Genomic DNA, 111,819 nt, shown 5'->3' with positions numbered 1-111,819 from the left:
CGCCATGGGCACGATGGGCTACAAGCACGAGAGCATGGCCGGCAACGGCGATCGCACCCGTGCGACGCTGTCGAAGACGCAGATCAATCTGAAGATGATCCCGGGCGTCGACGGCCGTCTCGAAGTTTGCCAACTCGTCGCGATCAACCTCATCGACATCGTGCCGAAGGGCTCCTGGATGGGGCCCGGCCGGCTGCATCTGGTGCCGCATGTCAACGCGCCGGTCGCGGATTTCCCGGTCCGCCGCTGCCTGGGCGCGCACCACTACATCGCCGATCTCACGCTGCCGTTCGGCCGCGTCGTGCACGACTACGTCAAGGAGGCCGAGGCGATGGCCGCGACGGGGCTCGCTGCAGAGTAGGGCGGCACCATCATCAAACTGTAACAAAGCCGTAATTGAGTACCCGCGAGAAGTCCGGAAGATGCCGTCAGCCATCTTCCGGAAGCGGGGCATTTGTTGACGGTTGGGGTTGGCCATGGCTGAGCCGGCGAAGCTTGTCAGCACGATATCGGACACCGTGCCCGTCATTCCCGGCCTGGTCTGGGCGTTCCGGCTGCACGGCGACGGCAGTGCCGAGGCGCTGCCGATCGACCAGCCGATCGAGTTCAGCCATGACGGCCGGCTCTGGCTGCATTTCAACCTGACCGATACGCGCGCACGGCCCTGGATCGCGGCGTCACAGCTGCCGCCGCTCGCGCGTGACCTCCTGCTGTCCAACGACACTTTCCAGCAGCTTCACGTCATCGACCATTGCGTCTACGGCGTCTTCTCCGATCTCGTGCGCGACATCGACAGCGCGACGGAGGAGACCGCGTTCCTGCGTTTCGCCATGACCGAGCATCTTCTCGTCAGCGGCCGGCATCAGGCGCTGTGCTCGGCCGATGCGACGCGCCGCGTGCTCGAAGGCGGCTACCGCGTCGACAACGTCGCCCATCTCCTGGAAAAGATCGTCGACGAGGTCGCCGATACGCTGGACCGGATGGCGGACAAGCTCGGCCAGGAGATCGACGACATCGAGGAACGGATTTTGGCCGACGACGCCAAGCCGGAGATGCGCCGCAATCTCGGCCGGCTGCGCCGGACCTGCGTCAGGTTGCATCGCCAGCTCACCGGCCTGCGCGTGCTGTTCCACCGCCTCGATCAGAAGAACACCGATCATCTCGCGCCGGCCTTGCGCATTCACGCCGGCAAGCTGGCGCAGCGGCTGGACGGGCTCGATCACGACATCGTCGAGCTCCGCGAACGCAGCCGCCTGCTCGAGGAGGAGCTGCGCTTCAAGAACGAGGAGGAGAGCAACCACCACCTCCACACGCTCTCCATCGTGACCTCGCTGCTGCTGCCGCCGACCCTGATCACCGGCATCTTCGGCATGAACACCAAGGGCCTGCCGCTCACCGACGTCGAGAGCGGATTTCTCTGGGCGGCGCTCCTGATGGCCTCGTCGGTCGGCGCGGCCTATCTGTTCATGCGGCGCACGGGTATCTTCAGGTAGCGTACGCAGCCGGTATCAGCCGTGATCGGGACGTCCCACAGATTTCCGCTGCGAAATGCGGCCGCGATCGTGCTGGCCTCGACGGTGGCGAGCACCGGCGCGCTCGCCGGCGCCAAGGACGAAAGCGCGGCCGAATGGCTGGCGCCGAAATGGTTCAACGAATGGCATGACGGGCTTGCCAACAAGGGCCTGAACTTCGGCGCCACCTATATCGCCGACAACATCGCCAACGTCTCCGGCGGCGTGAAGCGCGGCGCCATCCATTTCGGGCGCCTCGATCTCTCGGTCGATGCCGATCTCGACAAGCTCGTCGGCTGGGCCGGCGGCCGCTTCTACGCCAATGCGTTCGTGATCTACGGCCAGGGGCTGAGCCGCAACTACGTGATGAACCTCGCCACCATCAGCGAGATCGAGGCATTGCCGGACCAGCGGCTCTACAACGCCTATTTCGAGCAGAGCTTCTTTGGCGACCGCCTGAACATCAGGGCCGGCCAGCAGGCCGCCGACGTCGAGTTCTTCGACAGCCAGACCGACGACCTCTTCATCAACGGCACCTTCGGCTGGCCCGCGATCAAGGCGAGCAACCTTCCGGCCGGCGGCCCGGCACCGCCGATCGCTGTGCCCGGTATCCGCATCAAGGCGGCGCTGACGGACAACATCACCGCGTTCGGTGCGGTGTTCAACGGCGATCCGTCGGGTCCGGGCGATCAGGATCCGCAGCTGCGCGACCATCATGGCCTGGCGTTCCGGGTCAACGATCCGCCGTGGGTGATCGGGCAGGTCCGCTTCAACTACGACATCGATATCGGCGGCCGGCCGCTCGCCGGCAATTTCACGCCGGGCGCCTGGAAGCATTACGGCTCGTTCGACAGCCAGCGTTTTACGGCCGAGGGGCTCTCGATCGCCGATCCCGGCGGAAGCGGTGTGCCTGCAAGACTTCGCGGCAATTACGGTATCTTCGCTGTCATCGAGCAGGTGCTCTATCGCCCGCCGGAGGTGAAGGACAACACCACGTCAGCCTCGCTTCCGGGCGTCACCGCGTTCGGCCGCATTGCCTACAGCCCGCCGGACCGCAATCTGATCGACCTTTATGTGGACGGCGGCATCGGTTTCGTGGGCTTCACGCCAGGCCGTCCGCTCGATCGCTTCGGCGTGGCGATGGCCTATATGCGGATTTCGAACACCGCGCGCAATCTTGACATTGATACGCAGGCTTTCACCGGCATCCAGAGTCCGGTGCGCAGCAACGAGACGCTGATCGAGATGATCTACGAGGCGCATATCAAGCCGGGCTGGCTGATCGCGCCTTACTTCCAATACGTGTTCCGGCCCTCCGGCGGCATCCCCAATCCGAACGATCCGACCGGCGTTTCGCGGATCGGTGACGCCGCAGTGTTCGGCGTCACCACCACGATCAGGTACTAGGCCATCGCCGGCTTCGGCTCGGCCTTCGGTTGCCGCGACAGCGCCAGAACGATCAGCGAGGCGAACACGCAGAGCGCGCCGGCGATGAAGAACGCGGGCAGGTAGCTCTCATAGACCGTCCGCGAGAAGCCGGCACCGAACGCCGCAGTGCCTGCGCCGAGCTGATGGCCGGCAAAGATCCAGCCGAACACCAGATTGGCGCGCTCGGGCCCGAACTTCTGCGCGGTGAGCCGCACGGTCGGCGGCACCGTGGCGATCCAGTCGAGGCCGTAGAACATCGCGAAGATCGACAGCCCGTAGAACGAGAAGTCGCTGAACGGCAGGAAGATCAGCGAGAGCCCGCGCAGGCCGTAGTACCAGAACAGGAGGTAGCGGTTGTCGTAGCGGTCCGACAGCCAGCCCGACATGATCGTGCCGAAGAAATCGAAGATGCCCATCGCGGCGAGCAGGCCTGCGGCCTGCACCTGCGGAATCCCGAAATCGAGGCACATCGGGATCAGGTGCACCTGGACGAGGCCGTTGGTCGACGCGCCGCAGACGAAGAAGGTCGCAAACAGGATCCAGAACGCGCGCGACTTCGAGGCGTCGCGCAGCGTGCCGAGTGCCACGCCGGTGATCGAACCATGGCTGACCGGAGGGGCCGGCAGGGGCTCGGTGCCTTCGTCGCCGAATGGGCGCAGGCCCACATCGCTCGGCCGGTCGCGCATCGCAAGGAGAACCGCCACGGCGGAGACGCCGAGCGCGATGCAGACGAAGCCGAGCGCGAGCCGCCAGCCGTAACGTTCGGTCAGGCTTGCGAGCAGCGGCAGGAATACGAGCTGGCCGGTGGCGACGCTCGCGGTCATGATGCCGACGACGAGGCCGCGCCGCGCGGCGAACCAGCGCGTCGCTATGGTGGCGCCCAGCACCAGCGCGGTCATGCCGGTGCCGATGCCGATCACGACGCCCCACAGCAACACGAGCTGCCAGACTTGCGTCATGCCGAGCGAAGCCACAAGCGCGGAAACGACGATGAGCTGGGCGGCCAGCGTGACGTTGCGCAGGCCGTAGCGGTTGAGCAGGGCGGCCGCGAACGGCGCCATCAGCCCGAACAGGATGAAGCGGATCGACAGCGCGGAGGAAATCTGCGCCGTGCTCCAGCCGAACTCCTGCTGAAGCGGGACGATGAACACGCCGGGCGCGCCGACCGTGCCGGCGCTGATCAGCGCGGTGAGGAAGGTCACGCCGACCATCACCCAGCCGTAGTGGATATTGCGGCGGCCGAGTGTCGCCGCGAGCCAGTTCGAGATCATTGGGCCTCAATGTTTGATGGGCAGGCTTTGAGACACCTGCACGAGCTTGTAGAATGGCACGGGACGCGTCTGTCGAAAATGACAGAGTTCCCTCATTTTCGGACGTATCTAGGTCAGTGCGTCAGACGCTCCACGGCGATGGCCGTGGCTTCACCGCCGCCAATGCAGAGTGCCGCAACGCCGCGCTTGAGGTTTTGCGCCTCGAGCGCGTGCAGCAGCGTCACAATCAGCCGCGCGCCGGTGGCACCGATGGGATGGCCAAGCGCGCAGGCGCCGCCGTTGATGTTCAGCTTCTCGCGCGGGATGCCGAGGTCGCGCTGCGCCGCCATCGCCACCACGGCGAAGGCCTCGTTGATCTCGAACAGGTCGACATCGCCGGCGCTCCAGCCGACCTTGTCGAGCAGCTTGCGGATCGCCGGGATCGGAGCCGTCGTGAACCATTGCGGCTCCTGGCTGTGGGTGGCGTGGCCCTTGATCTCGGCGATTGCCGGCAGGCCGTTGCGATCAGCCAGCGAGCGCTTCGTCAGCACCAGCGCCGCGGCGCCGTCGGCATTGGCGGAGGAGGCGGCCGGCGTGATGGTGCCGTTGGCGCGGAACGCCGGCTTCAATCCGGGGATTTTCGCAGGATCGACCTTCAGCGGATGCTCGTCATTGGCGACGATGCGAGGGCCTGCTTTCTCGGTCAGCGTGATCGGCGCGATCTCGGCCTTGAACGCGCCGCTCTCGACCGCCTTGCGCGCACGGCTCAGCGTCTCCATCGCATAGGCATCCTGGTCCTTGCGGGTGAACTGATAGGCTTCCGCGGTGGCCTCGCCGAAATCGCCCATGGAACGGCCGGTCTCGTAGGCATCCTCCAGCCCGTCCATCATCATGTGGTCGATGATGCGGTCGTGCCCGGCGCGGTAGCCACCGCGGGCCTTGGCGAGCAGATAGGGCGCGTTGCTCATGCTCTCCATGCCGCCAGAGACGACGATCTCGGCCGAGCCGGCGCGGATGATGTCGTGCGCCAGCATGGTCGCCTTCATGCCGGAGCCGCAGACCTTGTTGACCGTGGTCGCGCCCGTGGCGTCGGGCAGACCGGCGCTACGTGCCGCCTGTCGCGCCGGCGCCTGGCCTTGTCCGGCCGGCAGCACGCAGCCCATGAAAACTTCATCCACCTTCTCGGGCGCAAGCTTGGCGCGCTCCAGCGCGGCGTTGATCACATGCGATCCGAGCTTGTGTGCCGCCAGCGGCAACAGCTCGCCCATGAAGCGGCCGAGCGGGGTGCGGGCGGCGGAGACGATGACGACGGGATCGGCGGCTTCGGCCATGATGAAACTCCCAGCGATGACGGAAAAGATTATGATCATCATATGATGCGGCGCAAAAAATGCAACCGCAGCCGGCATGAGAAATTGTCGTGGTTCGGATGAGATTTGGTCGTTCGATTGGAGGGGGTGACGTGACTGTCGCGGACTTTGGCGTGGCGGTCGCTCCGCACGGCACTGTCATCGCCCGACTTGATCGGGCGATCTAGTATTCCAGAGGCGGTGGTGATCGAACCGATGAGCCGCGGCGTACTGGATGCCCCGGTCAAGCCGGGGCATGACACCGTCAGTGTGGAGGCAGCCTACCGCTTCCTGTTTACGAAAGCCTGCATCAGCCGCGTCGGCTCGTCCGACAGGAACGACTCGCCGAACACCTTGACGCTGAGATTTACCGACTCCGTCAGCGGCAGTTCCTCCCATTGCCGCAGCAGCGCCTTTTGCGAGCGCAGCGCCTCGGGGCCGCATTCGAGCAGCGCCTTCACGACGTGTTCGACCTCGGCATCCAATCCACCCTCCGGCGCGACCTTGTCCACCAGTCCCCAGGCCAGCGCCGTCGGCGCGTCGATGTTCTCCGCCGTCATCACCAGCCAGCGGGCGCGGGCCCAGCCGATCAGGCGCGGAAGCAGGGCGGCGTGGATCACCGAGGGGATGCCGACGCGGACCTCCGGCATGCCGAAATGCGCATCGTGTGCAGCGATTCTGAAATCGCAGGCGGCGGCGACTTCGAGGCCACCGCCGAGGCACCAGCCCGGCATCCGCGCGATCACGGGGGCCGGGAATTGGCGCACGGCCTCGCAGAGATCGCCCAGGCGGCTGATGAAGGCTTCGGCCGACTTCTGGTCGAGCTTGGCCATCTCCTTGATGTCGGCTCCGCCGATCATGCTCTTCTCGCTCTGGCCGCGCAGCACCACGACGCGGATGCTGCGGTCAGTCGCGAGGGTCTGCAGGCCTTCGCGCACGGCATCGGTGACGGGCGAGCCCAGAATGTTGAGCGGGCCGGCGTTGCAGATCGCGACATGGACGACGCCGCGCGCATCGCGCGTCACGCCGCAGTGATTGTTGAGCATTTCCATCGGAGCATCTCGGAGTTTCGTGGACATGCGCGAGGCGCGCGGGTCGGGATCACTTCGGTGCCGAAACGCCCTGCTTGTCAAGCGGGTGGGGGACGGAGTTGCCATGGCGAAGTTCGTGACATAGTATGACATACATCATACAAAGAGGCCGCCATGACCTGTAACGATCAACTCGACCTGTTTTCGCCCGCGCAGCGGCGTGAGCGCGTGGTGGACTGGCAGGTGCCTGCGCCGGTTGCAAAAGTAGCGATGGGGCTTTCAGGCATGGACGCGATGCTGGGAATCCGCGACGGCCGGTTGCCGCCGCCGCCCTTCGCAAAATTGATCGGTTTCACCATGGCCGTGGTCGAGCCGGGCCGGATCGTGATGGAACTTGAGCCGCGCGAGGATCTCGAAAATACCATTGGCCTCCTGCACGGCGCGACCGCCGCGGCGCTGATTGATACCGCCATGGGCTGCGCGATCTCGACGCGGCTGGAGGCCGGGCAGTCGTCAGTGACGCTCGACCTGAAAATGACGTTCCTGCGCCCGCTGTCGGTCCGTTCCGGGCTGATCTCGGCCGAAGGCAAGATCATCAAGCTGGGACGCCAGACCAGCTACACCGAGGGCTTTGTCCGCGACGGCAAGGGTGCGCTCGCAGTCCATGCAACTGCAACCTTTTCCATGATCGGCGCGACAACTTAACATGAATTAATGCACCGCCTGGTCCATTTCTGTGTTATGAGATGATCTCCGACATTCAATGAGACCCGCATGCGCTATTCCCGGGAACACAAGCAGGAAACCCACGACCGAATCGTGAAGAAGGCCTCCGTGCGGCTGCGCGAAAAGGGCGCTCACGGCATCGGCGTCGCCGACCTCATGAAGGAGGCGGGCCTGACCCATGGCGGCTTCTACGCGCATTTCGACTCGCGCGAGGCGCTGGTGATCGAGGCCTTTGCCTACGCCATGGACCGCTCGATGGAGCACTGGCGCAAGCAGTCCGATCAGGTCGCGCCCGAAAAGCAACTGACCCAGATCGTCGAGACCTATCTTTCGGCGCTGCATCGGGACAATCCCGGCCACGGCTGCTCGATTCCCGCGCTCGGCGCCGAGATCGCCCGCGAGAGCCCGAAGACGCGCAAGGCCTTTGCCGGAAAGCTCGACGAGATGGTCGAGATGATGACCGATTTCATCCCCAACCTGCCGCGCAAGGCCGCGCGCAAGCAGGCCATCGCGACATTGGCTACGATGGCCGGCACCATGCTGCTGGCGCGCATCGCAGGATCCAGCGAACTGTCGGACGAGGTGCTGAAGGCCGGCAAGGACAGCGCGCTCGATGGCGCGAAGCGCGAGCCGAAGGTGACGGCGGCGAAGAAGGCGAAGCAGAGCTGAGATGCGGTAGGGTGGGCAAAGGCGCTCTTGCGCCGTGCCCACCATCTGTCCACGCCTGCAACAGATATGGTGGGCACGCTTTCGCTTTGCCCACCCTAGGAGACCGTCGTTACCCCCGCAAACAACGCCCGCTCGCGCTCCACGATCTCGCCGATGTAGTCGGCCACCGCGCGGATCCGCGCCAGATCCTTGCTGTCCGCGTGCATCAGCATCCAGAACGTCCGCGTGATCGATATCTCCTCCGGCAGAACCGCCACCAGCTGCGGGTAGTCGCTCGCCATGAAGTGTGGCAGCACGGCGATGCCGAAGCCCGCGAGTGTGGAATTGAGCTGCGCGATCAGATTGGCGCTACGGAAGCGCGCCGAAATCCGCGGCGATACCTGCGGGAGGTAGTCGAGTTCGGGCGTGAACAGCAGCTCCTCGATGTAGCCGACGAAGCGATGCTGCGGCAGATCCTGCCGCGAGGTGATCTTCGGGAAACGGTCGAGATAGGCCGGCGCCGCATAAAGCCCGAGCCGGTAGTCCAGGAGCTTGCGGCCGACGATGCGGCCTTCCTTCGGCATGGTCAGGCTGATCGCGATATCCGCTTCGCGCTTGGAGAGACTGAACAGCCGCGCGGTGGCCACAAGTTGCAGATCGAGGTCGGGATAGCGGTCGGCGAATGGCGCCAGCCGCGGCGCCAGGAAGGCGGTGCCGAAGCCGTCGGGCGCGCCGATCCGCACCGTTCCGGTCAGCCGTGCCACCGAGCCGCCGACCTGCTCCTGGTTGGCGACGATGGTCGATTCCATGGCTTCCGCGCTGTCGGCGACGCGCTGGCCGGCCTCGGTGAGGAGATAGCCGGTCTTGCGCCGGTCAAACAGCTTTGCCGAGAGGTGTCTCTCCAGCCGGTCGACGCGGCGGATCACGGTGGCGTGGTCGACCCCGAGCTGTTTAGCCGCAGCCGAAACCGAGCCGCCCCGCACGATGGCCAGCACGAAGCGGAAGTCGTCCCAGTCGATGCTACCTTGATCCAGCATTTTCGCACATCTATGGTGCATTATCTCAGACTTGAATCCTATAAAATGCAGGTCGATAGGATTTGTCAAAGCGTTCACGCTCGACCTCAGGAGATCATTCCATGCGTTCAATCGGACATTTCATCGGTGGCAAGGAGGTCAAGGGCACCTCGGGCCGCACTGCCGACGTTTTCGAGCCGATGACCGGCGACGTCCAGGCCAAGGTGGCGCTGGCGTCCAAGGCCGAGGTCCGCGCCGCGGTCGAGAACGCCCGTGCCGCCCAGCCGGAATGGGCCGCGACCAACCCGCAGCGCCGGGCCCGCGTCATGATGAAATTCGTCGAGCTGGTGCAGCGCGACTACGACAAGCTCGCCGAGCTGCTCGCGCGTGAGCATGGCAAGACCGTGCCGGATGCCAAGGGCGACATTCAGCGCGGCCTCGAAGTCGCGGAGTTCGCCTGCGGCATCCCGCATCTGATGAAGGGCGAATATACCGAAGGCGCCGGCCCCGGGATCGACATCTATTCCATGCGCCAGCCGCTCGGCGTCGTTGCGGGCATTACGCCGTTCAACTTCCCGGCGATGATCCCGATGTGGAAGTTTGCCCCTGCCATCGCCTGCGGCAACGCCTTCATCCTGAAGCCGTCCGAGCGCGACCCCGGCGTGCCGATGATGCTCGCCGAGCTGATGATCGAGGCGGGCCTGCCGGCTGGCATCCTCAACGTCGTCAACGGCGACAAGGAAGCTGTCGACGCCATCCTCGACGATCCCGATATCAAGGCCATCGGCTTCGTCGGCTCCACGCCGATCGCGCAATACATCTATGAGCGCGCAGCCCAGACCGGCAAGCGCTGCCAGTGTTTCGGCGGGGCCAAGAACCACGCCATCATCATGCCCGACGCTGACATGGACCAGGCGGTCGACGCGCTGATCGGTGCAGGCTACGGCTCGGCCGGCGAGCGTTGCATGGCCGTGTCGGTCGCGGTCCCCGTCGGCAAGTCCACCGCCGACCGGCTGATGGAAAAGCTGATCCCGCGCGTCGAGTCGCTCAAGATCGGTACCTCGATCGATCCGTCGGCGGACTACGGTCCGCTGGTGACGCGCGAGGCGGTCGAGAAGGTCAAGAGCTACATCGACATCGGCATCAAGGAAGGCGCGACGCTCGCCGTCGACGGCCGCGGCTTCAAGATGCAGGGCTACGAGAAGGGCTTCTATCTCGGCGGTTCGCTGTTCGACAACGTCACCAAGGACATGCGGATCTACAAGGAAGAAATCTTTGGGCCCGTGCTCTCGGTCGTGCGCGCGCACGACTACAAGGAAGCGCTGGCGTTGCCGTCGGATCATGACTACGGCAACGGCGTCGCCATCTTCACCCGCGACGGCGACGCCGCGCGCGACTTCGCGGCCAAGGTCAATGTCGGCATGGTCGGCGTCAACGTGCCGATCCCGGTGCCGATCGCCTACTACACCTTCGGCGGCTGGAAGAAGTCGGGCTTCGGCGATCTCAACCAGCACGGCCCGGACTCGGTGCGCTTCTACACCAAGACCAAGACGGTGACCTCGCGCTGGCCGTCCGGCGTCAAGGAAGGTGCGGAGTTCTCGATCCCGCTGATGAAGTAACCCTCTCAAGAGCGAGGCCGGGGATGCAGTTCGCTCTGAACGAGGATCAGGTCGCGGTTCGCGACATGGCGTTGGCGTTTGCGGCCGAGAAGATCGCGCCGCACGCGCTGCGCTGGGACGAGGAAAAGCATTTCCCCGTCGACGTGATGCGTGAGGCGGCGACCCTCGGCATGGGCGGCATCTACATCCGCGAGGATGTCGGCGGTTCCGCCATGACGCGGTTCGACGCGGCGCTGATCTTCGAGGCGCTGGCAACGGGCTGTCCGACCACCTCGGCCTTCATCTCCATCCACAACATGGCGTCCTGGATGATCGATGCCTTCGGCAGCGACACCCAGCGCCACAAATGGTTGCCGAAACTCTGCTCGATGGAGCTGATCGCGAGCTACTGCCTGACCGAGCCGGGCGCCGGCTCCGATGCGGCAGCGCTGCGCACCCGTGCCGTGCGTGACGGCGATCATTACGTCCTCAACGGCCAGAAGCAGTTCATCTCCGGCGCCGGCGGCACGGATCTTCTTGTCGCCATGGTCCGAACCGGCGGTGACGGTGCCGGCGGCGTCTCGACCCTCGTGATCGACGGCAACACGCCCGGCGTCTCCTACGGCGCCAATGAGCGCAAAATGGGCTGGAATGCGCAGCCGACCCGCGCCGTGATGTTCGAGAACGCGCGCGTGCCGGTCGCCAACCGCCTCGGCGAGGAGGGCATCGGCTTCAAGATCGCGATGGCCGGCCTCGACGGCGGCCGCCTCAACATCACCGCATGCTCGCTCGGCGGCGCGCAGACCGCGCTCGACAAGGCGCGCACCTACATGAAGGAGCGCAAGGCTTTTGGAAAACGTCTCGACGAATTCCAGGCATTGCAATTCCGTCTCGCCGACATGGCGATCGAGCTCGAGGCCGCGCGCACCTTCCTGTGGCGCGCAGCGGCGGCGCTCGACCGCAAGGACCCCGATGCCACCATGCTCTGCGCCATGGCAAAGCGCTTCGGCACCGACGTCGGCTTCGAGGTCGCCAACCAGGCGCTCCAGCTCCATGGCGGCTACGGCTATCTCAGCGAATACGGTATCGAGAAGATCGTGCGCGATCTGCGCGTGCACCAGATCCTCGAAGGCACCAATGAAATCATGCGGCTCATCGTGGCGCGCAAATTGATCGAGGGCGCGCGATGAGTTCAGTGGAGGAGGGCGATCTGGTCGCCCGCGTCGAGGGCGCAGCCGGGGTGATCCGGCTCAACCGCCCCAAGGCCATCAATGCCGTGACGCTGGAGATGTTTCGGGACATCGAGACCGCGCTTGACCGCTTCGAGACTGATCCGGCCGTCGCCGTGATCCTGCTGGAGGGGGCCGGCGAGCGCGGCCTCTGTGCCGGCGGCGACATCCGCACGCTCTGGGAAAGCTCGAAGGTCAATGGTGACCTCGGCAAGATCCTGTGGCGTGAGGAGTACATCCTCAACGCCCGGATCAAGAAGTTTCCGAAACCGTATGTCGCGTTCATGGACGGCATCGTGATGGGCGGTGGCGTCGGGCTCTCCGCCCATGCCAGCCACCGCGTCGTCACCGACCGCACCAGGCTCGCGATGCCCGAGGTCGGGCTCGGCTTCTTCCCCGATGTCGGCGGCACCTTTCTGTTGTCGCGCTCGCCGGGCGAGATCGGCACGTATTTCGGCCTGACCGGCCAGACCATGAACGGGCCCGATGCAATCCATGCGAAGTTCGCCGATGCTGTCGTGCCGGCGGTGAAATTGCCGGAACTGCGCGAGGCTCTGACAAGGACTCGTTCCGGGGCGACCGCAGCCGACGTGAGCAAGCTCATCAACGGTTTTGCGACCGGGGAGACCGCGGGGCCGGTCGCCGCGAAAGAGCCTGTTATCGACGCGTTGTTCGGCTTCGACCGCATGGAGGACATCGTCGCTGCGCTCAAGCGCGACGGGTCGGAGTTCGCGCAGTCGACGCTGAAGACGCTCAACGAAAAATCGCCGCGCGGCATGGTGGTGACGTTGAAGCTGCTGCGGCTCGCGCGCACCGCATCGAGCCTGGAAGAGTGCCTGGTGCGCGAATATCGCGCTGCGCTGGAGGTCTTCCGCAGCGACGATTTCCGCGAAGGCGTGCGCGCGGCCGTGATCGACAAGGACCGCAATCCGACCTGGTCGCCGCCGCGCATCGAGGACGTGACGCCGGCGATGATTGCGCCGTATTTCGCCGAGATCGGCGCCGACGAACTGAAGTTCAACTAATCAACGAAACGTCTAGCGGAGGATATCGATATGGCCACGATCGCATTCATCGGTCTCGGCAACATGGGCGGCCCGATGGCGGCCAATCTGGTCAAGGCCGGCCACAAGGTGGTGGCGTTCGATCTCGCGGAGGCCTCGCGCAACCAGGCCAAGGCCGATGGCGCCGCCATCGCTGAGAGCGCGTCGGGTGCGGTGAAGGGCGCCGATGTCGTCGTCACCATGCTGCCGGCTGGCAAGCACGTGCTCGGCGTCTGGAGCGAGGTTGTTCCCGCCATGGCCAAGGGCGCCCTGATCATCGACAGCTCCACCATCGACGTCGAGAGCGCGCGTCAGGCGCATGCGCTGGCGGCCAAGCATGGCGTGCTCTCGGTCGATGCGCCGGTGTCCGGCGGTACGGGTGGTGCCAAGGGCGCGACGCTCACCTTCATGTGCGGCGGCGAGGAGAGCGCGTTTGCGGCGGCAAAGCCCGTGCTGGAGAAGATGGGCAAGAAGATCGTGCATTGCGGCGGTGCCGGCGCCGGGCAGGCGGCAAAGATCTGCAACAACATGATCCTCGGCATTTCCATGATCGCGGTGAGCGAGGCCTTTGCGCTCGGTGAGAAGCTCGGGCTCTCGCATCAGGCGCTGTTCGACGTCGCTTCGACCTCGTCGGGCCAGTGCTGGTCGCTGACGACCTATTGCCCGGTGCCGGGACCGGTGCCGACCTCGCCCGCCAACAACGATTACAAGCCGGGCTTTGCCTCGGCGCTGATGGTGAAGGATCTGACGCTGGCGCAGGACGCCGCCAAGGCCGCGGGAGCGGCCACGCCGCTCGGCAAGCATGCGCAGGAGATCTATCAGTCCTTCGATGCCGCCGGGCAGGGCGGGGTGGATTTTTCCGGAATTATCAAGCACGTTAGGGGGCTAGCCGGGAAAGCCTAATGACGACATTTCAGGACGCGCGCGCGTTTCTGCTTAAACACCGCACGGATTACGAGACAGCGGTCAAAGACTTCCGCTGGCCCGATCCGGTTCCCTTCAATTGGGCGCTCGACTGGTTCGACGAGCTCGCGAAGGATGCGGACGCCAAGGACCGGCCCGCGCTCTGGATCGTCGATGCCGCACAGGACAAGCAAACCAAGCTGTCTTTCGCGGCGCTCTCGCAGCGCTCCAACCAGGTCGCCAACTTCCTGCGCGCGCAGGGTCTGAAGCGCGGCGACCACCTGCTGCTGCTGCTCGGCAATGTGGTGCCGTTGTGGGAGACGATGCTGGCGGCGATGAAGCTCGGCGTCGTCGTGATTCCCGCCACCACGCTGCTCACCGCGGACGAACTGCGCGACCGGCTCGATCGCGGCAAGGCGAAGGCGGTGGTCGCGGCGCAAGACCAGGTCACGAAATTCGCAAGTCTCGGTGCTGAGAATATCGTCCGCATCGTCGTCGGTGCGGCCTCCGATGGCTGGCTTGCCTATGACGAGGCAGCGAAGGCTTCGCAGAGCTTTACGGCTGACGGTCCGACCAATGCCGACGACCCGATGCTGCTCTATTTCACCTCGGGCACCACGGCGAAACCAAAGCTGGTGCTGCACAGCCAGCGCAGTTATCCCGTCGGCCATCTCTCGACCATGTACTGGATCGGGCTGAAGCCGGGCGACGTCCACCTCAACATCTCATCGCCCGGCTGGGCCAAGCACGCCTGGAGCTGCTTCTTCGCGCCGTGGAATGCGGGTGCGACCGTGTTCGTGGTCAACCAGCCGCGCTTCGATGCCAAGGGTCTGCTTGCCACCATCGGCCGCTGCGGCGTCACCACGCTGTGCGCGCCGCCGACGGTGTGGCGGCTGTTCATCCAGGAGAACCTTGCGGCGTTCAAGGTGAGCTTGCGCGAGGTCTGCGGCGCGGGCGAGCCGCTCAATCCGGAAGTGATCGACCAGGTGCAGGCCGCCTGGGGCCTCACCATCCGCGACGGCTACGGCCAGACCGAGACCACCGCGCTGGCCGGCAACTCGCCGGGCCAAAAGATCAAGGTCGGCTCGATGGGCCGGCCGCTGCCGGGCTATCGCGTGCAGGTCAGTGACGCCGACGGCCATCCGGCGAAGGAGGGCGAGGTGGCGCTGGTGCTCGGGGCTGACCGTCCGGCCGGCCTGATGCAGGGCTATCAGGGCGACGACGGCAAGCTCTCGGGCGCGGAAGGCGCACTCTACCGCAGCGGTGACGTCGTGTTCGCAGACGAGGATGGCTATCTCACCTTCGTTGGCCGTTCCGACGACGTGTTCAAATCCTCCGATTATCGCATCAGCCCGTTCGAGCTCGAGAGCGTGCTGCTCGAGCATGAGCTCGTCGCGGAAGCCGCGGTGGTACCGAGCCCGGACCCGATCCGGCTCGCGATCCCCAAGGCCTTTGTGCTGCTGACATCAGGTGCGGAGCGCTCGCCCGAGACCGCGCTCTCGATCTTCAGGCATCTGCACACGCGCCTTGCGCCGTTCAAGCGCATCCGCCGCCTTGAAATCGTCACCGAGCTGCCGAAGACGATCTCGGGCAAGATCCGCCGCGTGCAGCTCAGACGGCTGGAACGCGACGACGACCGCAACGATCCCCTGCGCGGTCGCGAATTCCGGGAAGAGGATTTTCCGGAGCTGCCGAAAACACGGAGTGAGACCTAAGTGAACGAAGTCTGGAAGAAGCCGCCGATTTCCCTCGAAGCCTATCAGGCCATGGTCGGCAAGGAGATCGGCGTGTCGTCGTGGCATCTGGTCGATCAGCCACGCATCGACACCTATGCCGACGTGATCGAGGATCACCAGTTCATCCATGTCGATCCGGAGCGCGCGAAGAAGGAGACCGCCTTCGGCACCACCATCGCCCACGGCTTCCTGACGATGTCGCTGCTGTCGATCATGTCCTACGAGGTGATGCCGGTCATCGCCGGCACCACGATGGGCGTCAATTACGGCTTCGACAAGCTGCGCTTCATCTCGCCGGTGCGCTCGGGCAAGCGCGTCCGCGGCCGTTTCGTGCTAGCGGAAGCCAAGCTGCGCAAGCCCAACGAGTTGCAGTCCCGCACCAACGTCACGGTGGAGATCGAAGGCGAGGACAGGCCGGCGCTGGTCGCCGACTGGCTCGGGTTGATCTATTTCGCGTAGGCCCAAGCCGCCATGGCCGGGCTTGACCCCGCCATCCATCACTGCTCAAAAGCTGACAAATTTTCGCGGGTCTGACCCTCTCCCCTTGTGGGAGAGGGTGCCTCGCGGAACGCGAGGCGGGTGAGGGGTCTCTCTCCGCGAGCGCATCTGTCGAGAGAGACCCCTCATCCGGCGCTTCGCGCCACCTTCTCCCACAAGGGGAGAAGGAAGAAGAGGCAGGAACTGCACATGGCAATCAGGTTCGACGGACGTGTCGCCATCGTCACCGGCGCGGGTAATGGCCTCGGACGCGCGCATGCGCTGGGGCTGGCCAGCCGCGGCGCGAAGGTCGTCGTCAACGATTTCGGCGGCGCGCGTGACGGGAGCGGCGGCTCGTTGTCGCCGGCCGAAGCCGTCGTCGAGGAGATCCGTAAAGCCGGCGGCACCGCGATGGCCGACGGCGCCGACGTCTCGAATTTCGAGCAAGTCACGGCGATGGTCGAGCGCGCCACCAAGGAGTGGGGCAGCGTCGACCTGATGTGCGCCAATGCCGGCATCCTGCGCGACAAGTCGTTCGGCAAGATGGAGGCCGCCGATTTCCAGAAGGTGCTCGACGTGCATCTCGTCGGCACCTTCTATTGCTGCAAGGCGGCCTGGGCCGGCATGCGCGACCGCAATTACGGCCGCATCGTGCTGACGACCTCGTCCTCCGGCCTCTACGGCAATTTCGGCCAGGCCAATTACGGCGCGGCCAAGTCCGGCATGGTCGGCCTGATGAACGTGCTGGCCGAGGAAGGCCGCAAGACCGACATCCGCGTCAACATCATCTCGCCGACCGCGGCGACCCGCATGACGGAAGAGCTGCTGCCGCCACAGGCGCTGCAACTGATGAAGCCGAACGCGATCACGCCCGCTGTCGAATACATGCTGAGCGAGGACGCACCGACCCGCACCATCATGGGCGCCGGTGCCGGCTCCTTCGCCGTGATCAAGATTGTGGAGAGCGAAGGCATCAACCTGCCGGAATCCGACTGGACGCCGGATGCGGTCGCCGCGCATTTCGCCGAGATCAGCGACATGTCGAAGGCCAAGGCGCTGCAGGGCGCGTTCGAGCAGACGCAGAAATACGTGGCGCAGGCCGCGGCACGGGCGGGGATCAAGCTCTGACTGACATCGTCGTCATCGGCGCCGGTCCCGCCGGGCTGATGGCGGCGGAGGTGCTGGCGCAGGGCGGCGCCCGCGTCAGTGTCTACGACGCCATGCCGTCCGCGGGCCGCAAATTCCTGATGGCCGGTCGGGGCGGGCTCAATCTCACCCACAGCGAGCCGCTGCCGGAGTTCATGGCACGCTACCGCGAGGCAGCACCAAGGCTGCGAGCGGCAATCGAGGCGTTTTCCCCTGAGGCGCTACGGGGCTGGAGCGAAGCACTGGGCGAGCCGACCTTTGTCGGCACTAGCGGCCGTGTGTTTCCGAAGGCATTCAAGGCCTCGCCGTTGTTGCGCGCCTGGCTGCGGCGGCTCGATGCCGCGGGGGTACGCTTTGCCTTTCGTCATCGCTGGATCGGCTGGGACGGTGAGGGGCGGTTGCTATTTCGCACCAACGATGGGCAAAGGCCGATCGAAGCCAAAGCCACTGTGCTGGCGCTCGGCGGCGCAAGCTGGCCGCGGCTGGGCTCCGACGGCGGCTGGGCCGATATCCTTGCGTCCAAAGGCGTTGCGATCTCGAAGCTGCGGCCGGCTAATTCCGGCTTCACCGTCGCATGGTCCGACGTGTTCCACGACCGCTTTGAGGGCCAGCCGCTCAAGGGCGTGGCGCTGACGATCGGGGCGCATACAGTCCGCGGCGAAGCCATGATCACGCGCAGCGGCATCGAAGGTGGCGCCATCTACACGTTGTCGGCCGAGCTGCGCGAGGCGGTGCTGGGTCTCGGGCAGGCGACGCTGACGATCGCATTGCGGCCCGAGCTCGACGTCGCCGCGCTGACCACGCGCCTGTCGGGCACGCGCGGCAAGCAATCGCTGGCGAACTTCCTGCGCAAGGCGGCGCAGCTGTCGCCGGTCGGCATCGGCCTGATGCAGGAGGCCGCCATCGCATCCGGCCGGCCGCTGGCGACGTTCTCGCCGGCGGAGCTTGCGAAGCTGATCAACGCTATTCCGGTTCAGCTCACCGGCGTTGCCCCGATCGAGCGCGCCATCTCGACCGCGGGCGGGGTGACCTTCGACGAGCTCGACGAACGCCTGATGCTGCGCGAGCTGCCCGGCGTGTTCGCCGCCGGCGAGATGCTGGACTGGGAGGCGCCGACCGGCGGCTATCTGTTGCAGGCGTCGTTTGCGACGGGGGCGGCGGCCGGAAGGGGCGTGTTGCGATGGCTCGCGTCGTCCTGATCACGACGTGCCGGTCCTGGTCAGAAGATCGGTGAGAAGACCTAGCACACCAAAGCTCGCCGCGACCACGCAGACAGCGGTCCAGCCGCCAAAACTCCAGGCCAGCGAGGCCGCTGCGGAGCCGACGCCGCCGCCGATGAAGAACAGCGCAACGAACAGGCCGTTGATGCGGCCGCGCGCCTCGGGGTGCAGCAGATTGACGGCGCGGCGGCCGAGCGTCTGGTCGGCGGTGATGCCGACGTCGAGCAGGATCGTGCCGAGACTCAATACCAGCAGAGCCGCCATGCGGGACTCCATCGCACCGGCCACGGCGCAGAGCGCGAGCGAGCCGATGATGAGCAGATGCGCCACAAGAAACAGCGGGCGCGCCCAGCCCTTATCGCCCCAGCGGCCAGCGAGCGGTGTCGCCGCGGCGCCTGCGACGCCGATCAGCGCGAAGGCCGCGATGCCCTTGGAGTCGAGGCCGAATGGAGCCTCCGGCAGGCGCAGCGCGACCGCCGACCAGAAGGCGGTGAAGGAGGCCATAACCAGCGATGCGGTCCAGGCCCGCACGCGCAGCACAGGTTCTTCCCGCAGCAGCTTTGGGAACGAACGGAGCAATTCGCCGTAGCCGACGCGGGCTGCCGGTCGCAGCGTCGGCAGATAACGGCCGAGCGCACCCGCGAGGAACGTCATTAGGATGGCTGAGGCGAGATAATAGGCACGCCAGCTCCAGAGATCTGCGATCAGGCTCGCTGCCGGCCGCGACAGCAGGATGCCGATCATCAATCCGCTCATGACCTCACCGATGGCCTGGCCGCGACGCTCGGGCGCCACCATCGAAGCCACGAGCGGAACCATCATCTGGATCGCGGCGCAGGAGGCGCCGAGAATGAACGTGGCGAGCAATAGCAGCGACGGCGTCGGCGCCAGCGCCGTTGCCAGCGCCGCGAAGATCGCGCAGCCGAGCGTGCGCAGGATCAGGCGCCGGTTCTCGATGAGATCGACCAGCGGCACCAGCAACAACAGGCCGAGCGCATAGCCGAGCAGCGTTAGCGTGCTGACGAGGCCAGCCTGCCAGGCGGTCATGACCAGCGACCGGCCGATCAGTCCAACGAGGATCTGCGGCGCGAACAAATTGGTGACGACGACGCCGGTGGTGATGGCGCCGAGCCAGATCAGGGATCGCTCGGCAAGTTGCTTCGGGGATGCGAGCTTGGTGGTTTCGGAGATGGTCATGGGACCTCGCGGGCAGGGTACGGGGTCCCCTTTAAGCGGGGTGACTAATATGCTACAATTCAATTAAGCCTATAAAGAATATGCGAGTTCGTTATGAATACCCATGACCTTGTCGCCTTCGTCGCTGTGGTCGAGACCGGATCAATCGTTGCCGCCTCGACGCGCCTCAATCTCACGCAGCCTGGCGTAACCCGGCGCATCCAAAATCTCGAGGAGATGCTGGGCGCGCAGTTGTTGGACCGCCTGTCGAAACCGTTGAAGCCCACGGCCGCAGGTCGTGAGGCCTATGAGCAGGGCCGGCGCCTTCTTCGGATGCTGGACGACCTCAAGTCAGGCGTCGCCAATGACGGCGTTGTACGCGGCGAGTTCAGGCTCGGCCTCACGCCGTTTCTCTCCGAGTCCGGACTCAGCGCGCCGCTCGACGCGGTGCGTGCCGAATTTCCGGCACTGAGCGTGCGCGTCGTCTCGGGCTGGTCGCCCAACCAAGTCGAGCGGGTCAGCCGCAACGAGCTGGATGCCGCCGCGATCTGCCTGCCTGACGGGGCAACGCCGCCTGCCGATCTCGTCGCCGACGATCTCGGGTCGCAGCCGGTGGTGTTCGTCGTCGCGCGCGACATGAAGATTCCGCGCACCGTCGACCTGGAGCGCCTGTCGCAGCTCTCGTGGGTGATCAACCAGGACGGTTGCGGATTTCGCGACACACTCAAGCGTCGCTTCGATGCAGAGCATTTACCGTTCACCGTCGCTGTGGAGGCGCTGGACAGCGAGCTTCGGCTGTCGCTGGTGTCACGCGGTCTGGGCGTCGGCCTGGTCACGCCGATCGGGCTGAAGCGCAGCGCATTTCGCGACAAGCTCAAGCCGGTCGCTGCGCGGGAGTTCAATCCCGCCGTGCGCGCATGGCTGGTACATCGCCCGCCGGCCGGGCGACTGACTCGCCCGATCAACCTGTTCCGCGACGGACTGGATCGGGAGCTGCAAGCTCTAATTCGCGCCTAGCGCAGCTTCCCGCGCGCCGCCACCGGCAGCGTGCCGATGATCTCCTCGCCGCGCACCATCACGACCTCGTCCATCATGTTGACGACGACGCAGACGTGATTGGGCACGATCCGCACGACGTCGCCGACATTGGGGCGCGTGTTGCTGCGTGAGAGGTCGAGGAAGCCGTGTTCTTCCGCGAAGCGCGCAATTTTGGCCTCGGGGTGCTCCAGGATCAGGCCGTGGCCGTCGAGGCCGCCGGTGTCCGTCGTCAGCGTCTTGGAGCCGGCGTCCAGAATGCCGCGCTCGGGCGCGGCGCGGCTGACGACCGTCGAATAGATGTGCAGCGCGCAATCGTCCCAGGTGGCGGAGCCGGCGGCGACCTGCATGCGGTCATTGTAGATGTAGGTGCCGAAGCGATGCTCGGTGCCGCCCTTGAGCTTGCCGAGATTCTTCAGGTTCGGCGTGCCGCCGGTCGAGACGATCTTGGCGTCCAATCCGTGCGCGCGCACGCCGGCCAGCGCCTCGTCGAAGAATTTCTGCGCGTCGGCCCAACCGGTCTCGGTCGGGTACAGCATGAAGCCGGCGAATTCGAGCCCCTTGGACCCGGCGATCTCGCGGGCCAGCGCAATCGCCTCAGCCGGGGTCTCGACGCCCGCGCGCTTGCGCCCCGTATCGCATTCGACCACGACCGAGAGCGGACGACCCGAGGCTGCGGCTGCCTTGGGCAGGCCGGCGACGACCGTCGAGTTATCGGCAGCGACCGTCATGTTCGCCTTCGCCTGCAGCGCGCCGAGGCGCGCCATCTTCTCTTCGCCGAGCAGATTGTAGCTGATCAGGATGTCGTCGATGCCGGCATTGGCCATGATCTCGGCCTCGCCGAGCTTCTGGCAGGTGATGCCCTTCGCGCCGGCCGCAACCTGCAGCTTGGCGATCGTCGGGTTCTTGTGCGTCTTGATGTGCGGCCGGTTGGCGACACCCGCATCGTCGCAGGCCTTCTGGATCCGTGCGATGTTGCGCTCGACCCGGTCCATGTCGATGACGGCGCAGGGCGTGCCATATTCACGGGCGATTTTGGCGGCGAGGGGAGTGGTCATGAGTTAAGCCTGTTCAATCTCTTCGCGGAGCATTTCCAGTTCGAGCCAGCGCTCTTCGGCGGCGGACAATTCGTCGTGCGCCTTGGCGATGGAGGCGGAGGTGTCGTCGAATTTCTTGCGGTCTTTGGTGTAGAGATTGGGATCATCAAGGAAGCGCTGCAGCTTGGCAATGTCGGCGTGCAGGGTCTCGATCTTCTTCGGCAGCGTTTCCAGCGCGTGCTTCTCGTTGAAGCTCAACCGACGTTTTGCCGTGGCGGGCGGAGCAGCCAGCCGCTCCTCTTTCTTCTCCGCGGGGGCTTGCGCCTTCGTCGTCTCGCGCTTGAGATCGGCACCGCGCTGCGCCAGCATGTCGCTGTAGCCGCCGGCATATTCGGTCCACTTGCCGTTGCCTTCGGGTGCGATCACGGACGTGACGACGCGGTCGAGGAAGTCGCGGTCGTGGCTGATCAGGATCACGGTGCCCTCGTAGTCGCCGAGCATGTCCTCGAGCACGTCGAGCGTCTCGAGGTCGAGATCGTTGGTCGGTTCGTCCAGCACCAGCAGGTTCGAGGGCTTTGCCAGCGCGCGCGCCAGCATCAGCCTGCCGCGCTCACCGCCCGAGAGCACCTCGACAGGCGTGCCGCGCTGCTCCTGGGCGAACAGGAAGTCCTTCATGTAGCCGACCACATGCTTCGGTTTGCCGCCGACCATGATCTGGTCGCCGCGGCCGCCGGTTAGCGCCTCGGCCAGCGTCGACTTGGGATCGAGGCTTTCGCGGTGCTGATCGAGCGTGGCCGTCTCAAGATTGGCGCCGAGCCGCAAGATGCCGGAATCAGGCTCCGCGCCGCCGGTCAGCAGGTTGACCAGCGTGGTCTTGCCGGCGCCGTTCGGTCCGACGATGCCGAGCCGGTCGCCGCGCTGGATGCGGGTGGAAAAATTGTCGACGATCACGCGGTCGCCGAAGGCCTTGGTGATGCCCTTGGCCTCGATCACCAGCTTGCCGGATTGCTCCGCTTCGGACGCAGCGAGACTGGCGGTGCCGGCCGTGCCGCGATAGTTGCGGCGCTGGTCGCGCAGTGCATGCAGATTGCCGAGCCGCTTGACGTTGCGCTTGCGGCGGCCGGAGACGCCGTGGCGCAGCCAGTGCTCCTCGTCGACGATCTTGCGGTCGAGCTTGTGTTGGTCGCGCTCTTCCTCGGCGAGCACCTCGTCGCGCCAGCTCTCGAACGAGGCGAAGCCACGATCGATCTGCTTGATCTTGCCGCGGTCGAGCCATGCGGTCGAGCGCGAGAGATTGGTGAGGAAACGGCGGTCATGGCTGATGATCACCAGCGCGCCGCGGCGGCTGTCGAGCTCCTTTTCCAGCCATTCGATGGTGGAGAGGTCCAGATGGTTGGTCGGCTCGTCCAGCAGCAATATGTCGGGCGAGGGCGCCAGCACGCGTGCCAGCGCGGCACGGCGGGCCTCGCCGCCGGAGACGTTGGCCGGGTTCTCGTTGCCGGTAAGCCCGAGCTGCTCCACGAGGTAGCGTGCCTGGTACGGGTCGTCGCCGGGCGCGAGGCCCGCCTCGACATAGGCGAGCGTGGTCTTGTGGTCGCCGAAGTCAGGCTCCTGCGGCAGATAGCGAACGGTGGCGCCCGGCTGCACGAAGCGCGTGCCGCCGTCGGGCTCGACGAGGCCGGCTGCGATCTTCAGCAGCGTCGACTTGCCGGAGCCGTTGCGGCCGATCAAGCAGACGCGCTCGCTCGGCGCGACGTTGAGCTCGACGCCGCTCAGCAGCGGCGTGCCGCCAAAGGTGAGCTTGATGTCTTTGAGTTGGATCAGGGGCGGCGCCATGACTAGCCTTGATTCAAATTCTGGCTCGTCGCGGCCTGGTCGGCACGGCGGCGCTGGATCCGGCGCAGCGTCTGGTCGAGCGCGGAGAGGAACGCGGAGCGGTCGCGCGGCGCGAACGAGCGTGGGCCGCCGGTGACCTCGCCGGCCGAACGCAGATCCGTCATCAGATTGCGCACCGCCAGCGTCATTCCGATCGACTCTTCCGTGAACGGCTTGCCGTTCGGTGCGATCACGTCGGCGCCCGCTTTCACGCAACGGCTCGCCAGCGGAATGTCCGATGTCACGACGACGTCGCCCGGCTTGGCCCGCTCCGCGATCCAGTCGTCGGCGGCATCCATGCCGGCGCCGGCCGCGATCCGCTCGATCATCGGGTCTTGCGGAACGCGGATGAAGTTGCCGGCGACCACGCTCACGGGCACTCCGTGCCGGAGCGCGACGCGGTAGATCTCGTCCTTCACCGGGCAGGCGTCGGCGTCGACATAGATGCGGGTGGGGGTATCAGTCATTCGCCGCGTGGTACCCCATTCGGGCCGCAAAGGCGAGGGGATTGACCGGTGTTCCCGGGGGCCTACGATCAACCCTGAAACAACAAGAATTCAGGGAAAGGCCCGCCATGCCGAACCGGCTCGAAACCTACCGCGTCGAGGCCTACAACACCGCCAAACAGTCCGAAAACAAGATGCATGACGACACGGTGGCGCGCCGCTTCGGCTTTTCCGGCGGGCTGGTCCCCGGCGTCGATGTCTTCGCCTACATGATGCACGTGCCGGTGGCGCGCTGGGGCCGCGATTTCCTGTCGCGCGGGCTGGTCGAGGCCCGCTTCATCAAGCCGGTCTATGACGGCGAGACCGCCGATGTCGATGCGACCGAGCACAACGGCCTGCTCACGATCGAGGTGTTCAGCCGCACCGAACTCTGTGCCACGGGCACGGCCTCCCTGCCGGTGGCCGCGCCTGTGGTGTCGCTGAACGACTATGTGGCGGTGCCGGTCGTAGCCGAACGCAAGCCGGTCAGCCCAGCGACTTTCGAGACCGGCAAGTGGCTCGGCACGATGCCGCGCCGCTGGGCCGGGCAGGACGCGACCGATTATCTCGCCGACGTCAGGGAAACCGATCCGATTTTTGCGCGCGAGGGGCTCGGCCATCCCGGCTTGATCCAGCGCGTGATGAATCGCGTCCTCGTCGACAACACGATTTTGGGCCCGTGGATCCATGTCGGCAGCCGCATGCAGCTGCTGTCGGCCGCGCGCGCCGGCGACGAGATCACCGCGCGGGCAAAAGTCATCGCGAATTACGAGAAGAAGGGCCACCGCTTCGTCGAGCTCGACGCGCTGGTCGTCGCCAACGGCACGACGCCGCTGGCGCACTGCCAGCATACTGCGATCTACCAGCCGCGCGAGCAGGCGGCGGCCTGAAAGCCAGTTGAGGTCTCCTTGCGCGCCCTCGTTTGTTTTGGAATAGCACTCCTTTTGTCACTCCAGGCGCTTTGCGTCGTGCATGCCGCCGGACCGGTGTCCGATAGTGTGTCGCTCAGCGAGCAGACGACGACGTGGAGCACCGTCAAATTCGCCGTCGATGCGGAGAATGGCTTTGTCAGCGGGTCGCTCGACAAGAGCGTGATCGTCGAACGCAGTTTCAAGTCCTACGTGCTTGAGAATCGATATCTGAGGGTAACGCTCGTGCCCGAATTCGGAGGGCGTATTCTTTCCATGGTCTACAAGCCGACCGGCCACGAGCAGCTCTATCGAACTGAAGTCGGAGTGCCCTACGGCATGAAGGCCGGAAATTTCTACTACGACTGGCTGATGGTGTACGGCGGAATCTTTTCAACGTTCCCGGATGCCGAGCACGGCAAGACGTGGCTGAAGCCGTGGGCTTTCCGGGTGGTGAAGCAGGGCGCCGACGAAGTCACGGTCGTGATGTCGTTCCGGGATGACTTCGACTATTCCGCGCGGCCGAGCAAGTTCAGGGGCGCGACCGGCATCGAGGCGAGCTACTATGTCACGCTGAAGGCCGATCGTGCCGCACTCGATGCGCGCGTGGTGCTGAAGAATCCGAACGACGAGGCTGTCCAATACGAATACTGGACGTGCACGACGCTCGCTCCGGGATCGGAGCCGAAAAATCCCAAGGCAACGGGCGGCGCCGAAATCATCGCGCCGATCCGAACTTTCACGACGCCTGCCTGGTCGGCCAATCTGGCCGACGGCGACGAGAGCGCGGATATGGGCAGGCGGCGCTTCGGAAACCTGCGCTACTTCAAGAACTGGCCAACGATGGGCATCGCCTATGCTGCACCAGATATGCAGGGCGGGAATTTCTGGGGCGTCATCAACCATGACAATGCAGAAGGAATTATTCGCATTGCGGACAATACCCTCACGCGGGGCCTGAAAATGTGGACGTGGGGGTTTCCGTCGTTCACCGGCGAAACCGATGCCCGGAAGGATCCGAACGAGTGGCGGCCGTATGTCGAATTATGGGCGGGCGTGTCAGACCAGTTCTTCCACAGCTCAGATTTTCCCGCACGCAGTGAGGTGTCGATTCCGGAAACCTACAGCCCGACCGTCGGCATGAGCAACGTGACGCATGCGAACGAGAAAATCCTGATCAATTTCTCGGCCGAGGCGTCTCGCGCTGTTCTCGAGTTCTTCAGCGTCGAACCGGCCATCCCGTTGCTTGTCACGTTGAAACAGGGTGACACGGCTCTGTTCAGCGGGGTCGTGAGCGCCGATCCGAACAACGGAAATCGCATTTCGGCAGCGATTGCCGACGGCCGCAGCGGGGAAAAGATACGGCTAACGATCACGACCACGGAGGGAAAGGAGTTGATCGCCGCCGAAACAGCGATCAAGTGATCTCTTTCGGAATGCCGGTCGAACCCCCGGCGTTGTCACGATCGCGGAACTCCCCCTACGCCGCGTTGCCCTTCGCATCCTGGATGGCGCGCCACACCCGCTCCGGGGTCAGCGGCATGTCGATGTGCTTGATGCCGTAGTCGGAGAGGGCGTCGAGCACCGCGTTCACCACCGTCGACAGGCTGCCGGCGCAGCCGGCTTCGCCGCAACCCTTGCTGCCGAGCGGATTGGTCGTGGCCGGCACCGGATGATCGCCGACCGTCATGTTCGGAACGTCCTCGGCGCGCGGCAGCGCGTAGTCCATCAGCGAGCCCGTGATCGGCTGGCCGCTCTCGTCGTAGCGGACGTGCTCCATCAGCGCCTGGCCAATGCCCTGGACGACGCCGCCATGAAGCTGGCCCGCGACCAGCAGCGGGTTGATCACCGTGCCGAAATCGTTGACCGCGCTGTAGCGCACGATCTGCACCACGCCGGTATCAGGGTCGATCTCGACCTCGGCGACGTGGCAGCCGTTCGGGAACGCCGAGGGCACCGGTTCGCTGGTATGGTCGACGTCGAGGCTGTCAGGCACGCCGTCCGGCACCTTGCCGTCATGCAGCTTCCTGGCGAGCTCCATGATGTCGATGCTGCGGTCGGTGCCGGCGATGGTGAAGCTGCCGTCGGCGAACTCGATGTCGGCCTCGGAGGCTTCCAGCATATGCGCCGCGGCGCGCTTGCCCTTCTCGATCACGAGCTTGGCGGCGCCCACGATGGCCATGCCGCTCGCCGTGATGGAGCGCGAACCGCCGGTGCCGTTGCCGGTGTGGACGATGTCGCTGTCGCCTTGCTCCAGCTTCACGCTGTCGAACGGCACCCCTAATTGCGCGCACAGCACCTGCGCGAATGCGGACGCGTGGCCCTGGCCGTAATCGAGTGTGCCGGTGATGAGCTGTACCGAGCCATCGGGATCGAACACGATCTTGCCGAGTTCGGGGCTCGGCGGCGCGGTGACCTCGAGATAGGAGCCGACGGCGATGCCGCGCAGCTTGCCGATCTTCTTGCTCTCTTTCTTGCGCTTGGCGAAGTTCTCGTGGTCGGAGATTTCGAGCGCCTTGTTGAACACCGCCTGGAAGTCGCCGCTGTCATAGGTGACGCCGGAGGAGGCCGGGAACGGCATCTGGTTCGGCTTGATGAAGTTGCGCTTGCGCAAGGTCAGCCGGTTGATGCCCATCTCGTCGGCGGCTCGGTCGATCAGCCGCTCCATGTAGTAGTTCGCCTCGGGCCGGCCGGCGCCGCGATAGGCGCCCATCAGCGTGGTGTTGGTGAGCACCGTCTTGATGTCGACGGCCATCAGCGGCGTGCGGTAGACGCTGGAAAAGTTCTTTCCGGTGTTGAGCGAGAGCGGCCCCGGCGCGACGCCGGTGATGTAGGCACCGAGATTGCCATAGCCTTCAAGCTTTGCCGCGAGGAAGTGCCCTTCGGCGTCGAGCGCCAGCTCGGCATGGATTTTCTGCGCACGGCCGTGGCTGTCGGAGAGGAAGCTGGTGGAGCGTTCGTCCAGCCATTTCACCGGGCGGCCAAGCTCCTTGGCCGCGTACAGGATGCACATGTATTCGGGGTAATTGACGTTCTTCATGCCGAAGGAGCCGCCGACATTGGCGGTGAGGACCCGCACCTTCTCGTTCGGCACCTTCAGGTTCTTGGCGAGGTTGGCGCGGTTGCCCGCAACGCCCTGCGTCGGCATCTGGATGGTGTAGCGCTCGGTCTTCTTGTCGTAGGAGGCGAGCCCCACGCGCGGCTCCATCGAGACGACGGCGACGCGGGTGTTCTCGATGTCGACCTTGGTGACGTGGGCGGCACTGGCGAAGGCCGCGTTCACCTTGTCCATGTCGCCATAGTGGTAGTCGAGTGCGACATTGTTCGGGATGTGGTCATAGAGCAGCGGCGCACCGGGCCTGGCGGCTTCCTCGGGATCGGTCACCGCCGGCAGCGGCTCGATATCGAGCTCGACGGCTTCGGCGGCGTCGCGCGCCTGCGCCAGCGTGTCGGCGACCACGAAGGCGACGGGATCGCCGACGAAACGGACCTTGTCGGTCGCCAGCGGTTGCCGGTTGGTCTGGAGCAGGGGGGAGCCGTCGCGGCTCTTCAGCGGCAGGCCGCAGGTGAAGGGGCCGTATCCGGCGGCATCGAGGTCCTTGCCGGTCCACACCCCCAGCACGCCGGGCATCGCCCTGGCGGCGTCGGTGCCGATGCCGCGAATGAGCCCATGGGCATGGGTGGAGCGGACGACCACGGCATGGGCCTGGCCGGGCAGGTTGAAATCGTCGGTGTAGCGGCCCTTGCCGCGCACCAGCGTATCGTCTTCCTTGCGGCGGACCGGCTGCCCGACGCCGTATTTTTGCAGTGCAATAGCGTTTTCGAGCGTGGACGATTTGGTGTGTTCTTGCATAGAATTGACCTGAAAAGCCGGCAATCGCGCGTTTTGGGGGGCGCCTGGAGGACCGGACCCTCCAAAAATAACCCACGGTCCCGTTCACGACAACGCACGAATGGGCATGGTCCCATGTGATGCGTTGTTGCGCAGGCTTGCCGCGCTGCTAATGTTTCAGGCGAAAAAGCAATTCCAGATCGGCCCCATCGGGCCGCGGAAAGACAATTTGTATGAATGACCACACGCGGCTCCGCGACGGCCATGCGCCGCACGGTGGGCTGGATGGGTCGATGGCGGCGGTGGCGTTGGCCCCCGAACCGGCCGTCGTCGCGCAAGCGCCGGGAACCGGCGTCTATGCGGCGCTGGACCTCGGCACCAACAATTGCAGGCTCCTGATCGCTTGTCCGACCAGCGACGGCTTTCGCGTGGTCGATTCCTTCTCGCGCATCATCCGGCTCGGAGAGGGCGTCTCGGCGACCGGCTGCATCAGCGAGGCCGCGATCGAGCGCGCCGTCGCCGCGCTCAGCATCTGCCGCGACAAGATCAATTTGCGCAAAGCCAAGCGGCTGCGGCTGATCGCGACCGAAGCCTGCCGGGCCGCCTCGAATGCGGAAGGTTTCCGCAGCCGCGTCGCGGCCGAGACCGGCATCGACCTCGAGGTGATCGACCGCGAGACCGAGGCCTCGCTCGCCGTGCTCGGCTGCGCGCCGCTGGTCGACCCCAGGGGCCGGGGCGCGATCCTGTTCGACATCGGCGGCGGCTCGACCGAGCTGGTGCGGATCGAACGCGATCCGCAAAATCAGGAGCCGCGCATCAAAGCCTGGATGTCGATCCCGCTGGGCGTCGTGACGCTGGCCGAGCAGTTCGGCGGCTGCGACGTCACGCCGGAAATCTATGCCGCGATGGAGCAAGAGGTCGCCAACCACGTCGCACCGTTCGCCGAAGCGCACGGCGGCGATCTCGCCGACATGCACCTGCTCGGCACCTCGGGCACGGTGACGACGCTCGCCGGCATCCATCTCAACCTCGCGCGCTACGACCGCCGCCGCATCGACAGCATCTGGATGAACGATTCCGACATCACCGCGACCATCAGCAAGCTGCTCGGCATGAGCTACGAGGAACGCGCCAACAACAGCTGCATCAGCGTCGAGCGCGCCGATCTCGTGCTGGCCGGCTGCGCCATCCTCGATGCTATCAGGCGCGCCTTTCCGCTGCCGCGCCTGCGCGTCGCCGACCGGGGCCTGCGCGAAGGCATGCTGGTCGAGATGATGCGCGAGGACGGCGCACTCAGGAGCTGGTGAGATGGCCAAGGACACCACCGGCCGCTTGCACGTCCAGGTCAAGACCGGCGGCAAGCGCAAATTGTCGTCGAAGCTGTGGCTGGAGCGGCAGCTCAACGATCCCTATGTCGTCAAGGCGAAGGCGCTCGGCTATCGTTCGCGTGCCGCGTTCAAGCTGCTCGAGATCGACGACAAATACCGCCTGCTGAAACACGGCATGGCGGTGGTCGATCTCGGCGCTGCGCCGGGCGGCTGGAGCCAGATCGCCGCCAAGCGCGTCGGCTCGGTCGACGGCAAGGGCAAGGTGGTCGCGATCGACCTGTTGGACATGCCCGAGATTGCCGGCGTCGACTTCGCGCAGCTCGACTTCATGGACAACGACGCACCCGCGAAGCTCACTGCGATGCTCGGGGGCGGCGCCGACATCGTGATGTCCGACATGGCCGCCAACACCACCGGCCACCGCAAGACCGACCAGCTCCGCATCGTCGGCCTGATCGAAACGGCGGCCGCGTTCGCCTGCGACGTGCTGAAACCGGGCGGGGCATTCCTGGCCAAGACGTTCCAGAGCGGCGCCGACGCCGATCTGCTGGCCCAGCTCAAGCGCGATTTTGCGACAGTGCGGCATGTGAAGCCCGCGGCCAGCAGACAGGATTCCTCCGAGCGCTATGTGCTGGCGACGGGGTTTCGTGGCGGGCAGCCGGACCCGGGCTGACGTGTCACGCTCACATGAGCATGACATTCACATCGATAACATCTTGAGCTGATAGATCCATCATCTGCAATTTCAGCGGGTGAGATCAATCCATGCCGTGCCTTCATCGACAACGCTTGCGCGTTTGCAAGCATCGCCTGTCCCTTGCCTCGGTCTCCTTTCTGGCGTTGGCGTCGCTCGGCTTTGCTTCGGCGACGACGTCGCGTGCAGGGACGTCGATCACGGTCAGCACCCAGAGGCCTTACAATATCGGCCTCAGCGGCAACGACGATCTCGGTGATCTCAAGAAGATCTACCAGAGCGCGAACAGCCCGTCCGAGCAGGCTCCTCGACCAGACCTTCAATCCGCTGGCAGACACTTACTTGGCAAAATTCAACGCGCGGCTCGATCGTTTTTCGTTCCACTATTACGGCTCGACAGACGGCACCGGCGGTTTCGCGTTCTTCGACAATCTGGTCGACAAGGCCAAGGCCAAGCTGGACGCCTTGAAGAAGAACAATGCCAACATGCCCGACGTTAAACTGTTCCTGTCGGAATGGGGCCCTACGGCCTATGAGGCGACTGACGTCAATTATTCGCACAAGGGGGCGGCGTGGACGGCGGCGTTCATGTCCGAAGCCGTGAAAAAGAAGATATCAATGGGGTCGTACCTCATTATCGGCGACGGCCAGGGGGATCCGAACATCACACCTTTCCTCGGCCAGGCCAGCCTGCTGCACAAGGTGCCGCACGGCGACAAGCCGGCCGACTACTACCCGAAGCCGGTCGCGAACCTCTTCAAGATGTACAACAAGATGTCAGGCCAGCGGGTGCAGGCTGCGCTCACCGGCGGGGCGGGCTCCCACCTCAACGCGTTCGCGACCTGGGATGGCGCTAACTCGACCGCGAACATCATGGTCTACAACTATGATCCGACACGTGTCTTCGGCAACAACATTTCGACCGAGACGCCGGAGGGGATTTCGCTTGAGGTCGACAACCTGCCGTTCAGCGACGGCTCGACCGTGACGATTGAGCGCTACCTGATCGATGCGAATACCAGCAACCTGGCGAAGTTCTATTCCGATCCGACCCACCCCGATCCCAACCTGCAGAGGATATTGCTGCAGCGAACGATCCATAGCGGAAAGCTCGTCCTGACGGGCGACGCGCTCGGGCTGGGTGTCGTGCTCTACCGCATATTGCCGCCGACGGTGGTTCCCTAAGTTAGTTGAACGCAAACCAGACCTTGGCGACGAACGTCGCGCCGCACCAGTTCGAGGCCAGGCCGTCCGGGTTGGTGATCGGATTGACACGGCCGCCCGGCCGCGCATTTGGATCGCCTGTAAAGACGAAGCAGTTTTCCTTCGACAGATTGGTGTCATAGTAGCGCAGATCGAGGTTGAGCGCCTTGTGCGTGAACGTCACGCCGGCCTGCCAGTTGAGATAGGCAGGCAGCGGGAAGCCGCCGAGTTGCGGGGTCTGGTTGCCAAACCAGGAATAGCCGGCGGCGGTGGTGAACGACACGGTCAGGTTCTTCAGCAGAAACCGCTCCGGCACGTCGAAGCCGACTCCGGCCGCCACATATTGGCTCCAGGCGCCGGTGTTCGAGACGTTCGGAGAATAGGCGTAACCGCCGGCGACGCGGATCTGATCGCCGATGCGTCGATCGCCGCGGACCACGATCTCCCAATAATTGATGCCGTTGGTCTCGCCAGGAAGTCTTTCACCGGGATAGGCGAAATAGGTCGCCCCAAGATCAAAATCGATCGTGGCAATCTGCGGGCGCATGCCGGCGGCAAAGGTGAGTTCGGCGGCCGGTTGGGTCGGCAGCTTGACGGTGGCGACCGTTGTGCCGGCGTAGAGCGGGCCCCATCTCGTCTCGAAGGCGGCGCCAGCCGCGGGGCCATGATCGGACAGCGTGGTCCCGCGATAGATGTAGTCGGATGCAAGCCCCGCGCGAGCGCTGAACTCGAACTCGTCGGCAGGCGTTGCGTGGGTGGTGTCGGCCGCCGACCAACCGCGGTTGCCGAGGCCGAGCGCCCCGGCCGAGGATTGGGCCAGCGCCAAACCGCCGGTCATGGGTGCAAGCCACAATCCGGCCAGCGCGGCAAATAAGGCGCCGCTTGCACCCCGAAACGATGTTTCGTGTCGCCGCAAGTCGATCATCCTCCCAGAGCGACCGCGATGCCAACCAGCGTACTACCGACAGCCACCATCGCAAGTCCCGCCACCGAAGGCCGCAGCCCGCTACGAACCCCGAACACGTAACCGCAACAGAACAGCATCACGATGGCGACGGCGTAGGAGACGCGCAGCGCTAGTCTGGCGTCGCTCAGGAACAGGAACGGGATGACCACCGGGAAGGTCGACAGGAAGCTCAGCAGGCAAAGGCCGAGCGCGCCGATCCAGTCGCGCTTCGTCAGCCCTGGACCGGGAGCCGGCTCAGGCAATTGTTGCAGCCGTTTCCGCATCGATTCCAACTGCTCTACGGGCAGCATGGCCGACAATTCCGGCGGCAGCGCGTCGGCAATGACGCGGCGCGCTGCTTCGGGATCCGGCGCCTTCCGTATCGCGCGGAGGGTCAGAACCTTGTCTCCCCGGTCATTGATGCGCGCCAGCAGATAAAGACCGCCGTCAACGATGCCCCATGCGAGATTGCAGCCGAGTGCGCCGATCAGCATTGTTTGAATATTGATATTGGTCCCGGTCGCGACACCAAGCGAGCAGATGAAGGTAAGGGCCATGATCAGCCCGAACAAAGTCTCCGAGATCCGTTCCATCGGATCAAGTATGCTCCCGAACGGAGTATCCGGTCCCAATAAAGCCATGGCTTGGTCTTCGATCACCGTTTGCTGACGATCATGGCTGCGCACGCGGGCGAATGCATCGTCTCGGCTCCTGGGCCAAGCCCGACCCACGCCCGAGCAGGTGTCATCGAGGCTCATGTCCGGCATTCGCTCTTTGAGTTATGTCAACGCGCCCGGGCATGAGTGAACTGGGCCGACGCGCCGCGCGGCGGCCGCTTGTGCCCCGCCAGTCCAACGAAGACGATTTTTGGCCGTAGCTGCCGAGGCGGTCCGATCTTGCGGGTTGCCCCGTCGCCGAATTTGACTTCGTCGCGCTTTACCCCAGCCTTTGATCCCGCACGTCCTGCGTATCCTCCGTCGCCGTCTTGACGGCGGCGGTCGCGGCGCTCTTTGCGGCCCCCTTGCGGCTGGCGATCTCCACCGCCGTGCGGCCGGAGATCTCGTGGCCGGCATCGGCGGGCATCTGCCAGAAGAACCAGCTCGACGCCGCCGAGGTCAGCGCGATCACGAGGAAGGCCGGCGCGAACACGGTGGCGTCGATCTCGCTGACATGGTTGAACCACATCGTCGTTTCCACGCAGGCCGCGCCGACCGCGACGCCGGCGGAGACCGCGAGCTGCTGGTTGACGCTGACCAGCGTGGTGGCGCGGCTCATCTGCGCGGTCTCGACGTCGGCATAGGCCACCGTGTTGATCGCGGTGAACTCCAGCGAGCGGAAGAAGCCGCCGACCACCAGGATCACCAAGATGATGAGCAGCGGCGTCGTCACCGTGAACAGCGCGCAGACGCCGAGGAAGAACGCGCTGACGACCGCGTTCACCGTCATCAAGTTGCGGAAGCCGAAGGTGCGGATGATGCGCGCGGCCAGCGTCTTCATGCCCATGGCGCCGAGCGAGGAGCCGAAGGTGACGAGGCCGGAATGGAAGGGCGACAGCCCGAAGCCGATCTGCATCAGCAGCGGAAGCAGGAACGGTAGCGCGCCGATGCCGAGCCGGAACATGAAGCCGCCGAAAACGGCCGCGCGCAGCGTCGGCAGCTTCAGCAGCGAAAAATCCAGCACCGGCGAACCCGTCCGCCGCGCGTGCAGGACATACAGCGTCATCGAGATCGCTCCGCCCACGACCAGGGCCGCGACCGTGCTCCAGGGCAGAAGGTTGAGCCCGGCGACGGAAAGACCGAAGGCGATGCCGGCGAGGCCGACGCCCGCGAGCACCATGCCGTAGAGATCGAACGGTTCCCGCGTCTCGCTCTTGATGGGATCGATGAAGCGCAAGGCCATGAAGATGCCGAGCAGCCCGATCGGAATGTTGATCAGGAAGATCCAGTGCCATGACGCATAGGTCGTGATGAAGCCGCCGAGCGGCGGGCCGATCACGGGACCGATGAGGGCAGGGACCGTCACCCAGGCCATGGCGTTGACCAGCGCGCTCTTGTCGACCGAGCGCAGCAGCACCAGGCGTCCGACCGGCGTCATCATCGCCCCGCCCATGCCCTGAAGGATGCGCGCGAATACGAAATCGGTGACGGAGGTCGAGAGTGCGCAGCCGATCGAGCCGACCATGAACACGCCGACCGCGATCGCGAACACCATGCGCGCGCCGAACCGGTCCGCAGTCCAGCCGCTCGCCGGGATGAACACCGCGAGCGACAGCAGATAGGAGGTGATGGCAAGCTTGAGCGTCAGCGGGCTCGTGCCGATGTCGGCCGCGATCGCGGGCAGCGAGGTGGCGATCACCGTCGAATCCATGTTCTCCATGAAGAGAGCGGTGGCCACGATCAGCGGGATGACGCGTTGCTTGTCGACCATGACGGATTGGTAATGAAAATCAGAAGGAAAGGTGGACTTGCGGCTTATCACCGCCGCTTGGCGGGGACCATTGCGGATCAACGCATAGCACCTAAATCCTGCGTAACAACGGTGTGACCCTCGACGGCGGGTGCGCGCGCTCCCGCGTCATTCCGGGGCGCGCCCCTTGGCGGGCCCGGAATCCATCGGGCCCCAGAGACCGCTGCGGGATGGATTCCGGGCTCGCGACTTCGTCGCGCCGGGGAATGACGAGGGGGGCCGCCACCCGGCCATCCACGCCGAATTTACTTAAAAAGCCTGTGCATGGCTGGCCGGCGGTCCGATTTGCTTTGATTCGTCGCGTGGCCGTGCTATCGACCCGCGTCAACCCCACCGATGGGCTCCGATTCTCCGGCGATGCCGCAAGGCACGCTGAGGGCGGCGCTCATCCATAGCTATTTGCGGCAGGGCCGCAGGAAGGAGTTGGCAGATGGCCACGGTGCAACTTCAAGGCATTCGCGAAGCCTTTACGTTCGACGACGTGCTGTTGAAGCCGGGCCTGTCGGACGTCATGCCGGGCGAGGTCGACATCCGCTCCCGCGTCACCCGCGCCATTCCGCTCAACATCCCGATCATGGCCTCCGCCATGGACACGGTCACTGAAGCCCGCATGGCGATCGCCATGGCGCAGGCCGGCGGCCTCGGCGTCATCCACCGCAATTTCGATCCCGAGGGGCAGGCCGCCCAGGTCCGGCAGGTCAAGCGCTACGAGTCGGGCATGGTGGTGAACCCGCTCACCATCAGCCCCGAGGCCACGCTCGACGATGCGCTCAAGCTGATGAGCGACCACGGCATCTCCGGCATTCCCGTCGTCACCGGTGCGAGCAAGAATACGCCCGGCAAGCTGGTCGGCATCCTCACCAACCGCGACGTGCGGTTTGCCACCGACCGCCGGCAAAAAGTCTCCGAGCTGATGACGCATGATGGCCTCGTCACGGTCCGCGAGAATGTCAGCCAGGACGAGGCGCGGCGGATGCTGCACCAGCATCGCATCGAGAAGCTGCTCGTGGTCGACGAGCAATATCGCTGCGTCGGCCTGATCACCGTGAAGGACATGGAGAAGGCGGTCGCCCATCCGCTCGCCTGCAAGGACGCGCAGGGCCGCCTGCGCGTCGCCGCCGCCACCACCGTCGGCGACACCGGCTTCGAGCGCACCGAACGGCTGATCGATGCCGGCGTCGATCTCGTCGTCGTCGACACCGCGCACGGCCATTCCCGCCACGTGCTGCATGCGGTCAATCGCATCAAGCGCCTGTCCAACTCCGTCCAGGTCGTTGCCGGCAACGTCGCCACCACCGAGGGCGCGCAGGCGCTGATCGATGCGGGCGCGGACTGCATCAAGGTCGGCATCGGCCCGGGCTCGATCTGCACCACGCGCATCGTCGCCGGCGTCGGCGTTCCCCAGCTCACCGCGATCATGGATGCGGTCGAGGCTGCAAAGAAGTCCGACATTCCCGTCATCGCCGACGGCGGCATCAAGTTCTCCGGCGACCTTGCGAAAGCGCTCGCCGCCGGCGCCGACATCGCCATGGTCGGCTCGCTGCTCGCGGGCACCGACGAGACCCCCGGCGAAGTGTTCTTGTGGCAGGGCCGTTCCTACAAGGCCTATCGCGGCATGGGCTCGGTCGGCGCGATGGCGCGCGGCTCGGCCGATCGCTACTTCCAGCAGGACATCAAGGACACGCTCAAGCTCGTGCCTGAGGGCATCGAGGGCCAGGTGCCCTACAAGGGCCCGGTCGGCAACGTCATGCACCAGCTCGCCGGCGGCTTGCGCGCCGCGATGGGCTATGTCGGCGCAAAGGACATGAAGGACCTGCACGAGAAGGCCCAGTTCGTCCGCATCACCGGCGCAGGCCTGCGCGAAAGCCACGTCCACGACGTCACGATCACGCGCGAGAGCCCGAACTATCCGGGCGCGGGTTAGGCGCTCCGCATTCGGCTGCGCGTCGGTTTCGGCGCGCTCGCCTCGATGACGGTGTCATTCCCCGCGGAAGCGGGGAATCCAGTACGCCGCGGCTTCTCGGTTCAATCACAGCCGCCTCTGGAATACTGGATCGCCCGCTTTCGCGGGCGATGACAGCGAGTGTTGGGATTTGCTTCATTCCCACGTACCTCCTAAATGACTGCAACAAGTAGTCAGGAGGAAGCCATGTCCCAAGCCAAACGCATCGTTCTCGCCGCGCGTCCCGTCGGTGAACCCAAGCCATCCGATTTTCGTCTGGAGGAATTCGCGATTCCGGCGCCCGGCGCGGGTGAAGTCCTGCTGCGCACGATCTGGCTCTCGCTCGATCCCTATATGCGCGGGCGCATGAGTGACGGTCCGTCCTACGCAGCACCTGTGCCGGTCGGCGGCGTGATGGAGGGCGAGGCGGTCAGCGAGGTCGCGGCCTCCAACAGTCCTGATTTCGCCAAGGGCGACATCGTGCGAGCCCGTACTGGCTGGCAGTCGCACGCGATCTCGAACGGCAAGGGCTTGATCAAGGTCGATCCGAAGCTCGGTCCGATCTCGACCTCCATCGGCGTGCTCGGCATGCCCGGCATGACCGCCTATACGGGCCTGCTCGATATCGGCAAGCCGCGGGAAGGCGAGACCGTCGTCGTCGCCGGTGCCTCCGGTGCGGTCGGCTCGGCCGTCGGCCAGATCGCGAAGATCAAGGGCGCGCGCGCGGTCGGCATCGCCGGCGGCAAGGACAAGTGCGACTACGTGGTGAAGGAGCTCGGCTTTGACGAGTGTCTCGATCATCGTGAAATCGATTTCGCCGCGAAGCTGAAGTTTGCCTGCCCGAAAGGCATCGACGTCTATTTCGAGAATGTCGGCGGCGCCGTCTTCGAGGCGGTGTTCCCGCTGCTCAATCCGTTCGCGCGCGTGCCGGTCTGCGGCCTCATCGCCCACTACAACGACACCGAGGCCAAGCCGCCGAAATGGGCGGCCAGCATGATGCGCGCGACGCTGACCAAGCGGCTCACCTTCCGCGGCTTCATCGTCTCCGACTTCGCCAACCGCCATGGCGACTTCCTGCGCGACATGTCCACCTGGGTCCGTGACGGCAAGGTCAAGTACAAGGAGTTCGTCACCGAGGGCCTGGACAGCGCACCCGGTGCCTTCATGGGGCTCCTGAAGGGCGCCAATTTCGGCAAGCAGCTGGTGCGGGTCGGGCAAGATAAGGCGTAAGGCGTTTTGGGGTCGCGTGAGGAAAACGCGCCAGACTAGACGCTAGAGCCCCGGAACAGGGCTCTAGCTGCAAGGCCTAGTTGCAAAGGCGTCACACCCCGGACATCGATGGTTAACAAAGAGTGACCGATCGGCCACACCTGCCCGCAAAAGCCGCAGGTGTGACCGTCGGTTCATTGACGGCTGAGCGAAGGCATTGAATCATCGCGCATATTTTAGGTGCTGCGATGTTAGAGATTGGTATTTTCAGCGTAATCCTTCTGGCTGCCGGCTATTGGGCGACCCTGTTCGTCATGGGCCGTCGCGACGACGTCATCCATGGCAAGTTTGTCCATGTCGACGAGGAGGGCGATTTCACGCCAGCCGCGATGCCGGCGCCACCACCGCCATTCCCGAAGCGTCCGGGCAAAGCTGCGCAGCCTGACAAGATCCAGCCTGCGAAGGCGGAGGCGAGGCCGGTGAACAGTGATGCGCTGCAATCGCTGCTGGCTGCGATCCAGCAGGATCTCAAGACCATCGCCTGATCCGCAACCTCAGACGCTACCGCGCTCGACCAGGAACAGCTCGACGGCGAGCCGCTGCTCGGCGTGCGGCGTGCCTGATAGCCGCGCCAGTAGCAGTTCGCCCGCGATCCGCCCCACGGCCGCCGCATCGAACGAGATGGTGGTGAGACCGGGCGTGATCTGATCGGCGACATCGTTGTCGCCGAAGCCGAGCAGCGCCAGATTGTGCGGTACCGAGAGGCCGCGGGCGCGGGCCTCGATCAGCGCGCCGGTCGCAAGCAGATCGTTGGCGCAGAACACCGCATCGACGTCGCCGCCGCGTTCGAGCAGGGCGGTGAAGGCGGCGCGGCCGTCGGCCAGTCCCGTGATCTCACCGACACCGATCTCGTGGACGATCTCGAGGCCCAGCTGTGCCGCTGCGTTCCGAAATCCGTCGCAGCGCAGTGCGCCACGGCCGCTGCCGCGGCCGATGAAGGCGACGCGGCGATGTCCGGCTTCAGCCAGCCTGCGCGCCGCCATCGCGCCGGCATCGGCATTGGGCAGGCCGACCAGCATGTCGATGGGGTCGCGCGGAAACGCCCAGGTCTCGATCACGGGAATGCCGAGTTCGAGCAGCGCGGCACGATTCTCCTCGAGCTCGATCACGCCGGTGAACATCACTGCTGCGGGGCGGATGCCGCGCAGCGACTGGATCATCGCGACTTCCTTGGCATAGGAGTAGGAGGTCTGGCCGACCAGCACCTCGAAGCCTTCCGGCTCCAGCGTGGCGGCGAAGCTGCGCACCGCGAGGCCGAACTGCTGGCTGAGAATGTTGGAGACGAAGGCCATCACCACATTCGAGCGCCCCGAGCGCAGCGCGCGCGCATGCGGGTTGGAGGCGTAACCGGTCGCCTCGATCACTTCGAGGATACGCTCGCGAGTCTCGCGATTGACCTTCTCGGGGTGACGCAGCACCCGCGACACCGTGATCGGCGCAACGCCCGCACGCTCCGCGACCTCCTCGATGCGCGGCGGCCGCCCGCTCGCGCTGGCGCGGCCGGGCGGCGCTGGAATGCGCACCACGTCGTCATAGGTCGGCTTTGCCGGATCGGTCATCGAATCCCGAGTGTAATCGCAGTCGGTATCGTCTCCAAAACTCAGCGCGCCGGCAGCTCGTCTCGTGACAGCGCGCGGCCGACCTGGACCAGGCAGTCGCCGCTCTGGCTGTCGGTGTGCAGGCGCTGCGAGATCACGATGCCGTCGGCGGGGAAGCGCAGCACCTCTTCGGGCAGCTCCGGGCGCTCGAAATTATGGTACCAGCCGGCGATGTCGCCGGCCGCAACCCGCGTGCCGACCATGACGGCGGGCTCGAACCAGCCGCGGCGGGTCGCGAACACCGCCTGCGCATGGCTTTGCAGCGCCAGCAATTCGGTGGCGCGCTCGACCGGCGCGTGAGGGCCCAGCACCGGCGCCTGGACGAGGCCGAGTGCGAGCAGCAGCCGGTCGATCGCGCGCGCGGTGAGCGCCATGGTCTGCGGCGTGACGGTGCCGCCGCCGCCGAATTCACCGGAGAGCCCGATCGCGCCGGCGCGTGCAGCCGCGGCCATCGAGGTCGGAGCGGTCGCGCCGTTTTCCGCGACGAAGGCGAAGGGCATCCCCAACCCCTCCATCAGGCGCAGCGCGTGGCCGAACATCTCGGGCGTGCCCTGCCGCTCGATCAGCGCGCAAGGCACATGCGCCATCGAGGTGCCGCCGGAATGGATGTCGAAGACGACTTCGTGCCGCGGAAACAGCTCGTGCTCGAGGAAGTGCGCAAGCCGGAACGTCGGCGTGCCCGCGGCATCGCCGGGGAAGGCGCGGTTGAGGTTGCCTTCGTCGAGCGGCGAGCGGCGGCGCGCAGCCATCACGGCTGGCCAATTGGCGAAGGGCAGGATGGTGATCTCGCCTTTGACGTCCTTTGCATCGAGCCGGCGATACAGCCGTGTCAGCGCGATCTCGCCCTCATATTCGTCGCCGTGATTGCCGGCCATCAAGAGCAGTTTTGGTCCGGCACCGTTCTTGATTCGGAAGATCGGGATCTTGAGCTGGTAGTAGGGGGAGCGATCGATCGAGAAGGGAATGCCGAGATGGCCCGACCATTTCTGGTCTTTCTCGAAATCGATCTCATGGAAAAGTCCGGTATGCATGGCTTGCCTCGCGGCCGCGCCGTCGCCGGCGCCGGCCAAAGGTTGAAAGGGTGGCGGTGCCTTTACAGCAAGGCGACCGCGGTCATCTCGACGCGCAGGTCGGGATCGGCGAGGCGGGCTTCGACGCAGGCGCGCGCCGGCGGGTTGGCCGGATCGATCCAGGCATCGTAGACCGAGTTCATGGTGTCGAAGTCGGTGATATGCGGCAGGAAGACGTTGACGGCGATCAGCTTCGACCGGTCGGAGCCGGCCTCCTTCAGCAACGCGTCGATCTTGGCGAGCACCTGTTGGGTCTGCGACACGATGCCGGCCTTGCGGTCGTCAGCGACCTGGCCGGCGATGTGCACCATGCCGCCTGCGGCGACGGCCTGGCTCATGCGCGAGCCGACGACGTAACGTTTGATCATCTCGAAATTCTCCTCGTGAAGCTTGGCCCCCGCATGATGCAGGAGCCGTGCGCAAGCTTACAGCGTCGGCAGCGTCTGCTCTTCCTTGAACCACTTTAGTTGCAACGCGCCGAGCTTGCCGTTGAGCTTGTTGAAGAAGATGTCAGTATTGATCCAGTTGAGCAGGTTCTGCTCGCCCTGGCGCACGCCGACATGAGCCGGCGACTGGCGGATCAGGAACTTCAGCTCGACCTCCTTGGTCGGGTTCTGGTCCTGCACCTTCAGCGCGATGGCGCTGTTCTCGGCGAAGGTATCGGCCTGTCCCGCGAGAAACGCGGCGAGCGCGGCCGGCGTATCCTCGAAACGCACCAGCTTCACCTTCGGCGCGTTGTCGGTGAGCCAGACGTCGAGCGTCGAGCCCTTGGCGACCGCAACGCTGCGGCCGTCGAGATTGTCAGGCTTCTTGCCGGTCGCGGCCGGAATTGCCTTGGCGCCATAGACGCCGAGATTCACCACCGCATAGGGCTGCGAGAACATCACCTGCTGGGCGCGCTCGGGCGTCGCGCCGAGGCCTGCGATCAGGATGTCGATCTTGTCGGAGAGCAGGCTCGGGATGCGCGCTGCGCCCGTCACCGGCACGAGCTCGAGCTTGACGCCCATGTCGGCGGCGATCAGCCGGGCGAGGTCGGCATCGAGACCTGCGATCTCGCCCTTGTCGTCCTTGAAGCCCCACGGCGCGGCATCGGTCAGCAGGCCGACGCGCAGCTTGCCCGCGCCGAGCACGTCCTGGAGCTTGTCGGCTTGCGCGAGAGTGGGGGCAGCGAGCACGGCGAGCGCGGTGGCTGCGATCGCAAAGAGGGATTTTAGTGGTCTCATGGCTCTCTCCTGATCGGGGATTGGTGGATGGTTATTTGGCGGACGCGATGAAGCTGGCGAGCTCGGGGGTTTCAGGATTGGCGAACAGCTTTGCCGGCGGTCCCTGTTCCCAGACGCGGCCCTGATGCATGAAGACGATGCGGTTGGCGACGTTGCGGGCAAAGCCCATCTCGTGGGTGACCAAGATCATGGTCATGCCCTGCTTCGCCATCGCCTCCATCACCTTCAGGACTTCGCCGACGAGTTCGGGGTCGAGCGCGGAGGTGACCTCGTCGAACAGCATGAGGTGAGGGGCCATCGCGAGGCAGCGCGCGATGGCGACGCGTTGCTGCTGGCCGCCGGAGAGCTGCTCCGGCCAGGCGTCGATCTTGTCGGCGAGACCGACCCTGGTCAGCACGTCGTCGGCAAGCGCCCGCGCCCGGGCCTTGTCGGTGCGGCCGGTGAGGAGCGGAGCCAGCGTGATGTTGCGCTCGACCTTCAGGTGCGGAAACAAGTTGAAAGCCTGGAACACGATGCCGACGCGCTGACGGAATGCCTTCAGGTCAGGCATCCTGGCGTGGACCTTCTCGCCCTCGACGCGGATCTCGCCGGAATCGACGCTCTCCAGTGCATTGATGCAGCGGAGCAGGGTCGACTTGCCCGAGCCGGAGCGGCCGATGATCGTGACGATCTCGCCTTCCTCGACGTCGAGCGAGACGCCCTTGAGCACCTCGACCTTGCCGAATGTCTTGTGCACGTCGCGGATTTCAACGAGAGCCATCGAGGCGGGCCTCCAGAGAGCGGGACCAGAGCGTGAGCGGCAGGCACAGCGCGAAATAGATCGCGGCGACCAGCGCGTAGGTGAGTAGCGGCTGGAACGTCGCCGCGCTCACCACTTGCCCGGCGCGGGCAAGCTCGACGAAGCCGAGGATCGAGGCGAGCGAGGTGCCCTTGATCAGCTGCACCAGGAAGCCGACGGTCGGTGGCAGCGACAGCCGCAGCGCCTGCGGCGCGATGATGTGGCGGAATTGCTGCCAGGCGGAGAGGCCGAGACAGGCGCCTGCCTCCCATTGCGCCTGCTTCACGGCTTCCAGCCCGCCGCGCCAGATCTCGCCGAGGAAGGCGGCGGTGTAGAGCGTGTAGGCGACGGTGACGGCAACGAGGGCCGGCACCTGGATGCCCAGGAACATCGGCATGCCGAAATAGAAGAAGAACAGCAGCCCGAGCAGCGGCACGCTTTGGACGATCTGGATGCACGCCGCCATCGTCCAGCGCAGGCCGGCGAAGCGGCTGATGCGGCCCGTGGCGAACGCCAGCGCCAGCGGCGCACCGAAGGCGAGCGCGAGCACGACGAGCGCAACGGTCCAGCGCAGCGCCGCGAACAGCGAGACGAAATCGATGAGGGTGAAGGATCGCATCGCCTTGTCCCTCAGCGCCGCCGCGGCCAGCGGAAGGCCGCCAGACCGATGATGGCGAACAGCGCCTTGAACGACATCGCCATGGCGAAATAGACCACGCAGATCACCGCATAGACCTCGAAGCTGCGATAGGTGCGGCTCTCGATGAAGCCCGCGACATGAAACAGCTCGTCGGCGGCGACCTGCGAAGCGAGCGAGGTGCCGAGCAGCAGCAGGACGAACTGGCTGGTCACGGCCGGATAGGCGTTGCGCAGCGCCGGCGGCAGCAGGATGTGACGGAACACCTGCCAGCCCGACAGGCCAAGGCACTGGCCGGCCTCGATCTGGTTCTTCGGCACGGAGTCGAGGCCGGCACGGATGATCTCGACCGAGTAGGCCCCGAAATAGAGCGACAGCGCGACGGCGGCGGCTTCGAACGCCGGCAGCTTCAAGCCGAAGTTCGGCAGCACGAAGAAGACGATGAAGATCTGGATCAGCGACGGCGTGTTGCGGAACAGCTCGATGTAGCCGCGCACCAGCCAGCGCAACGGCGTGATGCGGCCGTTCAGCGCGACCGCGCCGGCAACGCCGATCAAAAGCCCGGCCAGCGCCGCGATCACCGTCAGTTCGAGCGTGACGATGGCCCCGTCGATGAGCTGGTTCTGATAGCGCCACAGCGGCAGGAAATTCATCGGGCGCGCCGCCTCAGCCGAACTGGGTGGGGAGGGCGCGCGTCACGACGCCGTCGGCGTCGAGGCCGAGGATCACGCGCCAGCGGTCGAGGCAGGTGCAGGGATGCGAGATGCCGAAGGCGATGACGTCGCCGACCGCAAGCGTGCCATCGGGCGCGACGGACAGGAACGCATGCTGGTCATTGAGACGGGTGACCGACAAGGTCTCGGCAAGCCCTTGTTGTTCGACGCCGTCGCGGAAGACGCGTAGCGGCACCGGCAATCCCTGATCGAAGGAGGCATCGCGCATACCGAAGCCCGCTATCGCGAGGCTTGCCTCCGGCCGCGACAACACCTCGGCCCAAAGTGTCAACGCAGGCCGGAAACCCTCGGCCGCCGAGTGCGGCGCGCCGTCGATGAGGAGACCGCCGCGACGGTCGAGCTCGGCGAAAGCGCGCGCGTAAATGCCGTGATCGGCAAAGAACAGGGCGCCTGAGCGCAAGAGGACGCTGGCGTTGCCGTCGGCCTGCGCGCTCGGTGTGAGCGCGCGGGCGACGACGTCGAAATAGGCCGAGCCGCCGGAGCTGATGATCAGCGGCCGGCCCGGGGCAGCATGACGTACCAGCGCGAAGGCCGCGATGGTGCGCTCCATCAGCGCCGCGATCGCGCGCATCGTCTCGTCGGCATCGGGCGTTGCGACCGCGCCTTCGTAAGTGGCGACGCCGCCGAGCAGGAGGCCGTCGGCCGCGAGCACCGCGGCAATCGTCGCTTCGACCGTGGCGCGATCTCGCGCGCCCGCGCGGCCCGCACCGAGCTCGACCAGCACGGACAATTCGCTGCGGCCCGCAATCCGGGCCGCTTCAGCCAGTGCTGCGACCGCCGCCGGTGAATCCGCGAAGGCGTGAAATTCGACGTCGGGATAGGCGCCGAGCAACGCGCCGAGCCGCCGGCCGGCCGCGAGCCCGCCGATCTCATTGGCCAGAAGCAGGCGCCGCTCGCCGCTCGCGAGCAGCACGGCGGCCTGCTGGATGTTGGCAACCGTCGTGCCCCAGGCGCCGGCCTCACGCAGCGACTGGGCGAGCTCTGGCGACATCGGCGTCTTGGCGTGGGGCGCAACGGCAACGCCGGCGCTCCTGCACCAGCGCAGGAAGAGGTCGCGGTTGGCCGCGAAGGCGGCTTCATCGAGGGTGAGGGCGGGCAGAGCGAGATCGCCGCGGGAGGGCTGCCAATTCTGGCGGGCGATCTCCTCGATCGGCAGGCCATCGACCAGGGGGATGCCCCGCGTGGTCGTTGAAAAACGTTGGCTCTCCCACCGGGACAAGAACTGCATCGTCGCTCCCTCAGCGGCCCCTCGACCGCTCGGGAACGATAGGTCGGAATGACAACGTTGTCATTAGCGGATTCTAGCCAATCTTGGCGCGAATTCGATGCGGGGAGGTAATTTGGTAAGGTGTTGTGCCCGTGAATTGGGCTAGTGCTCGCCGCCCATCTGGGCGAGCAGCTCCTCGATATCGACATCGACCTGGCCCGCGGCCCTGACGTGACGAACTTCAAAACTGTTCGGCCGGAAGCGGTATTCGACGAGCCCGACTTCCTTGATCGCGATGCGGTCCTGGCGCGCGTCGTTGATCCTGAAGCCGGCCGACGGCGCCCAGACATGGCGGGTGTGGCGGTAGGTGAAGTCGCGCCGCTGGTGCACATGGCCGCTGGCGATGAGGCGCAGGTCCACGGTCGAGAACATCTCGATCAGGCGCGCCCGTGCCGGCTGCGGCACGTAGCGGATCGAGGTCTCCGGCGTCTCGGGGTCATCGGGCAGGTTGAGAAACATCGGCTTGTGCACGAACAGCGCGATCGGCCTGCCGTTGATGCGCGCCATTTCCCGGGACAACCAGTCGAACTGCTCGGCCTCGAAGGCGAGCCCGGAATTCATCACCAGCGAGTTCAGACCGATGAAGTGCCAGCCGGCCGCTTCGAACGACCAATGGTCCTCGCCGATGATGTCGCGGAATTGTTGGCGGTGCTTTTCCTCAACCGGCGGCTTTGGCGCAGGCCCGATCGCGGTCGGATTGTCGCCGATGTCGTGATTGCCGGGAATGTAGCGGCAGGCGACGGGCAGGGCGTCGTGCCGGCTCTTGGCGAATTCGACATCGTCGCGACTTGTCGGCCCGTCGAAGGAGACGTCGCCGGTGTTGACGACGAGGTCGGGTCTATCAGCGTCGATATGCTCGCTGACGCGATCGAAATTTGCGATCAGGCCGGGGAAGCGCCGGCCGAGATGGGTGTCGGAAATCTGCGTGAGGCGAAATTCGGACATGGCATCAGCATACGCGTTGTCGCACGTCGGAACGATGACGGCGCGCGCATGCATCGCCATGAAACAAAGTTTAAAGCACGCGATAGCGGATCGTGTAGGCGTCCTGCGGAGCGACGCTGCCGGTGGCCGGCGAGGCGATGCGGTCGGCGAGGTGCCAGGGTCCGAACTGCTCGGACCGGTGCGGCTCGGCGGGCAGGCGGAGGCGGAATTCAAAGGTGCCCTTGCCGGGCAGGTTCACGACCAGCACGCGGTCGGCGGTGCGGTGGTTGAGCGCCACGGCGCCGCGCAGCACGGAGCGGCCATCACCGAGCTCGCGCACGCCGTCGACCAGCGCCAGCGTCTGGTTGCGGTCGGTGTGCAGCTCGATCTGGCTGTCGGACACAGCCGTGAGTGTTTCCCTCGGCATCCGGATCTCGAACTCGACCGCCGGCTTGGAGGGATTGAGGCCGAGATAGGCCAGCGCGGCGTGGCGCATGTCGTAGGCGGCAAAGGCGAACAGGGCGAGCGCGGCCAGAGTGGCGAGGCCATGCCTGACGACGTCGCGCCAGCTCCGGTAGCTCAGGCGGAAGTACACCGTCATCGCCAGCGCGACCGCGAGCGCGGCCGCGATTCCCGCTAGTGCCGACATCAGGACGCCGAGCCGGCCGTCCGCGGATTCGGTCAAAAGGCTGGAGAGGGTGTTCATGTCAGTCTCTTGGCGCTAGCTCGCCTTGCGGTCCCAGGGGCCGAAATCGCTTTAACTATCGGCCTTTGGTCGCGGGACCGGGAACACCGGTTCAACTCGTTGATTGTCAGCGCCAGCAGTCGCGGCTAATGACGGTCCGCGGTGTTCCGCCTGACGGGAAAGTTCCGATGTCCATCCAAATGGTTTTGCTGCCTGTCTTCGTGCAGGTCGGTCTCACCTTCGCACTCCTGATCGGAATGGTACTGGCGCGCCGGCGCTCGCTGGTCTCCGGCGAGACCAAGAGCCGCGACATTGCGCTGGGCGAGCAGTTCGAATTGCCGGTGCTGTTCTACGCGCTGATCGCCCTGGCGCTGCCCTTGCGCCATGCCGATCTCTTCATCGTGCTGATGTCCTGGGTGTTCGTGGTGACGCGCTTCGCCCATGCCGGCGTGTTCGTCTCCTCCAACGATCCCGGCCGGCGCTCCACGATCTGGCTCGCGGGTGTGCTTGTACTGCTCGCGATGTGGATCTACTTCGCGCTGAAGATGCTGTTGTTGATCTAGGCGCGCGCATGATCCGGACCCGGAGGGCCGCGTTAGCGCAAAGTGGATACCGGTTTTCCGACAAGATCATGCGCAAAACAAAAATAGCCAATCCTGACCTGAAAGATTCAAATGACTCCCGCTGCCCGGCTGTCCGCAGCCATCGAACTGATTGACACCATCGAGAAGGACCGCGTGCCGGCGGCCAAGGCGCTCAAGGAGTGGGGCACCGCGCACCGCTTCGCCGGCTCCGGCGACCGCGCCGCCATCGCGGGCCTCGTCTGGGACGTGCTGCGCCGATATGCCTCGAGCGCTTTCCTGATGGACGCCGACACCGCACGCGCCCGGCTGATCGGCATGCTCCGCCTCGAGCGCAACATGGACGCGGCCACCATGGGCGCGCTGTTCGACGGCAGCCGGTTTGCACCGGCGCCGCTGACCGAGGCCGAGCAGGCCGCGCTGACCTCGCGTTCCCTCAAGGACGCGCCGGCTGCGATCGTCGGGGATTATCCTGATTGGCTCGACCCGTACTTTGCAAAAGTGTTCGGCGAGGACCGCGCCGCGGAGGCGGCCGCGATGGCGAGCCGGGCGCCGCTGGATTTGCGCGTCAACACGCTAAAATCCAATCGCGACAAGGTGCTGCGCGGGCTTGCTCATCTTCATGCGGAACCGACGCCATGGTCCGCAAACGGCCTGCGCATCGAGCTTTCGGCCGATGCGCGCAATCCCGGCCTCCAGGCGGAGGAGGATTTCATCAAGGGCGCCGTTGAAGTGCAGGATGAGGGATCGCAGCTTGCGGCGAGCTTCACCGCGGCAAAACCCGGCGAGCAGGTGATCGATCTCTGCGCCGGCGCCGGCGGCAAGACGCTGGCGCTCGCAGCCATGATGCAGGGCAAGGGACGGCTGATCGCCACCGACAACGACAAGCGCCAGCTTGCCCCGATCCACGAACGCCTGTCGCGCGCCGGCGTCCACAATGCCGATGTCCGCACGCCCAAGGGCGAGGCCGATCCGCTGGCCGACATCAGCGGCACCGCCGACCTCGTCGTGATCGACGCGCCCTGCACGGGAACCGGCACCTGGCGCCGCAACCCCGACGCCAAATGGCGCATGCGCCCCGGCGCGCTGGAGATCCGCCTGCGCGATCAGGCCGAGGTGCTGGAGCGCGCCGTGCCGCTGGTCAAGGCCGGCGGCCGTATCGCCTACATCACCTGTTCGGTGCTGGCGGAAGAGAACGGCGAGCAGGTGAGGGCGTTCACCGCCCGCCATCCCGAGTTCGCCGTCGTGCCGCCGGAGCAGACCGCAAGCGTGCTCTGGGACAAGGCGGAGGATTTCGCAAAGGCCGCGCTGCAGTCGGATGAAGGCTGGCTGATGACGCCACGGCGAACGGGGACGGACGGGTTCTTCGTCTCGGTGCTGAAGAAGACGTAGCTCTCGTAGTGACCCTCGTAGGGTGGGCAAAGCGAAGCGTGCCCACCATTCGCAGTGTGAAAGATGGTGGGCACGGCGCGCGAAGAGCGCGCCTCTGCCCACCCTACGGCACCGCGTGTGCCGCGCCGCAGTTCCCCAAAACAAAAACCCCGCGAACCGAAGCTCGCGGGGCTTTCTAACTCGACGTTCTGCCGGTACGTCCGTGGTCAGAACGGTGCGTGGGCGTTAGCCGACGCGGAGATTGTCAGCCGACGACTTGCCGCTGCGGCGGTCGGCGACGATGTCGAACGAGACCTTCTGACCCTCGTTGAGGGAGGAGAGGCCAGCGCGCTCGACGGCGCTGATGTGAACGAACACGTCCTTCTGGCCGTCATCCGGCTGGATGAAACCATAACCCTTTTGGGTGTTGAACCACTTCACGGTGCCCATAGCCATGGGAATTTCCTTTAGTTAGTTAGAGAGGATACGCACGTGGACCGGTACGCGAAATTGCGCCCATGATCCTGTTCAGTCGATGTTTGGGGAAGTCATCTGAAGCGTGCGCGCCCGTCTGCAACGAAGCGAAGCGGCCCAGTCGTTCGGCCAAGTATCGATGATCACAATATAGCGAGAATTTGGGGCTACTTCAAGGCACCACCCGTGGGCCGGCATGTGGCGCGGCTTTGCTATTTTGCGGTGCAAATGAGCCGCCCGACAGCCCTCAATCCACGATGAAAAGCGTCGCCCCCGTGGCCGTCGAGGACCGGTGCGCGGCGTCGCCGAAGTCCGAGACCTGGTAGCTCATCCCCGCGGTGAGCTTGAATTTCCGCCCGTCGCGCAGCTCGCTGTCGAGCTCGCCCTCGAGCACGTAGAGCACGTGGCCGCGGTCGCACCAATGGTCGGCGAGATAGCCCGGCGAATACTCGACCATCCGCACCCGGAGATCGCCGATGTTGAGCGTCCGCCACTTGGCCTGCCCGGTCTCGCCGGGATGCGTGGTGGCCTCGACCTTGCTCCAGTCTGTGACGGTGAAGGGGGAGGCGGGGAGTTTCATGGGGAATCCTATGTCAGAGCCGGCGGGCGCAGTGTTAGCGCACGCCCGTCCGGCAGTCTCCGTCATCGTGAGCGATACTCGGTGTCATCGCCCGACTTGATCGGGCGATCCAGTATTCCAGAGGCCGCGCCGTGATGCGGAAAAGCCGCGGCGTACTGGATTCCCCGCTGGCGCGGGGAATGACAGCGGTGGGTGGGGCGGCACCGTCTGCACACGATAAGCGCGTGGCCGACAGCAATGCGCGCAAGCGTCACTGCGCCAAATGGTTCGCCGACCCCTGCAAAATCAGCCCCGCTGCATTCACCCGCAGATACTCGCAGATCTTCTTCCCCCGCTCGTTCTCGTAAAACACCACGACGCTGTCAGGGCTGACGAACAGGTCGATCAGTGTAAAATGCAGCTCCGGCAGCAGGGCGAGCGCCTTGCCCCAATACGCCCGCAACGCGTCCTTGCCGCGCACGGTGCCGCTGGCATCGAACCCCATCGCGGGGATGCGGTCCGAGGTCATCACGGTGTCCTCGGCGTAGAGCGTCAGCACGCGCTCGAGATCCCGCGCGTTCCAGGCCTCGACCCAGGTCCGGCCGAGCGCGGCGAGCGTCGATGGCTGATGGTGCTGTGGCATGGCGTTCTCCCCTGATTGCCCCCTGTTTGGCGTGAGGGCATATTAGGTCAATAATACTGACCTATATCCATTTGTCCATGCCCAAAGAAGAATGTGGGCGCGCGCATCGCGCGGTTGCGGGCAGGGGCACGGTCGCGTATTTGCTGGCCATGACAGCAGCACAGAACGACCGCTCCGCGTCGACGCCCTCGGTGGCCTCGGCGCACGACAAGATTCTCATCGTCGACTTCGGCAGCCAGGTGACGCAGCTGATCGCGCGTCGCGTGCGCGAGGACGGCGTCTATTGCGAGATCGTCCCGTTCAACAGGGCCGAAGAGGCCTTCAAGGAGATGAAGCCGAAAGCGGTGATCCTCTCCGGCGGCCCTGAGTCGGTGCATGAAGCGGGCTCCCCGCGCGCCCCGCAGTTGATCTTCGCCTCCGGCGTGCCGGTGCTCGGCATCTGCTACGGCCAGATGACCATGGCGGAGCAACTCGGCGGCACCGTCGAGGGCGGCCATCACCGCGAGTTCGGTCGCGCCGATGTCGAGGTCAAGGCGCCGAGCAAGCTGTTCGAGGACGTCTGGTCGCCGGGCGGCAAGAACCAGGTCTGGATGAGCCATGGCGATCGCATCACAAAAATGCCGCCGGGCTTCTCGGTGGCCGGCACCTCGCCGAACGCGCCGTTCGCGATCATCCAGGACGAGACGCGCAAGTACTACGGCCTGATGTTCCACCCCGAAGTGGTGCACACGCCCGACGGCGCCAAGCTGATCCGCAATTTCGTCCGCAAGATCGCCGGCCTTTCCGGCGACTGGACCATGCGCGCCTTCCGCGAGGAGGAGATCGCAAAGATCCGCGCCCAGGTCGGCAAGGGCAAGGTGCTCTGCGGCCTCTCCGGCGGCGTCGATTCAGCCGTCGCGGCCGTGCTGATCCACGAAGCCATCGGCGACCAGCTCACTTGTGTGTTCGTCGATCACGGCATGCTGCGCCTCGACGAAGCCAAGACCGTGGTTGATCTGTTCCGCCACCACTACAACATCCCGCTCGTGCATGTGGATGCCTCGAAGCAATTCCTCGGCGAGCTCGAAGGCGTCACCGACCCCGAGACCAAGCGCAAGACCATCGGCCGCCTCTTCATCGAGGTGTTCGAGGCTGAAGCTAAGAAGATCGGCGGCGCTGACTTCCTGGCGCAGGGCACGCTCTATCCTGACGTGATCGAGAGCGTCTCCTTCACCGGCGGCCCCTCGGTGACGATCAAGTCGCACCACAATGTCGGCGGTCTGCCCGAGCGCATGAACATGAAGCTCGTCGAGCCGCTGCGCGAGCTGTTCAAGGACGAGGTGCGCAAGTTAGGGCGCGAGCTCGGCCTGCCCGAAATCTTCGTCGGCCGCCACCCGTTCCCGGGCCCCGGCCTCGCCATCCGCTGCCCCGGCGACATCACCCGCGACAAGCTCGACATCCTGCGCAAGGCCGATGCCGTCTACATCGACCAGATCCGCAAGCACGGCCTCTACGACGACATCTGGCAGGCCTTCGCCGTGCTGCTCCCGGTCAAGACAGTGGGCGTCATGGGCGACGGCCGCACCTACGACTACGTCGTGGGCCTCCGCGCAGTAACCTCCACCGACGGCATGACCGCGGACTTCTACCAGTTCGACATGAAGTTTCTGGGCGAGACCGCCACGCGCATCATCAACGAGGTGAAGGGCGTGAACCGGGTGGTGTACGACGTGACGAGCAAGCCGCCCGGGACGATTGAGTGGGAGTGAAGGGGAGTACCGTGGAGTAGTATCGGATAGCAGAGGACACTCGAGCGAATCCTAGGCCATCGATAGCAGTCGATAGATTTTAAGCGACTCACAGATCCGCCGCTCTGTCGGGCGTCTTCCCGCTCTTCGAACGGCGCCCATGCGCCGTCAGGCCCACCCCAACCTTCGCGACTTTGTGTTGCTCAAATTCGCAATCCCGGTCTTCGCATTGACACAGACATGCCAGCCCAAACGCTTGGCTGCGCAGCATCTGGACCGTGTCGTCCTTCGTCCATAGCCCTCCGCCATGTATTGGCTTCCGTCGGCGAGGCTTGCGCGCGGATCAGCCGACGCTGATCGGAACCTCAACCAGATTCGTGTTGCCGCTCGCGATTCCGTCCTCGATTGCCGGCGCGATATCGGCTGCTCGTTCCACCCGTCGCGCGGGCACCCCCATCGCGCGAGCCAATGACAGATAGTCAATCTCTGGCTGTTGAATGTCCATGGCGATGAAGCGGTTCGTCTTCGCGGCTACATAGTCTGCCTGCGTTCTCATGAAGTTCTTGAGGACGTTGTACTCGCGATTGTTCATCACGACGAAGGTCACGGGGAGCTTCTCGTGGGCAGCGGTCCAAAGCGCCTGTGGGGAATACATCGCCGCTCCGTCTCCGACGAGGCAAACGACGGGGGCGCGACCGAGTCCAAGCGAACAGCCGACGGCCGCCGGCATACCCCAGCCGAGTCCACCGCCGCGTATGAACGAGTACTGGTTCGGTGATTGGCTGTTGAGGAATTTTCGAACATGGCCTGACGTGGCGACAGCCTCGTCGACGATCGCGACATCCGGTCCGATCGCGCGTACCGCCTCCCGTGCAGCGACCAGTGGCGTGGTCAGAGTGCGATTCATCTCAGCATCCGCCATTTCTGAGAGCGACCGCCGTTGCGCAGCCCGTTCCTCCTGAGCCTTCTGAAGCAGCGTCGCGTACGCGCCACGATTGCTTTTCGTCGCCTCGGAAAGATGCGGCAAAAGAGCCTTGAGCGAGGCCTTGATCTCGCCGACGACCGAGAGCTTGGTCACATAGGTACGGCCGAGATCGCGCACGTCAGCCGACAGTTGGAACACGTCGCATCCGGGCGGGACAGCAGAGCCCTCGGTGTAGAGGATGGTGATCAGTGATTTCCCGCCGAGTGCAAAGATCGCGTCGTAGCGGGAAAGGATCTCGGCCATGCCTCGGGCCACGGTCGGAAAATTCCCCGCCCAAAGCGGGTGAGAAGTCGGGAATGGAATGTGCGATGGCCATGAAGATCCATATACCGGCGCGCCCAGAGCTTCGGCCGCAGCTGCCACTTCCTCGGCCGCCTCGCTGGTGTGAACCTCATCGCCGGCGATGATCGCCAAGCGGCCGGGCTCCACCGCGGCGAGGTGTTGCGCGAGCTGTGGGAGCGAGCCTGCAACCGCATTTCGGTCGATGTGAGAGCGGCCCTCAATGCCAACTGTGCTCATCTCCTCCATGACATCCATCGGCAACGACAGAAACACAGGACCCGCTGGAGCGGCGCTGGCATCGTGGAAAGCGCGCCGCACGAGAACAGGCAATTGATCAACGGTCGCGACTTCGCGCGCCCACTTCACCGCCGGTTCTGCGATCCGCACGAGATCACCGAACAGCAGTGGATCTGACACCGTATGTCGTGAGTCCTGCTGGCCCGCCGTGACAACCATCGGGGTTTGGGACACGCTCGCATTGAGCAGATTTCCCATCCCATGCCCGAGACCGCCAGCTGTGTGCAGGTTCAGGAAGGCGGGCCGCCGAGCAGCCTGGGCATATCCATCCGCCATGGCAACCGCTGAGGCTTCTTGTAACGCCAGGATATATTTCAAATCCGGCTTACGCAGCAGTGCGTCGATCAACGGAAGTTCGGTCGTCCCTGGATTCCCGAATATGTATTCAACGCCCTCACTGGAGAGTATTTCGAGCAAGACGTCCGCGCCGCGGCGCGCGCTCCGTTCGTTTAGCTCGGAAAAGCGCTTCAACATTGGTGGCTCCTTAGGCGTGATGTGACTTGACGGGCCGATCCGCCGCGCAAATGGTCCCTCGATAGAGCTGGTGATCTTAAGCGCAGACTTGCTGAGACATACCGACGCTTATGAGCGGTTCTGGCGAAATGATCCGAGGAGCGGTGTCACTTACCTTTGTTCGGGTTGATAAGGAATTTTTCGCCAGTTGCCCGTTTGACGTAGACCGCGATGTTGGCCGGATCGAGCGCTTCGGCCAACGACACTACTTTGGTGTAGTAGCTTGCGAACGTGGTCTTGAGTTCATCGACGACGCGCTGGCGCAGCCTCTGTGAGCCGGCCTGCCCGATCTTCGCCAGGAACGGCATCAACAGCCAGCCGCCTAGGCCCCAAGCGGTGCCGAAGGAACGGGTGATCTCAGTCGGCCGAGGATCGAGCGTGCCGTAGATATAGACCTGCTTGTGGACTGTCGAGCCATAGCGGCTATAGGGGTACTTACCGGAGTTGTTGATGGCCGCCTCCATAGCGCTCAGGATTTGACTCGCGAGCTTGCCGCCGCCGATCGCGTCAAAAGCGATCGTCGCACCGGTCTCAACAAGTGCAGCGCTCAGTTCATCCATGAAGGTCGCGGAGGTTGAGTCGATCACATGCCTGGCGCCGATATTGCGCAGGATCGACGCCTGTTCCGCGTTGCGCACGATATTGACGAGCGAAATGTCGTCCTTGAGACAGATCTTGTTCAGCATCTGTCCGAGATTCGAGGCGGCGGCGGTGTGCACCAATGCGGTATGGCCCTCGGTCCGCATCGCCTCGGTCATGCCGAGCGCGGTCAGCGGATTGACGAAGCAAGAGGCGCCTTCGGCCGGCGTCGTGCCGTCGGGCAGCGGCAGGCAGTCCGCTACTTTCAGGCAGCGATATTGCGCATACATCGCGCCGCCGAATATCGCGACTGTCCTGCCCATCAGGGCCTTCACTGTATCGGACGAGCCCGTCATGATGACGATGCCGGCGCCCTCAAAGCCGATCGGCAGCGATTGATCGAGGCGCCCTGCCATCGCCGGCATGGTCGTTTCCGGCACTTTCGCGGTGACGATAGGGTGATGGTTGGTCCCTGAGGCCTTGATAGTGGTGAGATCGGCGGTGCCGGTCAGCAAGCCGAGGTCGGACGGATTGATCGGCGTCGCCTCGATTCGCACCACAACCTCATCGGCACCGGGCTCGGGCGTCGGCACGTCTACGAGCGAAATTTCCAGCTCGCCACTCGCCTTGATCAACGAGCGCAGTTGTAGACCCGTCTTTCCCATGCTCGACATGACAGTCTCCTTGATCGCCGGATGATCCGGCCGTCTGAAGTGATTCGGGCACATTCCGCACACAAGGCGGTAGTGCCAGCGAGGGGAACGAAATCTCCGCGAGAAGGCGCAGATTGTCGTCCTGATTTTACTTGGCAAATCTAGCGCGATTGGTATCGGCAAACTGCTCGACAGTCAGGGGCCGTCTGCCGGTGAGATCTTCGACGACATTGTTGGTGCCGGCAAAGATGCCTTCCTGATAGTCCTGTGCGACAGAAACGATGTGCTGCACAAATCGTGGAAGCTGCCCACTATTCTCCATGCGCGCGCGAAACGCTGGAATTGTGAGTGGCCTGTAAACAAAGGGCCGACCTAGCGTTTTCGTCAGCTTCTCTGCGATTTCGTAGTGATTGAGTTCGACGGGACCGTACAGTGGGTACACCTTGCCTGCGTGAGACTTCGGGTCTTGCAACACTGCAGCGATAACGCGGCCCTGGTCTTCTCCGGCTATCGGCGCGTGCCGCCCATCCGCAAACGGGAACTCGATGACGCCTGCTTTTACGTTCCAACCGTCCATCGGATAGAGAAGCCATTCGGCGAAAAACGTCGGCCGTATGTGAGTGGTGGGAACGTCAGACCAATCAAACACCTGTTCGGTGATCCAATGATCGCGAGACGCTTCGCTCTTCGTCTCCCGGCGTGCGGGCTTCTGCGACATATTGACGATCGATTCCACGCCCGCCTCGATCGCAGCCTGTGCAAAGAACGCAGCCGCACCAATAAGGCCCGGTTTGAAAGGGTACACGAAATAAGCGCCTCTGACGCCTTCCATCGCGGCCCGCATTTGGTCCAAGTCTAGCAATTCGCCGACAATGGTTTCAGCACCTTGTTCGCGGAGTGCTTCCGCTCGCGCGTCCTCCTTATGGACGACGGCTCGAACACGTTTTCCCGCATGCCTTAGCGCTGTGACGGCGGCTCTGCCCGTCGTTCCGGTGGCGCCGGAGATCAAATACAGTGGATCAGCCATCCGAGTTTCTCTTCAATAGGTGCATATGCACCTATATATGAGCATATGCACATATATCGAAAAGGGGTAGTCAACTGACTGTGAGGGCGAATTGCTGGAAAAGATTTAGAGTTCGGTCCGGTTGCTGACATACACGAGCAGTGGTGGGAGTGTCCTGCATAGCGAAGCCTGGGATGCAAGGTCCCGGCGTCGTGGATCGCCCTTGCTTCGTTCATCGCGGAGGTGTCCGACAGGAAGTAGAACACGAGCTCAATCTCGTGTATGTGTGTGTTGTTGAAATTCTGGAGATATCGGTGGAGCGAATTAGCGTACGGGACTGCAATTGCTTTTATCTCCGCAAGGCAGCCCGCCATCTCACGCAGATATACGACACGATATTGGCTCCGTCGGGCATTCGCTCGACGCAATACATGATCCTGGCGGTTCTGAATGAGAGACGCGGTCTTTCCGTCAACGAACTTGCGGAAGTGATGGTGATGGATCGGACCACTATGGGCAAAAATCTGAGGCCTCTCGTGCGGGATGGTTTGATTGCCGTGAACGTTTCGGACCTGGATCGGCGCAGTCGTACTGTTGGTCTGACCAAAAAAGGGTTCAAGGTGCTGGGGGACGCTTATCCCTTATGGAAGATTGCGGATTCCAGCTTTCAGAAGATGCACGGAAGGCAATTTTCAGAGGATCTTCGCGGCATGCTGGATCTTGTAACTCGGGACAAGAGGGCTTGAGTTCTGTTTGCCGAGGCTGCCGGACCGAGCGTCTCATGCCTGAACCCCCGCCAGCGGCCCCGGTAGAATGGCTGTCCGGGCCAGTCATTGCCGGCGAACCGTGCGGCCAGCTGAGCGAGCGGGGGCTCAATAGACCAACCGCACCGGCTGCATCGCGTCTCGATGTGGGCCTTGTCGATCGTCCATTCAGCCTTCTAGGTTCTCCTGTGCGATTACGGTGACAGTGCACTCAATGTGCGAGGCTATCCGCTCCTTGCGCGTGGACGGGCGTCGGCCCGCTGGTCGCGGGCGCGGTCGCCGAGATGTTCGGCCTGCGCTGGCAGGCGATGATCCAAGGCCTCGCCTTCATGAGCCACCAGATCGGCAGCTTCCTCGGCGCGTACGGAGGAGGGGTTCTCTACGACGCGCTCGGCTCCTACACCATGGCCTGGCGCACCGGCGTGGCGCTGGGCTTGGCCGGTGGCATCATCCAGGTCGCGTTCGCGCTGATCCGGCCGTCGCAGCCGCCCGCGCCGGTGCTGCGGACGGCGTAGCTGGCGAGCCGGACATCGCACTTCCATTGGTCGAAGACGTCATCAGGAGTTTTAGCTTGCACATTCGCGTAGCAAGGTTGTGATTTTCGCATCGAGATTTCGGGCAACGGTGAGGGCTTCCGAGCTGCCATAATGCAGCAGAAAACTCTCCATTTTGTCGTAAGAGACATGCACGCCATCGGAACGCTCATCAATGAGCACCGTGACTGGAGCGTAAGATCCAGCATCGGGCACGTGCTTGACCATTTCTTTCATGATGAGTGGATTGCCGATCACAAGCCGTACGATTTTAGGCGTCTTGGATCCGGCTTCGCGACGCAGAATGTCGCCCAAGTCAAATTCTGCGAAGAGCATAAGGTCCGTTCGGCCGAGGCCGCTTCGTACAACGCGCTCCAAATCCGGGAAGGAATTTGTCGCCCTCGTTTCCTTGAAAAATTCGACCATGTTGGGCTGCCCGACCGCCGACTTGAGCGCCGCCACAATAGTGTCGAATGATTTTAAGCTCGTGAGGCTGAAGCGCTCTACTTCGATTTTAGCGATTGTCATTTTGTCCTCTGTAACAATTCTCATGGATAAAGTGCGCCTGATCCCGTCAGAACGCGCCTTGTGTCATGCGGCCGCGGGCGGGTTGGGCATCCAGGAAAGTCCGGACGTGGCTGACGAAGATGTCGTGGTGCTGAAACAGCGCGCCGTGCCCTGAATCGGGATAGAGGACCAGCTGAGCGTTACTCAGTTCCCTAGACATTGCGTAAGCGTTGTTCGCAGGCAGCATGGTGTCGTGGCTGCCGCTGACCACAAGAACGGGCTGGCGGATAGCGCGCAGAATGGCGTGCCCGGGATCAGGTGTGGCGCACCAGGTGATCAGCGCCTTGGCCTGTGGATCGGTTACCGCGTTGCCGTTATCGGTGTCCCGATCATCCTTGCGCACCTTGGTCCTCTTCAGGAAGGCCAAGCCGGACGACCGGCTGGCGGATGAATTCGTGAAGAACAGCGGCAGGCGGGGGTCCGGCGCATCGGTTTGGGAAAACGCTTCCTGCAGAACCGCTAACAGGTGTTCCTCTCCGCCTTTCGGCGCGGTACCGACGAGTATGAGCTTGCGGACCAGCTGTCCGTGTTCGGCGGCGATCTGCTGAGCGACGCAGCCGCCGAGGGAGAAGCCAAGCAGGTCCACTTCGGAGAGGCCGAGCAAGTCGATGAAATCCACGGCGTCTCGTGCCATCGTCGCGACGTTGTCGGGCGTTTGACCGGTCGACCGGCCGACCCCTGCGTTGTCAAAGGCGATCACGGGGCGATCAGCGGCCAGAGCGTTGACGACGGCGGGATCCCATCCGTCGATGTTTCCCGAGAAGTGCTGCAGAAGAACCAGCGGAGTTCCAGTCGTGGGGCCGAGACGGCGATAGGCGAAGCGGATTCCGTGGCCTTCGATGTAATGGGTTGGCGCCGTTTCGAGTGTGAGGGCGTCCTGGTTCGCGATGTCGAGTTGAGTCATATCGTACTCCGGATGCTTGGCATGAAATGATCGAGCGGGTGACGCACGCAGCGCGGCGACCGAAACCTTCCTCTAGGATGTCGCTGGCGCTTCGCGCCATCGCGGTCCGAGGCGTTCCGCATTCCTCCGAGCGAGCGTGCGCGCTCCCGGCGCGACAGCGCCGGGAGCAGGTTCGTCACTTCGCGAGCGCCGCCTTTTCGATGACCTCAGCGACTTCCTTCGCATGGACCACGAGCGAGGCATGGCTGCCGGCGACTTCCGTCGTCTGAGCCTTCATCCTGGCTGCGAACAACTTCTGGACCTCGGGCGCGATGACTTTGTCCTTCGTGGTGATGACGTAGAACGTCGGCTTGTCGCGCCAGGCCGCAATGCTGACAGGCGCCTCGAACGCAGCGAGGCTCAGCGGAAGCTGCGAGTTGGCCAGGTGCTCGGCGATCTCAGGAGGAAGGTCAGCCGCGACGGCTGACGGAAACAACTTAGGATCGATATACAGATTGCCCTTCGCGTCGGGATGGATCGCCTTGACGCCTTCGGTCTGCGGGCCGTCTTTGGCCAGCAACGCCAGGGATTGACCGACCTCCGGTGCGAAGGCGGAGACATAGACCAGCGCCGAGACCTTGGGATCGTTGCCGGCTTGCGTGATCACCACGCCGCCCCATGAATGGCCGACCAGAACGGTCCTGCCGTCCTGTTTCGCGAGCGCCTGTTTGGTGGCATCGACGTCAGCGGCGAGCGAAGTGAGCGGATTTTCCACGAGCGTGACGTTGTAGCCCTTCTTCGACAGAATATCGGCAACGGGCTGCCAGCTCGTCTGGTCCACGAAAGCGCCGTGCACGAGCACGATGTTGTGGGCTGCTCCCTTGGGCAGCTCAGCGGAATGGGCGGGGCCGACCCATGCCGTTCCGGCCAGGAGTACGGTGGCGGCTGAGAGAAGGATATTTAACATTGATTGTTCCTGTTGATATGTCGGACGGAATAAGGTCCGGGGGAATGGACAGGCGTTTCCTGCCTGGTCGCGGTTTCTTCCATCCGCCGTTGGCGAGATGGTTGCCGCACATGACGTCGGCCCGCCGCGACATGACCTAGTTCGCAGGCTTTTCGGACGGTAGGGATCAATCGTCCGGATGTTGTGTCCGACCGTCCACCGGACTAACTTCGGCGGCATGGACATCCTCGCCCAAGTGCTCGATCGCGTTCGTCTCGGTGGGACGCTGCTGTTCCACTTCGAGCTCGGCCATCCCTGGAATTTGGCGCTGCCGGCGCGCCCCTACGCGCTGTTTCACTATCTCAGTCGGGGCTCCGCGACCCTCGCGCTCGAACTCGGACAAGAAATCCAGATGACCGAGGGCGATTTTGTCGTCATCACACGCGGCGAGCCCCATGTGTTTTATTCGGATCGCCGGGCCAAGCCTTTGCAGATTGTGGACCTCGATCGATCGTCGGCACGTCTTGGCGTCGTTCGTCACGGCGGCCGTGCCAAGCCGCTCTCGACCATGATCTGCGGCAATTTCACCGTGTCGCGGCCCTCGTTCAGCAGCGTGCTGGAAATGCTTCCGCCCGTGCTTCTGTTGAAGCCGACGGCGGACGGTGGCTGGCTCGAAGCGATCCTGCGGCGCATGGTGAGTGAGTCCGCGCACGAGCGTCCCGGCCAGCGCGTCGCGCTCTCACGACTGACGGAAGTGCTGTTTGTCGAGGTGCTCCGAAGCTGGATCGCGTCTCTCAGTCCCGGACAAGGCGGCTGGCTCGGGGCCATATCGGACCCGCATATCGGACCGGCGCTCAAGTTGATCCACGAAAACCCGGAGCGGCCCTGGACCCTGAGCGACCTCGGCCATCGCGTGGGGCTCGGCCGCTCGGTATTTTCGGCCCGCTTCACCAAGCTCGTCGGCCAGTCGATGCATCGTTATGTGATCGAACGCCGGATGGCGGAAGCGGCGTTCCTGCTCGAAACCAGCGATGAGCCCATCGCACGGATCGCGAGCCAGGTCGGTTACGAGACAGCGGCGGCGTTTTCAAAACTCTTTCATCGACATCATGGCATGTCGCCCGGCCGCTACCGGACCTCTCAGCGCCTTGATGGACACCAAGGTCAACCGCACGGCTCGGAAGCGAACGTCTCCGATTGAATTTGCGTCAGTTGGTGCCCACGGTGAATGTCAGGCCTGCTGCCAAGCTGCAACGCGACCACGCCTCTGCCAACCGCGCCATCCAATGTCCTGTTCATTGTCGCCGGCTCTGACTTGAGCCCGCTCTCGCAAGATCCGGACTGAGCTGCTTCTCCGCCGCGCTTTCATCGCGCTCTCATCGCCGGTGCTCAATTGTCGCACCTTCGGTGTGAAGCATCTCACACGCACGCTTGCGTCAATGCTGCGATAGAGTACCTGTTGTGATTGAACGTGGTGAATTTGGTCGATTTGACACACCCGCCATCACATCAGCCTCAAATGAGCTGCACACGCCAGAACGGCATGTTGAAATAGCCTCCAATCGGCCGCTCGGCCGATGAGAGCTATGGAGACACTATGGCTGACAAACACGAACAGGGCATGGTTGGTACGTGGACCAAATCCACGTCGGCTGCGTGTGCGGACAAGTACCCCGCCACTCTCACATTCTCGACCGGCACCTACCGCGGCATGCGCGGACCAGGGCAGGGCATGGTGTGGTGGGACGCGGGAATCTACCGTCTCGAAGATTCCAACACACTCGTCGTCGGGACGGCGACTGATGAACTTGTGACCTATCGCATTTCACTCAAGGCCGACCGATTTGAGTTTACGGATTCAGAGGGCTGTGTCGTGACCTATCGGCGCGCGTAGGACTGCGCACGCCACAGCTGACCGAAATAACGCGGCTGTACCCGCGAACGAGCCCGATGCTCACGTCGATCGTCTCACCCTTTCAACGAGGAGAAGACGACATGTGCAATTGCTCAGAGCATGAATCGAGTGGCAGCCTTTCCAAGATGACCGCGGCATCGGTCGAGCCCGCGATGAAGCCGCAGGTCCCCCTGTCGCGCCAGATCAGCTTCAGCGACGAGGAGTCCGGCGATCAGCCGGCCTCGACCGATCTGCAGCCGTTTCCGCCGTTCAGGCTCTGCAGGCTCGACTTCCGCGAAGGCTGCTACCAGATCAACTTCAGGCCGACCGCGGGCTTCGTGACCTTCGAAGGCACGCTGCGCGTCGATCGCTCGGCACCCGACGGCGGCGCCGACCATCTGATCGTCAGCGGCGATCTCTACTCGCGCCGGCCGGTGATCGGTCCGATCCCGCCGGTGGGGCCCGTGGTGCCGGTGGGCGACGCGGACGAAGATGAAGCGGCGGCGGGCTCGGGATTGACGAGCCTGGCCGGTTCGCTCAGTGCGCTCGATGACCCCCTGATTCCGTTTCCGATCCGCAGGCCGCGGATCCCCATCTTCCCCCGCGCGCGCTATCATTCCTATCTCAGGGTGACCAGCGTGTCCGCGCCTGTCGCGGTCCCGCCGCCGAAGAAGTGCGAGCTGACGATCACAGCCGAGCAGTTCAATTACACGCAGCCGCCGGCCGGCCAGTTCAAAGGCACGTTCCCGGCTTCGCCGTCGCGCACCGTGACGATGAAGCTTTCAAAGGTGCCGGCGCCGTTTCCGTTCTCCCTGACCGGCGGCCCGTTCTACCAGGGCCGGCTGTTCGAGGGCGGCGTGGACAAGGGAAGCATCACGCTCGCCTGGGTGTCGAAGTTCTTCCGCCGCGCCACGCTGGAGATCGACACGCTGGTCGGAGCCGTGCGGCCCGCGCCGGTGCCCGACGGTGCCGGTGGCACCGAGTTCTTCGATACGGTCTTTGCCAAGACCGGCTGGCAGCTGTCGGTGGTGCAGGACCAGCTCAACGTTCCGGTGCCATCAGGCGTGGTGGCGACCAATTGCTGGAGCTCTGCGGATCTGCACGCGCTGATGACGACCGTGCGCAATCCCGCGACGAATCTGGACACCGAATGGCGCGTGCACATGATCGTGGTGCCCGCAAAACTCGGGTGCTCGCGCGGCATCATGTACGACCAGATCGGCGTACCCCGCGAAGGCTGCGCCAGCTTCTCCGATGACGGCTATCCCGTCTCGGACTCCTCGAACTTCGGTCTCGCCGCCAACAAGAAGCAGCGTGACGTGCCGCGCGCGTTCCTGCGCAGCGCGACCCACGAGCTGACGCATACGCTGAACCAGATCCACCAGGAGCAGGAGACGGCGGCCGACAACTCGATCATGACCACGACGCCGAGCGTGGCGGACGTGCTCGGCGGTCCCGCGACCGGCGCACCCGGCGTGTTCCCGGACCAGATCGCGCTCGCGCACAACACCAACGTCCGCCATCACCTCAACCACATGCCGGATCCGGTCATTCGTCCAGGCGGATGGCCGTTCGCAAGCTGGTTCCCGACCGGTGCGCCGCAGGCCGCCGACCGGCACGATTTCGAACCTTCCGAGCTGGCGCTGACGGTGACGGCCACAACCGACCGCGTCGCGCTCGGCCAGCCGCTGGATCTGACCTGGACGATGACGAACACGAGCGGCGTGTCGCTGCGCGCGCCGAACGACGTCAGCACCGAGGCCTTGTTCGCATCGATCACCGTCACCGACGGCGAGGGGCACGAGCGTCCGGTCAGGCCGTTCGTGATCCTGTGCGAGCACGCGAAGCTGGGCGAGCTTGAGCCCGGCAAGAGCGTCACGGCGTCAGCGAAGGTGTTCTGGAGCACGTCGGGCTTCGCCTTCGAGAAACCGGGCCGCTACCGCGTCGACGTCGCGGTGTCGTGGTCGGCGCAGGGCGTGATGGTTGGCGTGCAGTCGGGCATCGACGTGTTCGTCGACTATCCGACCAGCGCGAGCGACAACCATTCGGCCAATCTCGTGCTGCATCCCGAGGTCGGCAAATGGGTGGCGCTCGGCGGCGATGCCTATCACCTCGGTGAAGCGTGCCGGCGGTTGCAGGCGCTCAGCCAGACCGCAGTGCCGTCAGGCGCGCGCGCCGCAACGGCTGCGGCCGGCGACGATACGACCGCGCCGCGCGCGATCGACGGTTTTGCCGACATGCTGCCCGATCGCGCCAAGCTCGCCAGGTTGCGTCCCGAACTGTCCACTGAGACCGGCGGCCGTACGCCACGCGGACCGGCGCGAGCAGCCGCCCCAGGCCGCAAACGCGCGGCGAAGGCAAAGGGGCGCGCTGGGCGAAAGCGGTAACGGTTTCGCCAGAGTCCGGTGAAGACCATCGGTGTCATGGGCGAGCGCACCTGCGACCGTGTCGTCGCAGGTGCGCCGTCACCTTCGCCGACCGCGACGCGAAAGCGCGACTCTTTGGCCACGGGAAAGGAAAACGAAAACGTGGAAAGGGTATCGCTGCAACGAAACGGTGGCGGCCGGCCGCATGATTGATCAAGTCCCGGCAGACAGAGCGCCGGACATGATCCCAGGTGATGACCCCATGGACTCGCATCCCCATATTCCAGCGCCAGTCACAACGTGGCTAGAACGATGGCGTCTGGTTCCGGACGGGGCACTGCTGACCACCCATTCCAGCTGGGTCCTGCCGGTCCGACATGAGGGCCGGCCTGCAATGCTCAAGGTTGCCCGTATTCCCGATGAGGGGGCGGGCTATCGCCTTCTGACCTGGTGGGACGGTCAGGGCGCTGCGAAGGTCTTTGCCTCGACTGCAGACGCGCTGCTGATGGAACGGGCCTCGGGAGCCGGTGATCTCGCGCAGATGGCTTGGTCGGGCCGGGACGAGGAGGCATGCCGGATCCTCTGCGACACGGCGGCGCGGCTGCACGCGACGCGGTCTGGCCCGCTTCCCGACCTGCACCCGCTGGAAGACTGGTTTCAGCCGCTCTTCCAGCTCGCCCCGGACCACGCGGCACTCGAGCCCGCCGCCGACATCGCCCGCCAACTCCTGTCCGCGCCACACGCCATCGGTCCGCTGCACGGCGACCTGCACCACGAGAATGTGCTCGACTTCGGTGAGCGGGGATGGCTGGCGATCGACCCGCATGGGCTCGTCGGCGAACGAACATTCGACTATGCCAACATCTTCACGAACCCCGACCTCAGCGATCCCGGCCGTCCGCTTGCGACCCTGCCGGGTCGACTGGAGGCCCGGCTGGATATCGTGGTCGCCGTGACGGGACTTCAGCCCGAGCGGCTGCTTCGCTGGATCGTTGCGTGGACGGGGTTGTCGGCAGCCTGGTTCATTGGCGACGGCGACGAGCAGGGCGCCGCCATCGACCTGACCATCAATACAATAGCTCGCCGCCTGCTCGACTAGCCTCGGCGCGCGAGTGCTCGCTCATGACGCGCACCCGCGCGAGCGGCCGCGCCAGGACGCAAACTTCACAGACGAATGACAGCAGTGTGAAATTCTCCATCGCTGCCGCGCTGTTTCATCTGCGCTCAGTTTCAGCATGATGTGATCTCGCTTTAAGCGTGTATTGGCGTAGACTATCGCGCAGGGGCTGGCTCGCGTCCAATATCGGTTGCTCGAAGCTCCCGACCGTCGATCTACGACCAGCAGGGAGCAAATCATGGCCTGGCCTACGCTTGCCGAACTCGTCTCGAACTTCGCGCCGATCCTTCATCTCGACAAGGACGAGGTCAATCTGCCCTCGTCGACCGACTGGTACATCGGCCAGGTCGGCTATCAGGCCGCCGGCGGCATCTATTCCGGTCCCGGTCAGTGGAATTGGGGGACGGCCGAGCAGAGCAGCCCCGACGACTATCTGGTCGCGCCGCAGGCCATATGGGCCTCGCTGATGAAGGGCTATATCCCCACCGCCACCAGCTATGTTCACGTCCTGCCGGTCGACGACCGCACCGACATGGTCGATCTCCAGTACTGGTTGTTCTATCCCTATAACGGACAGGAGACCTTCGAGGTCACCGGTTGGACCGGCAGTACCGGTCAGGCGCTGATGCCGCTCTCGATCCATTGGGGCGACTGGGAATGCGTCACGGTGCGCGTCAATATCGACCAGCAGGTCGTCGGCGTATTCTTCTCGCAGCATTCGGGCGGACAATGGTGCTCGCCAAACGACGGCTTCCTGTCGCTGAGCGGTACGCACCCGAACGTCTATGTCGCGAGCGGGTCGCATGCCAACTATCCGGCCGCGAGCAACAGCACCTATGAGATCGGCGGCGTCGATGTGTGGGACGTGCGCTTCGCGGTGGCCGACTACGCGCGCGGCGGCGGTCCGACCGTCAATCTGTCCGCGCCCAATCCGCCGGTCGTGATCCAGAACGATGCGCAGGCGATCCTTCCCACGCCCGTCACCTCGCCACCCTGGCTCGCCTTCAGGGGACGCTGGGGACAGCCGATCGAGCCCACGCTGACCGACGCGGAGATAGGCTCATTGGTCGCCGCCGCCGCCAGCGGCATGCAACTGAACGTGCTGGTCGAGGACGCCGTGCAGTACGTGGCAGGCTCGACCACGCTGCAGGCCTGGCTTTCGGAAGTGATCCTGCCGATCGCGAAGGGCGATCTGACCGGCCCAACGGGACCATCGCAGAAGGGCTCCTGGGCTGTGACGCCGACGTTCCTGCCCTTCGGCACCGACACGCCGATCGCTTCGAGCGTCAGTCTCGTTCCGGTGGCGCTGGCGACGATGCCGGGATCGCAAATCCTCTGCATCGGAATGGGAAATCCCTTGCCGCCAGCGATGCGTGCGTGGAGCCTCAATCAGGGCAAATGGTCCAGTGCGAAGTCGCCTACCATGAGCCCGTTCGGCGGACTGGCCGCCTGCGCGACGCCCTCGGGCGGACTGGCGCTGCTCGGTCTGGGCAAGACCAGCCTTCTCGCCTTCATCTCCCCAGAGGGATCCGGAGGGCCGTGGAGCGCAGCGGGGCTCTGGCCCGCACCGCCGGCCACGACCGGGGCCAGCATCGGCCAGTTCAACGGCGCCTGGTATATTGCCTGGGGCGGCGCCGACGGAAGCATCCAGTATCTCAGCACGACCGACTGGGTGCACTTCGGGTCTCCGCAGCGCGTGATGCTCCCCAGCGTCGACGGCCCGGTGCCTGCGACGATCGCAGGCGGTGCATTGGTGGCGCCCGCGGTGGAGAGCTGCGGGGGCGCGCTGGTGATCGTGGCGCCAATTGCGGGTCTCGAAAAGGGGATGCCGATGGTGCTCGGCGCCTATGTGTCGTCCGACGGATCGAACTGGACCGGCCCCAATCTGCTGCCGAGCATGTCGCTCTGTTCGGACACCAGCGGCGCGCTCGCCGGGGGGCCGAACGGGACGCTCTATTGCTTCTATGCCGACAGCAACAAGAAGGTGCGCTACGCGGTCACCAGCGATGGCGCGGACTGGAGCGATTCAGGCACCATCGCCGGCGCGTTCACCTCGCGGACGCCCAGCGTGGTCCCTTGGCAGGGCGGCTTTCTTGTCGTGCATCCCGGCAAGTCGTCACCAACGGTGTACTGGAACAGCGCGACCTTCGAGTAAAGCGCGGCGGGATCACTGCACGGCCCCCCGGCGCAAACGCGGGATGTAGACGGCGCTGTCCCATGATACGCCGACTACATCGTCGCCTCCGGAGCCCGCCTTCATGCCCGCTGCAACCGCCCCCAACCAACAGCCCGCGACCGCAACCGAGACCGACCCCGAAGCGCTCGGCTGGATGCGCGGCTTCCCGCCATCTCCCGACCGCACCATCACCTTCCAGAACGGCTCGTTCCGCAATTTCCCCGAATTGCGCTGGGCCTGGAGCAACGTCCGCCAGCTGGTGCCGACCGTGAATGTCTGGCGCGGGGCAGGGCCCGCGTCCGTGTTGCCGCGGGAAGACCACGACATCGGCGCGGTCGCCTCGACCACCCTGGACGGCCGGCCCATGACGTTCGCGAAGGTGCTGGAGGAGACTTATACCGACGGCATCGCGGTGCTGCATCGGGGCAAGCTGATCTATGAGCGCTATTTCGGCGCGCTGAAGCCGCACAAGCCGCATATCGCGATGTCGGTGACGAAGTCGTTCACGGGCGTGCTGGCCGGCATTCTGGTCACCGAGGGCAAGGTCGATCCGCAGGCACAGGTCACGGATTATGTGCCGGAGCTGAAGGCCAGCGCGTTCGGCGACGCCCGCGTGCACGAGGTCATGGATATGACCACGGGTCTCGAATACACCGAAGTCTACACCGACAAGAACTCCCACGTGTGGGGCTTGCGGCGTGCCAACGGTATGGCGCCGATTCCGCCTGATTATAGCGGCCCGACCAATATCTTCGATTTCCTCGTCGCGCAGAAGAAGCAGGGCGAGCACGGCAAGGCCTTTGCCTACAAGACCGTCAACACCGACGTGCTCGCCTGGATCTGCCGGCGCGCCAGCGGCATGACATTGTCCGAGCTTCTCTCCGAGCGCATCTGGACGCCGATGGGCGCGGAGGAGGACGCGCATTATCACGTCGATCGCATTGGCACCGAGAGCGGCGGTGGCGGCCTCTCGACCACGTTGCGCGATCTCGCCCGCTTCGGCGAGACCATGCGCAATCATGGCCGCTTCAACGGCCGCCAGATCGTGCCTTCGTCTGTCGTCGAGGACATCGCGCGCGGCGGCGATCCCGAGAAGTTCAAGCCGGCCGACTACACCACGCTGCCCGGCGCGTCCTATCGCAATCAATGGTGGGTCACGCACAACGCCCACGGCGCCTATATGGCGCGCGGCGTTCACGGCCAGGGCATCTACGTCGATCCCAAGGCCGAGATGGTGATCGCGCGCTACGCATCGCACCCCGTCGCGGGCAACGCCGCCAATGACCCCGTGACGCTGCCGGCCTATATGGCGCTGGCGAAGGAGCTGATGGCCGGCGGGTAGGGCGTGGCGGGGGCTGATGGCGTAGGGTGGATTAGCCGAAGGCGTAATCCACCACCTTTCATCGAGCCGCGTTGAAGATGGCGGATCACGCTTCGCTAATCCGCCCTACGGGGCCGACGAATTCGCGACAACTTCCAAACCGCAAGATCGGTCGAGCAAATGATCGCCGTCAGCGGCTATCTGGAGCCGCCACGGAGGAGGGACGATGAAGGCGGCGCTGCAGAACTATCAGGACCGGATGCGGCGGGTGCTGGACCATATCGACCGGCATCTCGACAGCGATCTGGACCTGGAAACGCTGAGCAGCGTTGCGGCCTTCTCGAAATTTCATTTCCACCGGCAGTTTACGGCGACCTTCGGGTTGTCAGTGCATCGCTATGTCCAGCTGGCCCGTATGAAGCGCGCTTCCTACATGCTGGCCTACAGTGACGCCCTTGGTGTCACTGACATCGCGATGGACGCCGGTTACGACGCACCGGACGCCTTTGCTCGCGCCTTTCGGCAGCGGTTCGGGCAATCGCCGTCGTCGTTCCGCAACTCTCCCGACTGGGAGCCGTGGCTTGTGGCCTTCGGGCCTCTCGACAACGCGAGGAGCAAGCTCATGAAGACTTTTACCACTGACGACGTGACGATACGCGATGTGCCCTCCACGAGGGTGGCGATCATGGAGCATCGGGGCGACCCGGCGACGCTCGGCGACACCATCCGGCGGTTCATCGCGTGGCGAAAGAAAGCCGGCCTGCACCCCAGGACAAGTCCGACCTTCAATGTCTGGCGGTCCGAACGCCGTCCTTCCTCGCCCGCCACTTACAGCACGGACCTCTGTGTCGGGACCGACCAGCCGATCGAGGCGAACGGCGAAGAGATCAAGGCCGGCGAGATCCCCGGCGGACGCTGCGCGGTGCTGCGGGTCGTCGGCTACACCGACAATCTGGAGCCCGCCGCGCTCTACCTTTATCGCGACTGGCTTCCGGCGAGCGGCGAGGAAGCACGCGACTTCCCGATCTATTGCCAGCGGCTGAGCTTCTTCCCGGAGGTGCCGGAGCATGAGACGGTTGCGGACGTGTTCCTGCCGCTGAAATAGCGCCCTCCGACGGCGGACGAACTGGCATCAATCAATATCGCGCGCTCCACACGGCGGCATGGTCTCACTAATATAAGAGTTGACTTATATTAGTGAGGGGCGATACTCGCCATTGCGCGAAACGATACGGAGGGATGCAATGGAAATCGACGTCGCCAGGGTCTTGGGTCTTGTCACGCGTTCGGTGAAGAATTTCGAGAAGGATGGAAAAGCAGCCAGCACGGTGACGCTGACGCGGCTTTACGAGACCAGCGTCGACGATCTCTGGGACGCAGTGACCAGCCGGCAACGCATTCCGCGCTGGTTCCTGCCGGTCGAGGGAGACCTCCAGCTGGGCGGAAGGTACCAGCTGAAGGGGAACGCGGGCGGCACCATCACGGCATGTGCGCCGCCGACGCATTTTGCAGCGACGTGGGAATTCGGCGGCGGGATGAGCTGGATCGACGTCAAGCTGGCAGCAGAACGAGCTCAGGCGCGTCTGACGCTGGAGCACACCGCAATCATCGAGGACCATTGGAATCAGTTCGGTCCTGGTGCGGTGGGTATCGGTTGGGATCTCGCCATCGCGGGATTGGAGCGATATGTTGCGACCGGCGCATCGGTCGACCACGAGACGGCCGAGGCTTGGATGGGCTCTCCTGCCGGCAAGGAATTCATGACGACAAGCGGTGAATATTGGTGCGCGGCGCATGTCGCAAGCGGGGTCGATCCTGACACGGCGAAGCAGCGCTCCGACCGCACCATCGCCTTCTACCGCGGCGAGATGCCGCCTGACGTCGCACATCCGGGCACAGGAAGCTGATGCACGTCTTCGAGGTCCTCGCCGATCCCGTGCGCCGTCGCATCCTAGAGCTGCTCGCTCCGGGGGAGATGGCGTCCGGTGAGGTCGTTGAAGCGATCGGGGCCGAGTTCGGGATCACGCAGGCGGCCGTGTCGCAGCATCTCAAGGTGCTGCGCGAGAGCGGCTTTGCGACGGTTCGGGCGGAGGCGCAAAGACGGCTCTATTCGGTCGACGTTGCGGGGCTTCGGTCGGTGGATGCGTGGATCGGTCAGTTCAGGAATTTCTGGGAGCCGAAGCTGGACGCACTGGCGACGGAGATCGCGCGCGGCAAACGGGAGCGTCGTCACGCGCCGATGACCAAACGGAGCGGGAAGAGGGCGTGAGCTCCATAATGTAGGATGGGTTTCGCTTCGCTCTATCCATCCTGCGCGCTCATCTCCCCAGCGCGCCATCCGCGCTTTCGATATCAGCGCATTTTCGTCCCGCGCGTTCGCTTGTCATCAACGTGGACGCGCGTTTTGCCGGCAGCGACCGGGCGGCCCTTCACGTGATCGATGAAGGCTCTCAGTTTCGGCATCGTTTGATGGCGGCTCGGATAGTAGAGAAACACGCCCGGCGCCATTGGCGCGAAAGACTTCAGGACCTGTACGAGCTTTCCCGTCTTCACCAGGCTGGTGGCGATCGGCGCGGGCACTTGAGCAAGTCCCATGCCTTCCACGGCGGCGCCAAGCATGGTGGGAAAGTCGTGGGCAATCAGCGGCCCCGAGACGATCGCTTCGACTGTCTTGTTGCCATCGACAAGAGACCAGGGCGCGATCGATCCGTTGCTGCGGCGAATGCGCAGGCATGCGTGCTGACGCAGGTCGTCGATACGCTCGGGCCGCCCGTGCCGGCGTAGATAGTCGGGGCTGCCGACGACCATGAACGGGAACGGGGGCGTCAGCCGCACCGCGACCATGTCGGTGGCGATGAACTGGCCCATCCGGACGCCGGCATCAAACCCCTTGGCCGCGAGGTCGACCAATTCCTCGCCTGCGGCGATCTCCACCTCGACCTCGGGATAGGCCTGGCAGAAGGATGCGATCAGCGGCTCCAGCAGGATCGGTACCACCGCGCGCGGCACGGTGAGGCGCAACAGTCCAGTCGGTCGCTGCCCAAGATCGCGCGCAACCTCGCTTGCCGCGACGAGCTCCTCGAAAGCGGGCTTTGCGCGCGAGAGGAACCGCGCGCCGGCCTCGGTCAGGCCGACACTGCGTGTCGTGCGAATGAACAAAGCTGCGCCGACACGCGCCTCGAGCGCACGGACCGCCTGGCTGATGGCCGATGGCGTGACCCCGAGCTCCGCGGCTGCCCGGCGGAAACTGCGGTACTGGGCGACACGCAGGAACGCTTCCACGCCATCGAGCGCGCCTTGTCTGACTGTGAAGTTCTGCTTCATAGCCCATCAACATTATCCCGAATAGTCGCTCGCGCCAATCGATCGTATGTCTCGCTCGCAGATCGGAAGCATCGCTGATGGCGGACATCTGCGACGTCAGCGCGATCTCAAAGAACAAAGGAGACCGCCGTGCTCCGGGAAACGAAACCGATGAAAGTCATCCGTAAATTTGTCGTCATGCTCACCCTAACCCTGATGGGAGCGACTTCCATGACCGATCCATCCGTTGCCCAAACACAAGCCATCTCGCAAGCCATGTCGCCCACAACCACCGGGGTGATGGTCATCCTGACCGTGAAGGCGGGCGTCACGCGCGAGCAGGTCATGGCCGTCATGCCGGCTGAAATCCAGCAGACGGTGCAGCTCTATCTCAATGGGAAAATTCGCGAGTGGTATTCGCGTGGCGATGGGCGCGGAGCGATCTTCCTCGTCGATGCCGGGGATGTCGCCGGGGCGCAGGCGATCATGGGGGATCTCCCATTGGCCAGGCAAGATCTGATGGACCACGAGTACATCGCAATCGGTCCGCTTTTGCCGCTCCGCTTGCTCATGGCCAATCCCGAGCGTCGGCAATAAGGGCGAGACCGGGATGGAGGACGGCCGATGACCACTGATGCTGCTCCCGCTGCGATCGTCGCGCCGCTTCGGGCCTGGCATGGCCTGCTTTGGCCCGTCCCATTCACGGCAGTATGGACCTGGTTGATCCATGCGCTAGTCGCGATCTGATTGGAGGCCAAAATGACGACAGAAACGCTCTTCCGGATACATCTTGTCCTCGGTTATGTCGCGTGGCTGCTCTGCTTCGGCACGTATGTCTGGCCCTGGCTCAGGTCGATGGACGGGCGCGACGCGCATCGTGCCATCGCCACTCTGCACAGCTTCCGCTTCTTCGGGCTCGTCTTCATCCTTCCTGGCATCGTGAGCCCGGACCTGCCGGCTGGCTTCGCGGTGTTCGCCGCCTGGGGCGACTTCGCGACCGGGGTGCTGGCCATGCTGGCGCTTCTCACGGTGAGGATACGCGCTCTCTTCTGGCTGTTCGTCGTCGCCTTCAATCTCGCTGGCACGGTCGACCTCGTCGTCGACTACTATGACGCCATCCAGGTCGGCCTTCCCGCGCATGCGGAGTGGCTTGGCTCAACCTACGCGATCCCGATCATCTACGTGCCGCTGCTGATGATCACGCACGTCACTGCATTCTATTTTCTGGCACGCCCTCGGCTCAGCGCCGATGCCGCGGCACTGGCCGGCGCGGGCTGAGACGAACCGCTAAAGTAGTAGTACGCTCCGACAGAGGTCTCGCCCTTCTTACCAATCGGCGGCTGCCTCGAGCAGCCGTTGGCGCATGAGGGCAACGCGCGGCCGTTTGCGTTCCGGTCGGCGTATGAACGGTGAGGATTGAGCCGATCAGGTCACGCAACGGCCGGGCTGCAGAAGCCTTGCGACTTCCGTGAGCGCGCTGACCACGGGCTCGCAGGCAAGTGTCGGCTTACGGCTCTGATTTCGCAGCAGCGTCGGCGGCTTGGTGGTGCGGGCCTGCGCAGATGGAATACGCAGCAAGACCGAGGTATCGGCGAGATCGTTCAAGCGCAGCGAAACCGTTTTCGTCGGAACTGCGAAAGGCTTGCGGTCGGCAAGATGATCTGCCTTGCCGGCGCGATTGACGATGTGGCTTGGCTGTTCGGAGACCGCCTGCCAGCGGTTTACGAGGTCGTGACCTGAAGCGTACTGCACGGCACCGAGCGTCAAGGCGGTCGCGACAGCGCCTAGAAGAGCTTTGCGAATCTGTGACATGGCTTCGCTCCTCGCCCCACGGCGATTGTCGTTCCCTACGCAGCGCCCCCTCGGCCCATCGCTTCCTGTGGTCGCTTTCTAATGGCCGGCGGTTTCACCATTCCTTCGTGAACGCCGGAAAATGGTTTCATCCCGGCAGGTTTTGTTTCGTCGCATTGAGGGAGGTCCTGGTTCCCGCGTGGGCACAGCGGTTACGTCCGGGCTAGGTCACAAGCCGACATCTGAGCAAAGACCACAAAGCGTCCGCCAGGGGCCCACAAGCGGAAATGAACGCTGCTCAAGAACAGAATTGCCGATGGGGAGGTCGAAGGCTCAGAACGTTGCAACGCATCGGCGTCGTTGGGGTGGGTGACACCGATCTCATCTCTGTCTGATTTGCCGCTCCAAGCGCAGCGTATGCTCACGCAGGGAATCGTAAATCGGCGCATTACCCAGCAGCATGGGCAGCAGCATCGCCATGAAGCAAGCTCCCAGCATCGGCAGCAGCATCGTCACGTTACCGGTCATTTCAGCGACGAGAACGATGCCGGTCACCGGCGCGCGCACAACGCCGGTGAAGAGAGCGGCCATGCCCACCAAAGCAAATGCTTCCGGCTGGATAGAGAGCGCCGGGAATGCAAGACGGCAAGCCGCCCCGAACAGCAACCCAGACTGGGCTCCCAGCACGAGCAAGGGTGCGAACAGGCCGCCGGGCGTGCCGGCAGCGTATGAGAGAGCGCCGAGTCCGAATCGGATCAGGAACGCGCCCCCCAGGATCCCCACACTCTCGTGGCCGATCAGCGCCCGCTGCGTGATCTGATCTCCGCCACCGACCAGTTCGGGCGCGAACCAGGCCAACATGCCGACGCTTGCGCCAATCAATCCGGCGCGGAGCTCGATCGGTAGTCCTCCAAATCGGTCGCGAAACGCGATGGTCGCGAGCAGGGTACGATTGTATGCGACGGCCAGCAGGCCCGCGATACCACCGAGAGCAAGGAAGAGCGGGGCGGACTCAGCGCTGGGATAGCTCAGCGGCGCGACCTGGAAGTCGGGCGCGTCGCCGAGAAGCAGCCTTGCGACCGGGATCGCCGTCGCCAGCGCTGCAAGGGCGGCGACGGCAACACGGTGTTCGAACCTCTGCACCAGTTCCTCCAGCACGAACACGAGCCCGGCAATCGGCGCATTGAAGGCCGTTGCAAGGCCGGCGCCGGCGCCGGCCGCCAGAAGCACTCGCGAGTCCGCCCAACACAACCGGCAGACGCGCGCAGCGAAAACCGCGATACCGGCGCCCATCTGGACGGTCGGCCCCTCACGGCCCAGCGCCAGCCCGGAGCCGATCGCCAGTATTCCGCCGAAGAATTTCACTGGCACCAGGCGAAACGGAGCCGGCGGGATCTCTTCGCGCAGAACAGCTTCGACATGCGGAATGCCGCTGCCCGAAGCGTGTGGCGAGAATTGCCGTACCATCCACGCGGCAACCAGGGTCGCGACACCGCACGCGCCGACGACAGTCAAGAACCCCCAGATTGCGTGGCCATGGGCCCAGGCGATCATCGCATCGCGCAGACGATCGGCATGCGCGAGCAAAAGCCGGAAGATCGCCCCAACACATCCAGTCGCCGCTCCTATGATGAGAGCCATCGCCGCGAGCCCCAACAGGCTGCGACGTTCGTCTGCGACTTGCCGGTCGTCGTCAGGGTTATGGTCCACGGCTGGTCGATGATCCCGAGGCCTTCGCAAGGGCTAATCTTTGCCAAAATCACTGGCGAATGTCCCGGAAAAGAATGCTTCCAACTTGACCGAACAACTGCCTCTCCGAGGGACCTCACCGCACGTCCCAACGAAAAGGTGCGCCGAACCAAGGCCCCGCTTTGGGTCACAGGCTGACTTCGACAACCTGCTTGACCTGGTTCGCTTATCTCCTGAAAGCAGACATTGCAGCCCTCTGAGCAGAGGTCAGCCACGGGCCAAAAACAGACAACTGAAACAGCCGCGACCTGATCAGCCGCAGATGCGCACGCGGCGCTCGCGCCAGCCATGCCCGTCCCAGAAGCGCTGGGTTATCCAGTGGCAGGGCGGGATCGGCTCTCCAACCGGGGCATCGACATAGCCCGACCAGTACGGATAGCCGCCGGGTCCGGGATAAGTGCGCGGATACGGATTGCCGCCGGGGCCGTAATCATAGCGCGGACCAGCATAAGCGGGCGAGGCTGCTGAAACGACCAAAGTCGCGACGGCAGCGAGAGCCAACAACGTCTTCCTCATGGTGATACCTTTCCAACGCTGCGAAGGCTGCAAGACGATCGCCGAGCAATGCAGCGTCAGCGTCGACAAGCTGAAATGTCAAGGAGAGTGATCTCAGCAAGGCTATTGTCTGGCGACCTCCTCGGATGTCGCCTTCGGGTCAAAATGCGAAGAACACAGAGTGAGCAAAGTCAGTCCGCTCTACCCCACCAAGCGGACCTCAATGAAAGGTGTCGTCACTTCGCTGATGGGCCAAAAGGCGACGTTGGCTCCCGCCGGGCAAGCACTCGATGCGCGACGGCGAGCCGCTCGTGAAAGCCGACCCGCCGTATGCCGCTTGATGCAGCCCGTCAGCCAATGGCTTCACGGGACGTCGCGATATTACCCACCGCTCCCCTTGATATTCGGCAGGTTTTTCATGTCGAGCATCGGGACCGGGTTTTCCGGGCGCTGCAGATCCGGTCTCCAATCGTTCGAGGCTCCGCCCGGCTTACGCTTGATGCTTGGATAGTCGGCAATCGATTTGTTGAACTCCATCACGACGGGGAAGATTAGTGCCAAGACCCAGCCGTTGTCCTGTCCGGTGTACTTGCCCGGCGACTGCAATGGCATACGTGCCGACATCGCGCCGTTGAAAACCATGTCGTATTTCTCGAATGGGTCCATCGTCAGATTGTAGACCGAGCCAATCGCGCCGAGATTTTGCTCCGGACCGAGCCAAGTGTCCTTGGCCGTCCAGAGATACTTCCACGCGATGCTGAGATCGGGGTTGGTTGGATCACCGCCGACATCCGCCCGCGCTCCCATGAAGCTTTCGCCGTCGATGTAAATCCACGACCTTCGTGCCGAGTGCTTCGCGCGGCCGAGGATGTACTCGCTGTTGTCGATGCTGTCGAAGTAGATTGGCCTGCCATTATCGTCGGTCCATGCGCCGTGCGGCGGCGGGCTCAGGCCGACCATCTTGGCGAGCGTTGCCCAGCAGTCGATATGGGACATCATTTCATGGTAATTTGCACCGGCGGGAATGTGTTCGGGCCACCACATTAACCCGGGTACGCGCCAGCCTCCTTCAAATGCTGAACCCTTTTCGCCGCGGAAAGGCGTGGTGCCCGCATCAGGATAAGCATCCTGCCACGCCCCGTTGTCTGCCGTTACGATCACAATCGTATTCGGCGCTTCGGCACGGATCGCGTCCATGACCCGGCCGATGTCGTCATCGAGTTCTATCACCGAGTCCGAGTAATCGCCCAACCGCGACTTCCCGGCGAATTTTGATGATGCGTTGGTCGGGTTGTGCATCTTCATGAAATTGACGTCCATGAAGAATGGCTTGGCGTCCTTGGCGTGCTTCTTGATGTAATCGATTGCGTAATCAGCCTGCCGGACGTCAAAGTTGGCGAGGTAATCGTACGTAATGTACTCGCCTCTCTTCGCCGGTTGTCCAGCAACTCCCTCCCACTCGTACATGTTTACGACATCAAAATAGGCTTTCGCGATCTCTGGGTTGTACGAGGGAAACCATGGATGAAACCACTTGGACGTATCGGCATAGGTGTAGACGCCCGGATAGTATGCGGCGAACGCCTTCATCTCGTCGAACCCGTGCTCGATCGGATAGGACTCCGGCTTATCACCGAGATGCCATTTGCCAGAAAAGTAGGTGGAGTAGCCGTTCTTTTGAAAAAATTCGGCTATGGTCGGCGTCTCCTTTTTGAGCGCATTCTCATCGCCGGGAGCGACCACGATGGAGAGAGCCGAACGGATCGGAATACGTCCGGTTATAAACGAGGCGCGGCCTGCCGTGCAGCTTGCTTGCCCGTACCAGTTCGTGAACGTCGCGCCTTCCTTAGCGATCCGGTCGATGTTTGGTGTTGGATGGCCGAGCGCGGCGCCACCCCCGCTATAGGCGCCGAAATCGTTCCATCCAGTGTCATCCGTCATTAGCATGACGACATTTGGCCGCTTCTGCTGCTGTGCGGTCGCTTGAGGTACCGCAACCAACATCGCGCCGAACAGTGCGAACATGCCGTGCGCAACACTCTTTCGGATACTCATGACTGCTTCCTCCGATTTCAAAGGTCGGTCACTTGTGCCAAACGAATGGATATGTCGCAGTCGTGCTTTTTAGCTCTGCGCCACAGCGTGTTCAATGTGCGATTGTTTGATTTAGATCAAGACACCGATTGTGACGGGTCTATGCCGCTTGCTAGGCGTCGCTCCACGATGTCCGCTGCGGGTCAAAAAGCGACGGTTTGGCGATGTCCGCGCTACTTCCGCTTTACCCCCGAAAACCGACATTCATCGTGAGGGGCGGCATGTCTCAAAGGGGCCAATCGCAGACATTCTGCCTGCTCATTCGAACACTTCGTCGGCGGTCAGGAGAGAGTCTCGACCAGCCGCCAAACCAAGCGCCTTGGCCGCTTTAAGGTTTACAACCAGCTCGAACTTGGTTGGCTGCTGTATCGGCAACTCGGCCGGCGTTGCGCCTTTGAGTATTCGGTCCAGATAGATAGCGGTCGCGCGTGACAGGTCAGGCAGGTTGACTCCGTAAGAGACAAGGCCACCGAGCTCCACGCCCTCTCTGGCGGCTTAGATCGTCGGGAGGCGGTTCTTCTCGGCAAAGGGTACAATCCGAGAGTACTGGCTGTACAGCATCGGACTAGGAAACACGACGAGACCATCCGCTCGCGCTTTGGCCAACTCCGCAAACGCGCTTTCGAGATCGGCGGGGCTATCCGCCGGCACAAGTTGAAAGCTTGCTCCGAGAGATCGGGCGGCGCTCTCAATCTCGTTCAGCATCCCCTTCATTGTGCGCTCACCGTATGCGCGAGGGTGCCACAAAACGACAACGTGAGAGAGACCGGGAACGATCTCCTTAAGCAGTTGAAGCCGTTTGGACACCAACTCCGGGCCGAGAAATGCCGTCCCGGTGACATTGCCGCCCGGCCGCGCCAGGCTGGAAGCGAGTTCGTCGTCGACGGGATCTGCCATGCCTATGCCGACAATCGGAATGGTGGAAGTCGCTTTCTTGGCTGCGCGGACGGCCGGGGTAGCCAAAGCAACAATTGCGTCGACGCGGTGCGTCACGAATTCCTGCGCGTACTCGTTGAGCTTGTCCTCATCGCCGTCTGCGAATTTACGGTAAAACGCGACATTCTTTCCTTCAGTATAGCCGAGCACACGCAATGCCGGCACAAACGCATCGAGAGTCTTTAGACTTGCGTCGGACTTGTCACCGCGGCCGAGTGAAAGCACACCGATCTGATGAAGCTTGGTCGATTGCTGAGCATGACCTGCGAACGGCCACGTTGCAGCCATACCCCCAACAACCGTGATGAACTTGCGCCGTTTCATGCGGCCCTCAGCCAAGCCGAACTATCGTACAGACAAAAGGTGGCGCCTTGGAAGTGTAATCAGGCCGGTGAAAGTCTGCTTTGGGTCACACACGGAAGAACTCGGGCTGAGCATATCAAGTCTGCTTCACCCCCAAGGAGCGGACATCTAGCGGACATGCCGGGTCGACCGCTTGGAGCCAAAAGCCGGCGTCCAAAGGTGTATCCCAAACCGGGACTTCTTACGACGGCGTGGCCGTTCAAACGCCGCGGCCAAAGGCAGGATCGACCAGCCGACCCGGTTCCGCCGATGCCGACTGCGTCGAGACCGCCAGCGGGCTTGCAGCGACGACCGCCGTTAGGCATTTCGACAACTGGATCGTCAGCGCAGCCACCGACACGCCGGCGATCACATCAACAAAATAATGCCCCCCAACCAGCGGGGTCGCAACGAGCATTCCCGCATTCAAGATCAGGAGGGCGGGACGCAGCCACCAGATGCTCCACAAACTCCAGATGCTAAGAAGCGCCGTCGCAGCGTGAAAGCTCGGGAAGGTGAGGATGCCGCCGAGTTCCGTGAGCTTGAGTGCTCGCAGCGTGCCATCGCGTAGCATCGGTATGTCGCGCGCCTGTCCTCCATATCCGTTCGCCTTGAATATCTCGGTGTCGGAGGGGAGCCCAAACTCGAAATAGGTGCCGATCGCCGGAAACAGGGTGGAGACAGCAATCACCACGCACAACGCCAAAATTGCCGCCATCACGAACTGCTGCAGACGGATATATTGCCCCGTCAGCCCCAGTATGACCGGTACGCCGAAGGCTGGCACGAGGATCATTGCGTAAAAGAACTTGGCGTAGAGCAGCAATTCCGGATTGGCCATCGCAAAATGGAAATATGCAGGCCAATCCAGGCCGAGCAATCGGTCGAGCTCGGCGAATCTTGAGTCCTGCAGCGGCATCCCGGCGCTCAAGCCGATATACGACAGCGGCGCCGCGCAGATCACGCCAGATCCCATCTGCGCAAATGCAAGCATCGTGAATGCCGGTCGCTCGCCCCAACTCCGCCGCATGAGCCACAACCCGGTAGCCGCCAGCGCTGGCGCTGTGACGACCTCCGTCGTTACCAGACCTTCCAGCGTGAAGGTTGTTACAGCCAGTCCGAGGCAAAGTGACATCGCACATCCAGCTACAAGGCTCCAATTGATCAATTGCAACCTGTTTGCAATCCGTCGCTCCATGTGACCGACCAAGTGCGACTCCTCTTTGGAAGCACAATAGCCACAACGACCTACAATCTGAGGGCGTGCCAGGGCGTGTACCCAATCTGTTACACACGCTTTTATTGTTAATGTATTAATGGTTGTAATGCTATTTGCGCTATCGCAATTCCACGGGTGACTGCAAATGGCTCTGGAGTCTTATGGGGGGGCGTCACATTCAAAGCAGGACAGCTTAACGCAAGACGAACTTGTTTCTCTGCGCCTGTTCCAGCTGAATTGGGCGCTCATCTTCCTCGTTCTGGTCAGTCTTTGTCTTGGCCTTTTGCTAACCAGTTTCCGTGTCGAGTGGAGCAGCTACCTCGCCATGCTCGGAATGGCCGGGCTCTACGGTATCATCGGTCATCTCAATGAGCGATCCGCGGCCAGAAACGCGAACATCTACGCCACGCTCATAACGCTGGCGCAGTTCATTTCAATGCTCGTGCTGCTCATTTCTCTCGGTTACGTCGCGGCTGCAGCGAATTTGCCCATGCAGGAAAAAAATCTGCTGGCGCTCGACCGTATGCTTGGATTCGATTTCAGGGCCTACCTCGGCCTCGTGAACGACCAACTGCCGCTGCGCTGGGCTTTCACGCAAACATACGGTTCCATCCATCGGCAGCTTCTTATCCTGATGTTTATCCTGCCGCTGTTCGGTCATCACCGACGTGCAGCAGAGTTCGCGTTTGGCTTCGCCATCGCGCTGATTGCGACAACCATCATCTCCACGCTGGTGCCGGCGATTGGCGCTTATCACGCGGTCGGAATCGTGCCGGCCGACCATCCCAATATCGAACCAGTCGTCTACTACGGGACCCTGAAAGAACTTCCGCTCGTGCGCGACGGCACCACCAGACTGCTCAACGCCTATTCTCTAGGTTCTATCCTGACGTTTCCGAGTTTTCATGCCGTTTGTGCGGTTCTTTACGCTTGGGCTCTTTGGCCGTTCCGGTGGCTGAGGATCGCCGGCCTTTTGTGGAATGTCGTCATGATCGCGGCTACGCCGATCGGTGGTGGGCACTTCTTCGCTGATGTCTGGGCTGGATTGGTCGTTGCCCTCGGATCAATTTACACTGTGCAACGTCTCGGAAACCATCTGGCTCAGGAAGGCCGTTGGAAAGGAGCGTCGCCTGTGTCTCAAGTGACAGAGCTTCACGTGCAATGACTGCTGTAATGGTCACCACTGGCGTGCCGGTGACAGAGTCTAACGTTGGTGACGTTTCAATAAATTTGGGGAAAGCACTAATTTTGCTGGCTGCGCTCCTACCTTCTTCGGAAGGCTCCCACAGCAGACGATGACAACAACTAGATTGGGTACGTTCGACCGCTTTGGGTCAAAATGCGAAGAACTCAGAGTGAGCAAATCCAGTCCGCTTCACCCCACTAAGCGGACCTCAACGAGGAGTGTCGTCACTTCGCTGATGGGTTATCAGCCGACGTGATTGCCTGTGAATAATCTAGGAGTCCGGGCCGCGGAGCGGCACTGGTCGAGGTATTGGGTCAATCCGGCCGCGGGAGCCGAACAACCACCCAGTCTCTGAGCGGAACGCAAACTTACCTGGCGCCGGAAACTAGATTGCCGACACAGCTTCTCGACGAAACGAATGTCGACCCAGAGGTGTGCGTGTGCGCAGTCGCAAGCTGTTCTATCTCGAGCGTTCGGCCGCCGCCGTTAGCACAGGATAGCGGGCATAGAGCGTGTCGACGCGGTCCCGCCACATCGCCACGAACGCACCCGAGGTGAGATCATCGACCGACTTCCATTCGCGTTTGACCGCAGGCAGCGTATTGCCCCAGATAGCGCGCTTGCACCATCGCTCGCCCTTTGCCGAGCCCTCCCGGGTTGCGCACATCGACTTCCAGGCAATCCGCTGCGGACGGCTGATGTGTTGGGCGGCTCCTTCCCAGCCCTGCTGGTGGATCAGGTAGAGGTCGGAAAGGGTCGGCTTTTTCTGCGTCAATATTTCGAATAGCGCAGCCTCGCTGAGAAACTTGTAGGCGGCACCTACAGCGTTGTCGCGAGGATTGAGGATGTCGCCCGATCCGTATTTGCTGAACTCAAACTTGCTCAGCTGGAACAGGCCGATATAGGAGCCGGTGCGTTGCTTGGGATTGAAATCGGATTCGATTTTGGCGACCGCCTTCATGAAGTTGACATCGACACCGAACGCTTCGGCTGCACGTTCGATCTCCTGGACGGGCGTTCCGAGCGGAACGTCGCTCAACGCCGACAAGGCGATCTTTGCGGGTTTTTCCGGCGGCGGAATTTCCGAGTAGACGTAGTATTTGAGATACGACGGTTTGCCTTCGCCCGGATTGGGCGAAGCAACGGGCGGACGGTCCTGCTGTAGCGTTGCCGAGTTCTCGGGCGACGCTGCCTCAAGGCTGGCGACCTGCACCATTGGCTCTTGCGAAGTGGTTACATCGGACGGCGGCACCGAGTCCGGCGCCGCGGCGCTGAATCCCGCCGCAACGATCGCATTAGCCGATAATCCTGTATCGAATTTCGTCTCGATGGCCGGGGCCGGAAACGCGGCGCCAGCATTTGACAGAACCGTCGTCACATTCAGCGGGATGCCGCTGAATGCATCAGCCACTCTTGCATTCGGCGTTGCGATGCTTGGGCGCGGTACCGCGATCTGACCAATCGCGACAAGCGAAGTCGCTGTCAGCGCGCCGGCAATACAGCTTGTTTGCCAAATCTTCAATGTCGCCAGCCGCGCGGCCGCGGTCCCCCCATTCACGTCCCCGACTTGGCACGCAGATTAAGGAGGTGAGGGGATGACAATGGGGCGCACCTGTGGCGCAGGTGCGGCCGGTCTCGGTCACGTCGCCAAGATTGCCTAAATTGAAAGTTGCGGTCGTGATGCGCCTCCCGCCGAGGAACAGGACGGGCGCCATATCGCGCAACCATCGCTAAACAAGGCATCTTCGTGCGTTAGCGCATCGAGACCGGCGCCCGCGCGCACACCGCTCCCAAGCATCTCGAGGCCGCGACGTCGCAAGACCCGAGGACGGTTCGCTGGGAATGGACAATCGCGATCCGCTTTATGACGCGCTAGCGTCGGTCTCAGCGGAGCTGGTCTAGCCAAGCTCAGGTCTGCCGTGACCGTTGTCTCCGCTCGGGCCGGAGCGTTGCGGCTTACCACAGCGCCTGCCGCATTCTTGCACAACAGTAAACTAGTGCGCCAATGTCTCAGTTGGGTCAATCGCGTCGGTTGGCCCGTAGCTCGAAGACTCCGGTCTACTCCCCGCTCCGGACATGTCGCAAACTGAAGCGATGGGCCATAACCGGACTCATGCGTCGCAGCAGAGTGCCGCTATTCAATCGCCTCATGGGATGGAGAGCTAATCGGGCAACCCCGCTTTCCGAAGACCCTCAATAAACAGCTTTGCGTTTGATAGTCCGGCCCGGGCGATAAGCGCCGATATTGTAAAGGCGGGATCGATCTCAAGCACACGCGCCGCCGCGTCGTGCGCCTCAGCGTCACGTCCGAGATGGGCGAAGGCGGACGCGAGCCATTGGTAAGTTGCCAAATAAAGGTTCTGACGAAGGGCTTTCTTCAATACGACGATGGCTTCGTCAAAGCGGCGAAGCTCGATAAGGGCCTGCCCAATGCCAGTAAGCGTCATGTATAGTAGCGGGTCTACTGGGCTCATGCGAACGGCACGTTCAAAGCTCCAGATCGCTTCCTCCGGCAGCCCCGCAATTCTATAGACATGGCCTCTGCAGCTCCATGTGAGCCATGAATTTGGGTTGAGCCCGACCGCCCGGTCAGCCATTTCGATCTCGGCTTCACGATCGCCGACCATGAACGCCGAGATTACGGCAGCCCTTGCTAACGTGTCCGGATCGCCATCGTCGATGCTCAATGCCAAACGAGCAAGCCGAACCGCTTCCTTGCGGTCGAACTGAGGGTCGTTGGCATAGCCCAAAAGGACGTTGAGCATGTGGCAGACACCTGCCAGAGCCGCGACAGCGCCGAACCGAGGGTCGAGCTCCAAGGCGCGGTGGAACAGTCGGATTGCCTCGGCCAACCCTTCGCGGGTCCTTAGGTAGAACTGCGGCATGGCACGGAGATAAAAATCATACGCGGTGAGGTTCTCTGGCCGCCGCCGCGTCGCCAATTCAATTTCTGTTTGAAGCATCTTTGGCTCAATGGCCGAGACAACGGCGAGCGTTACTTCGTCCTGAAGAGCAAAAACGTCGGTCAGGTCACGCTCAAACCTGTCCACCCAGATGTGCGCGCCTGTAACCGCATCGATCAACTGCCCTGTGATGCGAACTTTCCCCGACGCCTTCCGCACAGACCCCTCGAGGACATAGCGCACGCCGAGCCTTCGCCCGACCTCCTTGATATCGACCGCTCGACCCTTGAAGGTGAAGCTCGAATTGCGCGCGATCACGAACAGCGACTTGAAGCGCGACAGTGCGGTGATGATCTCCTCGACCATTCCGTCCGCAAAGTATTCCTGTTCGGGATCGCCGCTCATGTTCTCGAACGGCAGTACGGCGATGGAAGGCTTGTCCGGGTGTGGCGGGGCCGCACTCAGCCCCTCTGTCAGCGCCCCTGGCGCTCCGGCGCGGACAGCGTAGGCGCGGACCGGCTTGGAGATGTTCTTGAGCTGCTGCTCGCCACGATCCTCGAAGCCAGCGTCTAGCTTGCCCTCGACTTCGTTGTAGACCTTGTCGGAAATCAGGATACCGCCCGGATCGGCGATCCCCTCCAGCCGAACAGCAATGTTGATCCCGTCGCCGTAGAGGTCGTCGTCCTGTCCAACGATCACGTCACCAAGGTTGAGCCCGATGCGTAGCTTGAATGGACCGCTACCCTCGGCGAGATGATCCTGTATCTCAACCGCGCATCTCATGGCGGCCAGGGGACTGGCGAACTCGGCGAGTGCGCCATCACCCGTTGTCTTGATTAGACGGCCTTCGTGGCGGGAGAGGCTCGGCTCGATCAGTTCTCGCTTGAGCCGCTCGAACTCGGCATAGGTAGCTTCCTCGGCGCGTTGCATCAACGCAGAGTAGCCGACCACGTCGGCAGCCAAAATCGCCGCTAATCGCCTTTGAACCCGCTGCTCCGTCACAGCGCTCTCCGAACGGCCAGCCAAAAATTCGCTGGGGCCAGGAGGAGCCTAGCACTTTGTTGCGGACCTGTGAGCGGTAATCGCGGGAGGGCCCTGTTGCCCCGAGGTGGCATTTGCTGTTGCGGCAACTCGGAAGGTCCGAGTTGGGTCACGACCGGTAAGGCTTGGATCGAGCACGTGAGTTCTGCTTCGCATCCGAAAGCGGACATCTCGCCTCAATGAGTACACGCCCTCTGGAAGTACAACGCCAATCGGCTTGAATTTCGTGCAAACCTGGAGCTGCAGTGGCGGGAGTTCTCTCTGAGATCTCGCTCTGTATGCCGAGACCCAGTGCCGACCTCTACCGAAATCCATGAACATCTCAGAGCTGCAACACGCATCGACACAACCAGGTCTGTCGGCGAGCCTGCACTGGCTGTGCGACGCGCTCAATCCCGCGACATCTTCTCGAACTTCTTCACCAGCCGTTCCCGCTTCAGCCGCGACAGCCGCTGGATCCAGAACATGCCGTCGAGCTGGTCGATCTCGTGCTGGTGACAAACGGCGCGTAAGCCATCCGACTCCTCGCTGTGCATGTTGCCGTCGAGATCCCAGTAGCTGATCCGCACCCTTGCGTGGCGCTGGACCTCGTCGTTGACGCCGGGCATCGAGACGCTGCCTTCCTTGTGCAGGATCATCTCGGGCGAAGCCCACTCGATCTCCGGATTGACGTAGGTTTGCGGACCCGCCTTGGCGTCGAGCTCGAGCACGACGACGCGCAAGGGCACGCCGATATGCGGCGCCGTGATGCCGATGCCGGGCGCGGCGCGCATGGTGTCGAGCAGGTCGGCTGCAAGCTCGCGCAACGCGCCGTCGAATGCGGTGACGGGATGGGCCGGCGTCGCGAGCCGGCGATCGGGATAGCGGAGGAGGGGACGAATGGTCATGCAGGCTCCCTACCACTCACGGATGGTTGAAGCATCCCGTTCTTGACTGCCTACCAACTGGAAGGTAGTCAATCTGCCATGACCAACGTTTCCTCGACGGCCGACGACATCCTGGCCTGCGCGCGTACCCTGATCATCGCGGGCGGCTATAACGGCTTCAGCTATGCCGACGTGGCCGAAATCGTCGGTATCCGCAAGCCGAGCATCCACCACCATTTCGCCAGCAAGGTCGATCTGGTCCGAACCCTCGTGTCGCGCTATCGCGCGGAAGCCGAGGCGGGACTGTCCGCGCTCGAACGCAATGTCGCGGACCCCCGCGACCAGCTCAAAAGCTATGTCCGGTATTGGGAGGCGTGCATCAATGATGCGACGGCGCCTTTCTGCGTGTGTGCGCTGCTTGCCTGCGAGCTACCGATCCTGCCGGAGCAGGTGGCGCTTGAGGTCCGCGCGCATTTCCGTTCGCTGGCGTCGTGGCTGACCTCGGTGATGGAGCGCGGCAAGCGGAAGGGGCAGCTGCATCTCTCCAGCGCAGCGAAGATCGAGGCTGAAGGCTTCATGGCGACCGTTCACGGCGCGATGCTGTCGGCGCGTGCCTATGGCGATCCAAAGATGTTCGGTGTGATCACCGGGCCGCTGCTGGATCGGTTGTCCGCCAGGCACTGAAACATATCGACGAGACGACAACGACACGCCCGCAGGTGAGCTTGCGGGCGAGGGTGACTTGTTGTGCGGGAAAACTACCAACTAGTAGGTAAAGGAGAGAGTGCAGTGACGCATCATCAATTGGATCTCGTTCGGGCCGACCGCGAGCAATGGCTGAAGCTCTACTACTTCATCCGGGCGGCGTTCTCCGTCGCCTGGGTCGTTGCCGCCTTTGCCGTCGGGCCGTCATCCGCGGCGATTGCCGGAGCCTTGCTCGTGCTCTATCCGGCATGGGATGCGGCGGCGAACTTGGTCGACGCGTTGCGCAGTGGCGGGCTCGCTCAAAATCGCACGCAGGCGCTGAACGTTCTGGTCAGCCTGGTGACCACTGTCGCGGTCCTCGTCGCCTTGCAGATGAGCATGAACGGGGTGCTCGGCGTCTTCGGGGCCTGGGCGATCCTGTCCGGATTGCTCCAGCTGGGGACCGCGATTCGCCGCTGGAGAAGTTTTGGCGCGCAGTGGGCCATGGTGCTCAGCGGCGGCCAGTCGGCTCTGGCCGGTGGCTTCTTCATCTTTCAGGCCACGACGCCGATGTCTCCAACGATCGCAAATGTCGCGGGCTACGCTGCGGTCGGCGCGATCTACTTCCTGGTCTCGGCGGTATGGCTGACCGTGACCGAGTGGCGGCATGGCGCAGCCATGTGAGGCGTCGCTGTTGCCGTTCATTCGTGCGGATAGGGCGTGCCGTCCTTGTGCAGGAACCGGCCGCTGGAAGCCGGGCTCATCATGTCGACGTCGGAGCAGGTGATGAGGTCATCGGGCGAGCGCGAGCCGACTTCGAGGTAGACGGCCGTCGCATCAGACCGGTTGATCATGTGATGGCCGTTGCCGCTTCCCTTCGGGAAGGCGGCGCAGTCGCCGGCGCTCAGCACGGTTTCGCCCTCGTCCTCGACAAGCGTCAGCTCGCCTTCGAGCACATAGACGAACTCGTCCTCATGCGAATGCCAGTGGCGCTGGCTCGACCAGCTGCCTGGCGGCAGACGCATCAGGTTGACGCCGAAATCCTTAAGCTTTCCGGCATTGCCCAGCCGTTGGCGGATGCGCTCGGCGCAGGGCGCGTCGAGCGGCGCGGGATAACCCGAGCCTTTTCGGCCCGGCACGGTGGCGAGATCAATCTTTGGCATGCAGCTATTCCCTCCGAAGTCGGAGCATTGACCGCGCACCGGATCGGTGGCGTGCGCCAGATCGGCGGCGTCCGGAGTGTGATGAGATCGCGTTGGCGGGATGATGACATTGTGCCGGTGTTTTGCCCGACGTGTCAAACGCGCCCCTCGCGTTGCAGGGCGTTGGTAAGTCTTTGATCCGGCAGCGGCCGGCTACTGTGCATGGGGTTGTTTTCGGGGGTTTGTTTGGCGGCGCCAAAAAAATCTGGTGTCCTCGATGCCGTTGTCGGCAAGCGCAGTTCCCATTCGTCTTCCACCCAGACAGATCTGACGGGAGACCCAAATGAACGCTTCCTCCTATCGCTGGGTGATCGTCGCCGCCGGCGGCTTGCTCGGCTGCGTCGCGATCGGCGGCATGTTTTCGCTGCCGGTGTTCCTCCAGCCGATCGCCAAGGACACCGGCTGGTCGGTGACCGGCATTTCCAGCGCGATGACGATCGGCTTCCTGGCGATGGCCTTCACCAGCATGGCCTGGGGCACGGCGACCGACAGATTCGGGCCGCTGCCGGTGGTGCTGACGGGATCGACGGTGCTGTCGCTCAGCCTGTTCGCCGCAAGTCATGCGACTTCGCTGCTGGCGTTCCAGGTCATGTTCGGCCTTCTGGTCGGCGCCTCCTGCGCGGCGATCTTCGCGCCGATGATGGCGACCGTCACCGGCTGGTTCGACACCCATCGCAGCCTGGCTGTGTCGCTGGTATCGGCCGGCATGGGCATGGCGCCGATGACGATGGCGCCGCTCGCGGCCTGGCTCGTCTCCGGCCACGACTGGCGCACCTCGATGCAGATCGTGGCGCTGGTGGTCGGCGCCATCATGATCCCGGTCTCGTTCCTGGTGCGACGCCCGCCCGCGCTGGCGCATGCCGTGGCCGCGCCTGCGGGCGAGAGCGCGCCGCAAGGGGAGATGTCGCTGGGCGAGGCGCTGCGCTCGCCGCAATTCATGATCCTGCTTGCCACCAACTTCTTCTGCTGCGCCACCCATTCCGGCCCGATCATCCACACCGTCAGCTATGCCGTGAGCTGCGGCATCCCGCTGATCGCGGCGGTGACGATCTACAGCATCGAGGGTTTTGCCGGCATGGGCGGCCGTATCGCCTTCGGGCTGCTCGGCGATCGTTTCGGCGCCAAGCGCGTGCTGGTGACGGGGCTGCTGTTGCAGGCGTTCGGCGCGCTCGCCTATGTCTTCGCGCAGCAGCTCGCGACGTTCTACGCGGTCGGCGCCGTCTTCGGCTTCATCTATGCCGGCACCATGCCGCTCTATGCCGTGCTGGTGCGCGAGAACTTTCCGCTGCGCATGATGGGCACGGTGATCGGCGGCACGGCGATGGCCGGCAGCCTCGGCATGGCGACCGGCCCGCTCGCCGGCGGCCTGATCTACGACGCCTTCTCCAGCTACGCTTGGCTCTATATCGCCTCCTGGGCAATGGGCCTCGGCGCCTTCCTGATGGCGATGAATTTCAGGCCATTCGCGAAGCCGCAAGGCGAGACCGCGGTGGCGGCGGCGTGACGAGGTCTATGACTGGATGTGCTTTTCGAAAAAGAGATCCGGGTAGGGATCATCGTTGAAGCGGGGGATCTCGCGCCAGCCCGTGGTGCGGTAGAGCTGGCCGGCTTCGGCGAGCGCGCTGTTGGTGTCGAGCCGCAGCAGCGTGACGCCGAGGTCGCGTGCGGCATTCTCGGCCGCGTCCATCAGGCGCCGGCCGAGCCGCAATCCGCGCGCTGCGGGGGCAACCCAGAGACGCTTGATCTCGGCATAGCCGTGATCCGTTCCCTTCAATCCGACGCAGCCGATCGGCAGCGTGTCGGACATCGCCACGATGAAGGTGCCGCGCGGACGGCGCATGTCCTTGGCGTCAGGATCGCGCGACAGCGAGACGTCAAAACCCTGCTTGAAGCGGCGGCCGAGCTCGGAATAGTACTCGCGCAGGCAATAACGTGCTGCTTCGCTCCGTGGATCCATCTCGTCCAACGCGACGCGCTCGCGCGTCAGCGCGGAGGCGATCAGGTCCATCGCCGCCAGCAGCGCCTCGCGCTGCGAATGTTGCGCCAGGAAGCCTTCGGCCTGCGTATTGGACAGCGCCTCGTAGGCTGCGAACTCGCGCCGTCCCGCACGCGTCAACGTCGCGACACGGCGGCGCGCATCGTCCTCATGTGTCGTGGTCTCGACCAGCCCTTCGTCCTCGAGGCTGCGGAGCAGCCGACTCATCAATCCGGAATCGAGCCCGAGATAGTCGCGAATCTCCGCGACGTCCGAGCGCCCATGTCCGATCGCATTGAGCACGCGCGCCGCCCCGAGCGGTCGGCCGCGCCCGAGGAACGAGGTGTCGAGCGCGCCGACGGCGGAGGTCACGGCGCGATTGAAGCGGCGGACGCGGGAGACGGGATCGAGCATGATATCTGACTTTAGTCAGATATTGTGTGCGGGTCAATCGAGACGGCCGGTCTCACTTCACCAGCGTCAGCAGCGGCTTGTCCTTGGCGACGACATAGGTTGCAAGCTCGCTCGCGGTGTCCGGGCCGACGTTCTTCGCCGCATGAACCGCTCCCGCTGGAATGAACAGCACGTCGCCTGCCTTCAGCGTCACTGGCGGCTTGCCCTCGACGTCGTATTCGATGGCGCCTATCAGCACATAGATAATCTCCTCGCCTGGATGAGTGTGCCGGCCGAACGCAACTCCGGGCGCGAGGTCGACGCGGACCTGGACCGCCTCGCGACCGGGCGCGCTGAGATCATGGTGCTGGAGGTCGGTGCGCGTGACGCCGGCCGGCTGGGCTGCCGCCGGCAGGGTGAGAAGGTTGGTGGCGAGCACGGCGGCGCTCGCAAGCATGCGCAGGGTTCGTAATGGATAGGGGCTCATGGTCGACTCCTGATGTTCGCTTGATGGCGGGTCAAACGAGGGTGGTGGTCACCTCGATGTTGCCGTGGACAGCCTTGGAGTAGGGGCAGATGCCGTGCGCCGTCTCGATCAGCTCCTGGGCGACCGAGCGATCGACGCCGGGAACGCTGACGTCGAGACGGGCCCGCAGAAAGAAGGCGTCATTGGCGTTGCTCAGGTCGATCGTTGTGTCGACCGACGGCTCGCTCGGCAACTTGACCTTGCGTTGGGCGGCGGCGAGGCCGAGCGCGCCGAGGTAGCAGGCCGACCAGGCGGCAGCGAACAGGTTCTCGGCGGCCGGGTGCGGCTGGGCCAGCTTGATATCGAGAGAGCCGTCGTTCGCGTGCGCGGCGCCGTCGGGGCCGGAGGTGACGTGGGTCTTGCCGGTGAAGAGAAGCTTTGCAGCGGTGGTCATGGCGCATCCTTTCGGGTTCGATGTAGATCGTGTCCGATCTAATCGGATGCGCGTTGAAATAAACCCGTCGCTCTGTCCGGTCAAGCTCTTCCGATTTAATCGGATGCGATTTATATTGACGCGGAGATCACGAATTGCGGAGGTTCACGTGTCCCGTCCCGCCAAAGCTGCCGGCAAAGGCCGAAAACTGTCGAATTTCCTGTGCTTCGCCGTCTATTCGGCCAATCTGGCCTTCGGCCGCGCCTACAAGCCCCTGCTCGACAAGGTGGGACTGACCTACACCCAGTACATCGCCATGGTGGCGCTGTTGGACGAAGACGAGCAGACCGTCAGCGCGCTCGGCGACAAGCTGTTCCTGGAATCCAACACGCTGACGCCGATCCTGAAGAAGCTCGAGCAGATCGGTTACATCAAGCGCCACCGCGATCCCGCCGACGAGCGGCAGGTGCGCGTGAGCCTGACGCCGGCCGGCCGAAAGCTGATCGAACAGGATCTCGGCAACTCCGTGATCGAGGCGACCGGCCTCGGCGACGATTTTCCGGTGGTGCAGAAGACGGTGAGCCGGCTGCGCGACAACCTGCTGCGCGCGACCCAGGCGGCCGGAGAGAAGAAACGCTGAGCGGGCAGCGCCTTCCCGCTGGGAAAGTCGGAGGCGGCGTCCGCCTCCGATACAAGTACGAGGAAAAGCGCGCGGCTCTAGTTGCAGACCGTGCGCGGAATCATCCAGGTCGCAAAAGTCTGCCAGAACCCGTCTTCGCGACGGCGCTGGTAAGCGACGAAATCGGCGTCATCATCATCATGCACGAGTTCATAGCGATAAGTGTTGGCTGCAGTGGTGTTGGGCTTACTCATGGAGCACTCCATCTCGAATGGGCTTTGCTTCGAGCTAGGTGCGGTGCAACAAAAGTCCAATGGGAGTACGATGATCAGCACATCACGTTGTGGAGAGTGCTTAGTCCAGCCCGAGCGCCTTGCGCGATTTGCGCGTGAGCTTTGCGACGATCAGGGCATGGGCCTGCGCCAGATAGGCGGTGAGTTCCGCATCGGGAAGTGCGTTGTTGCTGGTGAGCTGCACCCATTTGGCGCGCGCCAGATAAGGCGCCGGTCGTGCCACGCCATGCTCGATCAGCATCGCATAGGCCATGTCCGAGACCTTGAACATGTAGCCGCCGGAGCCCGCGGCAAAGCCGCCGCCGAGCGCGAACATCTTCCCGCCGACCTTGAACACGGAGGTGCCTTCCCACTGCACCACCTTGGTGGCCGCGGCCAGGCGCAGGCAGCGGGCTTCGAATGTCTTGGGTGTCATGCGCTCGCACTTGAGACGAAGGCCCGCCGTTATGGCAACATGCGTCTTCCAACCAGGGATGAATTGCCATGTCGCGCGTTTCGATCAAGACCAGGGACGATCTGCCGGAGGCGCTGAGGCCGTTGTGGGACAAGATGACGACCTACGGCGCGTTCGAGAACCAGGCCGGTGTCATGGCCCACCGCCTGCCGATCTTCAAGCATATGTGGTCGCTGCTGGTCGATCTTGCTGAAGAAGGCAATGTCTCGAAGCGCCATCTGGAGCTCGCGCTGGTCACGGTCTCGCTGCTGAACAAATGCGACTATTGCGTCTCGCACCACGCACCAAAGCTGGCGGTGCAGGGCGTGTCTGAGGAGGGCGCCGCGCGCCTCGTCGATTACAAAGACCATCCCGAGCTCGATGAGCTCGACAAGCTCGTCGTCGAATATTCCATCGCCGTCACCAACAACTGGAACAAGACCCGCGACGAGATATTCGCCCGCCTGCGCGCGCATTTCTCGGAAGCCCAGATCGTCGAGCTGACCTGGCGCATCGCGCTCTGCGGTGCCTTCAACCGCTTCAACGACATCTTTCAGCTCGAGGTCGAGCAGGGCGTTCCCCACAGCGAAGCCGCGGAGTAATCGGCCCCCGGCGGTGCCGGTCCCCCGAGCCGGGACCGGCGCCAAGGCGCCCGATCACAGATTCGTGGGTTGTGGACTGTCTATCGCAAACTATATCGTAAGATATGTTTTACAAAAGGGCGTGCGATATGCACCACGGACGAGACCACAAAGACTTCCATTTTGGGCATTTCGCTCATTTCGTCATGGGCCGGCACGGCGGCGGACGGCGCTTCGGCCGCGGCGGGCATGGCTTCTTCGGGCGCGGCCCGGGGGGCGATTTCCCCGGCGCAAGGCGGCTGTCCTCGCAGGACCTCCAACTCGTGATCCTGGCGTTGCTCGCCGAAAAGCCGGCTCATGGATACGAGCTGATCAAGATTATCGAGGAGCGGTCCGACGGCTTCTACACGCCGAGCCCGGGCGTGATTTATCCGGCGCTGACTTATCTGGAAGAGGTCGGCCACAGCAGCGTCGAGCAGGATGGCGGTCGAAAGCTCTACAGCATCACGCCGCAGGGCGAGGCGCATCTCGCCGAGAACCGCGCCACTGCGGATGCAATCCTGCAAGCGTTGTCGCGGATCGGTCGCCGCATGGACGAGGTGCGCGAGGCCTTTGCTGGCGTCAGCGATCTCGATGCCGACGCCTCCGACGAATTGCACCGTGCCCGCCACAACCTCAAGCGCGCGCTGCGTTCCAGGCTTGGCAGCGACCCCGCCGAGGCGCGCCGCATCGCGGCGATCCTGGATCGTGCCGCCGCGGAAATCCTCGGCAAATAACTGAGAGGCGAAGCAACACATGAATGATCGGCCCTACAGCCCGATTCAAGACCCACGCGTCAACGCCGTCCTCGCGCGCCTCCAAGGCGCGCGGCAGCGGCCGGCCGGCGGCGGGCCGCGCGGTTCCTTCAACAGCCGTGATCCCCACGCCTATGCCGAGCAGGGCTTTTCGATTCATTCCGAGCAGGGCGAACTGATCTATCTGCTGTGCCGTGGCTTGCGTGCTACGCGCATGGCCGAGTTCGCCACCTCGGTCGGCATGTCCACGCTCTATTTCGCGGCCGCTATCCGCGACAATGGCGGCGGCACCGTGATCGGCTCGGAGATCGTGCCGGCCAAGGTCGAGACCGCCAAACGCAATCTCGCCGAGGCCGGCCTTGCCGACTACGCCGAGATCCGCGAGGGCGATGCGCGAAAAACCTTGCGCGATCTCGGCGGTCCCGTCGACTTCGTTCTGATCGACGGCTGGCCGGGTGAGAGCGGTCCCTCGCTGGCGCGCGAGGTGATCGGGATCGTCGCGCCGCAGCTGCGCGTCGGCGGCTACGTCATGAACGACAATGCCGAGCCCGACTATCTCGATTTCATCCGCGATCCCGACAACGGCTTCGTATCGATGACGCTGCCGCTCAAGGGCGGCACCGAGCTCAGCCTCAAGGTGAGGTAGCGGCGTCGCTTGCGCGATAGGCGTCGGGAACCACGAACACCTCGTCGGCGCGGCCATAACCGCCATCAGGCACTTCCTCGATCAGCACCATGGTGTGCGTCCGCGCCGCTTCGCCGAAATAGTGCGCGAACAGCGCGGTGAGGTTGTGCACGATCTCCGCCTTCTGCGCCCGCGATAAGGCGGCCTGGGGGATCTTGATATTGGCGAAAGGCATGATGGGTCTCTCCGTGTGATGGGGTGTGGTTGCTCCTGTTCGAGAATGCCCGATCGCCGCGACCGGATAATCGCGAAAAACTTGTCATCACTTGTCGGCTGTGGTGAACAATCGGCTATGGACCGGTTTGACGCCATGCGCCTGTTCGTCCGCCTCGTCGAACGGCAGAGCTTTACGGCTGCGGCTGCCGACCTCGGCATTCCCCGCTCGACGGCGAGCGAGGTTTTGCGCGGGCTCGAGGCGCGGCTGGGCGCGCGCCTGCTCGAACGGACGACACGGCATGTCACGCCGACGCTCGACGGCGAGGACTATTACCGCCGCTGCGTCGCCATCCTCGCGGAGGTCGAGGAAGCCGAAACCACGATGCGCGATGCGCGACCGCGTGGCTTGCTGCGCATCGACGCACATCCTTTGCTGACCCGCACCTTCATCTTGCCGCACCTGCCGGAATTCCTGGCGCGCCATCCGCAACTCGACTTGCAGATCGGGCAGGGCGATCGGCTGGTCGATCTCGTGCGCGAGGGCATCGATTGCGCGATCCGGTCGGGAGAGCCCGAGGACAGCGGGATGATTTTGCGCCGTCTCGGGACGGTCGAGGAAATCACGGTGGCGAGCCCGGGCTATCTCGCCAGCCACGGCTTGCCCGCGACGCCTGATACGCTCGACGGCCATCAGATGGTCGCGTTCATCTCATCGCGCACCGGCGATGTTTTGCCGCTGGAGTTTTCTATCGCCGGCGGGCTGCGCAATGTCGTGCTGCCAAGCAGGGTTCGCGTCAACAATTCCGACACCATGGCCGATCTCGCGCGGCTCGGCTTCGGCCTCACGCAGGCGCCCCGCTATCGCTTCGCAGCGGATCTCGCCAGCGGTGCGCTGGTCGAGGTGCTGGCAGGCTATCCACCGTCGCCGACGCCGCTCTCCGCGCTCTATCCGCAAAACCGCCAGCTCGCGCTCCGCCTGCGCGTCTTCCTCGACTGGATATCAGGCATCTTTGCCGAGGCGAAGCTGTAGAGCTTCGTAGCCCGACAGGCAAAATGTCCGAACAGTCGGTCAATCCGCTCTACCGGAATTCGGAAACGGCGTCGTTGCGAGCGCGGCGGAGCAATTCCAGAAATTCCGCGGAAAGATTCTGGATTGCTTCGCTGCGATCGTATTGACGATGTTGGAACAATCGCCCGCCTCTTTGTGAGTTGTGCCTGCGCCACGAGCCGCTACCATGTGACCGCTCCCGACCACGGGACGCACAGCGAGCGGAGGCGACATGAGCGGGCAGGAACGCAAGGCAAAAGGATCGGACCTGTTTGTGGCGGCGCTGGAGAACGAGGGCGTCGATCGCATCTTCGGTATCCCCGGGGAGGAAAATCTCGACCTGGTCGAATCGCTGCGCACCTCCAAGATCGAGCTGGTCCTGACCCGTCACGAGCAGGCCGCGGCCTTCATGGCCGCCACGCACGGTCGGCTGACCGGCAGGCCGGGAGTGTGTCTCTCAACGCTCGGCCCGGGCGCGCTCAACCTGTCCACGGGCGCCGCCTATGCCCATCTCGGCGCGATGCCGATGATCTTGATCACCGGCCAGAAGCCGATCATGAGCAGCCGGCAGGCGCGCTTTCAGATCGTGGACGTGGTTGCGACCATGAAGCCGCTGACGAAGCTCTCTCGGCAGATCATCAGCGCCTCCAGCATTCCGACCGTGGTGCGCGATGCCTTTCGCGTGGCGATGGAGGAACGGCCGGGGCCGGTGCATCTCGAGCTGCCCGAGGACATCGCGGGCGACGAAGTGCCCGCCGTCCCCGTGATCCCGGTCCATCCGATTGAAATTCCGGTGGCCCATCGCGCCGCGCTCGACCGTGCGGCCGAGATGATCCTGGCCGCAAGACGTCCATTGGTGATGATGGGAGCTGCGACCAGCCGGCCGCGCTCGACCCACGGCATCGCCAGCTTCGTGCGGCGAACCGGCATTCCGTTTTTCACGACACAGATGGGAAAGGGCACGGTGCCCGGCGGCACCAATCTCTACATGGGCACGGCGGCGCTATCAGAGCGCGACTATGTCCACGACGCGATCGACGCAGCCGATCTGATCGTGGCGATCGGCCATGACCCGATCGAGAAGCCGCCCTTCATCATGGGGCCGTCGGGACCGAAGGTCATTCACGTCAGCTACACGCCGGCCAGCGTCGAGCTGGTCTATTTCCCCGATGCCGAGGTCGTCGGCGACGTCGGCCCGAGCCTGGAGCTGCTCGCCGACCGGCTCGAAGGCAAGCTGCCGCAGGCGGCGGCGCTGTTGCCGTTGCGCGAGGGGATCCTCACGCACATCGCCGACCGCGCCACCGAGGCCCGCTGGCCGCCGACACCGCAGCGCATCGTGCACGACATCCGCCAGGTGATCCCGGAGAATGGCATCGTCGCGCTCGACAACGGCATGTACAAGATCTGGTTCGCGCGCAACTACCGAACCCGCGTCGCCAACACGCTGCTGCTCGACAATGCGCTGGCGACGATGGGCGCCGGTCTGCCGTCGGCCATGATGGCCGCGATGCTCTATCCCGAGCGCCGCGTGCTCGCGGTTGCCGGCGACGGCGGCTTCATGATGAACAGCCAGGAGATGGAGACCGCCGTCCGCCTCAAGCTCAATTTGGTCGTGCTGGTGCTCGAGGACAACGCCTACGGCATGATCCGCTGGAAGCAGGCCGTCGATCACTTCGCCGATTACGGCATGACCTTTGGCAATCCCGATTTCGTCCTTTACGCGAAGGCCTACGGTGCCAAAGGACATCGCATCGAGAGCATCGACAGCTTCGGCCCGACGCTCGATGCGGCCTTCAAGGAGGGCGGCGTGCATCTGGTCGTGATCCCGATCGACTATTCGGAGAATGTGCGCGTGCTGGTCGACGAGCTGCGGGCGCATGAGAAGGCGAAAGCGTGATGTGGTCGATGCTCTCGCCACATCGTCATTGCGAGCGCAGCGAAGCAATCCAGAATCTTTCCGCGGAGGCAGTCTGGATTGCTTCGTCGCTTTGCTCCTCGCAATGACGGAGTATGCTGATCAGCCAAAATCCGATAACAACCTGCATCAACGTAGCTCAACCAACCACAGGAATTATGAAATGACTCGCGTTCGCTGTATCACCGAGATGGGCATGGGCGTCGACGTCCACGGCAGGGACGCCACCAAGGCGGCGAAGCGTGCGGTGTCGGATGCCATCAGGCATTCGAGCCTCGGCTTCTTCCGGATGATCGGGAAGACAGCGAACGACATGTTCGTCGATGTCACGATTGCGGTGCCCAACCCTGAGGCGGTGGACAAGGACGCCGTTGCGAAGGAGCTGCCTTACGGCACGGTGACCGTAACTGCGGTCAAGGGCGGGCTGGAGATTCCCTCGGCCACGGAAGTGGCCAACGATCCTATCCTCATCGCCAACGCCGCCGTCATCGTCAGCTTCGACAAGGACTAGGCCGGTGTCCGACAGCGATGAGCGGCTACTGGATCGTCCGATCTGGAGCGCGCTGACGACCAGCCAGAAGCATCTGGCGGAGGGCGGCCCGCGCGCGCGGCGCTATCCCGTGGACATGACACCGTTTGCCGACATGGTCGACATGTCCGAGGCAAGCTTCGCCGCGCTCGGTGATCTCCTGGCGGGCTCGCAGGTTGCCGCGCTGTTCACGCCGGAGCCGGTCGACGTTCCCGCCAATTTCAAGGTCGTTCTGGCGGAGACCGGCGAGCAGATGATCGGCTCGCCGGCCGACAGCCCGCTTCGCGATGCCGAAATCGTCAAATTGAGCGCGGCCGACGTCGCCGCCATGATGGCGCTGACGGAGCTGACCAAGCCTGGTCCGTTCGCGTTGCGCACCCATGAGCTCGGCACCTTCCTTGGCATTCGCGTTGGTGGAGAATTGGTCGCGATGACGGGCGAGCGGATGAAGCCGGGAAAGTTCGTCGAGATGACGGCCGTCTGCGTGCATCCGGACTATCGTGGGCGCGGCTACGCGCAGGCGCTGCTCGCGGCGGTCGCGCGCCGGATCGAGGCGCGCGGCGAAATGCCGTTCCTGCACGTGTTTTCTCATAACGCCTCGGCGATTGCGCTGTACGAACGGCAGGGCATGAAGATCCGTCGCCGGCTGCACGTCACGGCGCTGATGAAGATTTGAGGGCCGATCGGACGGTCTTCATTTCCCACGAATTCGCGCTATATCCATCCTAACCATAATTTGGGGGAAACACATGGACGCCAGAACACCTGATTTTTCCGCCGCGCGGACGGCGATGCAGCGCTACGTCGATCAGGAGATCATTCCAGGCGTGTCCTGGGCGGTGCTGCGGGGGCGCGATGTCGTCGATCAGCAATGCGTCGGCTTCGCCGATGGCGAGGCAAAAGCCGCGCTCCGGCCCGACCACATCTTTCGCGCGTTCTCCAACACCAAGATCTTCGTGACGTCTTCGATCATGCTGCTGGTCGAGGAGGGCCGCATCGGGCTTGATGATCCCGTCGAGAAATTCCTGCCGCAGCTCGGCAATCGCAAGGTGCTGAAGCAGGGTGCCGCGAGCCTTGCCGATGTCGAGCCGGCGAAGAGCCCGATCACGATCCGCCAGCTGCTGACCCACAGCTCGGGTCTCAGCTACGGCATCTTCGATCCCGGCACCGTGCTGTTCAAAGGCTATAACGAGGCGCGCGTGCTCAATCCGCTCACGCCGCTGACCGACATGATCGACAAGCTCGCCGATCTGCCGCTGTCCTATCATCCCGGCGCGGGCTGGGAATATTCGGTGGCGACCGACGTGCTCGGCCGCGTGGTCGAGGTCGTCTCCGGCCATGCGCTCGACACCTTCCTCAAGGCGCGCATCTTCGATCGCCTCGGCATGGTCGATACGGGCTTCTCAGTGCCTGAGGCACAGCAGGGCAGGCTGGTTGCACTCTATACCGGCGCCGACGTGCTCGATCCGATGAAGCCGGGCCTGACGCGGGCCGACAATCTCCCTTATCCGCAGGCCTATCGGCGGCCGTTTCCGCGGCTCTCGGGCGGCGGCGGTCTGGTCTCGACCTTGCCCGACATGCTCGCGCTGGTACGCGCGCTGCTCCCCGGTCCGGATGCGCTGCTGAAGCCGGACACGCTGCGGCAGATGATGACGAACCAGTTGCCCGCGGGCCAGACCATCCGATTTGCCAATCTCGGGCCGATCCCCGGCAAGGGCTTTGGTCTCGGCGGCGCCGTCACCTTTGCGCCGACGCCGTTCGATCCCCCGAATTCGACCGGCGAATTCCAGTGGGGTGGGCTTGCCGGCACCCATTGGTGGATTTGTCCGCAGGCCAACACCGCCGGCGTGCTGATGGCCCAGCGCCATATGGGCTTCTGGAACCCGTTCTTCTTCGAGTTCAAGCGCCTGGCCTATCAGGCGGTCGGGGGCTGACCGCGAAAAAAGTTCACGCCCCCGCGAATCCTTTTGGGTCTTCGCGTCCTCCTGATGGTCGAGGCATTTTGCTTCGGCTCATTTCGGAGGATGTGATGGCATTCTACAGGAAGAATATCGGTGGTCTGCATCAGGCGGTGCGGGTTGCGCTCGGAATTGCGGTTGCGATTGCCGCATTCGTTTTTCTCACCGGCGTCGCGGCGTGGCTGGTGGCGCTCGGTGGCGCAGGCTTCGCACTGACGGGGCTCGTCGGCTATTGCCCGATGTGCGCGATGGCCGGGATCGGACGAGGAGGCGTGTCGTGAGTGCGGCGGCGATCTCGTCAAGCCTGTTCGAGGCGGCCCGGCTCGGCGATCCCCAGGCGATCGCGTCTCTGCTCGAGACGGCGCAGCCGGATATCCGCCGCTACGCACGCGCCACCTGCCGCAGCTCGGCGGATGCCGAGGATGCAACCCAGGAGGCGATGTGGATCCTGTTCCGCCATGTCGGCACGATCCGCTCGCTCGTCGCCTTTTCCGCGTGGCTGTTCAGCGTGGTCCGCCGCGAATGTCTGCGGCTCGCGCGCAAGGCGGGGCTTGCGCCATCGATCGACGACGGCGAGGCGGAGGCCCTGCTGCTGTCGCGCTCCGAAGCGGATTTGCGTCTTGACGTGGCGGCTGCGTTCGAAGCGTTGCCGGCGCATTATCGCGATGTCGCGCTGATGCGGGACGTCAAGGAAATGACCATCGACGAAATCGCCGCCGCGCTCGGAGCGTCCAGGCAGACTGTGAAGGCGCGCCTGCATCGCGCCCGCGCCTTGATGCGCGAATATCTGACGAGGTGAGACATGACCGATTATCAAACGCCTGACGATCTGAAGTCTGTCCCGGCTTTCGTGGCGCTCGCGCCGGTCGAGGCCAACGCGTTCCTTGCGTTCAACCACGCGGTCGAGCGCAAGGACGGATTGATCCCGCCGAAATATCGCGAGCTGATCTCGCTCGCGGTCGCGCTCACCACGCAATGTGCCTATTGCCTGGACGTGCATACGGCGCAGGCAGCGAAAGCCGGCGCGACGCGGGAGGAAGTCGCCGAAGCGGCATTGATCGCCGCGGCCGTGCGCGCCGGGGGTACGCTCGGCCATGCGCTGCTGGCGCAGCGCTTGTTCGAGCGCCATCGAGACGAGGGAGAAGCATAGATGTCTTGTCGACGTCGGGACGCATGATTTGCCAAACTATCTCGGTCTCGATGGATTTCGCTTCGGCTGGGTCGCAGCCTGGATCGACGAGCGCGGCGATCATGGCTTTGATTATTCGCCGGGCCTGACGCGCTTGCTTGCGATGCCGCATGCGCGTGCGATGATCGACATGCCGATCGGATTGAAGCCAAGCGGCTATCGAGCCTGCGACTTGCGTGCACGCGAGCTGGTCGGCCCTGCCGTGTTTCTTGGCGCGCGCCGCGATCTCTGGACATTTCCCGACATGGCGACGGCCAATCGCCACTATTGGGAGCGGGAAGGCAAGGGCAGGGGCGTGTCGGCGCAGCTCTGGAACATCAGGGAGAAGATCAGGGACGTCGACGAGATCATGACGCCGGTGCGCCAGGCGACAATTGGCGAAGCGCATCCGGAATTGATTTTCTGGAATCTGGCAGGGTGCGTCCTTCTTCCGAAGAAGACGTCGGCGCAAGGTCGTGAGCAGCGCATCGCGCTGCTGGCGCAACGCGGCTTCACGCGCCTGGAGACATGGCTGACGCAGCGTCATGGCACCGGCATCGGCCGCGACGATCTCATCGATGCCTGTGCCTGCGCGGTCGCGGCCCGCGACAGCACACAGCGTGTCGGCGGCGAAGAGGTCGATCCGCGCGGACTGCGGATGGAGATCAATTATTGAGGTCGCGGCCTCGCGCGCCTCGATTCGGGATAAAGTGGCAATTTGTTTGAGGCGTGCAGGAACTGTCGACGGTCGGCCCGCGTTCCCCGTGCGAACCGATGACGGAGAAGCTCGTGCGATGAAGGATGCCAGTCAGTTCGCGACCGCGATGCTCGCGCTCATTTTCACCGGAACGCTGCTCGTCACCGGGCAGCTCTTCATCGAGCAACGCGCGCAGCGCGATATCGCGTACGCCGCCAGGCATCTGCTGCGGCCCCTGTAGTCCGGCTTCGATGCATGATCACTGCTCGGCCTTGCGCCGTTCGACGGCTCGCCTAGATTAGGCGGCATCTCACGAACGAAGCCGGGGTCCCGATGCCTGATCTGTCCGCCTTTCCCATCACCAAGCGCTGGCCTGCCAGGCATCCGGAGTTGCTTCAGCTTTATTCGCTGCCGACGCCGAACGGCGTCAAGGTGTCGATCATGCTGGAAGAGATCGGTCTGCCTTACGAGGTCCACCTCGTCGACTTCGGCAAGGACGACCAGAAGACGGCGGAATTCCTCTCACTCAATCCGAACGGCAAGATTCCGGCGATCCTCGATCCCAACGGTCCGGGCGGCCGGCCGCTGCCGCTGTTCGAGTCCGGGGCGATCCTGCAATACCTCGCCGAGAAGACCGGCAAGCTTCTGCCGGAGGACGCCGCGCGCCGCTACCAGGCCATCCAGTGGGTGCATTTCCAGATGGGCGGCATCGGGCCGATGTTCGGCCAGGTCGGCTTCTTCCACAAATTCGCCGGCAAGGATTTCGAGGACAAGCGGCCGCTCGACCGCTATGTCAGCGAGGCCAAGCGTCTGCTCGGCGTGATGGAGACGCATCTTTCCGGCCGGCAGTGGTTCATGGATGACGACTACACCATCGCCGATATCTCCATGCTCGGCTGGGTGCGCAATCTCATCGGTTTCTACGGCGCCGGCGATCTCGTCGAATTCAGCCAGTTCAAGTCGGTCGGTGCCTGGCTCGAACGGGGGCTGGCGCGTCCTGCCGTGCAGCGCGGGCTGAACATTCCGAAGCGGCCGTAGAATCAGGTCAGCGCCTTATGCGTCATGTAGAGCGCCATCACCGAGATGAGGGCGATCATGACCCTGTGCAGCACCGCTTTGCTGACGCCGTTGGCCGCGCGTGCGCCGAGATCGGTGCCGATCCAGAGGCCGGCGAGAATCCCGACGATCGCCGGCCAGCCGACCATGAGCCCCTTGCTCCAGTAGATCCAGGCCGCCGGAATGTTGGTCGGGATGACCGAGAAGATGAGGCTGACGAGTTGCGCCTGGTGCTGCGGGACGCGTAGGCCCGCGGCGAGGCCGACGGTGATCGCGAGCCCGCCGCCGATGCCCATGAAGCCGGAGGAAAACCCGGCAAGCGCGCCGATGAGGAGCAGGGGGAGCCAAGGCAGTACGTCTCGGTCAACGGCCGCGTGGCTCCCGTCCTTGCGGTCGCGGCGCAGGATCAGAAGGGCGATCAGCGCGACGAGATAGACGACGTAGGTCCATTGCAGCACCGAGTCGGAGACCGCCGCCGCGGCGTAACCGCCGCCCGCACCGCCGACGAGAAATCCGAGGCCGATCCAGGCGATCCATTGCAGCGGGCTGCGATTGCCGCTCTGCCAGTAGCGGCGCACGCCGGCGAGGCCAGTGGGCGGGACCTGCGTGATCAGCGACGTCCCCTGGGCGACATGCTGCTCCGCGCCGAGCAGCAGCACGGTGAAGACGACAAGCCCGCCGCCCGGGCTCGTACCCATGAAGCCCGATGTCAGTCCGCCGACGAGACCGACGCCAATGCCTGCGAGGAGATCGTGAATCCAGGACATCGCTTACGTCCTGGTCCGTCGCTTGATGTCAGGCTTGGTCGTGCGAAATCCCTCGATCACGCCGCCGACGGCCGCCATGCAGGCCTCGACGTCAAAATCCTCGCCCCAGCATTTCTGCAGCACGAAGCCCTGGAAGATCGCGATGAGCACGCGTGCGACCGCGTCGGCGCCGAGGTCGCGCTTGATCAGGCCGTCATGCTGCCCGCGCTCGACCAGCGCCACGATCAGCGCGCGCGGCATGTCGATGCCTTCGACGACGCTGGTGCGGACGCGGCGATTGCGCAGGGCCTCCGCCCAGCCGTGAATGCCGACGCGACGCCGCGCTTCGCCGGCGGGATCGGTGAGCCATTGCGCGTAGACGCGGATCAGCGCGTGGAGTCCTTCGATCGGATCACCCGATCCCTGCGCCACCGAGTTGAGCACGGCCTCGCGACGATGCCGGTCGTCGGCGAGCGCCTCGATCAAATCGTCCTTGCTCTGGAAGTAGAGATAGACCGCGCCGTGGCTCAAGCCCGACCGTTTGACGATGTCGGCCATGCCGGTCTGATGAAAGCCTTGCTCGGCGAAGCAGGCAAGGGCCGCTTCGAGGATCTGCTGCCGCCTACCTTCGCGTTGCTTGTCGCTGATCTTGGGCATTTTGGCCGTCCATAAATAACTGACAGATCGGTCGTTTTGAGCGTTTGCCTGATGCGGCACCTATGAAGCCGGGCATTAATAAAAAACGATCAGTCAGTCATTTTTATTATCAAAGGCGATCTTGGTCAAGTCCAGACGGTCCGGAAACAGGAGGATCAAACCGTTGCCGGGGCCGTGGCTGAGGTGCGGCGGCCCGGCCGGCGATCGCGCGGCTAGAACAGCCGTCCGCCGTTCGGCACAGGCTTGCTCGGCTGCACCAGCACGACCTTGCCCTCGGCATCGGGGAAGCCGAGCGTCAACACCTCGGAGACGACCGGGCCGATCTGTCGCGGCGGGAAGTTCACGACGGCCGCGACCTGCTGCCCCACCAGCGTCTCGAGCGGATGATTTTCGGTGATCCGGGCCGAGCTCTTGCGCACGCCGATCGCGGGACCGAAGTCGATCCACAGCCGCCAGGCCGGCTTGCGTGCCTCCGGGAACGGTTTTGCATCGACGATGGTGCCGACGCGGATATCGACCGCGAGGAAGCTGTTGAAGTCGATGGTTGGCGACACGGCCGCGGCGGGATCGTGAGTGACGTGCATTGATGTATCCGTTCGGAGAGCGAGGTTCGTTCGCGATGTTGTCGCGCGAACCGGAGTTTCGTACAACGCTGCAGTCATCCAACGACGCATGCGCGAGGAAGGTCTTGCCCAACATCATCTACGGCATCAAGAACTGCGACACCATGAAGAAGGCGCGCGCCTGGCTCGACACCCATGGCGTCGCCTACGAGTTCCACGACTACAAGGCGGCGGGCGTCGAGAAGGACAAGCTCAAGCAGTGGAGCGACAAGGCTGGCTGGGAGACGCTGCTCAATCGCGCCGGCACGACCTTCAAGAAGCTGCCGGATTCCGACAAGGAAGGCCTCACCGAGAAGAAGGCGCTGGCGCTGATGCTAGCGCAACCATCGATGATCAAGCGGCCGGTGCTCGAAGTCGGCGGCAAGCTTCTGGTCGGCTTCAAGCCGGATATCTATGCCAAGGAAGTCAAGGCCAAGTAAGTCGGCGCGAAATCGCGCTGACCCTAGTTCAGCTCGACGATTTCGGTGGTGACGCCCGGCTGATCGGCGAACTCGACGACGTCGGCGGCGGCGATCCGGCCGGGGGCGCGATGGAAGAGATCGCGGTCGATCACCGCGCGCAGTTTCGGGCGCGGCAGCGCGTCATTTCCGCGCATCAGATTCTTGATCTCGAAGCCGCCGTCCTCGCAGAACGTCTTGAGCGAGGCGATGACGTGGCAGACCTTGCCGTCGGTCTGGAACGGCAGCAGCAGCCGTTCATAGGCAACCACGCGGCCATAGATGTCGTCGACGTCGGCCACGCTGTAGACCGGAAGGCCGCGCGCCACACATTCATAATAGATCGGCATCACGAAGGGTGCGAGGCGCGGCCCGATATAGTCGTCGAGCAGAACGCCTTTGCCGGTCTGTCCATAGGCGCGCGAGATGCGCGTGCCCTCGCTCTGGATGATGAGGCGCGGCGTCGGCGCCGAGATGTCGACGGTATAATAGATGAGATCGGACAGCTCTTCCTCGAGCCGCGCGGGCTGATACTCCCAGATCGCCGGCACCATCTGCCCGCGCGCATAAAGTCGCAGCCACGTGTTCAGGAGATCACGCTGCCTGATCGACTTGACGACAGAAGGAGCGGCGCTTGCAAAATCCAAGGCAATTTCCAAGACAATATTCCCGACGCATAAAACCCGCGCATGATCCATGCGGCGGGAAAATTTTCTATGAAGGCTGGCGCGCGGGATGAAAGACCGTTAACGACGGCTTGATGACCGGTGCCTTGCGAACCGGGAGGCCGGGCAGGCGACATCAAAACGCGTCCGACTAAGGGAGCATAAGCCTCCCGGCCGGAGACCTGATCTGCTCAGCTTTCCGCCTTGCCTAACCCCCGTCACCTCCGGCATATTCCGCGCCCGGAGGCGACGTTCCGGGACAGGCTCCAAGGCCCCCGGAAAGCCGAAGTAACTAAGGACAGCCACGCGTATTGTGCGGGCAGGGGGAAATCTGTTTGGCCGATGAGTTCATTCTCGAAACGGAAGGCTTGACCAAGGAGTTCGCGGGCTTCTTCGCCGTCCGCGACGTTGCGCTCAAGGTTCGCCGTGGGAGCATTCACGCGTTGATCGGCCCGAACGGGGCGGGCAAGACGACGTGCTTCAATCTTTTGACCAAGTTCCTCAAACCGTCCGCCGGCAAAATTCTGTACAAGGGGCAGGACATCACGGCGATGGCGCCAGCCGACGTGGCGCGCCTTGGACTGGTCCGTTCATTCCAGATCTCGGCGGTATTTCCGCATCTCACCGCGCTGGAAAACGTTCGCGTCGCGCTCCAGCGCCAGCACGGCAGTTCCTTCGATTTCTGGCGCTCCAAGTCCGTGCTCAACCGCTTCAACGATCGCGCGCGTGAACTGTTGAACGATGTCGGCCTCAGCGAGTTTGCCAATACGCCCGCGGTCGAGATGGCCTACGGCCGCAAGCGCGCGCTCGAGATCGCAACGACGCTCGCGCTCGACCCCGAGATGATGTTGCTGGACGAGCCGATGGCCGGCATGGGCCACGAGGACATCGACAAGATCGCGGCGCTGATCAAGCGCATCTCCGCGAAGTACACCATCCTGATGGTCGAGCATAATCTGAGCGTCGTGGCCAATCTCTCCGACATCATCACCGTGCTGACGCGCGGGCAGGTGCTGGCGCAAGGCCATTACAGCGAGCTCACCAAGGACGAGCGCGTCAAGGAAGCCTATCTGGGAGCCGGTCATGCGTGAGACTGCAACCGCGGACGCTCCCGCAAAAGCCGCAACCGGCGGCAACATCCTCCAGGTCCGCAACCTGGAAGCGTGGTACGGCGAGTCCCACATCCTGCACGGGATCAATTTCGACGTGAACGCGGGCGAGGTGGTTACGCTGCTCGGCCGCAACGGCGCCGGCAAGACGACCACGCTGAAGTCGATCATGGGCATCATCGGCAAGCGGACCGGCTCGGTGAAGTTCAACAACCAGGACATCATCCGCGCGACCTCCGACAAGATCGCGCGGATGGGCATCGCGTTCTGCCCGGAGGAACGCGGCATTTTCTCCAGTCTCGATGTGCGGGAGAATTTGTTGCTGCCGCCGGTGGTTCGCCCGGGTGGATTGCCGCTCGAGCAGATCTTCGATCTGTTTCCGAATCTGAAGGAACGTCTCAACAGCCAGGGCACCAAGCTCTCCGGCGGTGAGCAGCAGATGCTCGCGATCGCGCGCATCCTGCGCACCGGCGCGAGCTTCCTGATGCTGGACGAGCCGACCGAAGGTCTTGCGCCTGTCATTATCCAGCAGATCGGCCACACCATTGCACGGCTCAAGAAGGAGGGTTTTACCATCCTCCTGGTCGAGCAGAACTTCCGGTTCGCATCCACCGTCGCCGACCGCTACTACGTGGTCGAGCACGGCAAGATCATTGACGGATTTTCCAATTCGGAGCTTGCCGCCAACATGGACAAGCTCCACACCTATCTCGGCGTCTAAGACGGCCAAGCGTCAAACGGCCACGAGAAAATTCACGAGGGAAGTAGCATGAAAAAGTCGATTGCGTCGTTTCTGCTCGGCACGGCGTTGGCCGTCACCACGGCTGGCGTAGCCTTTGCGCAGGACAAGACCGTCAAGATCGGCGCGCTGTCCGATCAGTCCGGCCTCTACGCCGACCTCGGCGGTCCCGGCTCGACGCTCGCCGCCCAGATGGCCGTCGAAGATTCCGGCCTTGCGGCGAAGGGCTGGAAGATCGACATCATCTCCGGCGATCACCAGAACAAGCCCGACATCGGCACCGCGATCGCGCGGCAATGGTTCGACGTCGACAAGGTCGACATCATCGTCGACGTGCCGAATTCCGGCGTGGCGCTCGCCGTCAACAACGTCATCAAGGAAAAGAATGGCGTCTACATCAACTCGGGCGCCGCGACCTCGGACCTCACCAACGCGCAGTGCTCGCCCAACACGGTGCACTGGACCTACGACACCTACATGCTGGCCCATACCACGGGGCAGGCGCTGGTGAAGGCCGGTGGCGACAGCTGGTTCTTCCTGACCGCGGACTACGCCTTCGGTGCGGCGCTCGAGCGCGACACCACGGCCGTGGTCACCGCCAACGGCGGCAAGGTGGTCGGCGGCGTCAAGCATCCGCTCAACACGCCGGACTTCTCCTCGTTCCTGCTGCAGGCACAGGCTTCCAAGGCCAAGATCATCGGCCTTGCCAATGCCGGCGGCGACACCACCAACTCGATCAAGCAGGCGGCCGAGTTCGGCATCGTCAAGGGTGGCCAGAAGCTCGCGGCGTTGCTGCTGTTCCTCACCGACGTCAAGGCGATCGGTCTCGAGACCGCGCAGGGCCTCAACTTCACCGAGACCTTCTACTGGGACATGAACGACCAGACCCGGGCGTTCTCCAAGCGCTTCTCCGAGAAGATGAAGAACAACGCGCCGCCCACCATGGTGCAGGCCGGCGTCTATGCGGGCGTGCGTCACTATCTCAAGACGCTGGAAGCGCTCGGCGGCAATCCCCATGACGGCGTCAAGGTCGTCGAGAAGATGAAGTCGTTGCCGACGGAGGACGACCTGTTCGGCAAGGGCGAGATCCAGCCGAACGGCCGCACCATCCACAGCGCCTACCTGTTCGAGGTGAAGAAGCCCTCGGAGTCCAAGGGGCCGTGGGACTTCTACAAGCTGGTCGGCACCGTGCCGGGCGACCAGGCTTTCACGCCGCTGTCCGAGAGCAAGTGCGCGCTCTTGAAGAAGTAAGATAACCGCCCGCAGGCCATCAGGCCTGCGGGCGATTTTCAGGCAACGCCGAAGGGACCGGGTGCGGGATCGATGCAGGCTCTTTACGCTCAGCTACTGGTGGGATTGATCAACGGCTCGTTCTACGCGCTGCTCAGTCTCGGGCTTGCCGTGATCTTCGGCATGCTCAACATCATCAATTTCGCCCACGGCGCGCTCTACATGATGGGCGCGTTCGTTGCCTATTTCCTGCTGAGCCTCGGCGGCATCAACTACTGGTGGGCGCTGCTGATCGCGCCTGTTATCGTCGGCATCTTCGGCATGATCCTGGAACGGACCATGCTGCAATGGCTGACGGGGCTCGACCACCTCTACGGCCTGCTCCTGACCTTCGGGATCGCGCTGATCGTGCAGGGCGTGTTCCAGAACTATTTCGGCTCCTCCGGTCTGCCTTATGCGATTCCGGACCAGCTCAAGGGCGGCATGAATCTCGGCTTCATGTTCCTGCCGATCTATCGCGGCTGGGTCGTCATCTTCTCGCTGGTGGTGTGTATCGCCACCTGGTTCCTGATCGAGAAGACGCGGCTCGGTGCTAACCTGCGCGCTGCCACTGAAAATCCGACGCTGGTGCGCGCTTTCGGCATCAACGTGCCGCGCATGATTACGCTGACCTACGGTCTCGGCGTCGGCCTTGCCGCGCTCGCCGGTGTGCTCTCGGCGCCGATCAACCAGGTGCGGCCGTTGATGGGCGCCGACCTCATCATCGTCGTGTTCGCGGTGGTCGTGATCGGCGGCATGGGATCGATCATGGGCTCCATCATCACCGGCTTTGCGCTCGGTGTGATCGAGGGCCTGACCAAGTATTTCTACCCCGAGGCCTCCAACACCGTCGTGTTCGTGCTGATGGTGCTGGTGCTCTTGGTGAAGCCAACGGGACTGACGG

General features: G+C 63.9%; 112 protein-coding genes and 2 pseudogenes (2 of these 114 cut by a window edge). 62 read left to right on the top strand and 52 right to left on the bottom strand.

The annotated features are described in order from the left end of the window. The 3 genes from AB7531_RS26475 to AB7531_RS26465 form a co-directional block, all read left to right on the top strand. Window positions 1-361, top strand: the final stretch of a protein-coding gene (locus tag AB7531_RS26475; RefSeq protein ID WP_063983825.1) for an acetoacetate decarboxylase. Its footprint begins 422 nt before the window's first position; the window shows 361 of its 783 coding nt (coding positions 423-783); its start codon lies beyond the left edge, outside the window; the stop codon is at window positions 359-361. 115 nt (window positions 362-476) lie between these two features. Next, window positions 477-1,493 (top strand): transporter, encoded by a 1,017-nt coding sequence (locus AB7531_RS26470; protein WP_231144625.1) that lies wholly within the window; start codon window positions 477-479, stop codon window positions 1,491-1,493. Between the two features lie 21 nt (window positions 1,494-1,514). Further along, a complete protein-coding gene (locus AB7531_RS26465; RefSeq protein ID WP_063983823.1) occupies window positions 1,515-2,918 on the top strand; it encodes a carbohydrate porin in 1,404 nt (467 codons plus the stop codon). On the opposite strand, the gene AB7531_RS26460 is transcribed toward AB7531_RS26465, so the two are convergent. The 3 genes from AB7531_RS26460 to AB7531_RS26450 all read right to left on the bottom strand — a co-directional run bounded on the left by AB7531_RS26460 (window position 2,915) and on the right by AB7531_RS26450 (window position 6,590). Further along, the gene (locus AB7531_RS26460) at window positions 2,915-4,210 is read right to left on the bottom strand and encodes an MFS transporter (RefSeq protein WP_063983822.1); all 1,296 of its coding nucleotides are present in this window, start codon (window positions 4,208-4,210) and stop codon (window positions 2,915-2,917) included. The two genes, AB7531_RS26465 and AB7531_RS26460, sit on opposite strands and share 4 nt — an antisense overlap. Before the next feature lie 113 nt (window positions 4,211-4,323). Next, window positions 4,324-5,520, bottom strand: coding sequence for an acetyl-CoA C-acyltransferase (locus AB7531_RS26455; RefSeq protein WP_063986435.1), 1,197 nt, complete (start codon window positions 5,518-5,520; stop codon window positions 4,324-4,326). A 299-nt stretch (window positions 5,521-5,819) separates the two neighbouring features. Then, a complete protein-coding gene (locus tag AB7531_RS26450; protein WP_063983821.1) occupies window positions 5,820-6,590 on the bottom strand; it encodes an enoyl-CoA hydratase in 771 nt (256 codons plus the stop codon). 153 nt (window positions 6,591-6,743) lie between these two features. On the opposite strand from AB7531_RS26450, the gene AB7531_RS26445 reads away from it, so the two are divergent. Then, a complete protein-coding gene (locus AB7531_RS26445; protein WP_063983820.1) occupies window positions 6,744-7,274 on the top strand; it encodes a PaaI family thioesterase in 531 nt (176 codons plus the stop codon). A gap of 69 nt (window positions 7,275-7,343) precedes the next feature. Next, complete coding sequence (locus AB7531_RS26440) at window positions 7,344-7,964, top strand: TetR/AcrR family transcriptional regulator (protein WP_063983819.1); 621 nt, start codon at window positions 7,344-7,346, stop codon at window positions 7,962-7,964. Between the two features lie 95 nt (window positions 7,965-8,059). On the opposite strand, the gene AB7531_RS26435 is transcribed toward AB7531_RS26440, so the two are convergent. Continuing rightward, window positions 8,060-8,980 (bottom strand): LysR family transcriptional regulator, encoded by a 921-nt coding sequence (locus AB7531_RS26435; protein ID WP_063983818.1) that lies wholly within the window; start codon window positions 8,978-8,980, stop codon window positions 8,060-8,062. 101 nt (window positions 8,981-9,081) lie between these two features. Between AB7531_RS26435 and AB7531_RS26430 the strand changes: the two genes are divergently transcribed. The 8 genes from AB7531_RS26430 to AB7531_RS26395 all read left to right on the top strand — a co-directional run bounded on the left by AB7531_RS26430 (window position 9,082) and on the right by AB7531_RS26395 (window position 18,290). Next, window positions 9,082-10,578, top strand: coding sequence for a CoA-acylating methylmalonate-semialdehyde dehydrogenase (locus AB7531_RS26430; RefSeq protein WP_063983817.1), 1,497 nt, complete (start codon window positions 9,082-9,084; stop codon window positions 10,576-10,578). 23 nt (window positions 10,579-10,601) lie between these two features. Continuing rightward, window positions 10,602-11,747, top strand: coding sequence for an isobutyryl-CoA dehydrogenase (locus AB7531_RS26425; RefSeq protein WP_063983816.1), 1,146 nt, complete (start codon window positions 10,602-10,604; stop codon window positions 11,745-11,747). Beyond that, on the top strand, window positions 11,744-12,811 hold the full coding sequence (locus tag AB7531_RS26420) for an enoyl-CoA hydratase/isomerase family protein (RefSeq protein WP_063983815.1): 1,068 nt from the start codon (window positions 11,744-11,746) through the stop codon (window positions 12,809-12,811). Before AB7531_RS26425 ends, AB7531_RS26420 begins: the two co-directional genes overlap by 4 nt. Before the next feature lie 24 nt (window positions 12,812-12,835). Next, window positions 12,836-13,732 (top strand): 3-hydroxyisobutyrate dehydrogenase, encoded by an 897-nt coding sequence (gene mmsB / locus AB7531_RS26415; RefSeq protein ID WP_256376502.1) that lies wholly within the window; start codon window positions 12,836-12,838, stop codon window positions 13,730-13,732. Next, window positions 13,732-15,447 carry an AMP-binding protein gene (locus tag AB7531_RS26410; protein WP_063983813.1) on the top strand — a complete coding sequence of 572 codons (1,716 nt, stop codon included), beginning with the start codon at window positions 13,732-13,734 and terminating at the stop codon, window positions 15,445-15,447. The genes mmsB and AB7531_RS26410 overlap by 1 nt, the downstream gene beginning before the upstream one ends. Continuing rightward, a complete protein-coding gene (locus AB7531_RS26405) occupies window positions 15,448-15,927 on the top strand; it encodes a MaoC family dehydratase (RefSeq protein ID WP_063983812.1) in 480 nt (159 codons plus the stop codon). 228 nt (window positions 15,928-16,155) lie between these two features. Next, on the top strand, window positions 16,156-17,073 hold the full coding sequence (locus AB7531_RS26400; RefSeq protein WP_063983811.1) for an SDR family NAD(P)-dependent oxidoreductase: 918 nt from the start codon (window positions 16,156-16,158) through the stop codon (window positions 17,071-17,073). Then, complete coding sequence (locus AB7531_RS26395) at window positions 17,070-18,290, top strand: NAD(P)/FAD-dependent oxidoreductase (RefSeq protein WP_084795379.1); 1,221 nt, start codon at window positions 17,070-17,072, stop codon at window positions 18,288-18,290. Before AB7531_RS26400 ends, AB7531_RS26395 begins: the two co-directional genes overlap by 4 nt. On the opposite strand, the gene AB7531_RS26390 is transcribed toward AB7531_RS26395, so the two are convergent. Next, on the bottom strand, window positions 18,291-19,508 hold the full coding sequence (locus AB7531_RS26390; RefSeq protein ID WP_063983809.1) for an MFS transporter: 1,218 nt from the start codon (window positions 19,506-19,508) through the stop codon (window positions 18,291-18,293). Between the two features lie 93 nt (window positions 19,509-19,601). Between AB7531_RS26390 and AB7531_RS26385 the strand changes: the two genes are divergently transcribed. After that, a complete protein-coding gene (locus AB7531_RS26385; protein WP_063983808.1) occupies window positions 19,602-20,504 on the top strand; it encodes a LysR family transcriptional regulator in 903 nt (300 codons plus the stop codon). Here the strand turns inward: AB7531_RS26385 and AB7531_RS26380 are convergent. The 3 genes from AB7531_RS26380 to AB7531_RS26370 are packed head-to-tail and all read right to left on the bottom strand — an operon-like array spanning window position 20,501 to window position 23,901. After that, window positions 20,501-21,580 carry a D-TA family PLP-dependent enzyme gene (locus AB7531_RS26380; RefSeq protein ID WP_063983807.1) on the bottom strand — a complete coding sequence of 360 codons (1,080 nt, stop codon included), beginning with the start codon at window positions 21,578-21,580 and terminating at the stop codon, window positions 20,501-20,503. The two genes, AB7531_RS26385 and AB7531_RS26380, sit on opposite strands and share 4 nt — an antisense overlap. A gap of 3 nt (window positions 21,581-21,583) precedes the next feature. Then, window positions 21,584-23,395 carry an ABC-F family ATP-binding cassette domain-containing protein gene (locus tag AB7531_RS26375; RefSeq protein WP_063983806.1) on the bottom strand — a complete coding sequence of 604 codons (1,812 nt, stop codon included), beginning with the start codon at window positions 23,393-23,395 and terminating at the stop codon, window positions 21,584-21,586. 2 nt (window positions 23,396-23,397) lie between these two features. Continuing rightward, a complete protein-coding gene (locus AB7531_RS26370; protein ID WP_063983805.1) occupies window positions 23,398-23,901 on the bottom strand; it encodes a YaiI/YqxD family protein in 504 nt (167 codons plus the stop codon). Window positions 23,902-24,008: 107 nt separating this feature from the next. On the opposite strand from AB7531_RS26370, the gene AB7531_RS26365 reads away from it, so the two are divergent. Both AB7531_RS26365 and AB7531_RS26360 read left to right on the top strand, forming a co-directional pair. After that, on the top strand, window positions 24,009-24,809 hold the full coding sequence (locus AB7531_RS26365; RefSeq protein WP_063983804.1) for a hypothetical protein: 801 nt from the start codon (window positions 24,009-24,011) through the stop codon (window positions 24,807-24,809). A gap of 18 nt (window positions 24,810-24,827) precedes the next feature. Further along, window positions 24,828-26,252 (top strand): DUF5107 domain-containing protein, encoded by a 1,425-nt coding sequence (locus AB7531_RS26360; RefSeq protein WP_283018671.1) that lies wholly within the window; start codon window positions 24,828-24,830, stop codon window positions 26,250-26,252. Between the two features lie 55 nt (window positions 26,253-26,307). Here AB7531_RS26360 and AB7531_RS26355 read toward each other — a convergent pair whose 3' ends face one another. Beyond that, a complete protein-coding gene (locus AB7531_RS26355) occupies window positions 26,308-28,680 on the bottom strand; it encodes a xanthine dehydrogenase family protein molybdopterin-binding subunit (RefSeq protein ID WP_063983802.1) in 2,373 nt (790 codons plus the stop codon). A 212-nt stretch (window positions 28,681-28,892) separates the two neighbouring features. Here AB7531_RS26355 and AB7531_RS26350 point away from each other — a divergent pair, with 212 nt between their 5' ends. The 3 genes from AB7531_RS26350 to AB7531_RS26340 all read left to right on the top strand — a co-directional run bounded on the left by AB7531_RS26350 (window position 28,893) and on the right by AB7531_RS26340 (window position 31,866). Then, window positions 28,893-29,966, top strand: coding sequence for a Ppx/GppA phosphatase family protein (locus AB7531_RS26350; RefSeq protein WP_441280157.1), 1,074 nt, complete (start codon window positions 28,893-28,895; stop codon window positions 29,964-29,966). 1 nt (window position 29,967) lies between these two features. Beyond that, a complete protein-coding gene (locus AB7531_RS26345) occupies window positions 29,968-30,660 on the top strand; it encodes an RlmE family RNA methyltransferase (RefSeq protein WP_063983800.1) in 693 nt (230 codons plus the stop codon). Window positions 30,661-31,023: 363 nt separating this feature from the next. Beyond that, window positions 31,024-31,866 carry a hypothetical protein gene (locus tag AB7531_RS26340; protein ID WP_441280156.1) on the top strand — a complete coding sequence of 281 codons (843 nt, stop codon included), beginning with the start codon at window positions 31,024-31,026 and terminating at the stop codon, window positions 31,864-31,866. A gap of 1 nt (window position 31,867) precedes the next feature. On the opposite strand, the gene AB7531_RS26335 is transcribed toward AB7531_RS26340, so the two are convergent. The 3 genes from AB7531_RS26335 to AB7531_RS26325 form a co-directional block, all read right to left on the bottom strand. Next, entirely contained in the window at window positions 31,868-32,722 is an 855-nt protein-coding gene (locus AB7531_RS26335) for a TorF family putative porin (RefSeq protein ID WP_063983798.1), read from the bottom strand. Window positions 32,723-32,805: 83 nt separating this feature from the next. Beyond that, on the bottom strand, window positions 32,806-33,588 hold the full coding sequence (locus tag AB7531_RS26330; RefSeq protein ID WP_187387729.1) for a VIT1/CCC1 transporter family protein: 783 nt from the start codon (window positions 33,586-33,588) through the stop codon (window positions 32,806-32,808). 178 nt (window positions 33,589-33,766) lie between these two features. Beyond that, window positions 33,767-35,257 carry an MFS transporter gene (locus tag AB7531_RS26325; protein WP_063983797.1) on the bottom strand — a complete coding sequence of 497 codons (1,491 nt, stop codon included), beginning with the start codon at window positions 35,255-35,257 and terminating at the stop codon, window positions 33,767-33,769. 469 nt (window positions 35,258-35,726) lie between these two features. On the opposite strand from AB7531_RS26325, the gene guaB reads away from it, so the two are divergent. The 3 genes from guaB (at window position 35,727) to AB7531_RS26310 (ending at window position 38,992) form a co-directional block, all read left to right on the top strand. Further along, the gene (guaB, locus tag AB7531_RS26320) at window positions 35,727-37,220 is read left to right on the top strand and encodes an IMP dehydrogenase (RefSeq protein ID WP_063983796.1); all 1,494 of its coding nucleotides are present in this window, start codon (window positions 35,727-35,729) and stop codon (window positions 37,218-37,220) included. Window positions 37,221-37,445: 225 nt separating this feature from the next. Beyond that, window positions 37,446-38,468, top strand: coding sequence for an NADP-dependent oxidoreductase (locus tag AB7531_RS26315; protein ID WP_063983795.1), 1,023 nt, complete (start codon window positions 37,446-37,448; stop codon window positions 38,466-38,468). A 227-nt stretch (window positions 38,469-38,695) separates the two neighbouring features. Beyond that, window positions 38,696-38,992 (top strand): hypothetical protein, encoded by a 297-nt coding sequence (locus AB7531_RS26310; RefSeq protein ID WP_063983794.1) that lies wholly within the window; start codon window positions 38,696-38,698, stop codon window positions 38,990-38,992. Between the two features lie 9 nt (window positions 38,993-39,001). Here the strand turns inward: AB7531_RS26310 and AB7531_RS26305 are convergent, their stop codons facing one another. From AB7531_RS26305 to AB7531_RS26260, 10 genes are all read right to left on the bottom strand, one after another. Next, complete coding sequence (locus AB7531_RS26305; protein WP_063983793.1) at window positions 39,002-40,066, bottom strand: LacI family DNA-binding transcriptional regulator; 1,065 nt, start codon at window positions 40,064-40,066, stop codon at window positions 39,002-39,004. 41 nt (window positions 40,067-40,107) lie between these two features. Continuing rightward, the gene (locus AB7531_RS26300; RefSeq protein WP_063986433.1) at window positions 40,108-41,136 is read right to left on the bottom strand and encodes a succinylglutamate desuccinylase/aspartoacylase family protein; all 1,029 of its coding nucleotides are present in this window, start codon (window positions 41,134-41,136) and stop codon (window positions 40,108-40,110) included. A 62-nt stretch (window positions 41,137-41,198) separates the two neighbouring features. Beyond that, window positions 41,199-41,543, bottom strand: a complete 345-nt coding sequence (locus AB7531_RS26295) for a RidA family protein (protein WP_018645782.1) — start codon at window positions 41,541-41,543, stop codon at window positions 41,199-41,201. Window positions 41,544-41,600: 57 nt separating this feature from the next. Continuing rightward, entirely contained in the window at window positions 41,601-42,398 is a 798-nt protein-coding gene (locus tag AB7531_RS26290; protein WP_063983792.1) for a transporter substrate-binding domain-containing protein, read from the bottom strand. A 31-nt stretch (window positions 42,399-42,429) separates the two neighbouring features. After that, complete coding sequence (locus tag AB7531_RS26285; RefSeq protein WP_063983791.1) at window positions 42,430-43,158, bottom strand: amino acid ABC transporter ATP-binding protein; 729 nt, start codon at window positions 43,156-43,158, stop codon at window positions 42,430-42,432. After that, on the bottom strand, window positions 43,145-43,795 hold the full coding sequence (locus AB7531_RS26280) for an amino acid ABC transporter permease (RefSeq protein WP_063983790.1): 651 nt from the start codon (window positions 43,793-43,795) through the stop codon (window positions 43,145-43,147). Before AB7531_RS26280 ends, AB7531_RS26285 begins: the two co-directional genes overlap by 14 nt. 11 nt (window positions 43,796-43,806) lie before the next feature. Continuing rightward, window positions 43,807-44,466 carry an amino acid ABC transporter permease gene (locus AB7531_RS26275; RefSeq protein ID WP_063983789.1) on the bottom strand — a complete coding sequence of 220 codons (660 nt, stop codon included), beginning with the start codon at window positions 44,464-44,466 and terminating at the stop codon, window positions 43,807-43,809. A gap of 13 nt (window positions 44,467-44,479) precedes the next feature. Next, on the bottom strand, window positions 44,480-45,775 hold the full coding sequence (locus AB7531_RS26270) for an amino acid deaminase (protein WP_063983788.1): 1,296 nt from the start codon (window positions 45,773-45,775) through the stop codon (window positions 44,480-44,482). A 141-nt stretch (window positions 45,776-45,916) separates the two neighbouring features. Next, window positions 45,917-46,759: a metallophosphoesterase family protein gene (locus tag AB7531_RS26265; RefSeq protein ID WP_063986432.1), complete on the bottom strand. Its 843-nt coding sequence runs from the start codon at window positions 46,757-46,759 to the stop codon at window positions 45,917-45,919. A 70-nt stretch (window positions 46,760-46,829) separates the two neighbouring features. Beyond that, a complete protein-coding gene (locus AB7531_RS26260; protein ID WP_063983787.1) occupies window positions 46,830-47,444 on the bottom strand; it encodes a hypothetical protein in 615 nt (204 codons plus the stop codon). Window positions 47,445-47,611: 167 nt separating this feature from the next. On the opposite strand from AB7531_RS26260, the gene AB7531_RS26255 reads away from it, so the two are divergent. Together AB7531_RS26255 and AB7531_RS26250 are read left to right on the top strand one after the other, a co-directional pair. After that, a complete protein-coding gene (locus AB7531_RS26255; RefSeq protein ID WP_063986431.1) occupies window positions 47,612-47,986 on the top strand; it encodes an MAPEG family protein in 375 nt (124 codons plus the stop codon). Window positions 47,987-48,097: 111 nt separating this feature from the next. Beyond that, complete coding sequence (locus AB7531_RS26250; RefSeq protein ID WP_063983786.1) at window positions 48,098-49,396, top strand: RsmB/NOP family class I SAM-dependent RNA methyltransferase; 1,299 nt, start codon at window positions 48,098-48,100, stop codon at window positions 49,394-49,396. Between the two features lie 225 nt (window positions 49,397-49,621). On the opposite strand, the gene AB7531_RS26245 is transcribed toward AB7531_RS26250, so the two are convergent. The 3 genes from AB7531_RS26245 to AB7531_RS26235 form a co-directional block, all read right to left on the bottom strand. Then, window positions 49,622-49,831: a cold-shock protein gene (locus AB7531_RS26245; RefSeq protein WP_008141931.1), complete on the bottom strand. Its 210-nt coding sequence runs from the start codon at window positions 49,829-49,831 to the stop codon at window positions 49,622-49,624. Window positions 49,832-50,096: 265 nt separating this feature from the next. Continuing rightward, the gene (locus tag AB7531_RS26240; RefSeq protein WP_063983785.1) at window positions 50,097-50,429 is read right to left on the bottom strand and encodes a DHCW motif cupin fold protein; all 333 of its coding nucleotides are present in this window, start codon (window positions 50,427-50,429) and stop codon (window positions 50,097-50,099) included. 250 nt (window positions 50,430-50,679) lie between these two features. Further along, window positions 50,680-51,051, bottom strand: a complete 372-nt coding sequence (locus tag AB7531_RS26235; protein WP_063983784.1) for a nuclear transport factor 2 family protein — start codon at window positions 51,049-51,051, stop codon at window positions 50,680-50,682. 149 nt (window positions 51,052-51,200) lie between these two features. Here AB7531_RS26235 and guaA point away from each other — a divergent pair, with 149 nt between their 5' ends. Then, the gene (gene guaA / locus AB7531_RS26230) at window positions 51,201-52,799 is read left to right on the top strand and encodes a glutamine-hydrolyzing GMP synthase (protein WP_063986430.1); all 1,599 of its coding nucleotides are present in this window, start codon (window positions 51,201-51,203) and stop codon (window positions 52,797-52,799) included. A gap of 322 nt (window positions 52,800-53,121) precedes the next feature. On the opposite strand, the gene AB7531_RS26225 is transcribed toward guaA, so the two are convergent. From AB7531_RS26225 to AB7531_RS26215, 3 genes are all read right to left on the bottom strand, one after another. Then, window positions 53,122-54,816: a thiamine pyrophosphate-binding protein gene (locus AB7531_RS26225; protein ID WP_063983782.1), complete on the bottom strand. Its 1,695-nt coding sequence runs from the start codon at window positions 54,814-54,816 to the stop codon at window positions 53,122-53,124. 146 nt (window positions 54,817-54,962) lie between these two features. Continuing rightward, window positions 54,963-56,108 (bottom strand): zinc-binding dehydrogenase, encoded by a 1,146-nt coding sequence (locus AB7531_RS26220; protein ID WP_063986429.1) that lies wholly within the window; start codon window positions 56,106-56,108, stop codon window positions 54,963-54,965. Window positions 56,109-56,235: 127 nt separating this feature from the next. Beyond that, window positions 56,236-57,114 (bottom strand): NmrA family NAD(P)-binding protein, encoded by an 879-nt coding sequence (locus AB7531_RS26215; protein WP_231144855.1) that lies wholly within the window; start codon window positions 57,112-57,114, stop codon window positions 56,236-56,238. A 173-nt stretch (window positions 57,115-57,287) separates the two neighbouring features. On the opposite strand from AB7531_RS26215, the gene AB7531_RS26210 reads away from it, so the two are divergent. Both AB7531_RS26210 and AB7531_RS26205 read left to right on the top strand, forming a co-directional pair. Beyond that, complete coding sequence (locus AB7531_RS26210; RefSeq protein ID WP_187387728.1) at window positions 57,288-57,839, top strand: MarR family winged helix-turn-helix transcriptional regulator; 552 nt, start codon at window positions 57,288-57,290, stop codon at window positions 57,837-57,839. A gap of 260 nt (window positions 57,840-58,099) precedes the next feature. Continuing rightward, window positions 58,100-58,372, top strand: a pseudogene (locus AB7531_RS26205) (MFS transporter); the annotation flags it as partial. A 51-nt stretch (window positions 58,373-58,423) separates the two neighbouring features. Here AB7531_RS26205 and AB7531_RS26200 read toward each other — a convergent pair. The 3 genes from AB7531_RS26200 to AB7531_RS26190 all read right to left on the bottom strand — a co-directional run bounded on the left by AB7531_RS26200 (window position 58,424) and on the right by AB7531_RS26190 (window position 60,807). Continuing rightward, complete coding sequence (locus tag AB7531_RS26200) at window positions 58,424-58,918, bottom strand: DUF302 domain-containing protein (protein WP_063983780.1); 495 nt, start codon at window positions 58,916-58,918, stop codon at window positions 58,424-58,426. A 46-nt stretch (window positions 58,919-58,964) separates the two neighbouring features. Beyond that, complete coding sequence (locus AB7531_RS26195; RefSeq protein ID WP_063983779.1) at window positions 58,965-59,861, bottom strand: alpha/beta fold hydrolase; 897 nt, start codon at window positions 59,859-59,861, stop codon at window positions 58,965-58,967. 175 nt (window positions 59,862-60,036) lie between these two features. Next, window positions 60,037-60,807 (bottom strand): alpha/beta hydrolase, encoded by a 771-nt coding sequence (locus AB7531_RS26190; protein WP_063983778.1) that lies wholly within the window; start codon window positions 60,805-60,807, stop codon window positions 60,037-60,039. A 217-nt stretch (window positions 60,808-61,024) separates the two neighbouring features. Here AB7531_RS26190 and AB7531_RS26185 point away from each other — a divergent pair, with 217 nt between their 5' ends. The 9 genes from AB7531_RS26185 (at window position 61,025) to AB7531_RS26145 (ending at window position 71,929) form a co-directional block, all read left to right on the top strand. Next, window positions 61,025-61,987 (top strand): AraC family transcriptional regulator, encoded by a 963-nt coding sequence (locus AB7531_RS26185; protein ID WP_063983777.1) that lies wholly within the window; start codon window positions 61,025-61,027, stop codon window positions 61,985-61,987. 396 nt (window positions 61,988-62,383) lie between these two features. Continuing rightward, window positions 62,384-62,680, top strand: a complete 297-nt coding sequence (locus AB7531_RS26180; RefSeq protein WP_063983776.1) for a hypothetical protein — start codon at window positions 62,384-62,386, stop codon at window positions 62,678-62,680. 101 nt (window positions 62,681-62,781) lie between these two features. Continuing rightward, complete coding sequence (locus AB7531_RS26175; RefSeq protein WP_063983775.1) at window positions 62,782-65,067, top strand: hypothetical protein; 2,286 nt, start codon at window positions 62,782-62,784, stop codon at window positions 65,065-65,067. Window positions 65,068-65,251: 184 nt separating this feature from the next. Then, window positions 65,252-66,145 carry an APH(6)-I family aminoglycoside O-phosphotransferase gene (locus AB7531_RS26170; RefSeq protein WP_441280155.1) on the top strand — a complete coding sequence of 298 codons (894 nt, stop codon included), beginning with the start codon at window positions 65,252-65,254 and terminating at the stop codon, window positions 66,143-66,145. Between the two features lie 256 nt (window positions 66,146-66,401). Further along, window positions 66,402-68,318: a Vps62-related protein gene (locus tag AB7531_RS26165; RefSeq protein ID WP_231144857.1), complete on the top strand. Its 1,917-nt coding sequence runs from the start codon at window positions 66,402-66,404 to the stop codon at window positions 68,316-68,318. Window positions 68,319-68,421: 103 nt separating this feature from the next. Next, entirely contained in the window at window positions 68,422-69,681 is a 1,260-nt protein-coding gene (locus AB7531_RS26160; RefSeq protein WP_063983772.1) for a serine hydrolase domain-containing protein, read from the top strand. Between the two features lie 205 nt (window positions 69,682-69,886). Further along, window positions 69,887-70,765, top strand: coding sequence for an AraC family transcriptional regulator (locus AB7531_RS26155; RefSeq protein WP_063983771.1), 879 nt, complete (start codon window positions 69,887-69,889; stop codon window positions 70,763-70,765). Window positions 70,766-70,904: 139 nt separating this feature from the next. Beyond that, window positions 70,905-71,567: an SRPBCC family protein gene (locus tag AB7531_RS26150; RefSeq protein WP_063983770.1), complete on the top strand. Its 663-nt coding sequence runs from the start codon at window positions 70,905-70,907 to the stop codon at window positions 71,565-71,567. Continuing rightward, window positions 71,567-71,929, top strand: a complete 363-nt coding sequence (locus tag AB7531_RS26145) for an ArsR/SmtB family transcription factor (RefSeq protein WP_063983769.1) — start codon at window positions 71,567-71,569, stop codon at window positions 71,927-71,929. Before AB7531_RS26150 ends, AB7531_RS26145 begins: the two co-directional genes overlap by 1 nt. Before the next feature lie 83 nt (window positions 71,930-72,012). Here the strand turns inward: AB7531_RS26145 and AB7531_RS26140 are convergent, their stop codons facing one another. After that, window positions 72,013-72,984, bottom strand: a complete 972-nt coding sequence (locus tag AB7531_RS26140; protein ID WP_063983768.1) for a LysR family transcriptional regulator — start codon at window positions 72,982-72,984, stop codon at window positions 72,013-72,015. A 150-nt stretch (window positions 72,985-73,134) separates the two neighbouring features. Between AB7531_RS26140 and AB7531_RS26135 the strand changes: the two genes are divergently transcribed. Both AB7531_RS26135 and AB7531_RS26130 read left to right on the top strand, forming a co-directional pair. After that, window positions 73,135-73,560 (top strand): hypothetical protein, encoded by a 426-nt coding sequence (locus AB7531_RS26135; protein ID WP_187387727.1) that lies wholly within the window; start codon window positions 73,135-73,137, stop codon window positions 73,558-73,560. Between the two features lie 162 nt (window positions 73,561-73,722). Next, window positions 73,723-74,241: a hypothetical protein gene (locus AB7531_RS26130; protein ID WP_063983767.1), complete on the top strand. Its 519-nt coding sequence runs from the start codon at window positions 73,723-73,725 to the stop codon at window positions 74,239-74,241. Between the two features lie 147 nt (window positions 74,242-74,388). On the opposite strand, the gene AB7531_RS26125 is transcribed toward AB7531_RS26130, so the two are convergent. The 6 genes and pseudogenes from AB7531_RS26125 to AB7531_RS26100 all read right to left on the bottom strand — a co-directional run bounded on the left by AB7531_RS26125 (window position 74,389) and on the right by AB7531_RS26100 (window position 81,580). Further along, the gene (locus tag AB7531_RS26125; RefSeq protein WP_063983766.1) at window positions 74,389-74,775 is read right to left on the bottom strand and encodes a hypothetical protein; all 387 of its coding nucleotides are present in this window, start codon (window positions 74,773-74,775) and stop codon (window positions 74,389-74,391) included. A 360-nt stretch (window positions 74,776-75,135) separates the two neighbouring features. Then, entirely contained in the window at window positions 75,136-76,464 is a 1,329-nt protein-coding gene (gene clcA / locus AB7531_RS26120) for a H(+)/Cl(-) exchange transporter ClcA (protein WP_084795165.1), read from the bottom strand. Window positions 76,465-76,755: 291 nt separating this feature from the next. After that, a complete protein-coding gene (locus AB7531_RS26115) occupies window positions 76,756-77,019 on the bottom strand; it encodes a hypothetical protein (RefSeq protein WP_028157629.1) in 264 nt (87 codons plus the stop codon). A 360-nt stretch (window positions 77,020-77,379) separates the two neighbouring features. Then, window positions 77,380-79,053: an arylsulfatase gene (locus AB7531_RS26110; RefSeq protein WP_063983765.1), complete on the bottom strand. Its 1,674-nt coding sequence runs from the start codon at window positions 79,051-79,053 to the stop codon at window positions 77,380-77,382. Between the two features lie 297 nt (window positions 79,054-79,350). After that, window positions 79,351-80,316 (bottom strand): annotated as a pseudogene (locus tag AB7531_RS26105) (ABC transporter substrate-binding protein). A gap of 274 nt (window positions 80,317-80,590) precedes the next feature. Further along, window positions 80,591-81,580, bottom strand: coding sequence for a phosphatase PAP2 family protein (locus tag AB7531_RS26100; RefSeq protein WP_187387726.1), 990 nt, complete (start codon window positions 81,578-81,580; stop codon window positions 80,591-80,593). 154 nt (window positions 81,581-81,734) lie between these two features. Between AB7531_RS26100 and AB7531_RS26095 the strand changes: the two genes are divergently transcribed. After that, a complete protein-coding gene (locus tag AB7531_RS26095; protein WP_063983761.1) occupies window positions 81,735-82,754 on the top strand; it encodes a phosphatase PAP2 family protein in 1,020 nt (339 codons plus the stop codon). A gap of 481 nt (window positions 82,755-83,235) precedes the next feature. Here AB7531_RS26095 and AB7531_RS26090 read toward each other — a convergent pair whose 3' ends face one another. The 3 genes from AB7531_RS26090 to AB7531_RS26080 all read right to left on the bottom strand — a co-directional run bounded on the left by AB7531_RS26090 (window position 83,236) and on the right by AB7531_RS26080 (window position 87,606). Beyond that, a complete protein-coding gene (locus AB7531_RS26090; RefSeq protein ID WP_354122525.1) occupies window positions 83,236-84,186 on the bottom strand; it encodes a transglycosylase SLT domain-containing protein in 951 nt (316 codons plus the stop codon). 751 nt (window positions 84,187-84,937) lie between these two features. Further along, complete coding sequence (locus tag AB7531_RS26085) at window positions 84,938-86,680, bottom strand: adenylate/guanylate cyclase domain-containing protein (protein WP_231144868.1); 1,743 nt, start codon at window positions 86,678-86,680, stop codon at window positions 84,938-84,940. A 428-nt stretch (window positions 86,681-87,108) separates the two neighbouring features. Further along, window positions 87,109-87,606: a peptide deformylase gene (locus tag AB7531_RS26080; protein WP_231144870.1), complete on the bottom strand. Its 498-nt coding sequence runs from the start codon at window positions 87,604-87,606 to the stop codon at window positions 87,109-87,111. Window positions 87,607-87,684: 78 nt separating this feature from the next. Here AB7531_RS26080 and AB7531_RS26075 point away from each other — a divergent pair, with 78 nt between their 5' ends. Together AB7531_RS26075 and AB7531_RS26070 are read left to right on the top strand one after the other, a co-directional pair. After that, window positions 87,685-88,269, top strand: coding sequence for a TetR/AcrR family transcriptional regulator (locus AB7531_RS26075; RefSeq protein ID WP_063983759.1), 585 nt, complete (start codon window positions 87,685-87,687; stop codon window positions 88,267-88,269). 105 nt (window positions 88,270-88,374) lie between these two features. Further along, the gene (locus AB7531_RS26070) at window positions 88,375-88,953 is read left to right on the top strand and encodes a hypothetical protein (RefSeq protein ID WP_063983758.1); all 579 of its coding nucleotides are present in this window, start codon (window positions 88,375-88,377) and stop codon (window positions 88,951-88,953) included. Between the two features lie 17 nt (window positions 88,954-88,970). On the opposite strand, the gene AB7531_RS26065 is transcribed toward AB7531_RS26070, so the two are convergent. Beyond that, entirely contained in the window at window positions 88,971-89,432 is a 462-nt protein-coding gene (locus AB7531_RS26065) for a cupin domain-containing protein (RefSeq protein WP_063983757.1), read from the bottom strand. A gap of 322 nt (window positions 89,433-89,754) precedes the next feature. Here AB7531_RS26065 and AB7531_RS26060 point away from each other — a divergent pair, with 322 nt between their 5' ends. Next, a complete protein-coding gene (locus tag AB7531_RS26060) occupies window positions 89,755-90,975 on the top strand; it encodes an MFS transporter (protein ID WP_063983756.1) in 1,221 nt (406 codons plus the stop codon). A gap of 6 nt (window positions 90,976-90,981) precedes the next feature. Here the strand turns inward: AB7531_RS26060 and AB7531_RS26055 are convergent, their stop codons facing one another. Genes AB7531_RS26055 through AB7531_RS26045 form a run of 3 tightly spaced genes read right to left on the bottom strand, consistent with a single transcriptional unit; the run spans window position 90,982 to window position 92,759 of the window. Then, window positions 90,982-91,860: a bifunctional helix-turn-helix transcriptional regulator/GNAT family N-acetyltransferase gene (locus AB7531_RS26055; protein ID WP_063983755.1), complete on the bottom strand. Its 879-nt coding sequence runs from the start codon at window positions 91,858-91,860 to the stop codon at window positions 90,982-90,984. Between the two features lie 52 nt (window positions 91,861-91,912). Next, window positions 91,913-92,326, bottom strand: coding sequence for a cupin domain-containing protein (locus AB7531_RS26050; RefSeq protein WP_063983754.1), 414 nt, complete (start codon window positions 92,324-92,326; stop codon window positions 91,913-91,915). A gap of 31 nt (window positions 92,327-92,357) precedes the next feature. Continuing rightward, complete coding sequence (locus AB7531_RS26045) at window positions 92,358-92,759, bottom strand: Ohr family peroxiredoxin (RefSeq protein ID WP_063983753.1); 402 nt, start codon at window positions 92,757-92,759, stop codon at window positions 92,358-92,360. A 148-nt stretch (window positions 92,760-92,907) separates the two neighbouring features. Between AB7531_RS26045 and AB7531_RS26040 the strand changes: the two genes are divergently transcribed. Beyond that, a complete protein-coding gene (locus AB7531_RS26040) occupies window positions 92,908-93,378 on the top strand; it encodes a MarR family winged helix-turn-helix transcriptional regulator (protein WP_063983752.1) in 471 nt (156 codons plus the stop codon). Window positions 93,379-93,455: 77 nt separating this feature from the next. Here the strand turns inward: AB7531_RS26040 and AB7531_RS26035 are convergent, their stop codons facing one another. Next, a complete protein-coding gene (locus AB7531_RS26035) occupies window positions 93,456-93,611 on the bottom strand; it encodes a hypothetical protein (RefSeq protein WP_094184234.1) in 156 nt (51 codons plus the stop codon). 100 nt (window positions 93,612-93,711) lie between these two features. Continuing rightward, the gene (locus AB7531_RS26030) at window positions 93,712-94,065 is read right to left on the bottom strand and encodes an MmcQ/YjbR family DNA-binding protein (RefSeq protein WP_063983751.1); all 354 of its coding nucleotides are present in this window, start codon (window positions 94,063-94,065) and stop codon (window positions 93,712-93,714) included. 68 nt (window positions 94,066-94,133) lie between these two features. On the opposite strand from AB7531_RS26030, the gene AB7531_RS26025 reads away from it, so the two are divergent. From AB7531_RS26025 to AB7531_RS26015, 3 genes are all read left to right on the top strand, one after another. Further along, window positions 94,134-94,685: a carboxymuconolactone decarboxylase family protein gene (locus tag AB7531_RS26025; RefSeq protein ID WP_063983750.1), complete on the top strand. Its 552-nt coding sequence runs from the start codon at window positions 94,134-94,136 to the stop codon at window positions 94,683-94,685. Window positions 94,686-94,813: 128 nt separating this feature from the next. After that, window positions 94,814-95,440 (top strand): PadR family transcriptional regulator, encoded by a 627-nt coding sequence (locus AB7531_RS26020; protein ID WP_063983749.1) that lies wholly within the window; start codon window positions 94,814-94,816, stop codon window positions 95,438-95,440. Between the two features lie 19 nt (window positions 95,441-95,459). Next, complete coding sequence (locus AB7531_RS26015; RefSeq protein WP_063983748.1) at window positions 95,460-96,104, top strand: O-methyltransferase; 645 nt, start codon at window positions 95,460-95,462, stop codon at window positions 96,102-96,104. Here AB7531_RS26015 and AB7531_RS26010 read toward each other — a convergent pair. After that, window positions 96,091-96,318, bottom strand: a complete 228-nt coding sequence (locus AB7531_RS26010) for a tautomerase family protein (RefSeq protein ID WP_014495867.1) — start codon at window positions 96,316-96,318, stop codon at window positions 96,091-96,093. The two genes, AB7531_RS26015 and AB7531_RS26010, sit on opposite strands and share 14 nt — an antisense overlap. A gap of 117 nt (window positions 96,319-96,435) precedes the next feature. Here AB7531_RS26010 and AB7531_RS26005 point away from each other — a divergent pair, with 117 nt between their 5' ends. From AB7531_RS26005 to AB7531_RS25955, 11 genes are all read left to right on the top strand, one after another. Continuing rightward, complete coding sequence (locus tag AB7531_RS26005) at window positions 96,436-97,329, top strand: LysR family transcriptional regulator (RefSeq protein ID WP_063983747.1); 894 nt, start codon at window positions 96,436-96,438, stop codon at window positions 97,327-97,329. A 250-nt stretch (window positions 97,330-97,579) separates the two neighbouring features. Further along, window positions 97,580-99,244, top strand: a complete 1,665-nt coding sequence (locus AB7531_RS26000) for an acetolactate synthase large subunit (protein WP_063983746.1) — start codon at window positions 97,580-97,582, stop codon at window positions 99,242-99,244. Window positions 99,245-99,425: 181 nt separating this feature from the next. After that, window positions 99,426-99,773, top strand: coding sequence for a Lin0512 family protein (locus AB7531_RS25995; RefSeq protein WP_063983745.1), 348 nt, complete (start codon window positions 99,426-99,428; stop codon window positions 99,771-99,773). A gap of 4 nt (window positions 99,774-99,777) precedes the next feature. After that, the gene (locus AB7531_RS25990) at window positions 99,778-100,467 is read left to right on the top strand and encodes a GNAT family N-acetyltransferase (protein WP_063983744.1); all 690 of its coding nucleotides are present in this window, start codon (window positions 99,778-99,780) and stop codon (window positions 100,465-100,467) included. Window positions 100,468-100,540: 73 nt separating this feature from the next. Beyond that, on the top strand, window positions 100,541-101,725 hold the full coding sequence (locus AB7531_RS25985) for a serine hydrolase domain-containing protein (RefSeq protein WP_187387725.1): 1,185 nt from the start codon (window positions 100,541-100,543) through the stop codon (window positions 101,723-101,725). Between the two features lie 95 nt (window positions 101,726-101,820). Beyond that, on the top strand, window positions 101,821-102,030 hold the full coding sequence (locus AB7531_RS25980; protein ID WP_063983742.1) for a YgaP family membrane protein: 210 nt from the start codon (window positions 101,821-101,823) through the stop codon (window positions 102,028-102,030). Next, complete coding sequence (locus AB7531_RS25975; protein ID WP_063983741.1) at window positions 102,027-102,548, top strand: RNA polymerase sigma factor; 522 nt, start codon at window positions 102,027-102,029, stop codon at window positions 102,546-102,548. The genes AB7531_RS25980 and AB7531_RS25975 overlap by 4 nt, the downstream gene beginning before the upstream one ends. A gap of 3 nt (window positions 102,549-102,551) precedes the next feature. Continuing rightward, window positions 102,552-102,899, top strand: a complete 348-nt coding sequence (locus AB7531_RS25970) for a carboxymuconolactone decarboxylase family protein (protein ID WP_028157609.1) — start codon at window positions 102,552-102,554, stop codon at window positions 102,897-102,899. Window positions 102,900-102,927: 28 nt separating this feature from the next. Then, window positions 102,928-103,593, top strand: coding sequence for a DUF429 domain-containing protein (locus tag AB7531_RS25965; protein ID WP_063983740.1), 666 nt, complete (start codon window positions 102,928-102,930; stop codon window positions 103,591-103,593). 118 nt (window positions 103,594-103,711) lie between these two features. Next, entirely contained in the window at window positions 103,712-103,855 is a 144-nt protein-coding gene (locus AB7531_RS25960; RefSeq protein WP_167768104.1) for a hypothetical protein, read from the top strand. 92 nt (window positions 103,856-103,947) lie between these two features. Then, a complete protein-coding gene (locus tag AB7531_RS25955) occupies window positions 103,948-104,652 on the top strand; it encodes a glutathione S-transferase family protein (protein ID WP_231144874.1) in 705 nt (234 codons plus the stop codon). Between the two features lie 2 nt (window positions 104,653-104,654). Here AB7531_RS25955 and AB7531_RS25950 read toward each other — a convergent pair whose 3' ends face one another. The 3 genes from AB7531_RS25950 to AB7531_RS25940 all read right to left on the bottom strand — a co-directional run bounded on the left by AB7531_RS25950 (window position 104,655) and on the right by AB7531_RS25940 (window position 106,657). Beyond that, window positions 104,655-105,437, bottom strand: coding sequence for a sulfite exporter TauE/SafE family protein (locus AB7531_RS25950; protein WP_063983739.1), 783 nt, complete (start codon window positions 105,435-105,437; stop codon window positions 104,655-104,657). Between the two features lie 3 nt (window positions 105,438-105,440). Then, window positions 105,441-106,073, bottom strand: coding sequence for a TetR/AcrR family transcriptional regulator (locus tag AB7531_RS25945; protein ID WP_063983738.1), 633 nt, complete (start codon window positions 106,071-106,073; stop codon window positions 105,441-105,443). Window positions 106,074-106,285: 212 nt separating this feature from the next. After that, window positions 106,286-106,657, bottom strand: coding sequence for a tRNA-binding protein (locus tag AB7531_RS25940; RefSeq protein WP_063983737.1), 372 nt, complete (start codon window positions 106,655-106,657; stop codon window positions 106,286-106,288). 104 nt (window positions 106,658-106,761) lie between these two features. Here AB7531_RS25940 and AB7531_RS25935 point away from each other — a divergent pair, with 104 nt between their 5' ends. Next, entirely contained in the window at window positions 106,762-107,115 is a 354-nt protein-coding gene (locus AB7531_RS25935) for an ArsC family reductase (RefSeq protein ID WP_014495852.1), read from the top strand. A gap of 23 nt (window positions 107,116-107,138) precedes the next feature. Here AB7531_RS25935 and AB7531_RS25930 read toward each other — a convergent pair whose 3' ends face one another. Beyond that, window positions 107,139-107,831 (bottom strand): hypothetical protein, encoded by a 693-nt coding sequence (locus AB7531_RS25930; protein ID WP_063983736.1) that lies wholly within the window; start codon window positions 107,829-107,831, stop codon window positions 107,139-107,141. 302 nt (window positions 107,832-108,133) lie between these two features. On the opposite strand from AB7531_RS25930, the gene AB7531_RS25925 reads away from it, so the two are divergent. The 4 genes from AB7531_RS25925 to AB7531_RS25910 all read left to right on the top strand — a co-directional run. Then, window positions 108,134-108,889, top strand: coding sequence for an ABC transporter ATP-binding protein (locus tag AB7531_RS25925; protein WP_063983735.1), 756 nt, complete (start codon window positions 108,134-108,136; stop codon window positions 108,887-108,889). Further along, window positions 108,882-109,628, top strand: a complete 747-nt coding sequence (locus tag AB7531_RS25920) for an ABC transporter ATP-binding protein (protein WP_063983734.1) — start codon at window positions 108,882-108,884, stop codon at window positions 109,626-109,628. Before AB7531_RS25925 ends, AB7531_RS25920 begins: the two co-directional genes overlap by 8 nt. A gap of 48 nt (window positions 109,629-109,676) precedes the next feature. Then, complete coding sequence (locus AB7531_RS25915; protein ID WP_063983733.1) at window positions 109,677-110,897, top strand: ABC transporter substrate-binding protein; 1,221 nt, start codon at window positions 109,677-109,679, stop codon at window positions 110,895-110,897. Between the two features lie 72 nt (window positions 110,898-110,969). Beyond that, window positions 110,970-111,819, top strand: the 5' portion of a protein-coding gene (locus tag AB7531_RS25910) for a branched-chain amino acid ABC transporter permease (RefSeq protein WP_063983732.1). It continues 14 nt past the right edge of the window; the window shows 850 of its 864 coding nt (coding positions 1-850); its start codon is at window positions 110,970-110,972; the stop codon falls past the right edge of the window.

It is taken from the genome of Bradyrhizobium sp. 63_E2_N1_3 (genome assembly GCF_052076005.1).
GTDB classification, from domain to species: domain Bacteria; phylum Pseudomonadota; class Alphaproteobacteria; order Rhizobiales; family Xanthobacteraceae; genus Bradyrhizobium; species Bradyrhizobium barranii.
The sequence above is the reverse complement of the archived record's forward strand: the minus strand, read 5'-3'. Positions and strand labels throughout refer to the sequence as shown.

Bases quoted from the DNA above. Each gene is read 5' to 3' on its own strand.
- AB7531_RS26470 (WP_231144625.1), top strand. From the start codon at position 477: ATGGCTGAGCCGGCGAAGCTTGTCAGCACGATATCGGACACCGTGCCC.
- AB7531_RS26460 (WP_063983822.1), bottom strand. From the start codon at position 4,210: ATGATCTCGAACTGGCTCGCGGCGACACTCGGCCGCCGCAATATCCAC.
- AB7531_RS26455 (WP_063986435.1), bottom strand. From the start codon at position 5,520: ATGGCCGAAGCCGCCGATCCCGTCGTCATCGTCTCCGCCGCCCGCACC.
- AB7531_RS26450 (WP_063983821.1), bottom strand. From the start codon at position 6,590: ATGGAAATGCTCAACAATCACTGCGGCGTGACGCGCGATGCGCGCGGC.
- AB7531_RS26445 (WP_063983820.1), top strand. From the start codon at position 6,744: ATGACCTGTAACGATCAACTCGACCTGTTTTCGCCCGCGCAGCGGCGT.
- AB7531_RS26440 (WP_063983819.1), top strand. From the start codon at position 7,344: ATGCGCTATTCCCGGGAACACAAGCAGGAAACCCACGACCGAATCGTG.
- AB7531_RS26435 (WP_063983818.1), bottom strand. From the start codon at position 8,980: ATGCTGGATCAAGGTAGCATCGACTGGGACGACTTCCGCTTCGTGCTG.
- AB7531_RS26430 (WP_063983817.1), top strand. From the start codon at position 9,082: ATGCGTTCAATCGGACATTTCATCGGTGGCAAGGAGGTCAAGGGCACC.
- AB7531_RS26425 (WP_063983816.1), top strand. From the start codon at position 10,602: ATGCAGTTCGCTCTGAACGAGGATCAGGTCGCGGTTCGCGACATGGCG.
- AB7531_RS26420 (WP_063983815.1), top strand. From the start codon at position 11,744: ATGAGTTCAGTGGAGGAGGGCGATCTGGTCGCCCGCGTCGAGGGCGCA.
- AB7531_RS26410 (WP_063983813.1), top strand. From the start codon at position 13,732: ATGACGACATTTCAGGACGCGCGCGCGTTTCTGCTTAAACACCGCACG.
- AB7531_RS26400 (WP_063983811.1), top strand. From the start codon at position 16,156: ATGGCAATCAGGTTCGACGGACGTGTCGCCATCGTCACCGGCGCGGGT.
- AB7531_RS26390 (WP_063983809.1), bottom strand. From the start codon at position 19,508: ATGACCATCTCCGAAACCACCAAGCTCGCATCCCCGAAGCAACTTGCC.
- AB7531_RS26385 (WP_063983808.1), top strand. From the start codon at position 19,602: ATGAATACCCATGACCTTGTCGCCTTCGTCGCTGTGGTCGAGACCGGA.
- AB7531_RS26380 (WP_063983807.1), bottom strand. From the start codon at position 21,580: ATGACCACTCCCCTCGCCGCCAAAATCGCCCGTGAATATGGCACGCCC.
- AB7531_RS26375 (WP_063983806.1), bottom strand. From the start codon at position 23,395: ATGGCGCCGCCCCTGATCCAACTCAAAGACATCAAGCTCACCTTTGGC.
- AB7531_RS26370 (WP_063983805.1), bottom strand. From the start codon at position 23,901: ATGACTGATACCCCCACCCGCATCTATGTCGACGCCGACGCCTGCCCG.
- AB7531_RS26365 (WP_063983804.1), top strand. From the start codon at position 24,009: ATGCCGAACCGGCTCGAAACCTACCGCGTCGAGGCCTACAACACCGCC.
- AB7531_RS26355 (WP_063983802.1), bottom strand. From the start codon at position 28,680: ATGCAAGAACACACCAAATCGTCCACGCTCGAAAACGCTATTGCACTG.
- AB7531_RS26350 (WP_441280157.1), top strand. From the start codon at position 28,893: ATGAATGACCACACGCGGCTCCGCGACGGCCATGCGCCGCACGGTGGG.
- AB7531_RS26345 (WP_063983800.1), top strand. From the start codon at position 29,968: ATGGCCAAGGACACCACCGGCCGCTTGCACGTCCAGGTCAAGACCGGC.
- AB7531_RS26335 (WP_063983798.1), bottom strand. From the start codon at position 32,722: ATGACCGGCGGTTTGGCGCTGGCCCAATCCTCGGCCGGGGCGCTCGGC.
- AB7531_RS26330 (WP_187387729.1), bottom strand. From the start codon at position 33,588: ATGAGCCTCGATGACACCTGCTCGGGCGTGGGTCGGGCTTGGCCCAGG.
- AB7531_RS26325 (WP_063983797.1), bottom strand. From the start codon at position 35,257: ATGGTCGACAAGCAACGCGTCATCCCGCTGATCGTGGCCACCGCTCTC.
- guaB (WP_063983796.1), top strand. From the start codon at position 35,727: ATGGCCACGGTGCAACTTCAAGGCATTCGCGAAGCCTTTACGTTCGAC.
- AB7531_RS26315 (WP_063983795.1), top strand. From the start codon at position 37,446: ATGTCCCAAGCCAAACGCATCGTTCTCGCCGCGCGTCCCGTCGGTGAA.
- AB7531_RS26310 (WP_063983794.1), top strand. From the start codon at position 38,696: ATGTTAGAGATTGGTATTTTCAGCGTAATCCTTCTGGCTGCCGGCTAT.
- AB7531_RS26305 (WP_063983793.1), bottom strand. From the start codon at position 40,066: ATGACCGATCCGGCAAAGCCGACCTATGACGACGTGGTGCGCATTCCA.
- AB7531_RS26300 (WP_063986433.1), bottom strand. From the start codon at position 41,136: ATGCATACCGGACTTTTCCATGAGATCGATTTCGAGAAAGACCAGAAA.
- AB7531_RS26295 (WP_018645782.1), bottom strand. From the start codon at position 41,543: ATGATCAAACGTTACGTCGTCGGCTCGCGCATGAGCCAGGCCGTCGCC.
- AB7531_RS26290 (WP_063983792.1), bottom strand. From the start codon at position 42,398: ATGAGACCACTAAAATCCCTCTTTGCGATCGCAGCCACCGCGCTCGCC.
- AB7531_RS26285 (WP_063983791.1), bottom strand. From the start codon at position 43,158: ATGGCTCTCGTTGAAATCCGCGACGTGCACAAGACATTCGGCAAGGTC.
- AB7531_RS26280 (WP_063983790.1), bottom strand. From the start codon at position 43,795: ATGCGATCCTTCACCCTCATCGATTTCGTCTCGCTGTTCGCGGCGCTG.
- AB7531_RS26275 (WP_063983789.1), bottom strand. From the start codon at position 44,466: ATGAATTTCCTGCCGCTGTGGCGCTATCAGAACCAGCTCATCGACGGG.
- AB7531_RS26270 (WP_063983788.1), bottom strand. From the start codon at position 45,775: ATGCAGTTCTTGTCCCGGTGGGAGAGCCAACGTTTTTCAACGACCACG.
- AB7531_RS26265 (WP_063986432.1), bottom strand. From the start codon at position 46,759: ATGTCCGAATTTCGCCTCACGCAGATTTCCGACACCCATCTCGGCCGG.
- AB7531_RS26260 (WP_063983787.1), bottom strand. From the start codon at position 47,444: ATGAACACCCTCTCCAGCCTTTTGACCGAATCCGCGGACGGCCGGCTC.
- AB7531_RS26255 (WP_063986431.1), top strand. From the start codon at position 47,612: ATGTCCATCCAAATGGTTTTGCTGCCTGTCTTCGTGCAGGTCGGTCTC.
- AB7531_RS26250 (WP_063983786.1), top strand. From the start codon at position 48,098: ATGACTCCCGCTGCCCGGCTGTCCGCAGCCATCGAACTGATTGACACC.
- AB7531_RS26245 (WP_008141931.1), bottom strand. From the start codon at position 49,831: ATGGCTATGGGCACCGTGAAGTGGTTCAACACCCAAAAGGGTTATGGT.
- AB7531_RS26240 (WP_063983785.1), bottom strand. From the start codon at position 50,429: ATGAAACTCCCCGCCTCCCCCTTCACCGTCACAGACTGGAGCAAGGTC.
- AB7531_RS26235 (WP_063983784.1), bottom strand. From the start codon at position 51,051: ATGCCACAGCACCATCAGCCATCGACGCTCGCCGCGCTCGGCCGGACC.
- guaA (WP_063986430.1), top strand. From the start codon at position 51,201: ATGACAGCAGCACAGAACGACCGCTCCGCGTCGACGCCCTCGGTGGCC.
- AB7531_RS26225 (WP_063983782.1), bottom strand. From the start codon at position 54,816: ATGTTGAAGCGCTTTTCCGAGCTAAACGAACGGAGCGCGCGCCGCGGC.
- AB7531_RS26220 (WP_063986429.1), bottom strand. From the start codon at position 56,108: ATGTCGAGCATGGGAAAGACGGGTCTACAACTGCGCTCGTTGATCAAG.
- AB7531_RS26215 (WP_231144855.1), bottom strand. From the start codon at position 57,114: ATGGCTGATCCACTGTATTTGATCTCCGGCGCCACCGGAACGACGGGC.
- AB7531_RS26210 (WP_187387728.1), top strand. From the start codon at position 57,288: ATGCAAGGTCCCGGCGTCGTGGATCGCCCTTGCTTCGTTCATCGCGGA.
- AB7531_RS26200 (WP_063983780.1), bottom strand. From the start codon at position 58,918: ATGACAATCGCTAAAATCGAAGTAGAGCGCTTCAGCCTCACGAGCTTA.
- AB7531_RS26195 (WP_063983779.1), bottom strand. From the start codon at position 59,861: ATGACTCAACTCGACATCGCGAACCAGGACGCCCTCACACTCGAAACG.
- AB7531_RS26190 (WP_063983778.1), bottom strand. From the start codon at position 60,807: ATGTTAAATATCCTTCTCTCAGCCGCCACCGTACTCCTGGCCGGAACG.
- AB7531_RS26185 (WP_063983777.1), top strand. From the start codon at position 61,025: ATGGACATCCTCGCCCAAGTGCTCGATCGCGTTCGTCTCGGTGGGACG.
- AB7531_RS26180 (WP_063983776.1), top strand. From the start codon at position 62,384: ATGGCTGACAAACACGAACAGGGCATGGTTGGTACGTGGACCAAATCC.
- AB7531_RS26175 (WP_063983775.1), top strand. From the start codon at position 62,782: ATGTGCAATTGCTCAGAGCATGAATCGAGTGGCAGCCTTTCCAAGATG.
- AB7531_RS26170 (WP_441280155.1), top strand. From the start codon at position 65,252: ATGATTGATCAAGTCCCGGCAGACAGAGCGCCGGACATGATCCCAGGT.
- AB7531_RS26165 (WP_231144857.1), top strand. From the start codon at position 66,402: ATGGCCTGGCCTACGCTTGCCGAACTCGTCTCGAACTTCGCGCCGATC.
- AB7531_RS26160 (WP_063983772.1), top strand. From the start codon at position 68,422: ATGCCCGCTGCAACCGCCCCCAACCAACAGCCCGCGACCGCAACCGAG.
- AB7531_RS26155 (WP_063983771.1), top strand. From the start codon at position 69,887: ATGAAGGCGGCGCTGCAGAACTATCAGGACCGGATGCGGCGGGTGCTG.
- AB7531_RS26150 (WP_063983770.1), top strand. From the start codon at position 70,905: ATGGAAATCGACGTCGCCAGGGTCTTGGGTCTTGTCACGCGTTCGGTG.
- AB7531_RS26145 (WP_063983769.1), top strand. From the start codon at position 71,567: ATGCACGTCTTCGAGGTCCTCGCCGATCCCGTGCGCCGTCGCATCCTA.
- AB7531_RS26140 (WP_063983768.1), bottom strand. From the start codon at position 72,984: ATGAAGCAGAACTTCACAGTCAGACAAGGCGCGCTCGATGGCGTGGAA.
- AB7531_RS26135 (WP_187387727.1), top strand. From the start codon at position 73,135: ATGAAAGTCATCCGTAAATTTGTCGTCATGCTCACCCTAACCCTGATG.
- AB7531_RS26130 (WP_063983767.1), top strand. From the start codon at position 73,723: ATGACGACAGAAACGCTCTTCCGGATACATCTTGTCCTCGGTTATGTC.
- AB7531_RS26125 (WP_063983766.1), bottom strand. From the start codon at position 74,775: ATGTCACAGATTCGCAAAGCTCTTCTAGGCGCTGTCGCGACCGCCTTG.
- AB7531_RS26115 (WP_028157629.1), bottom strand. From the start codon at position 77,019: ATGAGGAAGACGTTGTTGGCTCTCGCTGCCGTCGCGACTTTGGTCGTT.
- AB7531_RS26110 (WP_063983765.1), bottom strand. From the start codon at position 79,053: ATGAGTATCCGAAAGAGTGTTGCGCACGGCATGTTCGCACTGTTCGGC.
- AB7531_RS26095 (WP_063983761.1), top strand. From the start codon at position 81,735: ATGGCTCTGGAGTCTTATGGGGGGGCGTCACATTCAAAGCAGGACAGC.
- AB7531_RS26080 (WP_231144870.1), bottom strand. From the start codon at position 87,606: ATGACCATTCGTCCCCTCCTCCGCTATCCCGATCGCCGGCTCGCGACG.
- AB7531_RS26075 (WP_063983759.1), top strand. From the start codon at position 87,685: ATGACCAACGTTTCCTCGACGGCCGACGACATCCTGGCCTGCGCGCGT.
- AB7531_RS26065 (WP_063983757.1), bottom strand. From the start codon at position 89,432: ATGCCAAAGATTGATCTCGCCACCGTGCCGGGCCGAAAAGGCTCGGGT.
- AB7531_RS26060 (WP_063983756.1), top strand. From the start codon at position 89,755: ATGAACGCTTCCTCCTATCGCTGGGTGATCGTCGCCGCCGGCGGCTTG.
- AB7531_RS26055 (WP_063983755.1), bottom strand. From the start codon at position 91,860: ATGCTCGATCCCGTCTCCCGCGTCCGCCGCTTCAATCGCGCCGTGACC.
- AB7531_RS26050 (WP_063983754.1), bottom strand. From the start codon at position 92,326: ATGAGCCCCTATCCATTACGAACCCTGCGCATGCTTGCGAGCGCCGCC.
- AB7531_RS26045 (WP_063983753.1), bottom strand. From the start codon at position 92,759: ATGACCACCGCTGCAAAGCTTCTCTTCACCGGCAAGACCCACGTCACC.
- AB7531_RS26035 (WP_094184234.1), bottom strand. From the start codon at position 93,611: ATGAGTAAGCCCAACACCACTGCAGCCAACACTTATCGCTATGAACTC.
- AB7531_RS26030 (WP_063983751.1), bottom strand. From the start codon at position 94,065: ATGACACCCAAGACATTCGAAGCCCGCTGCCTGCGCCTGGCCGCGGCC.
- AB7531_RS26025 (WP_063983750.1), top strand. From the start codon at position 94,134: ATGTCGCGCGTTTCGATCAAGACCAGGGACGATCTGCCGGAGGCGCTG.
- AB7531_RS26020 (WP_063983749.1), top strand. From the start codon at position 94,814: ATGCACCACGGACGAGACCACAAAGACTTCCATTTTGGGCATTTCGCT.
- AB7531_RS26015 (WP_063983748.1), top strand. From the start codon at position 95,460: ATGAATGATCGGCCCTACAGCCCGATTCAAGACCCACGCGTCAACGCC.
- AB7531_RS26010 (WP_014495867.1), bottom strand. From the start codon at position 96,318: ATGCCTTTCGCCAATATCAAGATCCCCCAGGCCGCCTTATCGCGGGCG.
- AB7531_RS26005 (WP_063983747.1), top strand. From the start codon at position 96,436: ATGGACCGGTTTGACGCCATGCGCCTGTTCGTCCGCCTCGTCGAACGG.
- AB7531_RS26000 (WP_063983746.1), top strand. From the start codon at position 97,580: ATGAGCGGGCAGGAACGCAAGGCAAAAGGATCGGACCTGTTTGTGGCG.
- AB7531_RS25995 (WP_063983745.1), top strand. From the start codon at position 99,426: ATGACTCGCGTTCGCTGTATCACCGAGATGGGCATGGGCGTCGACGTC.
- AB7531_RS25985 (WP_187387725.1), top strand. From the start codon at position 100,541: ATGGACGCCAGAACACCTGATTTTTCCGCCGCGCGGACGGCGATGCAG.
- AB7531_RS25980 (WP_063983742.1), top strand. From the start codon at position 101,821: ATGGCATTCTACAGGAAGAATATCGGTGGTCTGCATCAGGCGGTGCGG.
- AB7531_RS25970 (WP_028157609.1), top strand. From the start codon at position 102,552: ATGACCGATTATCAAACGCCTGACGATCTGAAGTCTGTCCCGGCTTTC.
- AB7531_RS25960 (WP_167768104.1), top strand. From the start codon at position 103,712: ATGAAGGATGCCAGTCAGTTCGCGACCGCGATGCTCGCGCTCATTTTC.
- AB7531_RS25955 (WP_231144874.1), top strand. From the start codon at position 103,948: ATGCCTGATCTGTCCGCCTTTCCCATCACCAAGCGCTGGCCTGCCAGG.
- AB7531_RS25950 (WP_063983739.1), bottom strand. From the start codon at position 105,437: ATGTCCTGGATTCACGATCTCCTCGCAGGCATTGGCGTCGGTCTCGTC.
- AB7531_RS25945 (WP_063983738.1), bottom strand. From the start codon at position 106,073: ATGCCCAAGATCAGCGACAAGCAACGCGAAGGTAGGCGGCAGCAGATC.
- AB7531_RS25940 (WP_063983737.1), bottom strand. From the start codon at position 106,657: ATGCACGTCACTCACGATCCCGCCGCGGCCGTGTCGCCAACCATCGAC.
- AB7531_RS25930 (WP_063983736.1), bottom strand. From the start codon at position 107,831: ATGGATCATGCGCGGGTTTTATGCGTCGGGAATATTGTCTTGGAAATT.
- AB7531_RS25920 (WP_063983734.1), top strand. From the start codon at position 108,882: ATGCGTGAGACTGCAACCGCGGACGCTCCCGCAAAAGCCGCAACCGGC.
- AB7531_RS25915 (WP_063983733.1), top strand. From the start codon at position 109,677: ATGAAAAAGTCGATTGCGTCGTTTCTGCTCGGCACGGCGTTGGCCGTC.